This window comes from Methanohalophilus sp. WG1-DM (genome assembly GCF_004104135.1).
GTDB classification, from domain to species: Archaea; Halobacteriota; Methanosarcinia; order Methanosarcinales; family Methanosarcinaceae; genus Methanohalophilus; species Methanohalophilus euhalobius.
In genome coordinates, this window is sequence record NZ_RRBA01000006.1 from 1 (window position 1) to 104,531 (window position 104,531).

Below are 104,531 nucleotides of genomic sequence, written 5' to 3' on the forward strand. Positions count from 1 at the left end.
TGCGTGAGTCAGACAGAATTGTTATCTCCTGTCTCCATGAATATGAAGGTGATTTATTCTCCCACACACGTTCTGTGCGGGAACTCATGAATATTGCTTTTGATATATAAACCTTCGCATCCGGCAGAGCCGGAACACGTCATACGGTAAACCAGCATGGGTTTACGCATGAGAAAGGTTACCAATCCTGTGCCATTGACAGGACACATATATACGCACTGAACGCATATAAACATTTGCATTATTAATTTCCACTGAACAAACAAGTATCAAGCAGCTGCAAGCATTGAATGCTACATCTGCACCTATTCATTAAGCGGGACTCCTACATATGTTCACTCATATTAATAGTTATCGTACAAACAAATATTGAAATGAAATATTGAGAACGGCAAAAAACAAATCATTCATAAATGGAACGCATAAATAGCATGAAGAACCTGTTAGCATATTTCAAAACACAAAACGAAGATCCTACAAAAATAAAATATTGCAAGAGCAAATCCCGGGAAATATGTATTGAAAAGATGTGGCAGCATGGAAAAAGAATCAAAGGACATACGAAAACTCGACACAGATGTAGACAAAATGCGTATCAGACGCAAAGACAGTGAACACCTGAAAGTAAAGGAAAATGTATTTGATGAAGCCACCCTCAAAGCTCTTTATGACCTGGCAAGAAAAGGTGTGATAGAAAGTCTCGGCGGGTCTATCAGCACCGGTAAGGAGGCAAATGTGTTCCTTGCAGAAGGCAAAGACAAAAATGTTGCACTCAAAATATACCGCATATCTTCAAGCACTTTTAATTCCATGGATGAATACATAAGTGGAGACCCACGTTTTAGCAATATACGCCACAAGAAAAAAGATATCATATTTGCATGGACAAAAAAAGAGTACCGCAACCTTATGCGTGCCAGGGAATGCGGCATAGCTGCCCCCAGACCAATAGATACCCACAAAAACATACTTGCCATGGAATTTATCGGAGAAGGCGACAAACCCTACCCCCTTCTAAAGGAAGTAAAACTTAGCGAACAATCTGCACAAACAATCTTTGATACCATTATACATTACCTCGAGATTCTTTACAATGAAGCCAAGCTAGTACATGGAGACCTTAGCGAATACAATATTTTGCTCAATCCATCTACCCTTGAACCATATCTCATAGACATGGGGCAATCTGTAACGCTTGAGCACCCATCCGCAAATGACTTTCTAAAACGAGATATCAGAAACCTTACCCGCCACTTCAAGAAATACGGCATACAATCCGACGAAGAAGAACTTTTAAGGATAATTACCGAAAAACAAAGAAACAAGTAAACACAGGTTGAAATCATGACGCATTTAAAAATACCAAAAGATAGAATTGGTGCAATCATCGGGCCAAAAGGCCAGACTAAAAAATTCATAGAAGAAAAATCATCTTCACAACTCAACATCGACAGTGAAAACGGGAGCGTGGAAGTCAGACAGGGAGATGATCCCGTAGGAACTCTCAGAGCCATCGAAACAATCAAAGCCATTGGAAGAGGGTTTAACCCTGAAAAAACAATACCAATGCTGGACGATGATCTGCTGATGCTGGAGGTTATTGATCTTTCAAAATATGCATCTACAAATAAGGAAATGACTCGCTTAAAGGGCAGGATTATAGGCAAAGGAGGTAAAACTCGCGAAATTGCTGAAAACCTCATTGGAGTGAAAATCTCAATATATGGAAAAACAGTCAGTTTCATAGGATACCCAGAGCAAATCCAAATTATGAGAACTGCAGTTGAAATGCTCATAGAAGGAGCAAATCATGGCCCTGTGTACAGTTTCCTCGAGAAAAAACACAAAGAATTGATGCAAGCTCAGCTGGATTCCTATTAATCAAACAGAATTAGCCACAGGAGACAAGAATGGAATTAAAGGACCTTATCCAAACTGCAAAGGACATGGGAGAATTTCCCACCCTTCTAAAAGCAGCCAAAGCCCTAGGCCTTATGGAAAAATACTCCACAGAAGGACCTTACACCATTTTTGCACCAGTGGAAAGTGCTTTTGAACCCATTCCCGAATCAGTAATAGACAATGCCTTCGAAGATCCTGATTATCTTAGAGACATTATTGATTACCACATAGTAGAAGGAAAATACAGCAGTGAAGATCTCCGCAAGCAGACAACATTGACTACCCTAGGTGGCAACAAACTGAGATTGCGGGAAAGCGACGGAAAAATATTTGTGGAAAATACGCCACTCCTCAAACCTGATATCGAATGCAGCAATGGAATCATACATTCTATAGGAGACATTCTTGTACCCTAATGGTACCAATTTTCCATTAACTTTTTTAGATGTGAATGAAAATGCAAATCCGGGCACACCATATATTTTGCATCCAGAGCTTCATCAGGAAGGGTTATTCTGAACAATTTATAGAGAATATGGAAAACATTATTGAAAAACTAAAAAGCTGCGATCCTCTGATAGAGGTCACAAATGCCCCGGATTGCATTTGCACCGCCTGCCCCAGACTGAAAATCATTGATTCACAAAGCACAAATGCTAAGATAAGTCTTATTGGTTGTGAAGTCGAAACAGAAGCCAAAATGCTTGACAGAAAAGTAGCCAGTTCTCTTGGAATTGATTTTGGAAAACATTATCGATACAGCGAACTTCTCGAAAAACTGAAATATATCGATGAAGAAACGTTCGATGATGTTTGTTCCGAATGCCAGTGGTACAATCTCGGATACTGCAAAAAAAGAATCATTGGCATATAATGCAGAATTATACCTTCAAGCGCCAATCCAAACATCTGTTTTATATACCTGATTCCCCCATTTTCTTTGTAGAGTTAAAACTTGATTCAAGGAGGAACGAAATGTTTCAATTCAACAACCTTACAGCATGGGACATCGGGGCGGCCCTGGTAGTACTGGTAGCAGGCTATATCATTGCCCGCATCCTTACAGGAATGTTTAAAGACAGTATTTCCAGAACAAAACTACCTTCACTTGTAATTGACTTCCTGGCAAGGTTTTTCAGCATTCTTCTCTACGTTATTGTAATCCTTGCCACCTTGTCTACATTGAATTTCGATGTCGGACCTGTAGTTCTGGGATTGTCAGCCGTGATTGGTTTAATCCTTGGATTTGGAATGCAGGATACACTCACAAATCTGGGCGCCGGAATATGGATTGCTGCGCTGCGGCCCATAGACAAAAATGAATACGTAGAAATAAACGGCATCTCAGGGACTGTTTCAGGTGTTGGGATTATGGCTACTGAACTTCTTGCACCAGATAACAAATTCATCACCATCCCTAATAAACTTGTATGGGGAAACGCTATCATCAATGCAACACGCCTGCCCACCAGAAGAGTAAGTGTTGATGTAGGAATAAGTTACAGTTCCAATATAGACAGGGCCATTGAAATTGCCATTGATACAATGAAATCCCACAGTAAAGTGCTGTCAGATCCTGCCCCTGCAGTAATGACAACCGAACTTGCAGATTCCTCTGTAAACCTGCAGCTTCGTGCCTGGACAAAAACAGAGGATTTCTGGAATGTAAAGAAAGAACTCACAGAAAATATCTTCAAGGCCTACAGAGAACTTGGAATAGAGATCCCATTCCCACAGCTGGATGTCCACCTCGATAAAGAGTGATGACATCCAATATTTTATTATTTTTCTTGTATAGAATGCCCAGGCATATTGATATTATTATGGAGGTATTAGCTTGATTATCACTACTACTGAAACCGTTGATGGAAAGCAACAAAAAATCCTTGGTATCGTGATGGGAAATACGGTACAATCGAGACATATCGGTAGCGATATAGGGCAGCTCTGAAGAATGTAGTCGGAGGGGAACTTAAAGGTTACTCAAAGCAGAATAACAATTGTACTTGATGGCAGATACCATGAATCTGATCAAAAAAGAAAAATTGATTTTACCCTGCAAGGGTATAAAGGCTTAATAATTCAAACCACGCTAAAACCAGTCCGGGGGGACGGGAGGTGAATAAGGAGTTTCATGAAGAGGCAGGAAAGAGGGGGTATGGACAGGGAAAACGGGCCGACAGGCAATTCCGGAAATCTGTAGGAAGCAACTTATTATCGTGTGTTTCGCACTCCGAGTGGTTTGTATCATATTCTAAGAATCAGTATTCTGCGACTGTACCTCTGGAAAATGTATCAGGCAAATTTAGCAATGCAGGGACCTGCCACCTCACCTCCCAAATACCTGTCTGACATCAAATAATTATAAAAATCCTACAAATATAAATGTTTTTATTATATAATATATATTGTACCCATATATATAATGATAGTTCAAAGTAAAAGGAAAAATATAACAAGACTTATAATATAAACAAAATATTAAATTAAAATTATTCAGGAAATATGAGATACAAGAACATTCCATTGCAGAAACAAAATAAACTTATGCCATAACTAAATAGAAGGAAATCAAAATATATATAAAGGGCATGCAATATTAACTAACTGAAATCAATGGCTGACAATATCGATGTATTCAAGAAAGTGATATTCAGCATCCCACCGATGAAAACGGTGATTGCCACTGTAATAGTATCAGGTTGCCTTTATGGAGTACTTGTTAATTTTTTCCTATCATCAGTATCCCCGCTGGAATTGAGTGTTCATTATATTATAGAGACAATATTGATGGTTTTCGTAATCCCGACACTTATTGCGGGTGAGATTTACCATTTGTCATTTGAGGAGTACCCCCGCAAATGGAGTTACTTCATAGCTCTATTTAGCGAATTTATCCTGTTTATATATGGCATGATCCTGAGTGCCGCCGAGCCAACAGGAATTGCAAGCAGCTGGAACATATTCTGGCTTGCGGTTATTACGGTATTCCTGATCAGCATGATCGTATTGATATCAACGCTGGGGTACAAAAATATTAAAAGAATCACTATATTAAGCCTGGCACATCCACTTATGATAATTGCCACCTATCACATTTTTCTGGGCCGGGAACAAGATATAACTTATGTGACTTACGTGGAAAAATTAGGCGTTTTCTTCCTGACAGGTATAGCAATCCTGCTGGTTTTTTTACTTGCAGAATATCTGATAAGTACCAACGTGAATGTTTCAGCTATTAAATTGTTCTCCGGAATGATGCATAAAAAACAGGAAATTCTGGATCTGGGATATTTTGTAAAACCAGATGTACAGACCCTACTGTTGAAAAATGAAAATGGAGAATCCATTATTGCAATCCCCTGGATACATCCCGGCCCACTCGAAGGATTCGGCGGAGGCAGGGCATCCACAGACATAATAAATCACCTGAATAATAACAGTGAAGGGTTTTTCCTGCATGTTCCATCCACCCATAAATCCGATCCTGCAAATCCCCATGACATTGACAAGATAATAGAAGCATTCGAAAGGCCTGAAACAGTTGGCCAGGCCTCTAAACTGCTGAAGAAGGATTACGGGAAATTGATATTTTACGGAAGGAAATGGGGGGACCAGAAAATAGTCTACATGGAAGCTGAAGAATATGGAGATTACGAGATACCTGTATTTACAGAAATCCTGGACCTCAACAAAGTGGTGATAATAGATCTCCACAACCATGAACGCAACAAGGAACCAAAAGACCAGCTCATGTATGGCACGGTGGAAGCCGAGCATTTCAGAAATTGCCTAAAAGATTTTCTCGACGAACTGGACAAGTGTGAACTCTACGATTATAGGGCAGGTTTTGCCACCGAGGTCCCAGACACACCCAAATTTGCCCTTATCGAAGAGGTTGCCGATCAGAAAGTCCTGATTTTCGGGACTGAGGGAAACGGCATCTCCCATGAGATGATGAATATTGCCCGCCAACATGAGAACGAGTTTGATGAAATCATCATGTTTACCACCGACACCCATAGCAGCATCCATAACATGATAGCTGATAGGCATGTAGACCCGGAAAGCCTGAAAGAGGTTATCGAAAGGGCCGGACAAATTGTATCAAAAGCTAGTGCTGGTTTTACCAGTAAAAGGGCCGAACCTATGAAATTGCTCAAGGATGATTACATGGGGTTGGCCTACAGCATCAACATACTTGCACGCATTATCCCTCTTGCCCTGTTCTTGCTATACATAGCATTGATATTGTGGATCCTGTGAAAACTAAAATATTCTTGTAGGAGAGATTTGTATATAACAGAACATTAATAACTAATATTTAGAATGTTTATTGATAATAGTTTCCACAGGAGATACTATTCATAGAAATGACAGCCGCAAGTCAGAGCATTGCAGCCATAATTTCCTTATATCTCCTTTTTATGTTGACAATCGGTTTTATCGCTATAAAAGAACCGAAAAGCTGTCTGACTATGTTCTTGGCGGCAGGAGATTGAACAAATGGGTAACAGCTCTAACTTCCCAGGCATTGGATATGAGTGGTTGGCTGCTTTTGGGCCGGCTATCATTTTTTCCCTGTTCTCCAGGAAGGTGACAAGAAATGCAGTCCTCGGAGGAAAGGCGGTGTCATGGTGATCCTGTGGAAACAGTTGTCCGGAGGGATTTTTGACCTTTATGAGATCGTTCAGAGATTTATCCCTTCCAGCATTGTGATCCTCTTGAGAACAAGAATGGACCGTGAACCTGCCCAGGAGATGCAGGAAAAGTTCGATAGAGTTCAGCAATCGGCCTGAACTCTTTTTTTTATGCTTTATTTACAATTCAGTCGGCAGAAACTGCCGCATCCCTGCATACTATCTCTGCCTGCTCCAGGATATTTCGGGTTGCTATTTTTTGTTTGTCCGGAGGATAACCATATCTTTTGAGCAGTCGCTTTATGCTTACCCGCATTTTAGCCTGCACGTTTTTGCGCAGGGTCCAGTCAATTGTGGCATTCTGGCGGATCAGGCGCACGAGTTCTTCAGCCATAAGCCTTAAGGTATCATCGCCAAGCACATCAACAGCACTCTCATTTGCTGCAAGGGCATCATAAAAAGCAAGTTCTTCATCTGTGAGACCGAGATCTTCCCCGCGCAGATCTGCCTCCCGCATTTTACGGGCCAGTTCAATGAGCTCCTCAATGATACGCACATTATCTATACTGCGATTCTTATATTTGTTAACCGATTTTTCAAGCATCTCTGCAAAAGATTTACCCTGGATACGGTTTTTCCTTGTTCGGGTTTTGATTTCATCATTGAGTAATTTTTTCAGGACCTCATAGGCAAGGTTTTTCTGGGGAAGTGAACGCACTTCATCGAGGAAATCTTCAGACAGGAGGGATATATCCGGTTTTTTGAGCCCGGCTGCATCAAAGATATCTATTATTTCATCAGTTACAATCGACCGGGAGACAAGATTCTTGATTGCCGAATTTACTTCCCGATTTGATTTTGCAGAACTTCGGTCAATCTTGACCAGAATAGATCGTACGGCCTGAAAATAACCTACCTCTTCATTGATTTTATCCACTTCTTCATGAGGTTTGGAGAGAGCTAGAGCTTTGGAAAGTTCGGCCACATGTTTAATGTAGCGTTTCTTTTCATCATCCATTGCCTTATCAGTATTGCCTTTGGATAGAATGAAATCCGCACCCTGCCGTACAATTAAAAGTTTCTCCCGGGGCGAGGCGGAGAATATACGTTGATAATCAAAACCATGAAACATATCCTTTACAATTTCATATTTTTCACGCATTAATGCAATAGCTTCTTCCTTAAAACTGGCAGGATCACCCCGACCACCATTTTCCGTATAGTTATTCATGGCTTTTTTGAGATCATAGAGTATACCTACATAATCGACAATCAGGCCGCCGGGCTTATCACCGAAAACCCGGTTGACACGGGCTATTGCCTGCATGAGGTTGTGACCGGTAAGCCATTTTATAAAATACATGGTATGAAGGGCAGGAGCATCAAAACCTGTGAGCCACATGTCGCATACAATGACAATCTTTAGAGGGTCTTCAGGGTCCTGCATCCTGTCTCTGACCTTAAGCCTCTGGGTCTTGCTGCGAATATGGGGCTGAAGCCGGGACTCGTCCGCGGCACTGCCTGTGATTATCACCTTGAGATTACCTTTAAGATCGTCATCGTCGTGCCAGTCAGGGCGAAGCTTTATGATTTCGGCGTAGAGGTCTGCACACATGCGCCTACTCATACAGACAATCATACCTTTGCCCTCAAGTACTTCAAGACGATTTTCAAAATGATCTATTATGTCGCCGGCAAGTTTGCTGAGATTGTCTTTACTTCCGACAACCGCCTCAAGCCGTGACCAGCGACTTTTCAATTCTTCAGTTTCATAATCTTCCCGGCCTTCGGTTATCCCATAAAAGTCCGAATCCAGGGTTTCCTTTACTTCGTTTGAGATCTCCAGTTTGGAAAGGCGGCTTTCATAATAAATCGGGACGGTTACATTGTCCCTTACAGCCTGCTCGATATCATAGATATCAATGTAATCCCCGAAAACTGCAGGAGTGTTGCGGTCTTCCAGTTCTACAGGAGTCCCTGTAAAACCGATGAAGGAGGCTTCAGGGAGAGCATCCCTCATGTGTTTTGCAAAACCGTAATGTATCTGTGCACCATCGTATTTCCGGGTAATCTTTGCATCAAAACCATATTGACTCCTGTGAGCCTCGTCTGCAATTACAACAATATTGCTCCTTTCCGAAAGCACCGGAAAGCGATCTTCATCCTCCCCGGGAAGGAATTTTTGTATGGTGGTGAATATTATGCCGCCTGAGGCCACTGACAATAGTTGCCTTAGATGATTGCGGTTTTCTGCCTGTACCGGCGTCTGGCGTAAAAGCTCATGACATCGTGCAAAATTCTCAAAGAGCTGGCCGTCCAGATCATTGCGGTCTGTTATTACCACGACGGTAGGATTGTTAAGAGCCTGTACAATTTTGCCCGAATAAAAAACCATTGACAGGCTTTTCCCGGAACCCTGGGTATGCCATACAACCCCACATCGGCGGTCTCCTTCAGCAGAGACGGCAATCCTGGTTTTTTCCACGGCTTTATTGACCGCATGGTACTGATGATAACGGGCCAGTTTTTTGCTGATAGGACCGTGATTTTCCTCAAATACAATGAAGTTGCATGTAAGATCAAGAAGAATTTTCGGCTCACACATGCCTTTCAGGAGGACTTCCATGGGTGGCACCAGGAATTCGGCAATTTTTTCTCCGTCCAGGGTCTTCCAGGAGAGGAACCATTCCCTGCTTGATGTAAGGGTTCCCGCACGGGCATCCTGCCCATCGCTGATTGCAAGTATGGCATTGTAGCGGAACAGGGAAGGGATTTCTTTTTTGTAGGTCTGTAACTGGTTGTAGGCATTATCCAGAAGGTCATTGTCTTCAAAATTCTCCATGTTGTCGGGTTTCTTTAATTCGATTACAACAAGAGGCAGCCCATTTACAAAGAGAATTACATCCGGCCGGCGTTCATGCCTGTCCTCTACAACTGTGAACTGGTTTACAGCCAGAAAATCGTTGTTATCGAAATTTTCAAAATCAAAAAGCCAGACTTTGTCATAGGTGGTTTCCCCACTTTCCTTTTTGTATTCCACATCCACACCGTTGACCAGCATATTATGGAAACTGCGGTTGCTGTGCACCAAATCCTGACTTTCTTCCCGGATAACCTTTTTCAGCGCTTCCACCCGGACCTGCACGGGGATATCGGGATTGAGGGTTGCGATTGCATCCTGCAAACGCTTCTCAAGAACCACATCAGAAAACTCTGCCCTTTCCTGGTCAGGCATCCCGGGAGCAATATCAGGACCGTACCGGTATTCGTAACCCAGATCAGTTACAAGAATATCCAGGGCTGCTTCCTCTACTTCAGATTCTGAGATTATGGCCGGCATGAATTACTTCCCATAAATTATTAGGATATTGCAGGATATGTTGTTTTACTATTAGATATATTTTATTAATTTATAGCAAGAGATGCCCGGAGAAGATGTTAAAACTACCAATCCGGTAGAAATTGGTAGTTTTTGGTAATTTCAGGAATTGATGTATTACTTCAAAATTGCAAAACTTATCCATTGTAACATTGGACTGACTGAGGAGGCACTTCAAGCACCAATTCGATGGCTTCTCGAATATTCTCAAGAGCTTCTGTCTTTGTGTCAGCTTCACTTATAGCCGATGGCAGTTCCAGACAGCGTGCCGTGTACCCACCCTCTTCTGCAACCTCAAAAACAACTGTATATTCCATAGTTAATCATCCGTGTTTCTGGTATATTAAATTTGATTGTACTGATTTGACTGGAGGTAAGGTATCGGGATTTAATTCACCCTGCTACACCTGAATATCTGTACATCAATTTGTTGCGTACCTTTATTTGCTCAATATACCCCAGTTCCGAGAGATATTGCATATCACGTCTTGCGGTGTCGTAGGCAACATTGTATTTACCCATTATTTCGGCGATGGAGAACAGCCTGTCGGATTCTTCAAGCAGGGTTTTGAGGATGTCGGCCTGCCGGAGATTTAAGCTTTCAGCGGTTTCAATCAGCTGCATGGCTGTGGCCTGCTCCTCCTTTTTGCGAACGATATACTCTTCGAGGTCTTCCAGGGCTCTTTCGATTGCCGAGAGGTTGTAGTTTATGAAATAGGTCAGGTCATTGTCATCGGTTTCGGTGTAAAGGTAGGCGCGGGCGTATTTCGTTTTGGAGTGAAGCAATATCCGGGAGATGGGCATGTATTCAAAGAGCCAGTAGCCCCGGCTGAGCATGTACCAGTAGAAGATGGAACGCGCACACCTTCCGTTGCCGTCGATGAAGGGATGAATGTAGCCGATGAGGAAGTGCAGCATGATCCCTTTGATTAGGGGATGGATGAATTCGTCTTCATCGCTGCTGGCAAATTCACAGAATTCCTGCATGAGTGCCGGGATTTTCCGGTAGTCCGGCGGGGTGTGGTAGATTTTACTACTGTCCTGCGGATCGGCTACCACTATGTCGTTGTTGTCCCGGAATTTGCCCTCATCCACCGGGTTTTCCATGGTATCCCGGGTAATCTCCCTGTGAATTTCAAGCAGGGTGTCCACGTCAATGGTCCTGCTTTTCATGTCGGCGATCCTGCGGATAGTGCGATAGCCGTTGACGATCATCTTCTCGGAGTAATCCCGAGGCCGGCGCTTTTGCCGCAGCATCTGCTTGGCGGCTTCCCGGGTGGTGGCTGCCCCCTCCAGCTGGCTGGAGGCGATGGCCTCTTCCATGAGGGAGTTGACAATGTAGCGCCTGCGATCCGCAGCACTGACCCCGCCCGGCCGACCTTCCAGATTACCGGCCCCCCGGGTGTCCAGCAGGTGCAGCCTGCGCAGGGTTTCATTGGATTGCACGTACTGGAAGGCCCATTCCCCGAATTCGATATGTCGTGCCTGCATCGACCTGCTGCTTTTGATCACAGCCCAGAGTTTTTCCGCCTCCACCGGCAGTTTCCTGCGGCGCAGCTCCTCCCAGTGCAGGTACTCCCGGTTATATTTTGTAACAAGTTCCTGTATCCCGGGATCAACAAACAGCGAATACGCATCAGGATACTTCTCAATCACCGCCCACATATCCGGGGCCTTCTGCGGAACCTTCATAACTACCAATCCGTTAGTTTCTGGTAGTTTTTGGTATTTATTGGAATAAATAGATTACCACCAATCTGGCAGGAATTGGTACATACATAATCAAATTATTTTGTATATTTAAACTAATTTCATTAGATATTAATTAATTACTACTAATGCTAAAGTAAATCATTAAATAAATTGTTAAAATAGAATTAAATATTAAAATGTCCCGCTTATTGTTAACAAGCTAAATAGTTACATTTTATTAATCTACTATATTTAATTTTATTAATTTTGCAGCATTCGTTCTTTTCACATCAAATTTCTCTGCAATTCTTACTTTTACTTTTTGTTTAACATCTCTCTCTGATTTGTAATTATTATCCCTATTTAAGATAGCAGTAATATCTTCCTCATTATCAATAGTTTCTATCTGAACTACAAGAGGTTCATTTATTCTCTCATATCCCTGCTTATATTGTTGCAATAAAAAAGATTCTTTTTCGAATAGTATATTCTCAGTATTGTTGGAAAAGCACAAATGTATTTTAGAATTATTTATATCTAAATTGGCCTTTTCAATTCCTTCTTTATTCCAATTAATGTCAAGAATATTATAAATTTTCAAATTAGAATTGTAAAATAAATAGTAATCTTTGTTTGGGACTATTACTTCAGATAGATCAGAAATAATATTTTTGACATAAACTTCTCTATCCTTATTTTCATCAAATGATTCACTAATCGAATTGATGATTGCTCTTAATTTACTATCCCCTTGTAATTTACCAAAATATTTCCCTGAATCTCTTGAAAATGCAACATTTTTTTCAAATGGATCTAATAGCAATTTTTTATCGTACAAAAAGTATTGACCAAAGGGAGATTCAACTGAATGATCATCTTCAATCTCTTCTAACTTCATGAATTTAAGTATTTGACTTTGAATCTTTTGCCATTCTTCTTTACAATCAGAAATAAACATATCTACATATTCTTTTTTTGGAGGTGTATCGGCAATATAATTTTGTTTTTCATTCTTGATTGATGCCTTCTTTTCTTCTACTTTAGCAAACACCATTTTTTTGAAATTTATTAAAGACTCGTCGTCACCATAATCAAAATACTTTGAAACAAATTTTTCATCCAAACTATCCACTTCATTTTGTAAAGAATGATAACTATTGATAAAGAATTCATTATCAAAATTCTCAATATCCATTATTCCATTATTCATGAATTTATAAAAAGAAATTAGTAATTTATATCTAGTAAAGTTAAATGGTGAATTAATTTGTGCCCCTCCACTAAATTCATCATAATTTAACCAATATAGTTTATCAAATTTTTCATATTTATAATATTGATTTTCAAAACCTTCTAAGTTGTAGATTTTTAAAGCAATGTCAAAGAAATCATTGGATAAATCTTTTTCATCAATATTATATAAAATAATATAAAATAAATCTGATTGTTTTTCTTTTAAGAAAACTTTTTGTTTATTAATAAACTCTATTTTTTTGTCGGCTTGTTGTTTCTCTGAATCATCAGTATTTTTATCATAATAGTCTTTCAAAAAGTCAGATCCACGAAGATAAGAATAATGGTCCAAAACTTGATTTAGATCCTCAAGTTGTGTTACAAGATATTGTTGCTTTAAATTATCTGCAATATTAAGTTCTATAATTGAACGACATATTTTGAACATATTTGTTATTGTATTCGTAACTAAAGTTTGGTACTCTTCTATCCAAGTAGGATCATCAGATTTAAGGTAAGTTTCCTTATATCTTACATCAAGAAATTCTTTTATATACAATCCAGCTGTATTTAGTTGAGGATTAAAATAATCAAACCGCCTAAAATATCGAATGAGAAAAAAAGTTAGCCTATCCTGTAACTTTGCAATAATAGCAGGTGATTTGAAAAACAATGTTTTTTGTTCATATAGGCCACTTATCTCCACATTTAAAAGTTCTTCGATGTCTAGAACTGGTTTTCTATTAAATTCAGCTTCTTTAAAGAACTCTTCAAAGGATGAATATAAAAATTTTCTTTCATAAAGATTATCTTGTTTTGCGATGTGATCTTTAATATTTGCAATCAACTTTTGTTCAGTACCATTTTTTTTGAGTTTATCAAATACTTCTTTAAATTCTTCCTTGGGGAAGTCTTTATAAGTAATATTTTCTTTTATAATTTTCTCTAGTTCAGCTTTAATGTCATAACCATTGTTGGTAGGCAAATATTCACAAATAACTTGAAAGCTCAGTATATTATCCAAAAATGCATATTTACTGATTTTCAACTTCACAGGAACAGAGAGCCTATCCAAAAATTTCCAATCTTTAAACTTAACTTTTCCATGTCCTAGATATATTCGCAAAGGAATAGGTGATACATGTTTCTCAGAAGTGGTGATTGATTCAAGTTCATTGCCAGAATTTTTTTTAGGATTGGTATTTTCTAGTTCAAAAATTGCTTTATTATTTTCAAAATCATTAGATGTTACTATATAAAGTCCATCATTATCTATTATGCTATAATTCTTCCAGTTATATTTTAAGTCATTATTAGAAAAATCATTTGCATATTGTTTAATCATATCCTCAAAAAAAAGTTTGATGTGATTTTTTAATTTAAATGTATTTAAAAATAATAAAATAAAAACGATAGTACATATAAATAATATTATAGTACTAAAAGCCAAGCAGATGTTTTCAAGATTAGCTGAAATACTATATAAAAATAAAATGTGTATCATTAATATATTTAATATTATTAACAACAAGTAAGAAAAACTTAATCGTGAATTGACAATATATTTTAAAGAAATGTTTAATGGAAATTCTTGAGATAGATTAGTACTAATTACTACTATGGTCGCATATATAGCAACAAAACTAACAAATGCACCGTAATAAATACCAATAAAACTACGAGTTATGAAATAATTCTGTGAAATAAAAATACTAACACAATAGATAATCGCATTAAAGGTGGTTGCTACCAGTAGAGAGATGAGAAATTCCTTACATAATGAATAGCCTTTTAACTTATTTGATAAAGAATACATACTCAAAGCTCACCTGAAATCCTGATTTTCCCCGACATCAACTTTGGAAGTAATTCATCCCTAATCAACGACAAATTTTGAGATTCTAACTCATACAAATATATTTTATCATAAATCAATTTTACGAAATTATCGAACTTTTCAATTAGAGAAGAAGGCGGTTTTATAATCGATATTGAACGAAAAGAAGATTTATTAATCTCAAGGTAAGTGCTTCCACTAGCTAAATTTTCAATTAAATCAACTTTATTTTTAAGTGTATGCAACAAATAATAGTTTGAGACCTCTCCATCACAAACCATTGAAATAAATCCCTGATTGGTACAGATTGGAACTTTAGTAATGGCAAAATAACCTAATGTTGCTCGGCTAGTCATCAAAACTGATCCTATTGGCAATAATTTAGCCGAACTTTTATTCAAACCTTCCTCGGTTATTTTTCTAGATGTATCAAAAATAATAGGAGATTTTAGAGAAGTCATATCTGTTGGAGTCGCCCAAAAAATATCCCCATCTTCCCAGTAAGAAGGTTCTTTGGTTTTGGGAGTGCCACCACCAGAGGTTTTGCAAATATCCCCAATAGCCTTAACTTCCCACCCTCGTGGAATCTCCCCCAGCTCCGACTCCACCATCTCACCGCCGCTGGATTTGTAGGGCTGCCCGTTCTCATCCGGGAACTCGAAATCGATGAACCACCGCTTGAAGATGGCCTGTGCGATATGCTCGAGGGTGGCATTCATCCGGCGGTTGAGTTTGATTTTGTCGTCGAGGGAGGAAAGGATTTCAGCGATGGCGCGTTGTTCGGGGAGAGATGGAAATGGCTTCTTTAATTGAGACAAATATTTCCACGATGCACGTGGCATCCGAGTTCCTTCAGAAGATCGGGTTGCTTCTTCAATCATTTCATTGTTGGCGAAAAAATAAAACAGATATCCGTTATCGTAGCCTTTTTTTGAATCTATGACAAGAATGTCTGTAGAACAAACACCATCAAAATCAGGTCTAATTACTTTACGGAAATAGGGCCTAAGTTTACCAAATAATATTTGACCAGACCTGAACTGCAACTTATTACTTTTTACACAAGATGATGAACCAATTCCACACAACTTAAGCGTACCTTGTTCTATATGTTCAAGACCAACGTATTTTCTGATATCATCATCTGAAGGGGTAAATGGTTCTCTCACTAATTCACAAACATTATCGATTTTTTCCAAATTCCATTCTTCTTGAATAGAATTCGACGTGGCCAATTTGGTGTTAAGATCAGAGGACATGTTTATCAAATATTTTCGATTTTGTTTAGTATTTCATAGTGTTAGTCCGTAAAGTAATACCATACCCGACACTAATGATGAAAATAATCCTGAAAAAGTGTAAAATTCAGTTGGTAATGATGTCTTTGAAAGATATGATGCTAAACTAAGAATACCTACAACTGTCAGAATATTGATATAAATAACCAGCAAGAAAGGTAAATCTGAAAACGTATAATAAAATGATGTCAGTGCAACAGCATTAGAAAATATTGCTATTCGACCAACATAATATTTTTCTACAATTGCTCCAATAGCAATAAGTGTCAATGCAGGAAGTATATTAAATAACGTATTTGGTAATAAAGTTGCTAAATAAATATCCATCTTTTATAACATCCGTGTAATTTAAATTATAATTATAGAATCATTTTGTAGTTCGAATGAACGTATTAAGCTTTTCAGAGTACTGAACCAATAAATCATTAACATCTTTCATTGATTTAATTAATTCATCGTAATCCGGGTACTCTTTTTGGATTTCCTGTGGGCATTTTCCCAAATTATCTTCTTTCTCTAATTCCTCAGCATACCATTTTCTGAATTTTGCCTGATAGGCGGTTAAATGAGGCCTCAACCCTTTATTCAGTATATCAATTGACATTTTAACCAATTCATCAGAATTATCATCTTTAAGGGATTTCCCTGAAAGTGTCTTGATTTCTTCTCTGGTTATTTTGAACAGGGTATACCATGAATCATATATTTCATTGATAACATCTTGGTCAGGATCTATCGGTATGGCTGCTTTCCGGGTTACCAGTTCAGTATATATCCGATGGGCAATCTCCAGATTGTCATAATTTCTTTCTACATGATAGGTACAGTTTAATATTCTGGTGTCTAATGTCAAATCAATAGAATCCGCCATAAAATGATGCCTCTTATGAAAAAAAAAGATAAAGCCAACAATTAAAATTGCTACTATTAATGCTATGTAATTGACTTCTGTCCCTATCGAAAACCCGTTATAATATATGTGTAATAACGAGTTCATATCATTTAACACCAGCTTTCACCACTATGGTTACGTCTAAAAGAACTTCTTGAATTATTGGGGTTAACTTTATGCCTTACTTCGAAGGCATCATGAATCCATTTTTTGATTAAAGCCGGATTCTCTGACCAATCATATATTTTTGCATAACCGGACTGTTGGTTATCATAAAGTCTAGGTGGAATAAGACCAGGAGTAAAAAGGTCTCTATTATAATCAGGATGTGTTGGAAGCAATATTCCCAGTAAACCCGCACGTGGATTCTTCGCTGTATTTCTTATACTGGAACCTATTTCCCAGTCAACATGTTTTCTTTTCCAAGTATCTCTTCCAATCAATACGATTGTAACTGTCGGGTCTCTCAGATATTGGTCACGAACAATTTGCCTTATTCTTTCATCACTCAAATTCCCATCATCAATATCCCCTATTTGAACTGACCTGATTACTGATATATCAGATTGACTTAATATGTCTTCAAACATATCCCGATAATACTGATCATTTGCATGATGATAACTGACAAAGATTTTATGCCGATCTCCCATATTTTCACCAATGCATAATAGAAATACTTATTGATAAAATTTTTGGTATGTTATTAAAACTCATACCCAATCCCCTTCAAATTCTCCTTAATCCTCTCTTCCAGCTCCCGCGACTCCCTGAACTGCTCCGCCAATTGAGTCGTCAGCCGCTCCATCTTCTCCTCGAAGGGCTCATCGTCCTCTTCCTCCTCGGCAAAGCCCACATAACGGCCCGGGGTCAGGATGTGGTCGTGCTTTGCGATCTCCTCGAGATTTGCGGACTTGCAGAAGCCCGGGACATCCTTATACGTAAATCCGACATCCTCACCGCGCCAGGCATGGTAGGTGTCGGCGATTTGCTTAATCTCCTCATCCGTGAGTTCCCGGTGGGTGCGGTCCCGCAAGAAACCCATCTCCCGGGCATCGATGAACAGCACCTCGCCCCGGCGGTCCCGGAACTTGTTATTCTGCTTGTCACGAGTCACAAACCACAGGCAGGCCGGGATGCCCGTATTATAGAACAACTGGCCCGGCAGGGCTATCATGCAATCCACCAGGTCCGCCTCCACGATACTTTTGCGAATCTTCCCCTCGCCTGCGGTATTTGAGGACATAGAACCGTTGGCCAGCACAAAACCCGCAATGCCTGTGGGGGAGAGGTGGTGGATGTAGTGCTGCACCCAGGCAAAATTCGCATTCCCCTTCGGCGGCCTGCCAAACTGCCACCTGCTGTCATCGGCCAGCTGGTCGCCCTTCCAGTCTGAATCATTAAACGGCGGATTGGACAGGATAAAATCCGCCTTCAGGTCCCTGTGGCGGTCATCATGGAAGGAATCACCCCACTGGATATTACCATCTATGCCCCTGATGGCCAGGTTCATCTTGCACAACCGCCAGGTCGTCTGGTTGGATTCCTGCCCGTACACCGCTATATCATCAACCCTGCCACCGTGGGCCTCAATGAACTTCTCGCTCTGCACAAACATCCCGCCCGAACCACAGCACGGATCGTACACCCTGCCGTGGTAAGGCTCGATCATCTCGGTCAGCACCCTCACAATACTGCGCGGGGTATAGAACTGGCCGCCACGCTTGCCCTCTGCATCCGCAAACCTGCCCAGGAAATACTCGTAAACCCTGCCCAGCACATCCCTGCTGCGGTTTTCCCGATCTCCCAATCCTATCGTACCGATCAGGTCGATCAACTCCCCGAGTCGCTGCTTATCCAGGGCCTCCCGGGCATAATTCTTCGGCAGCACACCTTTCAGGGTGGAATTATCCCTCTCAATCGCAGCCATCGCGTCATCAACAAGCCTGCCGATAATCGGTCTCTTGGCATTATTCTGCAGGTACTCCCAGCGGGCTTCCGGCGGCACCCAGAAAATATTCTCGGCCAGGTACTCATCCTGATCCTCGGGATCGGCCCATTCGTCCTCTTTGAGTTCAGTGTACTTCTCCTCAAAAGCATCGGAAATATACTTCAGGAAAATCAAACCCAGCACGACATGCTTATACTCCGCAGCATCCATATTATTCCGGAGTTTATCTGCAGTCTGCCACAACTTTTCCTCAAAATTGATATTCTCACCCGTTGATTCCCTGACCATTGTGATCTCTCATTAATTGTGATAATACATAGAGGAAATAATACAATGCATATAATTTTATTGCATTAGTTATTGCAAAAACAACAAACAGTTAAACTCCTGTTTCATCGATAAATAGACACAGGGAAATCCCCCAAAAAAAATAAGAAAAATCCAGCGGGCAAACATATCGCCCGCCTTGCTAAATAAAAAAGCATAATCCGATAAAATCAGCCAAGCACATGCGTGGACAGTACTTTCTGCAACTCGTATATGTCCACCTTCTTGTTGAAGGTCTTTTCAATTGGCTGGGGATCACTGCCAACCCATATCTTAAGTTCTGCATCTAGATCGAAATGACCTGATGTCTCAATACTGTATTTTGTGATTTTGCTATAGGGAATGGACAGATAACTTCTTTTCTTGCCCGTCATGCCCTGAACATCCACAATAATTAACCGTTTATTTGTGAAAATAAACGTATCCCGGATAACAACAAAACCAATCTCTATTGTTTCCCCGTCACACATAAGTTGTCCATAATCCGATTCCAATTTCTCAGGTTCAACAACACCTGCATTACCAAAAATACCCGAAAATCCCATATGATCACTACTCCATTCTTTATTAATAAACAGTAATAGCAAATATACTAATACAGATATAAACTTATCTAATAAGTTCACAGGACCCTGCCGTCAGATCGAAATCAGCACAATAGCCACCAGGGCAGTTGCTACTCCTATCCATTGTTTCTGAGCAAGTTTTTCCTTCAGTATGAACCAGGCCAAAAGTACTGTGCCTGCAGGATAGAGGGAAGATGTGATTGATGCAATATCCAGCCTGCCGGTCTGGGAAGCAAGAGCATAGAAGGCATTTCCCCCGGTATCAAAAATTCCTGCCACAAGGATTACAGGCAAAACACTGCGCCCGGGCATCTCTACCGGGCCGGACAGGGCGATGAACACAAGCAAGACCCCCACAGCCGCAATTCTGGCAGCAGTAAGGGGCCACAAAACCGCCGTTTCACTTACAAGATCTATTATAATAAAAAAAAGACCAAAACCCAAACCTGCTGTAAGAGGCAGATACAGGTCTTTTTTCTGCACTTTGATTCCGTCACTGTCTGCGGCTATCAGCCATACAGCAATCAGGGCAACCACAAAACCCAGCAGTTTATGGACTTGCGGCAAACCCTCAAAAATAGTAGCATATATTACCGGCACACCCGCAGCCACAACCGCTGACACAGGGGCAACAAAGCCCATTTTACCAAGGGAGAGGCCTTTGTAAAGGGACAGCAGAGCAATACTGATGAAAATGCCTGCAAGTACTCCCCATATGATACCATCAAACGGCGGAAACGTCTCTCCGAGTAAGTATGCAGAACCTGCAAGGAGAAACACGCCAACTGCCTGGGTAATCAGGACCACAGCATAGACATTTGCCTTCTTTGAAGCAAATCCTCCGCTAAAGTCACCGGCTCCCCAGGAAGCGGCAGAAATAAGCCCAAAAAACACGACTAGGAATTCAGCAGGAATCATTTGTTTGCTCCACAGTTAATAGTGTATCCTAAACAATAACGCCGACAAGTATAAAGGTCTTATTAAGAATGCTACAAAATCAAATAAGAAAAAGAAGGAAAAATTATATGTAACTTCCATACATTTCGGCGGCATCCATCATTGCCATAACCTTTATAGGTGGAGCATCCAACGGGAATTCACAACCCGGAGCCAGTATATAACCGCCCGGTGAATCAATACCTTCTTCGATGTTTTCCCGGCAGAGTTCCAGAACTTCCTCGTAGGTACTGTTCAGGAACAGTGGCGGATTGATATTACCACATATAACATCATAATCACCAAATGCATCGATTTGGTTCTTGATAGGAGTCTCCGGGCCAAAAAGCCATACATATTTGACAAAGAAGATTATGGATACCAGCAATTTCACTTCGGTTAATTATTCTATATTTACTATTGCTCTTTAACGATCATGAAAAAAGAAGATATAAAATGAATCCCCATTTTTGTTGGGGGACTTACAGATGGGAATTGAAAACTATAATATTGAGAAATATATTCCAGACGACTTTTTGTCAACAGCATGGGCGGTGGAACATGTAAATATAAAACTTGCAGCAGGGCTTATTCTACTTGTTCTCTATGCTATTTTTCTAACAAGATGGTTGGGAGGTCTTCAATAAGTTCATAGGATTTACTTTTTATTTTCAAATAAAAAGTAGCATCAATAGTTATCTTTGAATTTTTTTGATAACATAGTTATTACTTTGAAATAAGATCAGTCTACTAGGGGTTGTAAATCCTGCATACCAAATTCCAGCAGTATTAACACCTAATATTTTCATAAGTTCTAACATCTCCTAGATAGGAGATAAAACAATATACAAAAGATAGAGAGGATTATGAGATATTAGTGAGAAGAAGGAAAAAAGGCAAACATACCTATAAGACCGGCTTCTTGGGAAAAAGAATGATTTACTTTTCTCAGGAAAATTAAATTTATCAGTTATTCTCTCAACAGACTTCAATTTGTTTTGAGTATCGTACAGTACAAACACTGTTCCACCTCTTTTGACCACTCAAAAAAGGTGGGATTTGAACAAAAGTGCGATAGCCGTCGGGGGGATTCGAACCCCCGGCCTGCTGATTACGAATCAGCCGCTATACCACTAAGCCACGACGGCACACCGAGGCGTATCCAGATACGGATATTAGGATTTAACCATTTCGCTATTTTGCCTGCATATCAATCAATCCGCACATCGATACATATATTGTACTGATGCGGGGCATACGAACGGACCGAGCGGGTTTCCAGTACTTCAAATTCCCTGTCTGCTTTTTTTGCAGCCTCCTCGATCAGGCAAAGAGAGGGACCAAAAAGGGCATCCTCATGCGCCATTGCATAATAATGGATTATACCTCCGGGTTTGGTCAGGGCCACGGCCTCATTGACAAAATCACAGGCATTATGGGGCAGGTTCATGATCACATGATCTGCTACCTGACCCAGCCTCTGCGGAAGGTCACGGGCGTCTGCCACAAAGGCTTCAACATTATCCAGCCGGTTGAGTTCGATGTTTTTTAGCAGGTACTCAACTGCGTGCGGATTTTTATCAATTGCATACACATAACCACATTTTTTGGCCGCCGGGATACTGTATGGACCCACCCCTGCAAACATATCCACAACTACATCATCCGATTTCAACTGCAAAACCACCCGTTGTCTTTCTGTGGAAAGCCTGGGAGTGAAATAAACCTTCGCGACATCCACCAGATACCTGTATCCATGATCCCGGTGAACCGTCTCGGTCCTGTCTTCTCCTGCAACCAGTCTGAAACTGCGTACCCGAAATTCTCCTGTGATCCCTGCTTTTTCCTGTAAAACCACACGCAGACTCTTTCGAAATTCCAGAAGGGCCTGGGCAACCTTTTCAGGTTCCTCTTCATCGCCGTCAAGAATTGCAATATCCCCCACTATTTCAAAAGAGGGAGAAAAACCAAGTAAATTTTCGGGAGTGATCTGTTTCTTATTGGGTTGCAGGTCATGTTTGACCAGTTCTGCCACGTGGGGAAGATTTGAACAGACATCTTCCGGACACTCGTCCATAACAGGCACATACAGACAGTCATCATCCGCAGACAGCCTGTATGAATTATCCAGTAAATCCATCTCCGCCAGTGCCTGCCTGACAGGCTCACCAAACCGTTTTTTCACTTTTACACACAAACGTTCCATCAAATCACCCCAGGGCAAACCAGGTACCAAATCCCATCAGGAAAAGGCCGCAACATGCAAGGACACTCCTATATACAGTTCCCGAAAAGAAACTTCTCGTCTTGCTAAGAGATGTGGAAACAAAGGTAAACCATCCAAGGTCAGCCATCCAGTGTCCGACTACAAACATCACAGCAGCAAATATACCTATCTCCAACCCCTTGAGCACAAGTGCACTTCCTGCAGCCAGCCACCATACCCAGAAATAAGGATTGGAAGCTGAAGTTAGTAGACCTGCAGAAACAGGGTTTGCCAGAACTCCACCAGATAACCCTGAATCAATAGATGTATTCCGGGACTGTATTATCGTAAGTAAACCAAATACAACAAGAACCATACCCCCTACAAAGGATATAACGGACATTTCCGCATCCCCTATAAGCGATGTAAGGCCCAGCACAATAAGAATACAAATTAAAAGTTCAATCAAAGCATGGCCAAGGACAACTTCAGGCCCTGCCCTCCATCCTTTTTTCAAAGACCCTTCAATGGTGGCAAAAAGCATCGGGCCTGGCACAAGCGCTCCTGTAAGACCTACTGCGAATCCCACAAGCAGCATGTCCAGTATTGCAAGCATGGATAGGGAAGAAAAGAAGTTGAAGGATATTAAAAGGTATCCTTCAAAATCAGAGGATAATCTCGATATCGAGTTCCTCTGCAAGTTCCTTGTAGCGGTTACGGATAGTAACCTCTGTCACACCTGCCACGTCTGCAACCTCACGCTGTGTGCGGCGTTCCCCACACAGGATAGAGGCAATATAAATAGCCGCAGCAGCAACACCTGTAGGCCCACGTCCGCTTGTTAATTCTTTCTCCGATGCCTGCCTCAGGATTTCTACACCGCGGGATTGTACCTCGCCTTTCAGGCTTAGGCCCGAACAGAACCTGGGCACATAATCTATCGGGGAAGTAGGCATTAGTTTGAGGGACAATTCCCTTGAAATGAAACGGTATGTCCTACCAATTTCTTTCCTGCTGACCCTGGATACTTCTCCTATCTCATCCAGTGTCCTTGGAACACTGCACTGCCTGCATGCCGCATACAGAGCAGCTGCGGCAACACCTTCAATACTGCGACCACGAATCAGGTTCTTGTCAACCGCTTTTCTGTAAACAACAGCTGCTGTTTCACGAACCGTCCTGGGGAGACCAAGGGCTGAGGCCATCCTGTCAAGTTCTGAAAGAGCAAATGCCAGGTTTCGTTCAGTTGCATTGCTTACACGGATACGCCTCTGCCATTTTCTCAAACGATACAGTTGGGCACGATTCTTGGATGATATGGACTTTCCATAAGAATCACGGTTCCTCCAATCGATCATTGTGGAGAGACCCTTATCATGTATCGTGTAGGTCATCGGCGCACCCACACGGGAGCGCTTCATCCTCTGGTCATGGTCAAAAGCCCGCCACTCAGGTCCCTCATCTACAAAATCAGCATCGACTACTAAACCACAATCCGCACATACAAGCTCTGCACGTTCGTAATCCTGTTCAAGATTGCGGCTACCACATTCAGGGCACTCCAGTGCCTTATTCTCTACATCAGTATTCTTTTCCTTCTCCCGACGTGCTTTTATCATAGCACGCATTTTTTCTCGTTCGGAAGTGTCTGAATACCTTACCCTTTCAACTTCTACCATGTATTGGACCTCTGATTAAAATCACGGAATAAAAATGTAAACATTTATTATTTGACATACACTTTTTCCCGAATCCAGCTTTTTATCTTCGAATCCGGCACGTCACTAAAAATTTTGACTACAACATAAGGATGGGCGGTCGGACCTATTATATCGGAAACTTTGCCAATTTTTGCGACCTTCTTGTCCAGAACTGCCGACCCTTTCCTGGGCAAATCCTTTATATTACAGAAAGACATGCTTTCGGAGCCTTTTACTATAAGCTTCCTGCCACCTATCAGGTGGGACACTACTCCAAGCCTTTTCATATGCATTTTTCCATAATATAAGATAATTTGGATGTATAAATTAGATTAAATTGATTATATATAAATGTATCGCAATACCTTTAATAGGAATCTATGCCATTCCCGGGCACAAAATAAGGATTTAAACAAAATTAATACACCTGGAATTATTTCATTTTTGCTTCAAAATATGATGCATCGTTAAACCTTAATATAAAATGAACTATTGTGTCATCTACTAACAAACAGGACCCTACATATAATCAAGAATCTATATTTCCATGGGAGGAAAGTTAGTGGCAGATGAAAAATTTGTTTATTTTTTTGGAAATAATAAAACCGAAGGAAAAAACAGCATGAAAGATTTGCTGGGTGGTAAAGGCGCAAACCTTGCCGAAATGGCAAACCTGGGTATTCCGGTACCTCCAGGCTTTACAATTACCACCGAAGTGTGTGTGTTCTATACGAAATACAATCAATATCCATCCGGAATGCTTGATGAGGTGGATCGGGCTTTACAAAATCTCGAAAAAGCAAATAACAAACAATTTGGTGATCCGGACAATCCCCTTCTCCTTTCTGTTCGCTCCGGAGCACGGGTTTCAATGCCTGGAATGATGGATACTGTTCTCAATCTCGGCCTAAACGACAGAACTGTCACAGGACTTGCAAAAAAGACATCTAACGAGCGTTTTGCTTATGACAGTTACAGAAGATTCCTGACAATGTTCGCAGATGTTGTACTTGGAATACCTACTGAAAATTTTGAAAAGGTAATAGAATCCCGGAAAAAAGAGCTGGATGTAGAACTGGATACCGAACTGGACACGGATTCTCTCAAATACCTGGTCGAAAAATTCAAAGCAATAATAAAGGACAATACAGGGAAAGAGTTTCCACAGGATCCCAGAAAACAACTCCAGATGGCTATCGATGCTGTATTCAATTCCTGGAACAACCAGAGAGCAATAAAATACCGCCGCCTGAATAATATACCTGACAATTGGGGTACTGCTGTAAACGTACAGAGCATGGTTTATGGAAACATGGGTGAAAAATCCGGAACAGGTGTGGCATTCACACGTGACCCTGCTACCGGTGAAAAATGCTTCTTTGGCGAATTCCTCACAAATGCCCAGGGAGAAGACGTAGTTGCAGGAATACGCACCCCACAACCCATCGAAGCACTCCAGGACAGCATGCCTGAGGTCTATGATAAACTGGTGGAGATCTACAGGAAACTGGAGAATCATTTCCGGGACATGCAGGACATTGAGTTTACCATCCAGGAAGGTAACCTTTACATGCTCCAGACAAGAACCGGTAAACGGACTGCAAAAGCAGCTATCAAAATAGCCGTGGATATGGAAAAAGAAGGCCTCATTGATAAAGAAATCGCAGTATCACGTATCGAAGCTTCACAGATTGATAAAGTCCTCCATCCAATGATAGATCCTGATGCAAACCTCGATGTAATTGCTACAGGATTACCGGCATCCCCAGGTGCAGCAGTCGGAAAGGTTGTATTCACAGCAGAGGAAGCCGAAGAAAAATCCAAGGAAGGAAAACAGACTATTCTTGTACGTACCGAAACCTCACCGGAGGATATCGGAGGAATGGCAGCTTCTGAAGGTGTACTTACTGTTCGTGGAGGAATGACATCCCACGCAGCAGTTGTTGCCAGAGGAATGGGTAAACCATGTGTTGCTGGTTGTGGCGAAATTACAATCGATATGGACAAAAAAGAATTCACCAACGGGAAGGTTACTGTAAAAAAAGGAGACTATGTAACCATCGACGGCAGTACAGGAGAAGTCATACTGGGAGAAGTCAAACTCATTTCCCCTGAACTGAGTGGTGAACTTGATACCATTCTGAGATGGGCTGACAAGATCAGATCCATAAATATCAGATCCAATGCCGATACTCCTCATGATGCAACAGTCGCAAGGGAATTCGGAGCTGAAGGGATTGGCCTTTGCCGTACAGAGCATATGTTTTTTGGCGAGGAAAGAATCCCTGTTGTTCGTGAAATGATAATGGCAGAAAGCAGTCAGGAAAGGAAAAAGGCACTTGAAAAATTGCTTCCCATGCAAAAGGAAGACTTTACCGGCATATTCCGTGCAATGGAAGGCTATCCTGTTACAATCAGATTGCTTGACCCTCCACTTCACGAGTTTCTGCCCAACCATGAGGAACTCACGGAAAAACTACGCGAACTGAAAAATAAAGGCGCCAAACAATCAGAGATAGCTGAAGTAAACAGACTGATAGGTGGAGTAGAATCACTCAAAGAAGTCAATCCGATGCTTGGCCACCGTGGATGCCGTCTTGGCATTACTTATCCGGAAGTGTACGAGATGCAGGTCAAAGCTATTATTGAAGCAGCATGTGACCTGAAAAAGGAAGGACTTGAAATTGTACCTGAAATAATGATCCCACTGGTCAGCCATGTCAATGAACTCAAGGTAATCAAGGAAACAGTGAAATCGGCTGCACAGGAAGTAATGGATTGTAACGGTTCAACCATTGATTATCTGGTTGGAACCATGATAGAATTACCAAGAGCAGCCCTTACTGCAGACCGTATCGCTGAAGAGGCCGAATTCTTCTCCTTTGGTACTAATGATCTTACCCAGACAACCTTCGGTTTCAGCAGAGATGATGCAGGTAAGTTCCTCCCATCCTATATAGAGAACAATATACTGGAGCAGGACCCATTCGCAGTACTTGATCAGGAAGGGGTCGGAGAGCTTGTCAAGATCGGTATTGAGAAAGGAAGAAACACAAATAGTAAACTCAAAATAGGTATTTGTGGGGAACACGGCGGAGAACCGGCTTCTGTAAAATATGGCCATAACGTAGGACTCAATTATGTAAGTTGCTCACCATTCCGCGTTCCCATTGCAAGACTGGCAGCAGCCCAGGCCGTGATCGAAAACAAAAATAAGTAAAACAAAAAAGAAGAGATCAGAGGGGCAATGCTCCAAAGTTCTCTTCATATCTTTTTTTCATAGCACCCCATGTTGGCAGATTGGTCTGGCATCCAACACATTCCACTTCAAATGAAGCAACTGTTGAACCTATTTTGCCACATACCTCAAAGGGTAGGCCTTTCCTGAAAGCCAAAAGGAATCCCGCTCTGTAACCATCTCCCGCCCCGGTGGGATCCACAGCTTTTACGGCCACGACAGGAATATCGATCTTTTTATTTTTATGATAAATCTTACTTCCACTGGAATCACAGGTAACTACAATAGTTGAAATGGATTGTTTCAGATCATCAAAAGACCTTCCCGTCATCTCTTTTACACGCTTGAGCTCATGGATATTGGCAAAGAGAATATCCGTATTATCCAGTATCGTAATCAGATGCTCTTTTGAGTAAGTAACCAAATCCTGGCCAGGATCAAATGAAACAAACTCTGATTTCTGGGCCACCCGGGCACTGAAACTTGCCTCAGAAGGTGCCAGATGGACAAAATCCAGCGCTGGAGTTTCCATATCCGGCAACTTTGAAGATGAACCCCAGTAAAAGTAGGATGATTGGTTATGATTTGGGTCAGTATAGACAAAAGCTTTGGTACTTTCCTCACCTTCTATATGATAAAGGAGAGAAAGATCAACACCCAGATTATCCAGATGTTGCTCATAGCCGCTTGTGGAAAAATCATCCCCTACAGCAGCAACCAGACGGGAATTACCGCCCAACTGCGCCATTGCTGCGGCAATATTGGAACCACCCCCTCCGAAAAGCACTTTGTAGCTTGTTATCGGATAGGATTCATTGGGTGAAGCGATATGTTCTACTTCAAAAATATAATCCAATGCCGCATGTCCTACAACATCCATGGGTCCCGACATTAGACCTCCCACTTCATCTGACAAATTCTTCGACATCTATTACAGTAAGAGGTACATCCCTCAAGGTCCTTCCGATGACCGATTTGGCAATACGGGAAGCATGTTCGTCACTTTCAGCATCAAAAACTTTCATTTCCAGGATAAGGCCGACTATACCGGTATTTGCTGCTATGAAAACACTACTAAAAGGTTCATTACAGGCAGGACAGAAAGTAGAACCCACATCAACTTCAACAAAATCAAGTTTGGGATTGAGCCTCTTTCCGGCTTCAGCAATTGCTACACCAATGGCATCATCTGCGCTTTTCACATCCCTTACCAACCAGGCGGCTTCAAGGGTTACATGATAACTCGGCATACTTTTCGTCTCCAGGTTTAAAACTTCTACATTCTCTCAAATTAAAACATCGCCATCAAAACTAATAAGCACAAATAGTATATTAAGCAATAAACTCAGTCATATTCGTTTCACTTATATTAATTCTCTGCTTAAACCGAATTTGAATAAGGTATGGCAGATCATATTGTAAATAACACATCATCATCCACATCAAAAATCCCGAGCTTTGCACCGGCATCCAGCCAGGCATGTCCATAACTGAAACATACAAGGGCATTTACCGGATCCCCAATCTTAATAAAATGAAGACCGTCATTATAATAGGATTGAGCCATATCCACGTAATCATCTGCTACTTTCATCAAATGGGAATTGGCCTTGGGAGCAGGTTGTGCAAGTTCCAGAGCTTTTTTAAGCAATTTTTCATATCGTCCAACTTTCTCATTCAAATCCGCTGCCATTTATAACACCTTATTTACTTTCAGAGCCAAACAGCTTATTGAAAAGACCTCCGCTATCTTTCTTGGGATTGCGGCTTGGTTTCCTTTTAGGTGGCGGGGATTGGGATTTCTTTTCGTTTACAGGTTCTGTTTTGGACTCTTTTTTGGTACCGGGAGATATTTTACGGGAGGATTTATTGAGAATTTTCACAGATTCCCCACCATGCCTGGATTTCCTGGCACGTATATCCACAAGAATCGGGCGTTCAATATCATTGCTCACCAGCATCGCAATCCCGGGTGGCAGGCGTAACAATTCTTCTTCTACATAGGAATTCACACCCTCCAGACCTTTACTGATGGATTTAAGGTCATTTGGATTGGTAATTTTCAATATAATCTGGCTTCCACACTGTGAAAGTACATTTTTATCAACCCTTGCAGGCCTCTGGGAGATAACCAGCATCCCCAAACCAAACTTTCGCCCTTCTGAGGCTATTGTGCGGAGAATTTCGGAACTGGAACTCTTGCTATACCCTCTTTCAGGAGCAAAATTATGGGCTTCTTCCACAACCAGCATTCCCGGAGGAATCGTGCCAAGTTTGCGAGCTTCAAAAAGAGTATCACAGAGCTGGGCCACAATCATTGTCTGTATATGAGGAGGGACCCCTTTCAGGTCAATGATCGAAGCCTTTCCATCCTGCATTAATTCTTCAACCGGAGTAGGTTGAGGGGAAAGTATATCCAGCTGGTTAATGTCTTCAAGTAAATTAATTACATTCCAGCGGGCCTTGCTTTCATTATTACTGACCTCCCTGATTATATCATCAAGGAAATAGGTTTCCACATCAGCACGTAACCTGTGTACAGCTTCATAGAGAATACCGGAATGGGTACTGTTAAAATTATCAGGAAATAAAGTCATCAGTTCACTGGGAGTAAGATTAACCCCGTTTAACCTGAAAAGATGATCAGCATTTGGATTAATTGATTTATCGGCAGGAGTATAAACCTGTATCCTGGAGCCGTATCCTTTGGATTTTATACCGTATTTTTTTAGGTCACCTTCATTTCCACTGGCTGATTCTTTAAGGGAAGAATACTCACTATGAGGATCAATTATCAACATGGGCACATTATGATCAAGTAATTCTTCAAGAATTACTCCGGCAGTGTAAGACTTACCACTACCGGTTTTTGCAAGGATGCTACAATGTTTCTGTACAAGACTGTTCACATTAAGATGTACAGGAATACCGGTACCTTCAAGCAATCCAATATACATGTCATCTCCCACAAGACCCAGTGTATCTCTAATAAGTGTATCATCTGCCAGATAGACCTGATCCCCGGGACTGAAAGGACTCATAGGTGCCCTTAAAAGACCACGATCATCCCTGCTTCCTATTATTGTGGCAGAGGCCACTATACGGTCATCATTTCGATCTTTCCTCTGCCCTTTTTTGGCTTCTTCCAGAGAATATTTTTCACTGGAGCGCACAATTGACATTACCTGTGCAAGTATCCAGCCATCGGTCTCATGCCATATTTTGACATAATGCCCTCTCAGAACTGCCGTACTGTCCGATATCAGGAACTTGAAATTAAGAGTTCCTGTTTCACCAAATATGACTCCTACTGAACCACGTACCATATTATACTCTCACCAGTAAACAATTTTCACTCAAAATACTTCAAATTAATTTATGTCTCCTTCTTCAAGGATAGATTCAGGTGCATCCGCTAGTTTAATAAGGGATTCTGCCTCGACAAAATGCAGATCTGCCGGAATAACTACAATATGCAGGGGAGAACCAAAATCACAACTTTCGAGATTTTCAGCAAAATCTGCCCTTACAATAGGTTTCTCAGAACCTGCATTTGCAATACCCACAGCTATTGAACCTTTTATGAGATTTTCACCTCTTTTTTCATCTACCTGAAGCAAGAGCTCAATTCCCTGATTAACCGTCATATAACCCTTATCCATATCAATATCAAGAAATACAGCCGTATGCAGACCCATCTGTCTGTTGTGTAGAATAGTATCATAGGGAGTTTCAGAAATAATTGTATTTCCCCGGGTGCTCGTGTATGGATAAGGAATGGTTGCTGCTTTGCCAAACCTGTAATTCTGGAGGCCAGTCAGACCACAGATAGCAGAGACTATGGAAGCGCCGTGGATCAAACAGGTTTCAATGCCCATCTCCATTGCTCTGAGCCGGATATCTACATGAGTAGTGGATACCATCGTGTCCCCGCCTGTCAGAAAAGCTATATTGATCTCTTTTGCTTCTTCAAGCCACCAGGGATCTTGCTCTACTTCCTGCCTGTCAAGAACGTGTATTTCCCTGCCATACAGGTTTTCCATCTTTTCTTTATCCGCACCCATCAATCGGGAAGTATAAAATTCCACATACACCTTACCGGCATTTTTTATAACTTCAAGCCCCTTTACAGAAACATCCTTTTCATCAAATAACCCAAGTCCGACAAAATAAAGCATAGGCTTTATAAGACCCCGCTCTATATATTAAAGGTTTTGAAAAGGCTAGCAATAGCAGAGAGTTACTGCGAAACGTATTTATAGAACCATAGACAGTTAGATTTCTTTATATACAGATTATTCATCAGGAGGTTCAACATCAATGCCAGGACATTATGGCGGACAACCCGCCTACATCGTGAATCCCCGCACCGAACACAAGCAGGGAAAGGATGCTTTATCCGTAAACATCGCCGCGGCAAAGGCAGTAGCAAACATTGTTAAGACTACCCTTGGACCCAAGGGCATGGACAAAATGATGGTAAACTCCATTGGAGACATAGTCCTCACCAACGACGGGGCCATGATCCTCAAGGGAATGGATATCGAGCATCCAACTGCCAAAATGATCGTAGAGGTTGCCCGTACCCAGGAAGAGATTGCAGGTGACGGTACAACCAGTGCAGTTGTGACTGCAGGTACATTACTTGACAAAGCATCCGATCTTATAGAAGAAGGTGTACACGCACGTGTTCTTGTAAGAGGATTCGAAAATGCATCTGAAAAAGCTCTGGAAATTCTCAATGAATTTGCCATAGATGTATCCGAAGGAAACAGGGAAGCTCTTGAAAAAATCGCCAGCACTTCTATGTCAGGAAAAGCTTCCGAAACAAACAAGGAGATACTTGCAGCACTTTGTGTGGATGCAATCCTGCAGATTAGCAAAAAGGGAAGTGTCAATGTAGACAACGACATAATCCTCAGACAGGAACCCGGAAAAAGTGTCAGTGAAACAGAGATCCTCGATGGCATAATGCTCAACAAGTACAGGGTACACCCTGGTATGCCAAAAACTGTAAAGGATGCAAAGATCGCTATTATAGACACACCTCTTGAAACCCAGAAAACATCAAACACATCCAAATTACAAATTAGCAATGCTGATGAAATGCAACAATTCCTTGCCCGTGAAGAGGATGATTTCAAACAGATGGCTGACCATGTCATCAAAACCGGGGCAAACGTCGTAATATGCTCCAAGAATATCGGCGACAAGGTAGCACATTACTTGCAAAAGAGCGGTGTTATGGGTATCCGCAGAGTCAGTGATGATGATATCAGGAACCTGTCCTATGCAACAGGTGCAAAAATCGTGAAAAAGGTCTTTGATCTCAGTGAAGAGGACCTGGGACATGCAGGCGAAGTCGGAGAAGAAGGAGAGTCCACCGTTGCCAAGATATTCATAAAGAAATGTGAAAATACAAAGGTAATTACCATTCTGCTTCGTGGAAGTACCGAGCATGTCACGGACAATCTGGAAAGAGCCTTTGATGACGCACTCCATGTTATCAACTCAGTCTTTGAGGATGGCAAGATTGTGGCAGGTGGCGGTGCAGCAGAAGTGGAAATTGCCCAGAGACTGCGCAATTATGCTTCATCCATAGGTGGCAGGGAACAACTTGCAATCACTGCATTTGCCGATGCTGTAGAATCCATACCCATGGCTATTGCTGAAAACGGTGGAATGGACGCGACATCCGTAATCCTGAAACTGCGTAATGCACATGTCAAAAATCCCAATATCGGATTGGACATCTACAGCGGCGATTATCTTGACATGGTTGAAAAAGGAATAGTGGATCCCCTTCGTGTAAAAACCCAAACTATAAGGTCTGCTTCAGAAGTTGCAACCATGATCCTGAGGATCGACGACATGATGAGGGCACAGAAAAAAGATATGATGGATGTCAAACCCGAACATAATGTCCATAACTACAACAGGCCTTTCTAAATGGCCGTCTGGCCTGTGATATATTCACAGGCCATAAAACTTTTTGTAATTTTCAATTGCCTTAAGAACCGCAGATGGATATTCTTTATTCAAAAAGGCTATAAAATCATCCCGACCCCTACACTCTTTCATCCTATCAAGCATATGCAGTGCAAGTTCATATGATGCAGGATTTTCCCTTTGCACCTCCAGAGATAAGCAGAGGGCCTCTTTGGGGAAATGTAGCCTGATGTGAGGAGACACCGAACCAAGTAGCAGGCCTTCTTCCAGCACACTGTAAGGAGGGACACCTATTCTGGAAATACGATCCCCTCCGGCAAGTTTATGAAAATTCTGCTTTGAATAGGAATGAATCTCAATATATATCTCAGGCGCATAATTGTTCACAAAAACAGGAATATTAGAACCGGGACCTTTGTAGTAGCCATCCTGAAGAGTAGAGAGATAGCGACCCCGGTCAACAAGGGGCAACAGAAAAAGAGAACCCGACAATGGAGGGTTCAACTCCAGCAGAAGGTTGGAAGTGTCTTTCCACTCACCACCATGCATCCCTGCAGCAAAAAACCTGTAAGGCCTGCCTTTACCATAAACCTTGAGCAACATAAGTTCCTCATGTCTTTTTTGCCACTACGTAAAATTCCCTCTGGGCAGAATCCAGGACTTCCAGGACTTCGATTCCCAGTGATTTAATATTTTCAACCAGGTGTTTTTTATTTCTTCCCCTGCCCAGTTTAATTACCTGAAAAATCATTCCACCTTTCTTGAGAAGGGGGAGTACCTTGCCGAGGGCCTCTATCGAAGCCTCGGGCTCAAGAGTCATATCAGTAAGCAATACGTCAAAGGGACTTCCAGGTATTTTAGATGTCGGCATCGTAAATACATCATCAAAGATTATGGTAATATTTGGGTTTTCATAGGCCAGTCTCCCTAGTTCTGAGCGAAAATGGCGGCTGTATTCAATTCCTACTACGTTCGCACCGAGTTCACAAGCAAACATCAGGAAGCCCCCAGCACTGGAACCCAGGTCCAATACACGGTCGCCTTCTTTGATTAAATCGAATTTTTCCTGTATGTTACGAAGTTTAAAATATCCCCGCGGTTTATCCAGCCCTTCATCGACTTCTATTTCATTGAACTCGGACACTTCACGGGAAGATTTCGTTGTGACGTTGCCATCAACTTTCACATGCCCTTCACTTATTGCCTTCTTAGCCCTTCCCCGGGAACTGAAAAAGCCAGTTTCTATAAGATATACATCAAGTCGCATGAGATACAAGATGTACAACGCCCTATATATAGGGTAAGTTGACCTGCACGGGAACTAAGCATGTTTATGCCCGGAAATATTTCTTTTGCTTTAAAAGAATGATCCTGGCATTAGAGGCCAAAATCATAATTGCATCTAATGCCACCTTTATCAAAACAACGGTTACATGAAACACAGCGCGCCCCTTCTGTTCCGTTCTCCAGTTTTTTCACAAGGTCTGGTTCACTGATGAACGGACGACTCATGGAGACCATATCCGCATAAACCCTGAGGACTTCATCCATAACGGCTCTTGTACGGATACCGCCCACCAGTATTACGGGTATACTTACAGTATCTTTTATCATCTTGGCATAACGTCTGAAGTAGGCTTCCTTTTCCTCTGAATCAACCCCGGGCTGGGACATCACAGAACCAGCCTCGACAATTCCACCACTTACCTCTATGGCACATACTCCCGCTTTTTCAAGAAGGGCAGCAATTTCCACGCATTCAGGTGCATCCAGGCTAATGTGACCAGAATATATATCAAAACCATCGGTTGCATTCAGTTTGACCATTACAGGAAAATCAGGAGAGACATCCTCCCGGATACGGCGCACTATCTCGGTGATTATACGTGTACGGTTTTCCACAGAACCACCCCATTTATCTTCACGCCTGTTGGTATAGGGCGAGATAAAACTACTCAGCAAAAAGCCATGGGCACAGTGCAGTTGTACCCCGTCAAAACCTGCCTCCATTGCCCTGCGGCTAGCATTAGCAAAATCATCAATGGTTTCCAGGATCTCTTCTTCTGTCATTGCCCTTGGAAGTTTACCTGTGGAACTGTCTTCAACCGCTGAAGGAGCAAGCAGAGGATAACCGTGCTGTGTCATTGATTGTCGTCCCCCATGTACAATCTGGAGAACGATTTTACTCTCATAGGAATGAACTCTTTCAACAATCTTCCTGTAAGGGCCTATAAAACGGTCATCATAGATACCCTGCTGCAAACCATCGCTTTTACCAGCAGGATTTACGTAAGAATATCCCGTTACAATAAGCCCAACCTCATTTTTGGCCAGCTCTTCATAGATATCCCCTATAGCTGCTGTGGGTGTGCCGTCTTCCTCTGCCAGCCATTCATGGGTTGCTGAGCGTACAAATCTGTTCGGGATGGATAAACCTTCAATATTGATCGGATCGAATAGCATATTTCAATATTCATGCCCGCAGGGGCATATATGCTTTACTCAACGGCCTTTAGCAATTTCCAGTTCTCTTCCAAGCTTTTCATTTTGATACTTAAAAGAAGTAAGGCTTATAAATGACATCACAAATGCCAGCATGTTGAGAAGGAGCACAAGGAGTAAGGAAGAGCCTTCAAGCCCGCCTCCCTCCTGACCATAAAGAGAGCCTCCAAACATCAGGGGATGGGCACTTCTCCAGATGCGAATGGAAAGAAAACTCAAAGGCACCGATACAAAGGCCACAATCCCGAAAACCGCAGATAACCGGGCCCTTTTAAGAGGGTCATCCAAGGCTGTCCTGAGCATGAGATAGCCTACATACACAAGAAAAAGCACAAGGGATGTTGTCAGACGGGGCTCCCACACCCAGTACCAGCCCCATATAGCTTTTGCCCAGATGGAACCGGTGGCAAGCACAAGGAATGCAAATATGACACCTACTTCTGCAGCAGAAAGGGACAACATATCCCATTTATCGTTATTGTCACGCAGATAAAGGATACTCGAAACAAAGACTACAAAAAAGGCCAGGTAAGCCACAATTGCAATCGGCATATGGAAATAGAATATATTGAAACTGGAATCCAGTACATTACCTGCCGGATCTTTCATGACCGGCAGATAGAAAAAAATGGCCCCAAATGCTACAACAAGCATCAGGGCTGTGAACAGGTAAAATGGTTTGGAATATTTTTCCCACTGCAACTAACATCACCGGTTTGTAAGGGTTATTTCAGATGTCTGCATGACTATGGAACTCACTGTATATTAATCCAAGTACCTGATTAGTGCATTCAAAAGTGGAGAGGTGCCCTATGTCACCCAGGTGTTCCTGACGATAGAAAGCGAACTGTTGAATATGACGTTGTTCATGGGGTCCAATGGTGTGCTGACATGCTTTCCCAAACTTCCACAAATTCAGCATGAGAGAGGAGCAGAGCATCCGAATATCAAATGAAGAATTTAGTCGCTGGCATTTTGTAGGTCCTGTAGATGAACGTTCCAGGCCAGACCATGTGGCCATACTTGGCAGTGTCTATGAATATAGAACAGAACAATCCGATTATGCTCTCAGATTGCTTGATAAACCGAATTGCAGTCATCGACAAGTGACATACTTCAATGACCCTGAACTTGACACGTGGCCTGAGTTTTTTGAAAAGGAAAAACAGAAAGTTGTTTTGAGACACGATGACGATAAAGAAAAGTGGGTGTTTGATAAGGAACACCCATAAAAACCACAAAGTGAGTAAGATATCAAAGCCACTTATAACCTTTCCCACGAATTATTACTTCAGTAACCTCTATGAGGTCACCTTCAATAGAAAAAATAGCTCTATAATCCCCAATACGCAATCGGTATAAATCCCGTCTTCCCTTTGTGCCTTTCAGTTTTTTGACATCGCGGGTCAAAGGATTGGATTCTAATTGCCTTAATCCTTTAATCAATCGTTGTTGTGTTTTGCTGTCCTGTGCGTCCAAATATTTCCGTACTTGGGTGTGTATTTTAATCTTGTAGTTCATTAAGCTCACTCTCATAATCATCGAGTGAGACAAACTGATCTTTTTCTTCCAGACGTCTGTACATCCGATCCATAAATTCTTCTTTATCGATCGAATCCATTATGCGTGTAAGAATATCGCTATAGGTCTCCCCCTTATTACCATAGCCTTTCAGCCTGTCCCGAATTGATTTTGTTGTGGGAATTGTTGTTGCTTCTGTACTCATCTTGTTCAACTCCTTCCATTTTTTATTCTGGTTATTTTCTGTTTATTATTTTATTATTTCTGGTCTTTTTGTGACTAGAAGCAATCAGTTATATTTATTTAATACTATTTATATCTAACTATAAGTTTCATATTATAACTTATAATTACTTATAATGCTAATTTTTAACTTTCCATTTAATACTGCTCTATGTTGAATTTCCGGTATGAAAGTCCAATCCACTGTTCTATCTAAAGCACAAAAGAAGGCTATTTTCACGAATATTCCGACCTCTATCACTGTCAACGGTGAGGAAGTCACTGCATCGAATGTCTGGCCAAGCAGGAACGTGAATATCCTGCAATCAGTCAAAACATTTCCAATGAGGTAGCATGCGAGCATCAGACTATCATGCTGGCCACCACACTGTCTCTCAAGGGTCTCTACAAACTCGAAGATGAAAACTCTGCAGATTATTAATCCTCTACGACATACTCAAAAACCAGCATTGAAACTGCAAAGAAGACAAAATCATAGACTACCAGCAGTCGGATAGATCCCACTAAAGACAGTATGTCCTCACCCCTCAAAAGACCCGAAGTAGCCGAGACAGCAGGGATGATCACCGGCAGGGAAAGAGGCAAAAGGAGAACCGGAAGCAGCATTTCCCCTGCACGGGCTCGTATAACAAGAGCAGATATCAGACACCCAACCACTACAAAGCCAAAAGATCCCAGTAATATGACAATACCAACCCAGATAATTGCAGTAAACTGGTAATTAAAGAGGACAGAAAACATTGGGATAGTAATTATTTCTACCAGTAGCATCAGCAAGAATACAAAGATGACCTTGGAGAGGTAAATTGAATTGCGGGGTATGGGACACATTTTCAGGGCATCCATACAACTGTTCTGGACCTCTGTAGCAAAGGTACGGTTTAGACCCAGCGTCCCTGCAAATATGAAACATATCCAGAGCACACCCGAAGCCACCGTTGCAGTTTTGCTGGCAGAAGACAACAGATCAGAAAAAGCAATACTAAAGATAATAAGGACCAATAAAGAAAAAACAACCATCGAAATAAATATTTCTCTGGCCCTGCTTTCAATTTTCAGATCCTTAAAGGCTATATTCAGGCCCTTTAGCATTTAAATTGCCCTCCAGAAGAAGAACAGATGGCTTCGGCAAAATTACGGGCATTTGGGTCGTTAGCCGCCACATCATGAACAATATTCCCGGCCTCCATAATTAACAGGCGACTGCACAGACGAAATGCCTTATCCAGATCATGAGTTACCATTATCTTAGTCACAGCCGGGTTTTCCATAAGGAGGTTTTCCATAAGTGAAGATGCATTCATATCAAGGCCAGTATAAGGTTCATCAAGTAATAGCAAGGAAGGGTCATGGATAATGGCCCTTGCAAAGGACAAACGTTGTTTCATTCCTCTTGAGAAATTTTTAACAGGGTCTTCGGCCCTTTTCCACAGACCGACTTTCCTGATAAGATAATCACACCTCTCAGCAAGAGCAGCATGTTCCATACCATACAGTTTCCCAAAAAACAAAAGGTTTTCACGAGCTGTCAGGTTGTCATACAGGAAAGTATCATGGGAAAGCATTCCTATTCTATCCTGTACATCCTCCCTGTCATTACCTTTTGTTCCAAAGATTTGCAATGTACCTTTGGTAGGAGAGAGCAGAGAGGTAAAAATTTTCAAAAGGCTAGATTTACCTGCCCCATTGGGGCCGATAATTGCAATAAACTCACCTTCTTCCACACGCAGGTTAATTCCATTTAGAGCATGTAGGCAACCGTAATCCCGGAAAATACCCTCTGCAACAAGAATCGTTTCGCCCATCATGGATTAAATGATAGTAGCCATAAATTAAGATTGTGATATATTGGCAAATACAACCAAAAGGAATATAGCATAATAATCAGAAGATATTATGGGGGTATATTGATGAGTACGAAAATTGAAAAGATAATGATCGCCACCGACGGGTCTGAGAATGTAAAGAATGCAGTTAACTGGGGTATTGAACTTGCAAAAGCAACCGGTGCAAAGGTCAAGGCAGTCTATGTTTTGCCACCTGTAAGTGTATCCATCACAACCCGCGGAGAAAGGTGGGCCGATTCATTGCGCAATCATCTTAAGGATGAAGGAAAAAGTGCAACTGAATACGTTGTTGATACCGGGAAGAAGGCAGATGTCGATGTAGAACCCATAATAATAGAGGGCAATCCTGCAGATAGCATCGTCAAATTTGCCACGGAAAACGGGATAGACCTCATAGTAATGGGAACACTTGGTAGGACAGGTATCAGTCATCTTTTGCTTGGCAGTGTGGCAGAAAATGTGGTAAGACATTCCAAAACACAGGTATTGGTCGTACCCTAAGGCATCAGGCAAACGATTATATAGCCCAAACACAATGTTAGTATGATTGCGAACGGTTGATTCAATCCTACCAAACATTCTCCATCCAGCCGTTTGCAATATTTTTATGAGGGGTTAATATGTCCGAAAACTTGATCCAAATTTCAGAAGAGGAATGGAGAAGCCGTTTATCTACAGAACAGTTTCGTGTCCTCAGAAAAAAAGGAACAGAAGCACCTTTTAGTGGCAAGTACAATGATTTTTATGAAAAAGGTATCTACTCCTGTGCCGGATGTGGTCAGGATCTATTCTCTTCCTCCACAAAGTACGATGCAGGCACCGGCTGGCCAAGCTTCTGGGAAGCAATATCAGAAGACAACATTGAAAGAATACCTGACTATTCCCTGGGAATGAAACGCATCGAAGTGATATGCAGCCGTTGTGGAGGGCACTTGGGCCATGTTTTTGATGATGGACCGGCCCCTACCGGAGAGCATTTTTGCATAGACTCGATTTCCCTGAATTTCAATCCTGAATAAGAAAATAAAAAAGCCATTGCGATAAGTATTTCTACATATCCGATGAATTAAGGGCCTTGTGAGAGAGGGAGGGCAGTTTCCGGGCCTTCTGGTCTGAGGAAAGTCTCCCCACCTTCCGGACACGCGAATACCTGTAAAGGGTATCGGGCGAGAGCCCGGGCAGCCGGGAAACCGGCTCTTGCGGTTTTACCGCATGATGGCACAGAAACGATACCGGCCTGCGTTAAAGCAATGATATGAAAAATTGAGGTCGCGCAGGGTACGGATGGAACGGCGAATCCTCGCGGGTGCAAGTCGAAATGGGATCAAAGTTGTTGTTCGGACAACCTCCGTTTTGGTGTGACGCTTAGCCGAATACTGCCAATGCATCTTTGCATCAACAGAAGGGAGCTTACTCCCCTCACTCACACACTATTGCCAGCAGGACCGAATTCCTCAAGAATACCTGCAATTTTTTCGTAACTTATAGAGGTATTATAACAACCATCACTTTCAAGAGGGACACCATAAGCAATAACGTTTTTACCTCGTAGAAAACGCATGCCCTTGTTAATCTCATAATTACAACCAACAACCAGAATTCCGTCTGCAGGCTTTTCTTTCAATACATGCTTCACAAATGAGGAGCCTGTTATAATGTAGAAACGATAACCATACTTTTGTGCATCCCTTTTTAGCTGCCCAACTATACATCTGCCACATTCCTTGCATTGTATACCATACCGCGACGAGTAAGCAGGACAGTCCAGAAAACGCATACAATGTGGTAAAAGCATAATCCTGTTACGAGTCCTTCCAAAAGCATGGTAATGAGCAATGTTCTTCAGGGAAACCATCCAGCTGTCCAGAATACGGGGATCAGACAATTTGCAAAAGAAATATTTGATAGGCAGGTAGAATAAATCAAGTACCCATGCAAAAATACCTGCAAGACGTACATGCCGATTAAGGCTGATGCGGCTGACAAAAAGAGCAAAGCTACTCAATAAGACAGATATTGCCACGGCTCCTATCAGCACTTTACCTATCAGATCGTACATTACATGCCTCCATTTTCTCAATTACAGCCTCGACGTCCACTTCTGTTTCAAAACAACCATCTTTTAAGAGGCAGATTCCCTGTACTGGCATAAATGAAACTTCTTCCATAGCTTCTGCAAGTTCAGTATAACAGGCCACTCCGATACATGAAGTAGGATGATAGTTTTTTATGATTTTCTTTATGAAACTTCCCCCGGGTATCACAAAAGCGCGGAAGCCACGCTTTTCAGCTACTGCACTGATATAACCAATGGAACAAAGGCCGCATCGCCGACATTCATAACCATGAATCGGATCACAACGTGCAGGACATTGGGCATGCCTTAGACATTGAGGCAGGAATACAACACGTAAACCGGAACTGTTACTAAATTCATCCAGCATTACAGCATTGCGCACTTCGATCAGAATCTCATCAACCAGAGTATCCCTGATACGGAACGCTCTGCATATCCATTTGGCCGGAGTATAGAACATATAGAGAATGAAAAGGACAAAACTTGGGAAAATTATGTGCCTTTTCCTGAAACTGTAAGCACCTACTATAAGTGCCAACAATATCCCTGTCAAAGCCAGAATTATCAGGTATATGAATATCCTGCCTAAAAACTCATAGGGAATTTGCATAGCAGCAACAAGACGTAACTGATAATTTATGTAGGTTTCTAAAAAAAGAAAATAAAAGGGGTATAACCCCTTGAGTTGATTATCTTGCCTGATCTTCACAATCAGAAAGATCGATACCAAGAGCCTCAGCAGTTAGCACTATAATATCTTCAACTTCCAGATTGTCTGCCTTGACAGAATCCCTACCATCACAAAGATTTCTCTTACAGAATGGACAGGCACTGGAAAGAATATCCGGATTCTTGGCAAGAGCATCTTCAACCCTTGTCTCGGCAACACCAAGTGCAAGATCAGGAATACCTGCTTTGACACCACCGCCTGCTCCACAGCAGCGCTGGTTATCTTTTATACGATCCATTTCAATAAAGTTCAGACCGGGGATACTGCGCAATACCTTACGTGGTGGTTCGAAGACCCCAACATGACGTCCCAGGTGACATGGGTCGTGGTAGGTAATTGTCTTATTATCAAAGGGCTGTTTCCAGTTGATCTTGCCTTCATCGATGAGTTTGTCGAGGAACTCGGTGATGTGAATTACCTCGAATGGGAGTTCTTCACCAAGCAACCTTGGCCAATCCACAAGGGCCGTCCTGTAGCAACCCGCGCAAGCGAAAAGTACCTTGGTAGCACCCTTTGCCTTGATAGCGTCAACATTTTTACGGGCAGACTTTCTGGAAATGTCTTCAATTTCATACTGACCGGTTCTTACAAGAGCGGAATTACAGCACTGTTCATCCTCACCGAGCATGGTGAATGGAATATCCAGATGATTCAGTACACGTGCGGTTGCAAAAGCAAGCTTCTTCTGCCTCAGTTCAGCAGTACAACCACCAAAATAGAGAATATCTGCTTTATCTTCTATTTTCACATCATCAGGAACCCAGCTGAGACGTTCCTTGGGATCTGCCATGTATGGGTTGCCATATTCCCCTATAAGCTTGACAAACATGGGCTGTTTACCAACAGGACCATTGCCACGTTTTACTAGATTGGCGCGCATTGCTTCCCAGAGTTCAACGGTATTGATGCCGGATTCACAAACTGTAGCACACATTGCACAGGTGGTACATCCGTAGACATCTTCCTTGAATTGTTCAATTTCTTCCTCTGGAACCTGTTTGGGTCCAAAGAGCCTGGCACGCAGACCATAGGATTTCTTCATATATTCCTGCCAGCGTAGAATCTTGTCCCTGGGTGCAAGACCGGGTTTTTTGCCTGATGCATCATATGTCGGGCACCACTGTACACATTCGCCACAACGTGTACAGGAATCGATTTCCATAAGCTGGACAGCTGTAAGGTTTTCCGTTGTAATAGACGGATTATCACGTACCATTTTATTCGCCTCCCTTGTTGGCCAAAATAGTAAGAGGTGTTGCAATCATGTGGATGTATTTGCTGTATGGGATGTAAGCAATACAGAAGAGCAGGGAGATTATCACGTGGAACAGTGCAGCTGGTGGAGCATAGGGATATTCAATACCAAAGCCCCAGAAAGTGCCATTCCTGATACCATCAGCAATAAACCCTGTGACAGTAATGAGGGTCAGTCCACCAAGCAGTATGGAATCATATGCAATGGTAGCTTCACGCATTCTTGGAATAAAGAGCCTTCTTGCGATTGCAATTATTATACCTGTAAGCAGAATGTAACTGAACAGGTCATTAATTGGACCGAGGAATTCTCGGAAGACTGCAGGTTCAGGCCCAATTCCCAGGTGTGCCATGTGGAGTAATTCCACAAGGAACATGAGAAGAGACATAATAAAAAGGGCCATCCAGCCTACAAAAATGGTAATGTGCATGAACCACCGGAGGGGACTGCGGCGCATTATACGACGCTGCAATAGAATATCAAGTACAAGAGTTACAATGATATTCTGCCCATGACCATGCCCATCCTCACTCAGCTGATAGGCCAGTGTTTTAGGGAGAGTAAAGATGCTGCCTTTGGAAGGTTTTTGTCCGTAACCTTCAGCACCTAATCCCCATTTTTTCAGATTTATATACATTCCATAGAGGAATATCACAATCGCTATAATGGCCAGTATCATGACCTGCACGAATGTGATCCTCATAGCATCGGATATGCCAGCATAATATTCCATAGCCATAAATTTTATCTCCTGATACCATTTTAAAAGATATTTTACAAAAATTATTAGCAGTAGTAATATAAGATGGTTTATTGGTGGTAACAATTGTATTTAAATATTTTCATTATGCAAAAAACAAAACAGGAGAGGAGAAATAGAAAAAGGAAAGAATAGAATCCTTTAAATTACAGGCCTATTTCCCTTTTGAAATTTTCAAGACCCATATCATCGATCATGCGTCCGATCCTGTGCTTTTTTGTGTGGGTCTTGTAAAAGCTGACAATCTTATCAACGAGTTCTTTGACTTCATCATCATTCAGTTCATCAGCTATCACATCACCAAGTCTTGGACTAATTCCTGCATTACCTCCGACCATCAAAGTATAGCCTTTCGGGGTACCCATGATACCTATATCCCTGACAGCAGGTTCGGAACATGAATTCATGCAACCTGAAACCGCAATTTTGAATTTAGAAGGAAGTTGCATTCCGTGGTATTTCTCATCCAGTTCAAGGCCGAGAGTTACAGCATCCTGCTGACCACGTTTACAGAAAGTGGTACCCGGACATATCTTAATACTTCTCACACATAGACCTATTGCAGCAGCTGGTTTCATATCCAGGTCATCCCAGGCATTGTCTATATCGTCTTCCTTGAGACCTACAATACAGACACGCTGAGCAGATGTCAGTTTAATGGCAGCTGCACCATATTTATCTGCAGTGTCAGCAATCTTACGCAACATATCAGGTGATACAATGCCTCCAGGTGTTTGGGGGGCAATCGCGAATGTTTCACGGTCCCTCTGGAGAATGGCACCCTTTTCAAGAATATCTTTTGACATTAATAATCCCTCATTAGCACTCTTTTTCCAATCTTTTCAGCAGACCTTTAAGGCCTTCTTTATGCCTTGCCTCATCAAAGGAAGCTTTCTCGAAGAAAAGAGCTGCCTGTGCATTACCTTCATCCCTGGCAATTTTAGCAGCATCACCTTTTTCGCCTTCTGCCATGGTTTCACCTTCAAGCATCATCTTGATGTTCTCAATTGTGGTATCTTTGATCAGACCAAGAATTTCTGCAGTCTCTGCGGCATGCCAGGCTTCATCCATTGCAATCTGGCGTAAATAAACTGCGACTTCAGGGTAGCCTTCCCTCTCTGCCAGTTTTGACATGGCAAAGTACCATCCAACTTCTGTCGTTTCCCCTTTGAAAGTATCTTTCAATATTTTCTCAATACTCATAAAATCACTCCACAATAATGCTGTTAGAGCAGTAGAAAGTAGATTGTTCGTATATTATATAACATTTTTTGGCATGAAATATTGCATCAACCCAACTACAAACAGACAACCATTCGCAAGATATTATAGCAAAGAGCGTATTCAAAAAGCAAGACATGTCACCGCAAATTAGAATCGTACTTGTAGAACCTCTATACCAGGGAAATGTAGGTTCGGTCACACGCTCAATGGAAAATTTCGGATTTGATGACCTGGTTCTTGTAAATCCCTGTAAACTGGAAGGACAGGCAAGAGCAATGTCATGCCATGCAAGTGATTTACTGGAAAGTGCTCCAAAAGTAGACACATTGGAAGAGGCTATTGAAGATACAGATATAGTAATTGGTACATCGGGGATTGCAGGTATAAAAACCGACCAGCACATACGTATGCCTGCATACACTCCATCCGAGATACGGGATAAATTCAGGGAAACTAATGGAAAGATTGCCTTCCTTTTCGGAAGAGAGGATAATGGATTTACCCGGGAAGAACTCAAAAGATGCGATATGATCATGACGATTCCGACATCAGAAAAATACCCCATCATGAACATCTCCCATGCAGCAACAGTTGCAATGTATGAAATGAGCAATCTGGAAATCGGAGAGAGACCGATTGCTAATGGTTTTGATCTTCAATTGTTATATGACCATTTTGGACAGGTGCTTGCAGATATAAAACACCCCGAACATAAGATGGAAAAAACTTCAATTATGCTAAAAAGAATATTCGGACGTGCAGAACTGACACCACGGGAAGTACAGACATTAAGAGGTGTACTCAGGGATATACAACGACAAAAGAAATGATACACACGAAAGATAGATAAAGCTTGTAAGTTTTTATAATCCGAAGTCAAATCTGGTATGCACTGATATTAATGACGGAAGAAAAATGGGAAAATAAATTCCGGGATTTTCTTAAACGATATTGCTGGCATGATATACTTAAACTTGCCAACGAATACCCGGAATTACGAAGTATAGAAGTAAATTTTACAGATCTGGAACAATTCGACAGGGAACTTTCCGAAGAATTATTACAAACGCCGGATGAGGTTATCCCCTCGGCTGAAGAAGCTCTTAAACAAATTGAGCTCCCTGTTGAGAAACAACTGGATGATGCACACATCCAGTTTACCAGCATTCCAAACAAGGTCACGATACGTGACCTCAGGAGCAATCATCTTCTCAAGTTCATTGCAGTTGAAGGAATGGTCCGCAAGGCAACCGAAGTACGTCCAAAGATTACCAATGCGGCATTTTACTGTATGAGGTGTGAAACAGTAAATTATATACCCCAGAGCGGACCAAAATTCGTGGAACCCGGCGAATGTGAAGAAGAGAGTTGCGGCAAAAGAGGGCCATTCAAACTTCTCATTGATAAATCCAATTTCATCGATGCCCAGAAGCTTCAGGTACAGGAATCCCCCGAAAGTCTCAAGGGAGGAAGTCAGCCCCAGAGTATTGATGTCGATGCCGAAGATGAACTGGCCGGCATTGTGAAACCAGGTGACCGTGTAGTAGTAAACGGCATCCTCAGGTCCCACCAGCGAACCACACGCGAAGGGAAATCCACATTTTACGATCTTGTCTTACACTGCAATTCCATAGAATACCTGGATCAGGAATTTGATGAGCTGGATATATCTCCGGAAGAAGAAGACGAAATAATAGAACTTAGCAATGACCCACAGATATATAATAAAATTATAAAATCCATAGCGCCTTCAATTTATGGTTATGAGAATATCAAAGAAGCGCTCACTTTACAGCTATTCTCAGGAGTCCCAAAGTCCCTGCCCGACGGCGGACGTATAAGGGGAGACATCCACCTGTTGCTTGTAGGAGATCCCGGTATTGCAAAAAGTCAATTACTCAGATACATGGTGAAATTATCCCCAAGAGGTGTGTTTGCTTCAGGTAAGAGTGCCTCATCAAGCGGACTTACTGCAGCAGCGGTAAAGGATGATCTGGGAGACGGCCGCTGGACACTGGAAGCAGGTGCTCTGGTTATGGCAGATATGGGAATTGCCGCAGTGGACGAAATGGATAAAATGAGCAGGGAAGACAAAAGTGCGCTCCATGAGGCAATGGAACAACAGACAATCTCTGTGGCAAAAGCCGGCATCCTGGCAACACTAAAATCACGTTGTGCCCTGTTAGGAGCGGCAAACCCCAAATACGGGCGTTTTGACAGATACGAAGGACTTGCAGAACAGATCAATATGCCCCCAGCCCTTGTATCCAGGTTTGACCTGATTTTCGTCCTGCTTGATGTACCTGATACAAAAATGGATACCAGTATCGCAAACCACATTCTGAAATCCCATTATGCCGGAGAACTCTATGAACAATGGGACAAATTACCCACCTCAACAATAACACAGGAAAAGGTTGATTCTCACCAAAAGGTTATCCTACCTGAAATCGAGACGGAATTATTGCGCAAATACGTTGCCTACGCACGCAGAATGGTCTACCCCATTATGGAAGAAGATGCAAGGCAACATCTGGTCAATTTCTATCTCGATCTACGTAAGATGGGAGAAAATAAGGATTCTCCGGTACCTGTCACTGCAAGACAGCTGGAAGCACTGGTCAGGCTTGCTGAAGCCAGCGCTCGAATCAGGCTTAGCAACACTGTGTCCCTTGAGGATGCAAAACGGACCACAAAAATTTCCCTTGCCTGTATGAAACAGGTTGGAGTTGACCCTGACACCGGAGCTCTTGATGTGGATGTTATAGCTTCCGGTACGAGTAAAAGCCAGCGTGACAAGATACACATACTTCAGGATATTATAAAGCATGTAAGTCAGAAACATGCCGGCAGTAAAGCACCTTTAGATGAAGTCTATGAAGAAGCCTCAGCTGAAAATATAGATAGGGAACATGCAGAGGAGCTTATTCAGAAAATGAAACGAACGGGTGATTTGCTGGCACCTGATAAAAAACATATAAGATTGGTATGAGGAAATATATATGTACCTCAAAGAACACCGAACCAGAGACAGACTGATCGTTGCTGCCTGTGACCAGGAATTAATCGGGCAAAAATTGAATCAGGGAGATGTTGTTGTCGAAATAACAGAAAGTTTCTATAAAGGGGACATAGTATCTGAAAAACAAGTGCAATCTGCACTTGGAAGGGCAACCAGTGCTAACCTGTTTGGCAAGAAAACAATTGAATGTGCCCTTGAATGCAGAATGATCGATCCTGAATCAATAATTACTATTAATGGCGTGCCACATGCGCAATTATACAGAATATAAGATTACGAAAGGTTTTTAAGATGAATGAGAGTGCAGTTGAAGAAAATTCACCCTTCCCTGGAAAAGAAGGATTGGTGAAAGGTGTGATTGAAAAACACCAGAAGTTTCTGAATGAGTACAATGCTGAGTACAGTAAACTTGAGGATGAAGTGAAAAAACTCGAGGATACAATAAGCAACTCTATAAAGAAAAGAGAAGAAGAGAAAAACCGTTTAGAAGTACTCAAAGAGAAAAAACAGCAATTGTATCATCAGGCAAATAATCTGCTGGGGGAGATGTTCACCACCTGTCCTGAAGAACTTGATAATCGGATTATGCACTCCACAAATGATGACATAGAGGAGTTAAAAAGGACAAGGCAGCTGGAAAATGAAGAAAAAATTATTCAAGATGTGCTGGGAAAAATAGCCAAACTTGAAAACGATAACACACGTGAATATACCAGCCAGATAGAAGCCCGCATACAAGAAGCCTCAAAAGCTTCCTCCGAAATAGAATCCCTGAAAAGATCCATGGAAAAAGAGGAAAACCTGGACCAGATCCATAAAGAACTTGGTGAAAAAAAACCCAGGTATAATTGGTTGGAAAGAAGGATCAAAAGCCATAAAGAAGCACTTGAGTACTGGAAAAACCAAAAAAAAGCGATTGAGGGGGATGTTGCATGAAAGATGTATCTTCAATGACAGAACGCGAACTTAAAGATACTGTAAATAATTACAGGAAAGAGATATCCCAGCATGAAAAGAGCTTAAAAGGAGTTTTCAAAGAGCTCAAACTTCATAAAACTAATATTGATGAACTCAAAGAGAAAAGGAATGAGCTCAATGCAAAGGTCAGGGAACTTGCAAAAAAGGCACGGGAAGAAAAAACGCAACGTGATGATATCAACAAGAAGATAGCTGATTTGAAATCCAGAAGGAATGAAGTTGCTGGTGAAAGGAATAAGGTCGTAAAAGACATAAATGATCTCAAAAAAAAGCGTGATCAGTATAACGAACAATCAAAGGGGAGTTTGGAAACCCTTTCTAAAGCCTATGCTGAAGACCTTGATAAATTTCTCAACGCTGACATCCCCCTGAAGCACGAGCAAAATCTTTTTGAAAAACTCAACGAACTGGAAAAGCGTCTTGAAGCAGCAAAAGCTGCCAATCATTTCCACAAACAGGTCATCAATATTTATGAAAATACCAGGGATATTGGTGATGAGGAAAGAGATGTTTCAAAGGAAATAAAACAACTTGCAGAAAAATCCCAGCAACATCATTTGAATATGATAAAGTTATATAACCAGGTCGATGAAATCCGTAAAGAAGCGGATAAATTCCATTCACAGATCAAAGAAACCTATCAGGTAATTGCTCCTACCCGTGAAAAGATAGATCCTCTCAAAACAAAAATATCTAATTTGAGAGATGAACTGAGCATCTATCTTGATAGATTGAATGATATACAGACCCATAAAGACGAACAAAAAAAGAGTGATCAGCACGTCGCCGCAAAAGAAAAATTTGAAAAGACCGGCAAACTCAGTCTTGAAGAACTGAGAGTCCTTATGGATAAAGGAGATATCAAACTCTAAAATTACCTGTGTTCATAAACATAGGGCAACAGAAGTGCAAACAGAATCAGGAGTGTCGGATTTAAAAAAGGCACTCCCTGCTTTTTAGATTCATTTTCAGATGTATTTGGCACCTTATTCTGCATCTTTTCATCATCCGGATTATAAGGATATCTGTGATCTACATATTGATAAACCGGTTCAAAAGTTACCAGCTCACCACTGGAACCATAATATATCCTATCCATTGTAATATTGAATACCGTTGATGAATTACTGGAGTAGATAAATACCTCATCCCTACCCAGAATGGAATCCGCTACACTTTCATCATTCAATGAAAGGGACACCCATACCCTTTCACTTTCGGGATTGACATACTTGACATGCAGAGAATAATCCTGCTCAAAATCGAAACTCTCTCCAGCTTTGACATACACGGAAGTCCCATTGAGAATTACTTCCGAATCCCCGGCAGTTACCACACCACATAAAAGAATACTACATAGTATAAAAAAATAAAAAATTTTAAAATACGGAATGTCCTTCATCACAATCCCCGTCAGATGTAGATGCAGCGGCCAGACATAATTTCTTCGGTTGAACCATCATTTTTCTGCAAAAGCAAACCTCCGGAGGGGGTTATCCCAATTGCTCTGCCCTTCATCATTTTAGAAGGAGTGACAATACGTACGTTTCTACCAATAGTATCCGAAGAATCTATCCATCTTTCCATTAATTCCTCAAAGGGTTGTGTCTTGAAATGGATATAATACTGTTCCAGATTATAAAGTAAAGAGTGGACAAATTCAAGCCTACCCACATAGGTACCAAGCTCATCACTTATGGTTGTGGAACCATCCCGGATTTCCTTCGGCAACATATCGGTATTAAAGTTTAAATTAATTCCCAGACCCAGGACAATATATTCAACCCGATCTATTTCAGCTTCCATTTCTGTAAGTATTCCACAAATCTTTTTGCCGTTGACAAGCACATCGTTTGGCCATTTCAGAGACGGGTTAAGACCGATTGCTTTCAGGGAATCAATCACAGCAAGCCCACCCACAAGAGTCAATCTTGAAGCATCCGCAGGAGCTATCGATGGCTTAAGAACTATAGACATCCATATCCCCCCTTGAGGAGATACCCAATCAAACCCTCTTCTCCCACGTCCTTTTTTCTGGACTTCCGCAATTACAACCGTGCCTTCTTTTGCATCTCCTGCAATTGTCTTTGCATAATCGTTGGTGGACTCAAGTTCCATAAAATGCTGGATGTCCTTACCTAAAATATCTGTTTCAAGACCTGCTTGCACAAGTTCTGGCAAAAGAGAATCAGGAACCGAGTTTAAAATATAGCCTTTACCAGGCGATGAGATGATTGAATACCCCTGGCTTTGAAGCGACTGAATGTATTTCCAGACCATTGTCCTGGAAATTTCCAGTTTCCTGCCAATCTGTTCCCCGGAAATAGGCTTGCCCTCTGTCTGAGAAAGAAGACGTATCAATTCAATCTTTTTATTCTCCACAAAACTCCCCGTAATAAAGAAAGAGCGACAGATAAAAAAAGTTATCTGTCGTCATTCATCTGAGCCTTTCATATCATGCCTTTTTGCAGCATTCATATATGAACCAACTGCAGTGCTGATTGCAGCAATCTTCTTGTTGCGATCCTCAAGAGCAGAAGAAAGAGTTGCACATCTTTCACTATCAGATACAGCAACCTTTTCTAAAGCTGAAAGCACATTGTGGTCATCAATAAAGTGTGTTGTTAGCTCCCCTTTTACGAATGCATCAATGGACAAAACCGTTCTGTGGAAAGGAATGTTGGTTTTAACCCCTACAACCACATATTCATAGAGGGCTCTTTTCATACGTGCAATGGCTTCCTCACGATCACATCCCCATACACAGAGTTTGGAGATCATTGAATCATAAAAGGGAGGAATAACATAACCCATATGGACACCACTGTCCACCCTCACACCGGGGCCACCTGCCGAACGATACCTGCGTATCTTACCGGGCGAAGGGGCGAAATCATTCAACGGATCTTCGGCATTGATACGGCATTCAATAGCCGAGCCTCTGATCTCAATATCATCCTGGGTAAAGGGTAATTTTTCATCACAGGCAACACGCAACTGCTGCTTTACTATATCAATGCCTGTAACAAGCTCCGTAACTCCATGTTCTACCTGCAAACGTGTGTTTACTTCAAGGAAATAATAATCACCCTTTGAATACAGGAATTCAACAGTACCGGCATTTACATATCCTATTGTTTTGGCAGCTTTTACAGCAGCCTCACCCATATCCTTGCGAAGTTCAGGAGTCATTATGGGAGAGGGGGCTTCTTCAATCAATTTCTGGTGTCTTCTCTGAATGGAACATTCACGGTCACCGAGATATAGACAATTGCCATGAGAGTCAGCCAATATCTGTATTTCAATGTGGCGTGGTTCTTCAAGATATTTTTCAATGAAGACGGTTGAATCACCAAATGTAGAAGCTGCAACATTACGTATGGATGAAAGTGCCCGGGTCAGCTCTTCTGGAGTATAAACAACTTTCATGCCTATACCACCACCACCGGCCGAAGCTTTCACCATCAAAGGGTATCCGATGGATTCACCTATTTCAATTGCCGTGGCATCATCCTCAACAGCTCTTCCATCACCGGGAACCACCGGTACACCGGCCTCGATCATTGCCGAACGGGCAGTGATCTTACTACCCATCTTTTCTATAACTTCACTCGATGGACCGATAAACCTGATGCCTGCTTCTTCACAGGCACTGGCAAATTTCGAATTCTCCGAAAGGAAACCATACCCCGGATGAATTGCTTCTGCCCCTGCTTTTTTGGCCACATCGATAATTGCATCTATATTCAGATAACTCCTGGAAGAAGGGGGTGGACCTATGCAGTACGCCTCGTCCGCATATTTGGTAAAAAGGGCATTGCTATCGGCTTCGGAATACACCGCAACCGTGGACACATCAAGTTCCTTGCAGGCCCTCATTACCCTGATCGCGATCTCACCTCGGTTTGCAATCAGTATTTTCTTAAACATCGAATACCTCCGGCTAAATCACTCAATGATCATAATCACATCATCTGTTGCCACGGAATCACCTTCAGCAACAAGGATTTCCTTCACCACACCACCATGCGGTGAATTGATGGCATTTTCCATTTTCATTGCTTCAATGACACCAATTTTCTCTCCCTCTTCAACATTATCTCCAACGTTGACGTCAACTGAGAGTACCATACCCTGCATATGACAGGTTACAGCACCAGAAGAAGATGCTGAAGCAGAAGGAGTCTTTGGGCTGCTTTCCTCGACTGCAACAACACTACCATCTATTGGTTCTACCTGTACCTCAAATACTTCATTATCCACTTCCACCTTGAATCTGGTAGGTATGGAAACCTGAGACAGAGGTGGTGATGCAGTTTGTTTGGCAGGTGCAAGTTTTTCTTCTCTGGACTCACCACGCAGGAATTTCGGAGCGATGGAAGGATACAGGATATATGTCAATATGTCTTCTTCCTTTTTGACAAGACCCATTTCTTCGGCTTCTTTTTTCCTTTTATCGTATTCAGGTTCAAGCAGGTCGGCCGGCCTTACATCGATTGGATCTTCTTCACCAATTATCATTGCAATGATATCATCACTGATAGGTGATGGTGAACGGCCATAGAGACCTCGCACGTAATCCTTGACTTCCTTGGGAATAACTTTGTACCGCTCCCCCATGAGAACGTTAAGGACAGCCTGTGATCCCACGATCTGACTTGTAGGTGTTACAAGAGGTGGATATCCAAGTTCAGCCCTGACTTTGGGCATCTCTTCCAGTACATCATCATACCTGTCAAGAGCGTTCTGCTCCTTCAACTGGGATACAAGGTTGGAAAGCATACCTCCCGGAATCTGATACAATAGTACATTGGTATCAATCTGCTCGGATATTGGATTGATTTCCCCGCTGTATTTGGACTTGATATCCTTGAAATAACGGCTTACTCCGGCAAGTTGTCCAAGATCCAGACCTGTATCATAAGGTGTTCCTTGCAGTGCAGCCACCACGGATTCTGTGGGAGGCTGGGAAGTACCCCAGGCAAAGGGAGACAGGGCAGTATCCAGTATATCTACACCTGCATCACATGCCGCCATGTAAGTCATAGGAGCCATGCCTGATGTACAGTGGCAGTGCAGATCTACAGGCAGTCCAACTTCCTTTTTTAGAGAACTAACCAGTTCTTTGGCTTCATGCGGTGTCAAAAGGCCTGCCATATCTTTGATACAAATCGAATCACAATCCATAGCAGCCAGCTCATTAGCAAAATCCACATACTTTTCAACGGTGTGAACCGGGCTTGTGGTGTAACTGATAGTACCCTGTACGTGGGCTCCCAGTCCTTTTGCAACGGTAATTGACTTTTCCATGTTACGTATATCATTAACAGCATCGAATATACGGAAGATATCAATTCCGTTTTCATAGGCCTTGGTCACGAACTTTTCAACCACATCATCGGAATAATGCCTGTATCCGACAAGATTCTGTCCTCTCAGAAGCATCTGGGCATATGTGTTATTCATATGGTTTTTAAGTTCACGCAGCCTTTCCCAGGGGTCTTCATTGAGGTACCTGATGCAGGAATCAAAAGTTGCTCCTCCCCACATCTCGAGAGAATAATATCCAATTTCATCCAGTTCTTCAATAATAGGCAACATACTCCTCGTGCGCATCCTTGTCGCAAGAAGCGACTGGTGCGCATCCCTCAGAATTGTTTCCGTTATTTTAACTTTCATAGAATACCTCTTCATGTCCTCTTATTGATAAGTCTGATTGGCCATACGGGTCAAAAATATGCCAGTAATAGCATACATGCAATAAGTAGAATTGTAACTAATTATGCATGAACTTTTATGTAGTTTCTGGTGGAAAAGGCAGACAGTAAAAATAAAAAAGAAATATAGACAGGGAATTATATCAGTAGAATCCCAGCCACTGGGACACCTTCAACACAAATTTGCCCACTGAAAGAGATACATTTTTTGTAAAGCTTGGAGAAGTTATCTCAATATTCCCTCTGTCATAAGCATCCAGAAAAAACTGTGCAGGGGAAGGAGAATCAATTATAGACCTTGCAGTGTTTTCATTAGTGTTAACAATAAGAGTCGGTCCAAATTCTTCACCATCTTCCAGTTCCCCAAACTCAACTATACTGGCATCGCTTGTTACTACTTTGAGATTCAGGGTTGAACCATTGTTCATATCTACTATGACATGAATACGCTCATTCCCCAGCATGCCTTTCAGGGAAGAGGGGACATTATCCGAATTGGCATTGTATTCATCCACCTCACTTTTCATGTCATCAACAATCGTGGCACCTGCAGACATGGAAAAGATAAATAGGGCCATTAGAATAGTTATAAATTTCTTCATAGTAGTCACCTCTCAATAAACATCAATATAAATTTGAGTTTAATATTAGTTATATTTATTCCTGCTAAATGAGGAAAAGGCCTCTCAATTCATAAAACACCATCAGAAAAACCACCATCTAAATGGCGCAACCTTTTTAAAATACGGAAATCAAACTTTGAAATATGCCTTTTAAGATAAACAGTGATGTCCTGAACATGAAGGATTATAATAACCTATTTTTCTCAATCAACGAAGAAAGTGTTGTTTCATTACTTTCTCCCCTGCATACAAGGGATGAGATTTATGAAATTTCAGCTGTCCTTGTGTCTCCAAATTCTTTCAACGATGAACTTTATGATATATACGGAAGAGTTGTGCTCGGGGAGCAAGCAAGTGCTGAAAAAACCATCGAATTATTAAAAAGAGAACTTCCAGTAGCTAAATACTCAATCGAAGGCACAAAAAAAAGTTTACGCATATTCAGCAAGGAAAACAAAAATCTCTACATACTCAGTTATACCAAAAAGACATTCAAAATATCCTCAACCTCAATTCTTGACCCTGCCGAATTAAAAGAAAACATTCCCGTATTCCTGAAAATACTCGAGACACTTGTAAACTGTGGATATGAAGCCGGCGAGGGAGAAAGTGATCTATCCCTTGTGCCAATGCCCCAAAGAGAACCTGAATATAAACCCCATTCGTTTGAAGAAAAGGAAGGAGAAAAAACAGGAGAAGAAGGGAAATTCGAAGTCATACCTCGCGAATTTTTGGATATAGATTTTGAAGATGTAGGGGGATGCAAGGAAGCAAAAGAGCAACTAATGCTAATCGACCTGGGAATACGTTTTCCTAAAATATATGAGGTTTACAGGGCAGAACTACCTCGTGGAATTCTGTTATATGGCCCGCCTGGCACCGGGAAGACCATGCTTTCAAAGGCTGCTGCAAAAGAACTCGATGCAAACTTCTATTCCATAAATGGTTCAGATATACTTTCCAAATGGTACGGAGAATCAGAGAAAAACTTGAATGCCCTTTTCGAAAAAGCAAAATCTAGCAGCCCTTCGGTAATTTTTATTGATGAAATTGATGCATTAATGCCCCAGAGAGACACTTCACATGAGGTTACAGTAAGGATAGTATCCCTTCTTTTGCAGGAAATGGATGGGATCGAAAGTACAAAGGGAGTGATCATTATGGGTGCTACAAACCGTCCCAACCATATCGATCCGGCATTCCTGCGCCCGGGAAGATTTGATTTGAAAATGGAGGTGCCCCTCCCTGATGAAAAGGCCCTACAGGATATCTATCATATACACCTAAGTGGACGCAACCTGGAGGAAGGAATGGATTATGAGAAGCTGGCAAAGGCCAGCAAAGGACTAACCGGTGCTGACGTTAAAGGGATAGTAAATGCCTGCGTGTTTAACAAAATCGTCAAATTGCGCAAACAGATGCCTGATGTCATAACCCGCTCGGACTTAATAAATATAGAAACCGAAACCCTGACCACCGATGATGTCCTCAAAAGCATTGAAAAATACAAAAAAGAGATCAATACACTTGTCATGTCCCCTGAGGCGGCAGGTATGTATGCCTGAATTTTCCTATGGCAGACTTTTTTTACTATACCACATATTGATTGTGAAAGGCAGATCATAATGGGAGACATTGTAGTAAGCGAAACCATGCAGAAATACTTCGACCTGATGGAAGGAGTGCTGCACAATGAAATTGAAATAGCAAACAGGGCACGTTCACAGGGAAAGGATCCAAAACCCGAAACAGAAATCCCCCTGGCAAAAGATCTTGCAGACCGGGTAGAAAATCTCATAGGGGTTGAAGGTGTAGCCGGGCGTATCCGGGAACTGGAAACCGATCTTTCACGGGAAGAAGCAGCCCTGGCACTTGGAAAAGATATCGCTGCCGGCAATGTGGGAAATTTTGATACAAAACGTGAGGCAATAGAGAGCGCCATCCGAGTGGCGATTGCAATGCTTACCGAAGGCGTAGTTGCCGCACCAATTGAGGGGATCGACAGGGTCGACCTGGGCAAAAATGATGATGGTACAGAATACATCAAGATATACTACGCAGGACCTATACGCAGTGCCGGTGGTACGGCACAGGCCCTTTCTGTACTTGTGGGAGACTATGTAAGAAGAGGAATCGGTGTTGACAGGTACAAGCCACGCAAGGAGGAAGTGGAGAGATATGTCGAAGAAATATTGCTATACAGACAAATTGCCACCCTCCAGTACATGCCCTCGGAAGATGAGATACGTCTTATCGTTGATAATTGTCCGATTTGCATAGATGGAGAGCCCACTGAACAGGAAGAAGTTGAAGGTTACAGAAACCTTGACAGGATCGAAACGAACAGGGTTCGCGGTGGGATGGCACTCGTACTTGCCGAGGGGTTGGCCCTAAAAGCTCCAAAAGTACAAAAACATGTGAACAAACTCAAAATAGACGGATGGGAATGGCTGGATACGTTCATTTCCGGAGGGAGTTCAGATGAGGAAGATAAAGATGAGAAAACCAAGGTCAAGCCCAAGGATAAATATATGCGGGACCTCATTGCAGGCAGACCTGTATTTTCCCACCCATCCAGGCCTGGTGGATTCAGGTTGCGCTATGGCAGGTCACGCAACACATCATTTGCGGCATCCGGCATAAATCCCGCAGGCATGGTCATAATGGATAATTTCATTGTTGCCGGTACCCAGCTGAAAATAGAAAGACCCGGAAAAGCTGCCGGAATGGCACCTGTGGATTCCATCGAAGGGCCGACCGTGCGTCTCTACAACGGAGATGTGCTTCGGATAGATGATGAAAAAACTGCAATCGAGTTACATTCACAGGTGGAAACCATCATAGACATTGGTGAAATACTTATCAATTACGGGGATTTCCTGGAAAATAATCATCCACTAATACCTGCATCTTACTGTGTGGAATGGTGGGCACAGGAATACTTAAAAAAAACTGGCCGGATTGCTCCTGAAAATCCAAACCAGCATGAAGTAATGGATATTTGCAATAATTACAATCTTCCCCTACATCCGGATTATACCTATACCTGGCATGACATTGAAAGAGAGGAATTTGTAAAACTTGCGGACTTCATTGCTAAAAATGGCATAAAAGAAGACCAGGGAAATCGACTGTTACTACCTGAAGGAAAAGCAAAGGAGCAGGGAATAAAAACGATCCTGGAAAAACTTCTCGTATTACACCGGATTTATGATAGCAAAATTGCAATCGACAATCCTTTGCCTTTTATAAATTGTCTCGGACTTGGAGAGGATCTGAAAAAACAGTGGGAAGAATTGCCTTGTGAAGATATCCTTGGATGTGTTATTAGACTCTCAGGGTGGACTGTCAGAGAGAAAGCACCAATGCGCATTGGGGCAAGGATGGGAAGACCCGAAAAAGCTAATCGGCGTAAGATGTCCCCTGCCCCGCATGTATTGTTTCCGATAGGGGAAAGCGGTGGAAACACCCGCATGCTCTCAAGTGCCGCATCCTATAAAGCCAACAACAACAGCAAAGTGGGCGAAATAAAAATAGAGATAGGAAACCGTATTTGTCCATCCTGTGGAATGGAAACCCATGAATTCAGATGTGAGTGTGGCACCCATACAATCCCAAAACTTTTCTGCCCCCGTTGTGGCAGGGCTGTCAATAAGGACATCTGTCCAAAATGTAAGGCCGCCACATCCTGTGTAACCGCACACAACATAAATTTCAAAACGGTATACGATAGGGCATTTGAGAGGCTAGGAGAACGAAATAAACTGGAATCCTTCAAAGGGGTAAAAAGGATGATGTCAAAGCACATGACCCCTGAGCCTCTTGAAAAAGGAATCCTTCGGGCAAAACATGACCTTTTCACATTCAAGGACGGAACTGTCAGATACGACATGTCCGACCTTCCCCTGACACATATCCGGGCCGATGAACTGGGAACCACAGCTGAAAAACTTCTTGAAATGGGATATGAAACAGATATTCACGGCAATAAACTGGAGAGGGATGACCAGGTTGTAACCCTTAAAGTACAGGATTTGGTAGTGTCCCGGGGTGCGGCAGAGTACATACTTCAAACTACAAAATACATTGATGACCTGCTGGTGAAGTATTACGGACTTGAACCCTATTACAAAGCAGAAACTATAGAGGACATTATAGGGGTGATGCTAATCGGTTTGGCTCCACACACATCCGCTGGAGTCCTGGGCAGATTGGTAGGATTCACAAAATCATCTGTAGGATATGCACATCCTTTCTTCCATGCAGCAAAACGGCGTAATTGCGATGGTGATGAGGATTGTGTGATGTTGCTTATGGACGGCCTGATTAACTTTTCACATGAATACCTGCCTGATAAAAGAGGAGGAAAGATGGATGCCCCCCTTGTGCTTACAACCAGGATTGACCCCAGTGAAGTCGATAAGGAAGCACACAATATTGATGTTTGTTCCTCTTATCCCCTGGAATTTTATGAGACTACCTTGAATTATACAAATCCCAAGGAACTGGAAGAAACCATGGACCTGGTCAGCAGCAGATTAGGGACCCCGGCACAGTTTGACGGATTCATGTTTACACACGATACTTCGGATATTGCCGCAGGGCCGGTCAAAAGTGCATACAAGACGCTGGGTTCTATGGTGGAAAAAATGGATGCCCAACTCTCCCTGGCGGAAAAAATACGTGCAGTTGATGTGGCAGATGTGGCTGAAAGGGTTCTTGTATCGCACTTCCTCCCCGATCTTTTTGGCAACCTCAGGGCATTTTCCAGGCAGGGGATGCGGTGTGTCAAATGTGGCGGAAAATTCCGAAGGGCACCGCTTACTGGTACATGCCCGCATTGTGGCGGGAGAGTCATACTGACTGTTCATGAAGGAGCGGTCAAGAAATATCTTGAAGTGTCACTGAAGGTTGCAAAAAAGTATAATGTTTCAAGTTATACTCAGCAGCGCATCGAACTTATCGGATACGATATCGAATCTTTGTTTAAGAACGATAAATCAAAACAGATGGGACTTGCTGATTATATGTAATTATTGCACAGGAAGTCCAACTACGTTTATGTGCTGGATAAGCTCGGTGAGATTCTCGATTTCAAAAGAAAGAACTTCTTCCCTATCCAGACCAATGGACATTTCGCCGTCATAGGTGAGCTGGTCCGGACCTCGTCTGATAAATCTCTCCACACCGTCATTTGAAAGGATCGATTTTATCTCAGGATCATGAGCAAGCGTGCGCCCTGGAATCATTACAGTTTCTTTTATCTGCGACAGGTCAAGTGCCTGGAAATCCTCAATTGTGATAAGGCATCCAATATCTTTGCCTGTTGCCACAACATTGACAGGTGCATTCAGAGCCTCGAAAACTTCCTGTAATCTCGGCTGGGCAGCTTTACTGGTAACAATAGTCGCGGTCTTTGTAACTTCCGGGAGTTTGGACAGTGCTGCTTTGTCCATTCTTATAGCAAAAGGACAGCCAATAAGAGGATCTTCAAGAGGTGTACCGGTGATACGCAGATCAAATTTGTCTGCCGCATTTCTTACTATCGTCTCAAATTCCTCTATTGAATGTGTAGTGATGCCCTCCAGGACAGGGGAATTGCGCAGAATCAAACCTTCTTCACAACTGTTGGCAAAACGCATCAGTATTGCTCCCCTTGCACCCATTTCCTGAAGATCTGAAAGGGTTTCTTCCAGGATATTACCATCATTTACACCGGGAATCAGGACGATAGCGGCATATACTTCACATTTTTCACAGAAGCGGCGAAGAATTTCAATTGAAACTTCTGGCTCAGGGTCATTCATGTACTTGGCCCTGAGTTGAGAGTCGGTGGCAAAAACCGTAAAAGAAACCTCACTGACACCGTTTTCAATGTAAAAGGAAGCGTCATCGGGATCATCAAAGCCTTTTCCGCTTGTGTATCCCAGATGAATGGGCTTTTCAAAACGAGAAAGTGAACTGACAAGTTCCTTGAGCTCGAGGTAGCAGCTGATATCCCCACCCCCACTGATGGTAAATTTATCCGGTTCAGAAGATGAAAAACGTAAATTCTGGGATACATCCCTCATTACAATCTGCAGAGGTTTAAAGCCGGGATAGGATTCCCTTATACTACGTGTACAGTAATCACATCCCTTTGCAAAAGGAAAACAGTGCTTGCAACCAAAAGGTGGTACTTCCTGTACCTTCTTAAAGTAACAATATGAGCAAAACCCGCGGCAATCAGTTCCCGGACTGCCTCCGATATCAGCAACTATCTCCATGTGACCAAGTGGTAGAAAAAGATATTACTAAATCTTTGTGGTTAATTAAGTAAATACTCAAACCCAATTGAATATATATCATGAATAATTATTGTGTATTCTGTCTAGCCAAAAAACGAATGCAAAAGTTTTAAAGGCAAAAACTCCATTGCTGACATGAATAAATTGAAGAAAACCGACTGGAAGGCATTCTCAACCCGAAAGTGCTTAGAGCATATCCTCGCTCAAGCGTGGTTGCTTTCCAAATGGGGATTTTCTTTCCATTAAAAAACTTAAAGGAGGAAAATACGTGTCTGACAAAATAGACATCTACGACGACAGAGGAAAACTCTTAGAAAGCGGCGTTGCAATTGAAGAGCTCGCTCCTACAAGGAACGCAGCAATTCAGCGTATCATCGGAGACACAAAGAGGACTGTAGCAGTCAACCTGGGAGGTATTCAAAAATCTCTCGCAACCGGTAAGATGGGCGGAAAGGCTCGCCACATGCCGGGACGTGAAATGGAACTCGATATTGTCGAAAATGCTGGCGCAATTGCAGATTCCGTAAAGGAACTTGTACAGATAGACGGTGACGACGACACAAACATCGAGACTCTCGGTGGCGGCAAGCATCTTCTTGTTCAGCTTCCAACCGCAAGGCTCACCGCCGGTGCTGATTACTCTTCCGCACTTACCGTAAGTGCAGCAGCAACCGTCCAGACCATTGTTGACATGTTCAACATTGACATGTTCAACGCACCTGTGGTCAAAGGAGCCGTTTGGGGCAACTACCCACAGACAATGGATATGGCCGGTGGAAACATCGCTTCAATCCTGAACATCCCACAGAAGAATGAAGGTCTGGGATACTCCCTGAGGAACATCATGACCAACCACATTGCTGCAATTACAGAGAAAAAAGCAATGAATGCAGCCGCACTGTCTTCCATCTTTGAACAGGCAGGTATGTTCGAAATGGGTAATGCAGTCGGAGAGTTCGAGAGACATCAACTTCTGGGATTTGCATGCCAGGGCCTTAACGCCAACAACGTAGTATATGATCTTGTAAAAGACAATGGCAAAGACGGAACCGTCGGTACCGTAGTACAGTCTGTTGTTGAAAGAGCAATTGAGGACAATGTAATCGAAGTCGACAACACTGCTCCTTCAGGTTACAACTTCTACAAGGCAAACGATGTATCCATGTGGAATGCATACGCTGCAGCCGGCCAGCTTGCCGCTACAATGGTAAACTGTGGTGCAGGCAGGGCTGCCCAGAATGTATCATCCACAATTCTGTATTACAACGATATCATCGAGAAAGAAACTGGCCTGCCTGGCTGTGATATGGGTAGGGCACAGGGTACTGCTGTCGGATTCTCTTTCTTCAGCCACTCTATCTATGGCGGCGGTGGTCCCGGTGTATTCAATGGTAACCACATTGTAACCAGACACTCAAGAGGATTCGCAATTCCATGTGTATCCGCTGGTGTATCCCTTGATGCAGGTACCCAGATGTTCTCCATAGAGAAGACATCCGGCCTCATCGGTGACGTATTTGGTTCAATCAAAGAATTCAGAGAACCAATAAAAGCAGTCGCTGAATCACTCTAAACGAGTCAAAAAGATTGAAGGTACCAATAATGGAAACTTCTGCTTCAGACACAAAAAAACCCATACAGATCGAGATATTCCCAAAGCGTATGATTAAACCCGATACCGTAGAGAGGCTGCTCAATAAAATTTGCAGTCTGGAAGGTATACTAAGGGCATTCATACAGGGGCCGCGCCTACCTACAAAAGTACCATTCGGACCTGCTGTCGGAACACCCGTACATCATCCATTAAGGACAAATGTACATTTTGGTGAGACCGAAATGGGCCTGGAAATACTTGTAGGGAGAATTACACTGGAACTTGCCGAAAAGGAAGTCATGGAAGAAATAAATGTGATTTGTGAAGACACACTTCCCTGCGGTTTTGACATTAGAGAAGGGCGTTTCATCCAGACAAGGCAAACAGTTTCAGATTATGCAAAAAGAGGCCCTAAAGCCGATCCTGCCTTATACGGTCTTTATGACCCGAAAAGCAAGGTCGAATCACAGGTGAACTTCCTGAGAACAAATGAAAAGGAATGATTCAGATGTTTGACCGGGAAACTCAGGTTGTAGATTGCAGACACGGAATGGGCCTTGGCAAAGGAGGCGGACTTGCCCAGAGAGGCACACTCTCCGAAGCCGGCAGAACCGACGTAGTCGCAGTTGCTATGAGTCCCGGAAGACGCCATATCACCAAGCCTGTTTGTGAACTGACTTACGGAATGCGCAAAGAAGATATACAGGTAAGTGTGCTTGTGCTCAATTCGGGATCAGGAGAACCCGATAAACAGATGAAATCTGGTTCCTTCGGTATCAACCCGGAGGAGATCAAACAGATAAACAGGCACAAGATGGCAGTCATTCATACAGGAAACATTCGTGATCACGTTGTCAGGAAAGTAAGGGAAATATTGGTCTATGCAGAAGTGCCGGCAGTGGTTGTCTGTCAGACAATCGTGGACTTTGAAGATTTTGCAAAGGCCGGTATCCATACTAGATTGGTAAAACCTCAAGATAAAAACATCCAGACAAAGGGAAAAGTGATGGAGATTGTGACTGGAGTGACGCGAGGAGAAACTTGTCCAAGAGACAAGTTAAACGAACTCGTCAAAGCAGTGAAATCCACAATGAAATCAATTGATAACAAAGGAGTGTAATCATATGGCATATGAAGCACAGTTTTATCCCGGAGCAACAAGTGTTGCGGAAAATAGAAGGAAACACATGTCCGGTAAAGTCGAAAAACTCAGGGAAATCTCTGATGATGACTTAACCATTATTCTCGGACACCGTGTTCCCGGTACAGATTACCCAAGCACCCACCCACCACTGGCGGAAATGGGCGAACCAGAATGTTCCATCCGCGAAATGGTAGAACCTACAAATGGTGCAAAAGCAGGTGACAGGATCAGATACGTACAGTTTGTAGATTCAATGTACAATGCACCTTCCACCCCATACTTCAGGTCCTACAACGCTGCAATTAACTTCAGAGGCGTAGACCCGGGTACACTTTCCGGCCGTCAGGTCGTAGAAGCCCGTGAGAGGGACATGGAAGAACTTGCAAAATTCCAGCTTGAAACCGAAATGACCTGCCCTGCACTTGCATGCCTTCGTGGTGCCAGTGTACACGGTCACTCCCTCCGCCTTCAGGAAGATGGTGTAATGTTTGACATGCTCGAAAGAGTACGTCTGGAAAACGGAACCATCATCGTCCAGAAGGACCTGGTAGGAAGACCAATAGACAAGAAGGTCGATCTCGGAAAACCAATGTCCGACGAAGAAGCTGCAAAAAGGACCACAATCTACCGTGTAGATAACGTCCCATACAGGGAGGACAAGGAAGTCCTCGAATGGGTACACAGGGTCTTTGAACAGAGAACCATGTATGGATACAAGCCAGCTGTACAGGAGTGAGTAAAATGGCAGACGACAGAAAAAGAATGTTCCAGAAAGATTTAGAAAATAAATTCACAAAGGAGCACGGCACCAACAAGATGGGCGGCGGCGACATTACGGATATGAGAATTCCATATTACCGCCTCGGTGTCGACCAGAACCCCAGGAAACTGGAAATGAAGAAAGTAGGTAAGGAGATTGCAGAAAAGAGGGGTCTTGCAGGCTACAACCCCATGATGCACTGCGGTGGTATACCCCTCGGTCAGAGAGCTCTTACACCATCCTTCATCTCCGGTAATGATGACATGATGGTCGAAAATGATGACCTTCACTATGTCAACAATGCTGCAATGCAGCAGATGTGGGACGACATACGCAGAACCTGTATTGTCGGTATGGATATGGCCCACGAAACCCTCGAGAAAAGACTGAGTATCGAGGTAACCCCTGAAACAATCAACCACTACCTCGAAGTGCTCAACCACGCACTCCCTGGCGGTGCAGTTGTTCAGGAACACATGGTAGAGACCCACCCTGCACTCGTCGATGACTGTTACGTGAAAATATTCACAGGTGACGATGAGCTTGCAGACGAGATCGATGACCAGTTCCTCATCGACATCGACAAACAGTTCCCAGCAGAACAGGCAGAACAGCTCAAATCCTCTATCGGCAACACTACCTGGCAGGCAGCCCACATCCCAACCATCGTATCCAGAACAACAGACGGAGGTCAAACCACAAGATGGACTGCAATGCAGATCGGTATGTCTTACATTGCAGCATACGGAATGTGTGCCGGTGAAGCAGCTGTGGCAGACCTTTCCTATGCAGCAAAGCACGCAGGTGTTGTTAACATGGGTGACATGCTCCCAGCAAGACGTGCACGTGCACCAAACGAACCTGGTGGTGTCACTTTTGGTAACCTTTCAGACATCATCCAGACCAGCCGTGTAAACCCGGATGACCCTGCAAACGTAACCCTTGAGGTAGTCGGTGCAGGATGTATGCTCTACGATCAGATCTGGCTCGGATCCTACATGTCCGGTGGTGTCGGTTTTACCCAGTACTCCACTGCTGCATACACCAACAACATTCTGGATGACAACCTGTACTATGACGTTGAATACATCAACGACAAGTATGACGGTGCAGCCGACAAGGGTATCGACAACAAGGTCACCCCAAGCATGGATGTTATCAAGGATATTGCAACAGAGTCCACACTCTACGGTCTCGAGAACTACGAGAAATACCCTGTTGCACTTGAAGACCACTTTGGTGGATCCCAGAGAGCAACCGTCCTGTCCGCAGCCGCCGGTAGTGCAGGATCCCTTGCAACCGGTAACGCAAACGCCGGTCTCTCCGCATGGTATCTCTGTATGTACCTTATAAAGGAAGGTCACGGACGTCTCGGATTCTTCGGATATGACCTGCAGGACCAGTGTGGTGCAACCAACACATTCTCCTACCAGTCCGACGAAGGTCTGCCCCACGAACTCCGTGGTCCAAACTACCCGAACTACGCAATGAACGTTGGTCACCAGGGTGGCTACGCTGCAATCGCAGCCGCAGCACACGCCGGTCGTGGAGATGCATATGCACTCAACCCACTGATCAAGGTCTGTTTCGCCGACGAAATGCTCCCATTCGACTTCTCCCAGCCAAGGAAGGAGTTCGGACGCGGTGCGCTTCGTGAGTTTGAGCCTTCTGGTGAGAGATCCCTCATCATCCCGGCCAAATAAGCACAATATGAAGTAGGCGCCCTGCCTACTTCACCTACTATTTTATAACCCCCCCAATTAAATAGCTCAAAGCTTTTTTTATATGATGATCCTATTTGCTTTTGCCATAGTTACAACCATATAGTCAGGTGTTCCCATGACCGATAATACAGAGAAAAAAGTCATACCAGCAAAAGATGCCTCCATCAAACTTGCCAGCATAAATACACTCCTTAAAAATAAAGGGCTTGAAGCAATGGCAGAGGCCCTTGATCAAAATAGGAACTCAATACAAGAGGCAAACCGCAAAGACCTCGAAGCCGCTGAGCAGTTAAAAGATCAAGGGGAAATCTCACAGGCTCTTGTGGACAGGCTAAAAGTAAATGATAGCAAGATCGATGGAATGATCGCAGGTATAAAAGATGTCATGGAACTTGAAGACCCGACAGGCAAAACTCTCAGCTGCTTAGAGCTTGACGATGGACTGGAATTGTATCAGGTAAGTTGCCCGATAGGCCTTATAGGGGTTATTTTCGAGTCACGTCCTGATGTTGTTCCGCAGATCATGTCCCTCTGCCTGAAAAGCGGTAATGCAACGATCTTTAAGGGGGGAAGTGAGGCCTTAAATTCAAACCGTACTATTTTCAACATACTTAAAAATGCCCTGGAAGAAACCGGGGATATTCCTGCAACAGCCTTCCAACTGATGGAAACCCGGGAAGAGGTAATGGACATCCTGGCACTTGATTCCTATATAGACCTGCTTATACCCCGTGGGTCGAACGCTTTTGTGAAGTTCATACAGGATAACACCAGGATACCCGTACTGGGTCATGCAGACGGAATATGCCATGTCTATGTAGACAATGAAGCAGATATGGAAAAAGCGATTGATGTCTGCTATGATTCAAAAGTACAGTATCCGGCAGTGTGCAACGCAATGGAAACACTGCTTGTAAACAGTGATATCACAGGCAAGTTCCTGCCCGGAATGATCGAAAAATTCGTTAAAGCAGGTGTAGAGATCCGCCTGGATGAGAAAGCATACACTATTGCAGAAGATGCAGGCATCAAAGATGTAAAAAAAGCATCCTATGAAGATTGGAGCACTGAATATAATGATTTGATACTGTCGGTGAAAACGGTTGATTCAATAGGTGAAGCAATTGATCATATTAACAGGTACGGTTCCCATCATACGGATTGCATTGTCACCAAGAACAAGGACAAGCGCCGCACATTTGCCGATCTTGTGGATTCCTCAAGCGTCATGGTAAATGCCTCTACAAGATTTGCCGATGGTTTCAGGTATGGTAAAGGGGCAGAGGTTGGCATCAGCACAAATAAAATACATGCACGTGGACCCGTAGGAATGGAAGGCCTTTTGATATACAAGTATATTCTTCTGGGTAACGGTGACAGGGTATCCGATTATGCAGGAGATAATGCAAAACAATTTACCCACAGGAAACTGGATAAACAGATAAGCGACATCATTTGAAATAACATCCGGGGATTGTGATTTTGAACAAGAGAAAAGTCATCCTTGACAACGCAAAAAAAGTTGTTATCAAAATAGGAACAACTTCAATAAGTAATGATTGTGGAGGATTGAATGAAGAATTCATGAAACATGTAGCCTCACAGATTGCATACCTCCACAGTCTGGGAAAAGAAGTCATTCTTGTCAGCTCTGGCTCCATAGGAGTGGGGATTGACCTGATGCAACTTGGCTGTAAGCCACGGGAAATTCCGGTCCGACAGGCAGCAGCAGCTGTTGGTCAAAATATTTTGATGCAAAAATGGATGGAGGCTTTTAGTACTTACGATCTCAATGTTGCTCAGATTCTTTTGACCTATGACTCCTTTACCAGCAGGTTAACCTATCTCAACCTTAGAAACAGTATATCCACATTACTGGAATATGGGGTAATCCCGGTTATCAATGAGAATGACAGTACCTGCGTGCACGAGATAGAAGCTACCCTTGGAGATAATGACAGGCTTTCGGCAATGGTTGCCAGCAAAATGGAAGCCGATCTGCTGATACTCCTATCGGATATTGATGGTTTATATGATAAAAATCCTAAAAGGCACAAGGATGCTGTATTACTGAAAACTGTGTCTGAGATTACACCAACTATAGAAAGTTATGGAGGGAACCCTTCAAGTACAAAAGGGACCGGTGGCATGAGGACAAAGATAGATGCTGCCAAAATATGCAATATGGCAGGCTGCCATATGGTAATTGCAAACAGCTCTATCCAAAATGCAATCCTCAAAATAATGGAGGGTGAAGAAATCGGCACCCTGTTTTTAGCTGAAGGAGAAGTCCATAAGAACCGCATTCGATGGATTTTACTTGCTCATTCCTCAGGCACAATCGTGGTAGATGAAGGAGCCAGAGATGCGGTAAGAAACCGCATGAGTCTCCTGCCTTCGGGTGTAATTGGTTTAAAGGGTGATTTTGATCGCGGAGATATAGTAAAACTCGAGTGCAACGGGCAGGTATTCGGGAAAGGAATTACGGATTACACCTCAGATGAATTGCAGAAAATAAAGGGGAAACATACCAATATGATAGCAGATATCCTGGGATACAAAAATTATGACAATGTTTTAAACAAAGATAACATAGGGCTTTTTAAAGAAGGATTTAATATATAAGTATTAATATATAGCGTGTTAATAGCATCCTCACCAATATAAGCAAGGGATTTACAAAGACCTCTTGCATCCATCAAAGGTTTCAGCGATTTGCTCGTTAAAGGCGAGTAAGGAATAATTAACAACAAGCAAAAAGACGCCTTGTTTACAATAATCAGGAATTGTGATAGGCTACAGCAACATGTCAAAGCTCTTCTCTATGCCAGTGAGGACTGCAGTCAGAACGTAACATACAATTTTGAAGATGTGTGTATAAAGTCCCTTCTCGACAAGGTCCTGATACCTTGGCTTTTGCCCACTATAAATAAAAAGCAAAGAACAGTTTCAATCCTGTTCTTCAAAATACCTTTTTGCAAGTAGCGATGTTCCCGCAAGAGTAACTCCTGCCAGGAATATACCTATTAAGAGGCTTTCTGCATTGAAATCCTGCCAGGAATGGACAGAAGCCCACATACCACTTCTCGTAACAAAAGTTGCAAAAATTACAAGTATAAATGAGAAAATAGCCATTGCTGGCGCCAAGAACCTGAACTGTCCCTGTCTGCCGTATATTGTATGCAGATAAGCTGTCGCGGTTATCCAGGGAATCAGCGAAGAGGTCTCAACCGGATCCCAGCTCCAGTACCATGCACCCCAGCCAAGAACCTCATAGGCCCAGAAACCACCCAGACCTATCCCTGCAGTCAGGAATAACCAGGAAATCCGCATCCAGTTATTGGCGATTTTGCGCCAGCTGCTGTCATTAAGGAGCAGACCCGCAATAGCAGATGTAAAAGGAATAGTAAAAGCTGCATAACCCAAAAAAAGGATGGGAGGATGGATAGCCATCCAGGGATTGCGAAGCAGCGGATTCATGCCCTGTCCATCTGTTAGGTGATAGGGATGGATAAACGGATTCCAGTTGCTTACCATAATGGAGCCGGCTTTTGAGTAATATACTGCAAACGGATTGTCAAGTACAAGCAGCATGAGGAATACCGAAAGAATACCCAGGGACAGTATCCTTGTGACCGTGAATACGTTTCCTGTAGAAAAGCGGGAGGCATACCTGAGGACCAAAAGCATAACCGAAATGGCCCAGGCCCACAACAAAAGTGAACCTTCCTGACCTGCCCAGAAAGCTGAAAGACGATAGTACGTGGAAAGATCAAGACTGGAATGAGTATAAACATACTCAAAGAACGCGGCAACATCATAAAGATAGTACATCAGCATGACAGAGGCAACTGTGACCAAAACAGCACAGGTAATTTCAAGTCTTGATGAAAGTATCCGGTACTTCTCATCTTCCCTGCGAAAACCCAGGTATGAATAGACCATAGCAAGCAAACCAAAAAGAAATGCCAACCATATAATAATCATACCAAAATTCATGTGACCACCTCATTTTCACTGTCTGGCAACACTGTACTTCCAAGAAGCAGTATGAACATACCCCCAAGCATTATGTAAATACCAGCCCAGAGAAAACTGATAAATGGAACTACCCGCACATACAGGTCAACTTCCCCTGATTTTTCATCGAGGGCCTTGGGGGCAATAAAAACCTCTTCCATGATTCCGCGGTCAATATATGTAGAAGTATAGGTCTGCCTCCATTTTATATCGGTTATATACCTAACTGTACCCCTGTCGAACTCATTCCCGTTTTTGGAAATTACAAGTCCAACATTCGTTGCATAAGATGAACCGGGATAATTGTCATAGGGAGTACCTTCAAAATTTGAAGCCATGCCCATCACACTTACAGAATAAGGGATTCCCTCAAATGATGTTTCCTCACCAATGCTAACTACAGCTGAATCTTCTACTTTCATTGCTGAACTGAAAATAGTACCGAATATCACCAGCAAAATCCCAATATGGATTACATGGGCACCTATTCCTTTGAGACGGGATTTGCCAGTGCGTTTTCTCATAACATGAACTAACCTGTACAGGGATGCAGCAAAAACCGCAAGCATGGGGATTATAGAAATGTCTACAAGCATATTCCCGGCAGGAGACAAAACTGCCATAAGTGCAGAAAATAAAATTATACTTCCAAGGAGGACACCAATATACCTGCCGGAAATATAGGTGACAAGCAGGCAGGCACATAGCAGGATTACAAGTAAACCGGCAATAGGACCTGTCCTGTTATTGAAATATGTTGCATCCATACCTATTTGCATATCACTAAATAGCTGAACCACAAGGGGTGTCAGCATTCCAATAGTTATCAAAGCTGCGAGTATCCCGAATGTTGTAACAGTTGCAAAAATCAGATTTTTTCTGGAAATGAGGTTTTGAGAGTTCATCTATACAAACCTGTCCTGTAAGAATTATATTAGCAAAAGGAAAGTTTTTCAGGTATAAAGGGATTTGCCTAGTTTAGTTCACGCTGTTAATTGTTTGAACTGATAGTGATTCCCTCAAAGGAATCATGTTCAGGGAATTGTTCAAATTCCACCGGTAATACAGGAAAAAACGGCAAACCCTTATATAAAAACGAAAGTAATTGAAGTCAAAAGGGGCTGATCAAGACGCTTGATACAATTATCCTCGCTGTGTGGTTAATGGTACCTGCCTACCTTCCGAGTCCTTTTGCAGCTCTTTTGGGAGGAGGAAGACCCATTGATGGCAAAAGGACCATGGTGGACGGAAGAAGAATACTTGGTGACGGAAAAACAATACGGGGATTTGTCGCAGGAAGTTTAATTGGAATCGTTGCGGGGATCCTACAAACGTGGATTGCCTTTACCCAAATCGAATTTATGGGGATTAGATTACCACCATTTGGGTTTACAATTCCGGATGTACTCATTACTATTGCTGCTCTTTCGATTGGTTCTCTTCTTGGTGATATGGCAATGAGTTTTGTTAAAAGAAGAATTAACCTGAAAAGAGGAGCTCCTTTGCCGGTTGCAGATCAGCTTGATTTTGTAGCAGGTGCGTGGATATTGACCTACCTGGTATCCCCACAGTGGTTTGTTGCAAATTTCACCCTGAATATCATTATAGTGTTACTGATACTAACACCCCTTTTACACATAGGTACCAATATAATAGGTTACATACTTGGAATCAAGAAAGAACCCTGGTAACCTCAGGAGATCTATGCCATGCAGGAAAACAATGAGAAAAATGAACTCATAGAGGCTCTCAAGAAATGTGAAGCCGTCAAGTTCGGCCAGTTTACCCTTGCCTCGGGAAAAACCAGCAAATATTACGTTGATATAAAAAAGGCAATTTCAGATCCTGTAACCCTCAAAAAAATCTCTGACGTTGCCTCGGATAGGATTGACCTTTCTAAAACAACCCGTATTGGAGGAGTGGCCCTTGGAGGAGTTCCTCTTGCAACGGCTGTCTCCCTGAAAACAGAGATTCCCCTTTTACTCGTACGCAAGGATGCAAAGGCCTATGGAACCAGGGGAAGATTTGTAGGTGATCTGGAAAAAGGAGATAAAGTCATACTGATAGAAGACGTTACCACAAGTGGCGGATCTGTTCTTGAAGCGATCAATCTTCTCAGGGACTTCGGTGCCAGTGTCGATGAAGTGATTACCGTTGTTGACAGGGAAGAAGGAGCAGAAGCAAATTTGTGGAATGAAAATGTGACATTGAATCCGCTTGTGAAAGCATCCGATCTGCTCAAAGAAGAATAAGCAGCAAAAGCGGAAAGTATTTATCTAATTATCCGGAATGCTCTATTCTAATAATAATTGTTTACAACACAAATTTGCATAATATAAATGAATAATTAGCAACGTGTTTTATAGGATTTTTAATCAGAGAGGTCTACAGATGAATGTTTTGCTTATCGGTGGAGGCGGCAGGGAACATGCCATTGCTGAAGCCATCTCCAGAAGTAAGAGAGAGCCGCAACTGTATGCAATAATGAGCAAAAAAAATCCCGGTATAGCAAAGCTTTGCAGGGATTTCTTACTTGAAAAAGAAACAAATGTGGAAAAAGTGGTTGAATATGCCACTTCGCAAAAAATAGACATTGCATTCATAGGTCCGGAAGCACCTCTTGCAGCCGGCCTTGTAGATGCTCTTGAAAAAGTTAAAATACCTTCCGTGGGTCCGAAAAAGGATGTTGCCCAGATTGAATTCGATAAATCATGGGCGAGAACTTTCATGAAGGAAGAAAATATCGAGGGATGTCCTGCTTTTAAAGTCTTCAATGATGAAAATGGATTGAAAGAATATATCGAGGAACTTGGGGATGTCGCCATAAAACCCGCCGGGCTTACCGGAGGAAAAGGCGTCAAGGTTATAGGTGATCAACTGCCGGATACTACAGATGCCTATGAATATGCACTTGGCATCCTCGAAAAAGATAGTGTGATTGTTGAGGAGAAACTGAAAGGAGAGGAATTCACCCTGCAGGCATTTGTGGATGGAAGCACTCTTGCCTTTACTCCCTGCGTACAGGACCATAAGAGAGCTTTCGAAAATGACCTTGGACCAAACACCGGCGGGATGGGAGCCTATTCCGACACCGATGTAATCCTGCCTTTCATGATGGTAGATGATCTGGAAAAGGCCAAAGCCATAATGCAAAAGACCGTAGAAAAACTCTGTGAGGTTACAGGAATTCCATATCAGGGCATCCTTTACGGCCAGTTCATTCTTACCAGTAAAGGACCAAAGGTTATAGAATTCAATGCGCGTTTCGGAGACCCCGAAGCTATGAACATAATGCCTCTGCTTGAGACCGATATACTTGATGTCATGGAAGCTATTGTGGAAGGGCGGCTGGAAGATCTCGATGTGGTGTTCAGCAAGAAGGCAACTGTGTGTAAGTACGTTGTCCCTGCAGGGTATCCGGATAACCCGGATTCAGATAAAGAAATAGTTTTCGGGGATATGGGCGATGCAATTTTGTTCTATTCCAGCGTAGATGAAAAGGATGGGAAAATCTATACCAGCACATCTCGCGCCGCAGCCGTTGTCGGTATCGCTGATTCCATAAGCAAGGCTGAAAGAATAGCACAGGATGCACTTGAGAATATCATCGGCGATTTGCATTCACGCCGGGATATCGGTACCCGGGCTCTTGTACGAAAGAAAGTCACACATATGAATAAAATAAGAGAGCAAAAACAGAGCTGATATAATGAAACATGTCCTGTCAATGACGGACCTTTCCAAAGAAGATATACTGGATATATTGGAGACTGGAGAGGATCTTAAAGAAAAGAGAATTAAGGGCAAGGTCACTGATCTACTGAAAAACAAAAGCCTTGCGATGATCTTTGAAAAATCATCTACCAGAACCCGGGTTTCCTTTGAGGTGGCCATGAGTGATATGGGCGGCCATTCCCTGTATCTTAACCAGAGGGACATGCAGATAGGAAGAGGAGAAACGGTTGCAGACACCGCAAAGGTCCTTTCCGGGTATGTAGCAGCTATTACTGCCAGGGTGAACAGCCACTCAACCGTGGAAGAACTCGCAGAACATGCTACTGTGCCTGTGATCAATGCCCTCTCCGATAAGGAACACCCCTGCCAGATCCTAGCAGACCTGTTGACAATCAAGGAGTACAAAAGCACACTGGAAGGCCGGAAACTTACCTGGGTAGGCGATGGCAACAATGTGTGCAATTCAATGATACTGGGTTGTGCCATGGTAGGAATGGAGATTGCTGTGGCCTGTCCTGATGGTTATGAACCGGACGATGATATCGTAAGTATGGCACGTGAAATGGGGGGTAAGGTTGAGATCCTCAGGGATCCGATAGAGGCTTCTACTGATGCTGACGTTCTCTATACCGATGTCTGGATATCCATGGGAGACGAAGGGGAAAGGGATAAAAGGCTGAGTGACCTGGCGGATTACCAGATTAACAGTAATTTGCTTGATGTCGCAAAGAATGATGTGATCGTCATGCATTGCCTACCGGCCCACAGGGGAGAGGAGATATCGGCCGAAGTTATGGACGGTACCCATTCCGTAGTTTTCGATCAGGCAGAAAACCGGTTGCATGCACAGAAAGCCCTGATATTGAAACTTATCGGATGAGAAGTAACTCATCCGTTTGTTCCTTTTTCATTTTAGTGATCCTTTATATTTTTTAATGCCATGCTCAGAGTCACCCCTCGTTGGAAAAACCAGGCAAAAGAGGCTATATAGAAGCCATGCGTTCTGTTGATAGGGGAGAAATGCAAATTCTAACCCTTGCCGGGGGTTAAAACTTCCGGCTTACAACCTCCAAAAACAGACTCCTATATTTAGATGTCAGGGTGAAATATCCCTGACTACTATTCATCCAAGACCAAAACCCTTAAGAATCAAAAGCCCTATCTATAGCCAGAAATCGTGTGCGAGGGTTGCCCAGCCAGGCCAAAGGCGATAGGTTCAGGGCCTATTCTCGTAGGAGTTCGAGGGTTCGAATCCCTTCCCTCGCATCACAATCTTTTTTGCTGTGTTATAGTTGCTGCTGAAAAACAGCACTCCCATAAAAATCAACTGTTGTTTATTTCAATAATTTCAACGTTGTTCCAAGAAGTCATTTTTTGAACTCCATTGTCATTTAATACTATTATGTGTTTATCAAAAACATTTTCAATTTTACCAGTAAGTTCTCCCGAAGGGGTTTTGATATAAATATGGGGGTAACCCTTTGAATAAAATTGAATTATTTTATTTTTCCCTTCATTTAAAAACACAAAAAAGTCTTTGATTAAAATTAGTGAGAAGATTATGCATAATACCAGGATGACAAGATATAAAACAGATACAATAATCCAATTATTCAGTATAGGCCTATAGATGTCATAATTTGAATAAATATCAACGTAAATCAAATATTGGATACTTGATATCATGCCAACTAAAATTGGAAGTAATGTTATAAAAAATGTAGATTTTTTCGTTAATTGCATTTTATTATCAAGCCTAGGCCTCAATTTTCTAGCCAAGTTATATATTTTATATTTCCAAATCTGATATTTCTTGTTGAGTCGTTTTCTTTTAATATCGTTTGGTTTGATTAACATTTTAGTAGGAATATTTATTATATAATCTAGTATCTTTGCCCCAACAATTAAAGGTAACGTTGTAATATTTAATAAAGTATAAATAATAAACACCATTGCTTGTTCATTATTTATATTAAATTTGAAATTTATGAGTAATTCATCTAAATTATAAAATTGGTAAAAAGCTGGTATAAATACAAATACAGCCAGAACGATAAAAAAGTATAAAATCCCACCTAACATCCCTAGTGAGATAGTTGATACTAGAAAATACTTATGTTCATTTAATGCATTAATCTTTAAAGAGGTATATTTTACACAGCGATTTTCTTTTATAATTTCAAAATACTTGTTTTTTTCGTGCTTATCTATTTTTTTAATCGATACATATGTCTGGTTTCCAATAAATGTGATAATTAAAAAGATGGCAAGTTTTCCAATTCCTATTAAAAATTCATTATCTTCAAACATATTTTGGAGTGCCATTTATCTTCCTCAATATATTGGAATATGTTTGCTTCTATAATATAGTATTTTACATTCGTCATAGTAATCTTCTCACAGCAGGAGTATTTAAATTAAGATTTCCATTTTCTCTTATTCTCTTTTTCCACCATAATAGACCACCTATACATAATTAGAACTGATTAAAGATAGTAGAGGCTGAGAACTCATCCCCTAAAATCAGATGATGATACCACTATATCTACATTCCTCTTGCGTGGCCCATCCAGTTCCACAAAAAAGATACTCTGCCATGTACCAAGTTCAATGTTTCCTTTCCTCACAGGCATCGTTTCGCTGTTTCCCAGGAGAACTGCTCTTAAGTGGGCATCTGCATTGTTATCTACACGATCATGATAGTAGTCTGCATTTGAAGGAACCAGTTTTTCCAGCAATTCCATAATATCAGAAACCAGGCCCGACTCGTGTTCATTGACAATTATCGCACACGTTGTGTGGGAAGTACTAATCGTACACATTCCTTCATCGATATTACTGCTTCTCACTACACCGGACACTTTATCGGTAATATCCACGATTTCAACACGCTTGCTGGTGGACAATTGCATACAATCCCTCCATTATCAAATCACAAATCATCACTGAATGCTTTTTCGACTACTCCTGCTGCTATATTTTCAGCAAGATGGCGTCTATAGTAGGGATAGGTTACAAGACCCTTTGTAGTATCATTAAAGGTGAGTTGCCCATGTCGCAATAGCTGATAACCATCCATAGAAGAAAAGACAACCGGCTTATCATAATCATCAATCAGCATATCCAGGTATTCCATGTTGCCTGTGCGGGAATAAACAAATTCCACATCCATAGTTGCAGTTGAGTAAAACGGATTGTAGAAAATATCTGGTTTATTAACAACAACAGCAAGTGCAGTACTGTCATAAATAACCGGTTGCATTGAAACTGTTTCCACTTCAAATCCTTTTTCTTCAAGAAGGTCTGCAATCTCATCTTCAAGAATTACAGAAAATCCATTCTTGCCATTTAAATCAAGGTAAACAACACCTGTCGGAGCCGGATCGGATGAATCGGGCTGGGAGAATGAATAGCCACTTATCTTTTGATCGACTCCTGTATTTGAAGTGGAAGCGCTTGCATCCACAAATGCCAGAAATAGCGCAAATATTACAAAAACGACAAATGAAACTATCAGAATACGATTATTTTTTAGGTTCATAATTGATCACAAGGCCCCTACCCACCTCTCACATCAAAATAAACAGCCGCAAATATATAAATTTCATCTGACAAAGTATCATTTACGGGCGAGGGAATAATCTGCCATTATTTCCAGATATTCCTGATCATATTCAAGAAGTACAGATTGGAACATTGCAATATGAAGTTTTTCTTCCCGGGCAATATCCAGAAGCACTGCACGTAGATCATCATCATTTGTCAGGCCAGCCATCTGTTCATAGATATTGACCGCATCGAATTCTGCGATTATAGCTGCCCTTAATACCTCTTTATCTATATCTTCTGAATCTAGTTCTTCAAGTATTGCAGGAATTTCCGATAACAACTTTCAACCCCCATGAAAGAGAAGTGTTCATTTTATAAATAATACAAGGAAACACAGGAAACAGCAAAATGGAAGCAGGAAAATGAAAAAATGACACCCCCTTATAGGGGTGTATCAAATCTTAGTTCTGCTTGATGTATTCTATCATCCGGGGTGTCAAAAGCGGTGCAATCTGTGGGAGCATGTTGGGCATCAGATTCTCCATCGCTTTTGGCATCAGGTCCGGGAGCTGTTCTTCCATGTAATCGGGCATCTGGACATGACGGGTAACTGCTTCAAGCATATCCGGCATGACCTTCGGCATCAGGGAAGGCAGAAGCATCGGCATCATTTTGGGCATCATCGGTGCCATTAGTTTATCCATACCCGGTACATACTTGACCGTTTTCATCATTCCCCTCATATACGAAGGCATGGCCTCCATCATCTGTGGCATCAATTCCATCATCAGATTGGTCATGTTCTCAGGTTTCATAAGATAGATCATCTGCTCAAAGGCAGCCCAACCCACCAGAGCATCATTTGTAGTATCAGCAATATCATACCCCATACTACGGGCCACGGTTGCACCCAGGTCCTGCACATCCACAGGGATATTGCTCTTCTGTGCAGACACACGCAGCTGCACCTGACAACATGGGCAGGCGGCAAGCATAATATCCGCACCCACGGCTTCGGCTTCTTTCAGCCGCACACCACCAATTATATTGGCAACGTCAGGCTCGCTCACCAGGGTCAATACTGAACCACAGCAGTGTCCGTTTTCCCTGTTGTGCTCCATCTCACGGAAGTCAACACCGGGAATGGCTTTTGCAAGCTTTCTGGGTGGCTCATAGATACCTCCGGCACGCCCCATGTGACAGGCATCATGGATAGTAACGGTCTTTTCAAGTGGAACCTTGAGTTTGGGTTCAAGTACATCCATCCTTTCAGCAAGTACTTCGGAATAGTGCTTGACTTCAAAATCATAATCAATTCCCAGTTTTTCGGCCCACTGGCGGTAATAGGTATGCCACACGAACCAGCATGCTGGACAGGAAGTAATTACAGTTTTTACACCTTTTTTCTTCATATTGCCCACATTCATTTTCATGATGTTTTCGAAAACATCCCACTTCCCGGCTGCAAGCATCGGAATACCACAGCAGGATTCTTCCTTGCCCAGAATAGTATAATCAATTCCGGCATCAGAAAGCATGCGAGCAGAAGCTTCTGCGATATCTTTTTCCACAAAAGAAGCCGTACAGCCAGCAAAATAGGCATAATCTGCCTTTTCCTTGATTTTGGGTTTGAGGTCCTCAGGAACCCACTCATCCCTGCCCTGACGGTATTCCGCCCAGATATTGCGTTCCTTGTTCAGACTCTGAGCCATGATCTCAAATGGCGGGAAGGTCATCTTACCACGCTGCTGCACAAGATTTTCCCTCAGGCGCAACCATGAATTCTCAATGGGAAGATCCAGCTGGCACCGTACATCACACAATTCACAGGTAGTACATGCAAGGAAAGTATCTGTCTGTTCCTGATTAATCTCATCCCTTCCGGCCAGGTATTCCTTGATAAAGAACCATTTACCCCTGGGGGATTGAGATTCCCATCCACGCCCGTAATACTGATCACATTCGTTTACACAATAGCCGCACTGTGCACAGGTATAAGCGTGGGAAATTATGTCACCAGGAATGTTTTTCTGATCTTTGAAATCAGTCTTATCCACTCCTGACATGTTACCCACAAAGCGCATCAGAGGTTCCATTTTACCTGCCATTGAAATAGCAGAAGTGAATAATCCCCTGCCGGTAAATGTCTCAGGATTCATGATATCTGAGGGGTCAAGCTCCTTTTTGATATCCATCAATTGTTTGAGCATCTCACCGTAAACTTTTTCAGCCTGACCCGCAAAATAGAGACCCGAAGCATACATCCTGCCTCCGTTATCTTCAGCGATCCTGATGATACTGAGAGCCAGGGTGAATGCCATATTGAACTTGAAAGACCTCTCCGAATGAGGAATGAAACAGAGGAGTACGACTTCGCCATCCCGCGAAACCGTCCCTTCGATCAATACAGGCAGCGAAATTTTTTCGTTAATCTCATTGATTACCGTACTGACCTTGTCCTGTGGCACTACTACCTCTGCCGGAATAAAAGAAGGTCCAAGCCTTTTGACTTTCATCGTCCGGAACCATTCACCAGTTTCATGTTTTGAAATTTGCTCAGGAAGGATGGAACCACCGGCTTCTTTGATGGCATCTTCAAGACCACCCACATCCCTGTTATCCGGATAGAAAAAATTACAGATATAAGCTTCAGGTAAATCGACATCATCCAGCACAATGGGTTCACCATGGTGCAATTTTTGAGGAGCACGATTTTTCATGTCAGCAAAACCCGGATTAATAAATGATATGGACCAGAGCGCAATGTTGCGCTCATCAATCAACTGCAGAGCCTTTTGTAGAGCATCAGGATTCTCAAAACTTGCAGAAAATGCTTTTGTTTGTCTGTGTGGTCGTATCTTGAGGGTGACCTGTGTAATAATACCAAGCACACCCAAATTGCCTGCAATCTTTTGCAGATCATTTCCTTCGAACTCACGCACCTTACCCTCGGGAGTTACCAGTCGTGCGGAAAGCATTGTTTCCTGTGACCAGCCGTACTCATAACTTCCATAACCCAGACCGTTCTGCCCAAGCCAGCCGCCAACGGTTGCTGCCGGTGCACTTGAAGGCAGGGCACAGACAGAAAGATCAACATGATTCAGTTTGGATTCCAGTTTTTCCCAGACGATTCCCGCCCCGACTGTTGCTGTCAGTTTTTCCCTATCAATATCATAAATCTGGTTTAACCTGCCGACATCAGCAATGATTCCTCCCTTTGTAGGAATCACACCCCCATAACCGGATGTAGCTCCAGCCCTGGGAACTACAGGTACTGAATAGCGGGAAGCAAAATCCATCAAATTGACAACATCATCCTCATCCCTGAGTTTAACAATCGCAGCAGGTTTTGCTTTTCCAAGGAGTCTCTTTGCCATGGAAGGCAAAGCTCCTACATCATGGTTATAGAAATGACGTTCCCTGCGACTTAAATTGACCCTTTCCCCGAAAAGATCGGAAAGTTCCTTTTTCTGCTGTTCTGAAAACTCAAAGATTTGTTGTGACATAAATACCCTCCATTGATAATTATGAACTATATACTATATAAAGTAAACATGGTATATAATGGTTGTGGGTACACCATACAAAACCTGTGTTTCGTTTCTTGTTCTGTAGCATTAAAAAATACAAAAAATACTCATGAATAATACGCAACAAATATTTATAGAATTAACTGCTACGAAAATGAATAATAATAGCACTTAATATGAGATTATGAACAATTATTAATTACTACAAATTTGAAGATGATTGTATGCATAGAACAAAAATATTACTCACACTGGCAATATTAGGAATTATTCTAGTATCCTGTGGATGCATGGATTCTTCTGAACCACAAAATAAAGGAAATGAAGGGAATAATGAAACGCTCACCATAACAGATTCTTATGGAAGACAAGTAGTGATAAACGATAACATCGAGCATACTATTTGTGTGGGACCGGGCGCATTACGATACCTGTGTTATCTTGGAGAACAGGACACAGTTGTCGGAGTGGAGGACATTGAACAATGGGAGGAATCCATCGATTCTCCTGAAAGACCATACAGGATCGCAAACCCCCAGTTCGCAGATTCTGAAAAATATCCCTATATTGGCGCTTTCAGGGGTAAGTATGATGCAGAATCCATTCTGACTCTTAACCCGGCTCCTGATGTTATATTCTATACATATTCCAGTGCTGAGGATGCGGATAAATTATCTTCTGATGTCGGAATACCGGTAGTTGGCCTGAATTATGGCAATACCGGGGATGAAAACATGAAACAATCCCTCCAGATCATGGGCCATGTAATGGACAGGGAACAAAGAGCCAACGAAGTAATAACTTTCTTTGAAGAAGAAATTGCAGAACTCAATGAGAGAACTAAGGATAAAGAAACTCCCACTGCATATATAGCAGGAATTAGTTACCGAGGCTCACACGGTATTCTTTCCACACAGCCGGATTATCCCCCTTTTGAATATGTTAATGTCAACAATGTTGCTTCCGGCGTTTCAAAAACCGGAGATTGGGAAGGCTATCAGGTAGGAGATGATGCCCTTTTTAATTGGGATTCCAATCCGGGTATCGATTACATTTTCGTTGATCTGGGTACCTATGAATTTTCGGAGAATGGGAATACCCATACAAATGAAAAGTACGGCATTAGTTCTTTTGCAACCGGCGGGGTTTATTCTGAACTGGAGGCGGCGAAAAATGATAAAATTTATGGAGTCATGCCTTACAACTGGTACACAACAAACCATGGAAATGTACTTGCAGATGCATGGTATGTAGGAAAAGTTGTCTATCCTTCAGAATTCCAGGACGTAAATCCACAGGAAAAAGCAAATGAGATATATTCATTCCTCTATGCCGAATCGTCTGTAAATGAGGATATCTACGAAACTATGACCGACAATTTCGGCCATGAGTTTGGACAGATTTCATTTGAATAATACTATCAGGGGATTACATGGAATATTACTGCAAAAAATATGAGGATGAAGTGGGGACACTTCCTGAAAAGTACAGAAGTTACATTGGCAGGAAGGTCTCCTTTATTCTCATTTCAATATTGTTGACCGGAGGAATATTCCTGTATTCCCTTTCAGTAGGGAATGCCGACCTTACAATCTTTGAAATAACCCGAACGATACTTGGAATGCCAACTGAATTAACACATTCCAAATCAATTATCTGGAATCTGAGAATACCCCGTGCTATTGCTGCAATAATTGCAGGTGTCGCCCTTTCGATATCAGGGGTCGTCTTACAATCCATTCTGCGCAATCCTCTCGGATCACCCTACACACTGGGAATCTCCCATGCAGCCGCTTTTGGAGCCACTCTTTCAATCCTGGCAGGTACACGCAACTGGCTGCCGATGCTCGATTTGCCTTACATGACAACGCTTTCCGCTTTTGCATTTTCCCTGATATCAACTTTAACGATTCTGGCCATTGCAAAATACAAAAATGCAACCCCGGAAGTGCTCATACTTGTTGGAGTGGCATTGAGTTCGTTGCTTACGGCTGCAACAATGCTGTTACAGTTTTTTGCAGATGACTCAGAACTACCGGAAATAGTGTTCTGGACCTTCGGAGATCTTGGAAGAGCTTACTGGGAAAGTATCTACATAATGGGATTTATCACACTGCTAGCTTCAGCCTATTTCTTCTATAATCGCTGGAACTATAATGCGATTGATGCAGGAGATGAGGTCGCCAGGGGACTGGGAGTGAATGTTGACAGAGTGCGCCTGACAGGAATGCTGGTGGCATCACTGGCAACTGCAGCAGCTGTGTCTTTTCTTGGAATAATAGGATTTGTCGGGCTGGTGTGCCCGCATATCGCCCGCCGGTTTGTAGGAGATGACCAGCGCTTCCTGATACCTTCTGCCTGTATTGTAGGCGCGGTTCTTCTGCTTGCTTCTGACGTTGCAGCACGCCTGATAATTGCACCCTATGTACTCCCTGTAGGAATAATTACTGCATTCATGGGGGCACCTTTGTTCCTGTATCTGCTTATCCGGGGGTATAGCCACTAATGCTAAAAATAAGAGAACTTCAGTTTGACTATAAAAAAAGAGAAGTACTCAAGGAAATTGAATTTGACCTCAACCCCGGAGAAGTACTGACAATTCTGGGACCTAATGGTGTAGGGAAAACCACATTGCTTCGCTGTATCAACACAATTCTTACTCCAAAATCCGGAAGTATAATTGTAGAAGGGGAAAATGTTCTGGAACTTCCCCGAATAGAAATCGCAAAAATGCTCGGCTATGTTCCCCAGAATACAGAACCCAGTCGTCTGACAGCATTTGATGCGATATTACTGGGGAGGAAACCTCACATCGAATGGGGTATGAAAGAAAAAGACATGAAAATTACCCGTCAGGTAATATCGGACATGGGGATGGAAGAGCTTGCATTGCGCTACATTGATGAGATGAGCGGCGGTGAATTGCAAAAAGTAAGCCTTGCCCGTGCATTGGTGCAACAGCCCCGAATACTCCTGCTGGATGAACCCACAAGCAGCCTGGACCTGAAAAACCAGCTGGGTATCCTGAATACTGTTGTAGAGGTTGCCAGGAAAGAACACGTTTCAGCAGTAATAACCATGCATGATATTAATCTGGCAATTCGATATTCCGATCGTTATGTCCTTATTAAAGATGGGGAAGTGTTTGCACACGGCAAGGAAGAAGTAATCACACCTGAAAATATCGAAGCTGTTTATGGGGTAAAAGTGACCATTGGTGAGGTGAGCGGCTATAAGATGGTAGTTCCTGTGGAGTGATAGGAAGCGGCTATTATTCATAAAGAATATCATGGGTACGCCTGTACTGCTAACCCAAACATAATTATAATTAAAAGCAATCTGTAGTTCCATTAAAACCAATCATCTGAAATTATAGTCACAAAAGGAGAATATCAATGGCCATCCATCCCATAGAATACCGGTACGGAACCGAGGAAATGAAACATGTCTGGAGTGAGGAAAACCGCCTGGTATGTATCATGAAAGCAGAGGCAGCCCTTGCAAAAGCAGAAGCTGATGTGGGATTAATCCCTGAAGACGCCGCTAAGATAATAGAACAAAGTATTGAAAATGTGGAACTCAAAAGGGTCAAAGAAATCGAAGATGAGATCCATCATGACATGATGGCAGTTGTGCTTGCCATCTCCGAAAAATGTGAGGAAGATGCCAGTAAATGGGTACATTTCGGTGCAACATCAAACGATATGCTGGATACGGCTACAGGTCTCCAGATGAAAGATGCCATTGAAGTAATGGAACCAAAAATCAGACAACTACTGGAAGTGCTCCTGCGTCAGGCTGAAAAACACAAAGAAACTGTATGTGCGGGCAGAACCCACGGACAGATCGGCGTACCAACAACATACGGCCTGCGTTTTGCAATCTGGGCAGCCGAGATTGGCAGGCATATAGAGAGACTTGAACAGCTCAAGCCCAGGGTAGAAGTAGGCCAGATGACCGGGGCTGTAGGTACCCAGGCTGCTTTTGGTGAGAAGGGTATTGAAATCCAGAAAAAAGCGATGGAATATCTTGGGATCACAGGTGTGGATGTCTCCAACCAGATTATCCAGAGGGACCGTCATGCGGAATTTGTTATGTGGATGGCAAATGTCGTAACAACACTGGATAAAATTGGTGTTGAATTACGAACACTGCAGAGAAGTGAACTTGCAGAAGTCGAGGAAAGTTTCGGCAAAAAACAGGTAGGCTCCTCTACAATGCCCCATAAACGCAACCCAATCAAATCCGAACAGATCTGCGGGCTTGCAAGAATTGTACGCTCCATGATTGAACCTGAACTTATGAATAATACACTATGGGATGAGAGGGATCTTACAAACTCTTCATGTGAAAGGGTTGTTTTCCCTGAAACATGTGTGCTAACCGACCACATCCTGAAACTCGGAATCCATGTGACCGATAACCTGCACTTTTATCCGGAAAACATCAAGCGTAACCTTGAATTGCTCAAAGGACTTAATATGGGCGAGGCGGTCATGATAGAACTTGCAAAAAGAGGTGTCGGCAGACAGGAAGCCCATGAGATAGTACGTACAGCTGCCATGCAGGCCCACGAAAGCGGAAAACACCTGCGTGAAACTTTGCTTGCAAATAAAGATGTATCCGGCTATCTTAATGGAGAGGATGTCGAGAAACTTGTTGATCCTTACCGATATACCGGTACCGCAGTTAAGCAAGTTGAAATTACAGTTGAAAAGTTAAGAAAACAATACCTATGAGGGATTTGATGGAAATTGAAGACGCAATAAAGTTCCACGGTCATCTTTGTCCCGGATTATCTCTGGGGTTCAGGGCTGCAAAAGCAGCAGAGGAACATTTTAAAAACATAAGGGCAGAGGATGAAGAGCTCGTGTGCATAGTTGAAAACAAGTCATGTTCTGTGGATGCCATACAGGTGGTCAATGGATGCACCTTCGGGAAAGGTAATCTGATATATCGTGATTTCGGCAAACATGTGTACACTTTCTTCAATCGGGGAGACGATAAAGCTCTGCGGCTCGTGGTGAAACCTGATGGGATGAAAAATGATGAAGAACATCAGAACCTGTTTCCAAAGATCAGGGAAGGCAGTGCTACAGAAGAGGAAGAAAAAAGGTTTAAGCAAAAACATGAAGAAAAATCCCATGAAGTCCTGAACATGCCTCTTGAAGAGCTGTTCAAAATTGAGGAAATCGAAATAAAACCGCCTGAAAAGGCAGTTATTTTCCAGACCCTCATCTGCAGTGAATGTGGCGAAGGAATGATGGAAAGCCGGGCAAGAGTTATGAACGGCAACTTTTACTGCCTTCCATGTTTTGAAAAATATGATATATGAAGGAATCAGCGATCAAGCTCTTCCTTCTCTTTTTCATTCCTTAGTATTTTGCATAGTGTTTTCTTATATTCTACCTGGGTTTTAAACCTGGCCACATCAGGAGTGGGCTCCCTGCCTTCCTGATGTGACATGATGCCCCCCAGATATTCGAGGTCATTCTTGATATTCTTGCAACGGATTTTTCTTACCATATAAATACACCCCCGGTAAGGCCGGTAACCAGTATTTTGGTCATGTAAATTCTTTCCTGAAAGAAAATAAACCTTGTGCCCGAGTTCTCAGGAGAGAATGTTTTTCAAAAATTCACCGGTATAGGAACCTTCGACCTTTGCCACATTTTCAGGAACCCCTTCTGCAACAACAAGTCCTCCACCTTCTCCACCTTCAGGACCAAGGTCAATAATCCAATCTGCAACCTTGATAACATCCAGATTGTGCTCTATTACAATTACTGTATTTCCTCCCTCAACGAGGCGCTGAAGCACTTCAAGTAACTTCCTGACATCATCAAAATGCAACCCTGTGGTTGGTTCATCAAGAATATAGACCGTTTTACCGGTAGAGCGTTTACTCAACTCAGTAGCAAGTTTGACACGCTGGGCTTCCCCACCGGAAAGCGTGGTGGAAGACTGACCGAGTTTGATGTAGCCCAGACCAACGTCAAAAAGTGTCTGTAACTTACGTTTTATTTTTGGAATGTTTGCAAAAAAACCAAGAGCCTCTTCCACTGTCATATCCAGTACATCGGCTATGCTTTTATCCTTGTAAGTTACCTCAAGGGTTTCCCTGTTGTACCGTTTGCCATGACAGACTTCACAGGGCACATAAACATCGGGCAAAAAGTGCATTTCAATAGTGATTATTCCCTCCCCGCCACAGGTCTCACAACGGCCTCCACGTACATTGAAACTGAAACGACCCGGTTTATAGCCGCGGGATTTGGAAAGTTTTGTCTGGGCAAATAATTCACGTATGGGTGTGAAGAGATTGGTATAGGTAGCCGGATTGGATCTGGGAGTCCTGCCTATGGGAGACTGATCTATTGTAATTACCTTGTCAACATTTTCAAGACCTTCGATAGCGGAATATTTTCCTGTTCTCTCCCTGGCACGATTGAGTTTGCGGGCTAACACTTTATTCAGGGTTTCATTGATAAGTGTACTTTTACCTGACCCTGAAACCCCGGTTACACATATCATTACTGAGAGAGGAAATTCCACATCGATTTCCTTGAGATTGTTTTCAGCAGCACCAATCAGTTTAATGAAACCCTCAGGAGTACGCCGTTCCGAGGGCACCGGAATCTCCAGTTCCCTTTTGAGATATCTCCCCGTGAGAGAATCCGGGTTTTGCATAATTTCCACAGGAGTTCCCTCCGCTACCAGGTCTCCACCATGAATACCGGCACCTGGTCCCATATCCACAACATGATCGGCACTCATTATTGTTTCTTCATCATGCTCCACAACAATAACGGTGTTACCGATATCACGTAAGTGTTTGAGAGTGTTGATAAGCCTGAGATTATCCCGCTGATGCAAACCAATACTCGGTTCATCCAGAATGTACAGTACCCCCATCAAACTGGAGCCTATCTGAGTGGCAAGACGGATACGCTGGGCTTCCCCTCCGGAAAGAGTGGATGCTGAACGACTCAATGTTAGATAATCAAGACCCACATCAACCAAAAAGCCCAGTCTGGACTTGATTTCCTTCAAAATAAGTCGGGCAATGGTGAATTCCCGCTGGTTTAAGTGAAGTTCCAGTTTTTCAAAAAAGTGGAGACAATCCTCAATAGACATATGAGTTGTCTGGATTATATTGAATTTGTCTATGAAAACAGACAAACTGGCTGGCTTGAGCCTTTCACCTTCACAGGCCGGGCATGGTTTGGTGCTTATATAACGTTTGAGCCGGTCCTTGGTATTCTCAGAATCTGTGCGATTGTATATCTTGGAAATATTGGCAATCACACCTTTAAACCGGCTGTTGCGTTTCCAGATACCCCCACCTTTGCCGGTATGGACCATCGGGACCTTGGTGGCCGTTCCATAGAGAATCATATTCTGGTACTGTGGCTCCAGGTCTTCAAACGGTGCATCCATAGAAAATCCGAAGTAATCAGCAAGAGACTGGAGAGACTGCATGTAGTAGCCATCTTTTCTAGTACCCCACGGTTCAACTGCTCCTTCATTGAGAGACAGGGATCTGTCAGGGATTATCAGGTCCGGATCGAATTCCATGGAAGTTCCCAGGCCATGACATACATCACATGCTCCCTGGGGGCTGTTAAAGGAAAACATGGCAGGTTCCAGCTCTTCAAATCCAGTTCCACAGTGTGGACAGGCAAGTTTTTCGCTGAATACGAATTCATCGCCATCCACAACATCAGCTATAACAATCCCGCCGCTTCTGGCAAGGGCCTGTTCCACAGAATCAGAGAGACGCTCTTCTATTCCTTCTTTGATGGAAAGCCTGTCAACCACAATTTCAATATTATGTTTATTGTAGCGCCCCAGTTCCAGGGAATCAGCTTCATCGAGCCGGATAATCTCCCCATCCACACGTGCACGGGAATAACCATCAGACCGGATATCAGCGAGAAGTTTCCTGTATTCACCTTTACGCTCCCGGACAACAGGCGCCAGGATATGAAGTTTGCTTTTTGCAGGGAATTTCATTATGTTGTCCACAATCTGGTCAACACTCTGGGGTTCGATGGCACGCCCACAATCCGGACAGTGGCGAGCCCCTATACGGGCAAACAGCAATCTCAGGTAGTCGTATATCTCGGTAACGGTACCCACGGTGGAGCGGGGATTCTTGCTGGTGGTCTTCTGTTCGATTGAAATAGCAGGAGAAAGCCCTTCAATGTATTCCACATTGGGTTTTTCCATCTGCCCCAGGAATTGCCGGGCATATGATGAAAGCGATTCAACATAGCGACGCTGGCCTTCAGCATAGATCGTATCAAAAGCAAGAGATGACTTGCCCGAGCCACTTAAACCCGTGATCACGATTAATTTATCCCTGGGCAACACTACATCAATATTTTTTAAATTGTGCTCTTTGGCACCCTTTATCATTATATTTTTGAGAGACATGTGTCCTGAAAGATTAAAAGGATTGTTTTAAGTTGGTTTGGGGAAGAGAATATTGTCTGGAAGGATTAAAGGTTTGCTATCAGACATTGTGAATCAATGTGACAACCTAAAAGTAAAATAAAATATATTACCAATTAATTTATATAATATGCACTTAGTAAATTATACCCACATAAGGCAAAGGAGTTTCATGAATGACAACAAAATTAACTATGTGTACATTCTGTTACTGTGTACTGGAAGTATAAAGATGAATCTAAAACACCTCCTTTGTTTCGCCACCCTGATATTATTTTTTATTGCAAGCCCCTGTAATGCAGACGAGAATACATTTGCAATTGAAAATTCCACACACAATTTTGCTCCTTACTGGTCCCCTGATGGAACATATATCGCCTATTCTTCAAGCACAGGTAATTCACTGGAAAATCTAAGTGCCTGCTTATCAAAAGCAGATGGAACAGATAAAGAAAAATTAACTTCTGGAGATGAAAGCGGAGGTTTCTTCTTTGACCCCTGGTCTCCTGAAGGAAATTTGTTACTCTATATATCAAATCTGACAGGAAATTATGAATTATGGACGATGCATCCAGACGGTTCTGGCAAAAGGAAACTAACTGAAGGAGCCTTTCTGGAAAACTACCTGCTGGGCTTGAGGGGTTGGAAAGCCGATTGGAGTCCTGATGGCTCTAAAATTGTTTATGTATCTGCAGCTTCTGAAAACGGTGATATATGGGATATGGTAGAAAAAGAAGATGGGACAAAACAAAGAATGTTGAATAAATCAAATATCTGCAAGGACTCAGATATATGGATAATTAACTCCGATGGTAGCGAAAATACTAAACTCACTGATAGCAATGGCCCCTATCTTGAACCACAATGGCAACCAGAAGGGGACCTCATTGCTTACGTTTCGAATAATCCGGAAACTGAAGGTATCTGGATTATGGAAACTGACGGTTCAGGAAAATCCCGCATTTTCAAAGGAAAAGCATATGACATTGCCTGGTCACCGGATGGTGCTGAAATTGCATATGTTAGAGCAGGTAATAATCACACTACAAGCCTGTGGGTTATGAATGCTGATGGTAGCAATCAAAGAAAAATAACCAACAATTCGGGATACTTCAAGGCCTATTCATTTCCTGCATGGTCGCCTGACGCAGATAAAATCGTATTTAATTACGGAGATATCGGAGAATACGGAATATGGATAACTGACCATAAAGGAAATGAAAAACTGCAAGTCGGGAGAGGTTTTATGCCACAATGGTCACCGGAAGGAAATAAAATTGCATGTACATCAACAAAAAACAAAAGACGTTCGATTTCAATGATAGAACTAGATGAAAAAAGCCTTCCCGATAGTACTAAGATGGCGGAAAAATCACCTTCATTCGGGCTTTTGGAAAGCATAATTATACTGTCTGCACGTTTCATCATGCATAAAAAATAAGACCACCAAATTACTGGTGGTCTTTGCTTGCAAAGTATATCATGTACAGGGCTGCCAAACCTACAATAATGTAGACTACCCGTGCTATTGCGCTATATCCAAAGATAAGTTCTACCAGGTTATAGTCCTGTGATATACCAAACAATCCCCAATTCAAACTTCCAATTACTACAAGAGCAATTGCTATCCAGTCTAATTATGTTTTCTCGGTCATACTTTTACCCTCACTCAAAAACCTATTTCGTATAGGCACATGAATAGTACATTAAAAACTATTACAACTTCTTCATTCATAATTAATAGAAGTTATGATATAATTCTCAAATCAAAAATGTTAATAGTATGTTAACCTTTCAATAAACAAAAGATAAACATATTTTAAAATAACTAAATCACAGATACCCATAAAGTAAAAATACCAAATCCTCAAACAAAAGTAAATGTAAGGGTATATAGCAAAGATTACCGTACAGGCAAACATATCCCCATAAAAATTGAAACAACTCCTCTTTTAAATTAATGGCATATGTTATGACAGGAAATTACATCATGCATAAATGGTTCGATAATACAGATTGAGAACAATATCACAATATTACGACAGTCAAAGATTTAAGTAGATATAAATATATTGTCGCACAACTATAGTGGAAGAAAATATGGAAATTATAACCTGGATTCTACTTTTATTTTTTGTCAGTCAATCGGCAATGTTTTCCGGCCTTACCATTGGACTTTTTGGATTGAGCAGGCTGGTATTGGAAACTGAAGCCGAATCTGGCAATAAGGATGCAAGAAAAATACTAGATATCCGAAGGGATTCCAACTTTCTTTTAACAACTTTATTATGGGGAAACGTTGCCGTAAATGTTCTTATTGCCCTGCTTACAGGTTCAATAATGGGTGGTACTGCTGCATTTGTATTCTCCACTGTAATAATAACCTGTTTTGGTGAGATTATGCCCCAGGCATATTTCACCAGAAATGCCCTGAAAGCCGGAGCATATTTAACTCCATTAGTCAAGATGTATCAATTGATCCTTTATCCTTTTGCAAAACCTTCGGCAATAATGCTTGACTGGTGGCTGGGAAAAGAAGAAATAATGTTCTTCAAAGAGAGGTCCCTTAAAAAAGTCCTCCAGAGACACATACAATCCGCAAGATCTGATATCGGAAGTGTGGAGGGACAGGGAGCTCTTAATTTTTTGACAATGGATGATACAAAGATCACAAAGGAAGGCAACCCAATTGACCCAAAAAGTATCATTTCCCTTCCTATAAAAAACAGGAAACCGGTGTTCCCGGAATTTAAACAAACCCTTGAAGATCCTTTCCTCAAAAAAATCAGCGAATCCGGTAAGAAATGGATTATTATCACGGATCCAGAGGGGAATCCCATACGTACACTTAACAGTGATGACCTTTTGAGAGATTTAGCCTACGGCAACATAACCCTTGATCCTGAAGATTATTGTCACAGGCCGGTTATCGTAATGTCACCAAAAACCAGGCTAGAAGAAGTAATTCCAAAACTAAGGATGTATCCTGAGCATGATAAAGGAGATATTATTGACCAGGACGTGATAATCTACTGGACAGATGAAGAAAAAAGAATCCTGACGGGATCAGACATTCTTTCCAGACTTCTCAGAGGAGTTGTAAGAAGAGTGGAGACAACATTCTGAGAAACTATCTCTTTTTAAAGATAACAAGCAGGCTAAATTATGGATCCATCGGATATTATGAAAAATGACAGGTCACACAAATATGACTCCCAATCAAAAGAAAGACACATACCTTCTATAGAGGTTCTAAAAAATTATGGCAACAGCGGCAAGGATTACATCCATGTTGTAGTCGGGGAAAATGTGAAACATCCGAATTCGCTGCAGCATCAAATTCAATGGATAGAATTGTATGCACGCACTAAAATGCAGAATACAATCCAGATCGGACGAGTCAACTTCGCCCCGGGAACTTCACCTGATGCATTATTCAGACTAATATATTTTGGCAAATACAGAGAGTTCTGCGCCCTTGCATACTGCAATGTTCACGGATTATGGCAAAATTGTATTGAAATAAGAGAAGAACTCCGTTTAACTGCCGGATGCCGTCGAGAAAAATGTTTGCAGGAAGGATTCGGAGTCTAAAATTTAATTACAATGACACCATAAGTTTCATTCATTTACACTTTCAAATATCTGGTCGTATTTCCGGGTCCAGTGCAGTTGCGAACCACCGGCAATAAACATCGAGACTGCAACTGCTTCAGCGATCTCATCCTCGGTTGCACCATTATCTCTTGCACGGGATGCATGGATTTCTACACATTTTTCACATCTCATCAGGACCGATGAGGAAACAGCGATCAACTCTTTTGTCTTTGTGTCCAGGGCGCTATCCTTGAAAAGGGATGCACGCATGTCTGCAAATGCGTTTGCAGTTTCCGGTAATTTATCGATAAGAAATTTCATTAATTATCTCCTGATAGGATATAACGAACAAGAATATAGATAATTATTGCTACTGTAATTAATACAAGTATGTTTCCAGCTCTTTAAAGTTCAATGTCCACCTCATAAACAGATTCGATATTCTCCTTATGAACCTTCCAGAAAACTTCTTCCCCGTAGGTTTCAACAAGCTTCATGGTTCGCCGGGGAATGGTTTTTGGACCAAGTACTGCACCGGGACGTTGCGGATCATCAATATAATCCGTCTCCATCATGAAACGACTACCCTGCTTAAGGGCTTCTTCAATTGCTCCTTTGCCGGCAAGTACACCAGGATAAAGGCCTATCCTTTCACAGACATCCACAAGCGGAGGTGCATAATGTTTCACAACTTTTTCCAGAGGGATACCAATACTCTTTGCCCTGCTGGCAATGTCCTCCAGCTCAGGTTCTCCTACACTTTCGGTATGCAGCTGGACAGCACATCCCAGACCCTTGCCCAGGGAAAAAGCATGAGACATTATTGAATTAGAAGCCTGCCACACCTCATCAGAGACAGGATAATGAGGACGTCCGCTTTTCAATCCCACAGCAAGACCTTCGTTTACGTATTCAGATGCAATCTCCAGACCCACTTTCATAAGGGAGGTGGCATTTTCAAGTTTCATTCTTTCACATAGTTTGGTAATTTCTGCCGGATGTACGCCAAGCACCGGAAAAGCACCAATCCCAAGTTCATTGATCTGGCGGACAATATTCACAGTTTCATCAAATACAGCACGATAGTCATCGGGTTTTGTAACTTCGACCCCAAGCGTCCATGTCGGTTTGGAGACCACCATCATATGAGTTCCTCCTGCATTCTGGAATTGTTTTACAGCATCAATACCCTTTGCCCGGGGGTCAATATGTATATGCTCATCGGTAATAGGAATGTTTGGGGACATGAAAGAGAGTATGATTGCCTGCCATATAAAAATACTTAGGAAATGAAATTAACGCAATTAATCTAATAAACACCTGAATATCATCAAAAATATATAAACCATTATTATTACGGTCAACTGGGCAGATAGCATATATATGATGGAGGCATTACAGGGGCACATCTAGCCTTATAAACATAAGTAATTATAGAAGTGATTAAAATGAGTAAAACTGCAGCAGTTATTAAAGGAGACGGAGTAGGGCCGGAACTTGTCGATGCCATGCTAAAAGTAGCACAGGCAGCAGGTACGGCTGTGGAGTTTGTACCCTGTGAAGCCGGTGCCGCCTGGTGGGAGGAAAACGGAGGAAATACCCTTATTCCCGATGAGACATGGGAAATACTGGAAAGCTCCGATGCCGGTTTCAAAGGACCAACCACCACCCCCGGAGGTGCGGGTTCTCCAAAAAGTGTCGCAGTATCAATCAGACAGAAATACAATCTTTACGCAAATGTCCGACCTACAAAAACATTCCCCAACACAAACACACCCCTTGGTGATGTTGATTTTATATGCGTACGTGAAGGAACGGAAGGAATGTACATAGGTGAAGAAGTAAAACTGACGGATGATGTGTATATCGCACTGCGTAAGACCACCCGCCCGGCCTGTCGTAACATTGCAATGTATGCCTTTGAAGAAGCAAAGAAACGTGGGTATGATACGGTCGTTCCAATCCACAAGAGCAACATTCTCAAACAGACATGTGGAACTTTCCTGGAAGAAGTCGAGAATATAGGAAAAGAATATCCCGATATTGACATCTGGGAATACCACATCGACAATATTGCTCAGCAACTTATCAAGAACCCGCAGCTTTTCAACAAGAAAGTATTGCTTTCCACAAACCTATTCATGGATGTTATCAGTGAGGAATGCTCCGCTCTTATCGGAAGTATTGGCCTGGTATATTCCGCAAACATCGGGGACAATTATGCAATGTTCGAACCTGCACATGGCTCAGCACCAAAATATGCAGGAGAAGATAAAGTAAATCCTGTTGCAACAATTCTTGCCGGTGCCTGGATGCTTGACTATCTCGGAGAAAAAGACAATGCAAATGCTATTTTCAAAGCAACCGAAGAAGTCATTTCCGAAGGTAAGTATGTAACTTACGATATGGGCGGCAGTGCAAGACTCAGTGAAATGACAGATGCTATTGTCAGCAAAATTGAATAAAAACAGTAAATATGTATAAGGTTAATAATTACCTTATACATCCTTCTTCTTTCTTGAAAGGGGATCTGGTACATATTCACCAGAATAGGCACTTTCCCGGCTCATGTTCTTTTCTACAACTGGCTCAAACAGGAAGTATTTCTCGACATAACCCTGGATTTCCTCATCAGAGATACAGGATACACGCTTTTCATTGTCATAGAGTGCCTGGATATCCTTCTGTATGGATTTAAGCCTGGGATCTTTTTTCTCCACAGTGATTTGTACATCAAGCAATTCCCTCAGGGTTTCCTGAATCTTATACCTTAAGACCTCGGTACCTGAAGAATCACCTACAAGGAATATACGTTCTCCACCCACAACCTCCGGGGGATATGGTTCGTATGTGAAAGGATTCTTAATAGCACCGGCAGCATGTATACCTGACTCGTGAGAGAATACATTCTTACCAACCACGGCTTTATTACGAGGTACACGTATGCCGATTTCTTTTTGCATGAATTCAGAGAATTCAGTTATGACATCAAGATTATATTTATCAAAACCTTCCACCCGCTGGCCCAGGAACAAAAGCAATTTTTCCATTTCAGCATTTCCCGCCCTCTCACCTATACCCATAAAGGTTACATTGGACCAGTTGGCACCATACCAGTAAGATGCCATAGAATTTGCAAAAGCGAAACCAAAATCATCATGACAGTGGCTTTCGATGTTTTTAACACCAATCTCATCTTTGAGATATTTGGTAATTGAGGGAATACCATAGGGTTCGTCCACTCCATCAAAAGGAATCCCATAGCCGATGGTGTCGCACACCCTTATGGTACATTCCGGGTCAATTTCCATTATCTTCTCAATCATTGGATAGACAAAACCATAATTATCAGCACGGGTCATGTCTTCCACATGAGCACGGGTAGCAAGGCCATGATCTACTGCATACTGAAGGGCTTCAAGGTACCTGTCCTCGGCAGCTTCTCTGCTGGGCAATCCCATCTTTTCCAGAATATGGACATCTGAGACAGACATCAATATACCGGTTTCATTGAGACCGCCAATCTGCAGTACCTTATCTATGTCTTCTGTTTTTGCACGTGCCCAGCCGGTCACCTCAGGGAATTCATAACCCCTGTCAAGCATGAGGTCGATGGCTTTGCGATCTCTTTCATTATAAACGAAAGTTTCCAGTTTTTCAATACCGATCTCGTGCAGATAGTCATAAATTCGAACCTTGTGGCCACTTTTTAGGACTATCCCCGGCATTTGGGCTCCATCCCGGATGGTACTATCACTGATACAAACCTCCTGATCAAGCGGAAGCTTGATTTTTGGCAGATCTCCATAATCTTTGTATACCTTCACAAAATACCTCCTTCCACACAAATATGATAACTTATACCGTATCTTAATAATTATACATTGTAAAATATTTGTATATAACCCTTAAAATGGATTTTTTATTCGTAAAAAGCACATTTAACCGATTGAATCAGATTGTATTATGATAGATTTTATCCTTAAAATGTCTTTCTTCCTACATACAAAAACAAAATAAGAAGTAACCAGCTAAACATTCCAAGAGATTACAAACTACAAAAGAACTTAATTCTATTTATAATTTGAATGAATAGTGACTTGCATGTGGAAAATGTTACTTGAAAAGTTTGAAAAACATCCTGCCCAACAAAAGGTACTGAAAATTTTATTCGAAAGAGGTTTTCAGGTAAGTAAGGATGGGAAAGTGACCTCCGGCAAGATCGATATTGCACACACCCAACTCGCAAAAGAGGCAGGTGTGGACCGTCGGGTCGTAGATGCAACTACCGACACAATACTTGAAGATGAAACCCTTCGAAACATATTCCAGAATGTGCGCTCAATTCCCTTTTTAAGGGATGTGGCTCCTGCATTGGGACTTGGAGTAATAATTATTACACCTGAAGATGCGGCAACAGTAGGTATTCTTTCAGAAGTATCTGGCGTGATTGCCGCTCATGGTATCAGTATAAGACAGGCAGTTTCAGATGATCCGTATTTTACCGACAAGGCTAAAATGACTATTATCACTGATTCAAAGATATCAGGGGATACCGTAAATGAAATCCTTAACATAAAAAGTGTAAAAGGAGTCAGTATATACTGAATTCACAGCAGGGTTTTCAAAAAAGCTACAAAAAAACCTTTTAGGTGCCTGGAATTTAATGGGTTCAGGAATTTACGCAATAATATGGAAGGATGGTCCATGTCCCCATACTTTTCAATTAATGAAAGCACATTCGGTTCTGCCAGGGATGAAAATAATTCATTGAGTTGTTCGTCTGACAAACTACCTACAAAGTCGTGAGCTTTGAGACCCATATTTAGTTCCTTTCCCAGAGACTGCTTCCAGCGAATTTCATATTCTTCCAGCCGGGATTGGGAAGTATCATTTTCAAATGCTGCCTTTGCAGCAACTTCACCTGCTATCTTTGCGCAGACAGCTCCTGTATAAACACCACCCCCTGATGTTGGTTTTACCTGACCTGCTGCATCACCGCAGATCAATACACCGTCAGAAAAAGTCCTGGCTGCAACACCTATAGGAATGCCTCCCACTACAAAATCCAGCATACCATCTACTACACGCCCTTTTTTGGAAAGTTTGTCTCTAAGTTCACAGAGATATGACAGAGAATCCTGACTGGCCAAATTATCGGTTGCAAGTCCAAATCTTGCAATACCGTCAGACAATGGAATTTCCCATGCAAAAAAACCAGGCGCACAGGTACCTAAGAAAAGTTCCACAAAATCCTGGCGAATTGTTTGCATTTGAACTTCAAACTGGATACCGGACATAATACGTGAAGGAGCCGGCAGGCCCACCATGGAAGCCACACCATGACGTACACCATCTGCACCAATAACCACAGAGGCTTCGATAACTTCAGGTTTACCTGCTCTTTGTATATGCAATCTTTTAAAACCTGAATTATTATCTATTGCAACAACCTTTGAGTTCAGGAAAATATCCACACCTTCAGAAGTTGCCAGGGATGCCAGTTTCCTGTCAAATATCTTGCGTGAGACTACAAAGGCACGGGTTTGCCCGCCATTTACAGGAAGACAGGTCCCCTCCGGAGAATGCACAAAAGCACCCCTGACACTGTTAATAACCGAAGAGTCATTGGGACTTATACCACACTCATCCATAGCCTGCACACTCAAAAGGCCTGCACACTGGACCGGACTTCCGACAGTTGCATGTTCCTCAAAAAGAGCAACCTTTGCCCCCTGTAGGGCAGCATATCTTGCGGCAACCGAACCCACGGGGCCGGCTCCCACCACGGCGACATCATAACTCATGATCACAATCACTGTTTATCCACAATAACATCAGCACCCAGAGACCTGACATCATCAAAGAAATTGGGATAGGAGATGAATATCGACTCTGCTGTGTCCACGGTTGTATCACCCGCAACCATACCGGCAATCGTAAGTGCCATTACGATACGATGGTCATGCCACCCATGCAGGTCACCTCCTTTGGGCTTACCCCCTTTTATTGTCAGTTGGTCCCGATCTTCCTTCACAGAAACACCCATCTTCTTGAGTTCTACAGCCATGGCATGTAGCCTGTCAGTTTCCTTATACCTGACATGTTCGGCGTTCTCTATCACGGTTTGTCCTTCAGCGACAGCACCCAGGACGGCTATGGTTGGCACAAGGTCCGGCGTTGCTGCAGCATCCACCCGTACACCTTTAAGGTCACGGCCATTAACCGTTACCACACCGTTTTCTTTATCCCAGGATACTCCCGCACCCATTTGCTTGAGTATCTCAATTATAGCCATATCTCCCTGTTGGGAAGGGAACATGTTCTTCACAACTACTCTGGAACCGGTCATTGCGGCAGCGGCCAGTAAATATGATGCAGAAGAAAAGTCTCCTGGAACCAGATAATCCCTTAAATCGTAATCCTGATTGGGAGGAATTATGAATTTGATGTTATGGTTATTATCTTCAAATATTTCAGCTCCGGCCTTACGCATTATTTCGAGAGTTAAATTGACATAGGGTTTTGAACGAAGCTCACCCTTTATGGAAAGAGTGGTACTCCGGCTTGTGAGCGGACATGCTATCAACAGTGCGGAGATGAATTGGGAACTGATGGACCCATCTATCTTGGCTATTGCTCCCTTCAATCCCCCTTTTACTACAAGGGGAGCACAACCATTATTCTGAGTGGATATTACTTCCGCACCCAGGTCATGCAAAACTTCAATAAGGGGACCATTTGGCCTGGTGCGCAGGGAATTGTCACCCGTTAGAATCGATACACCGTTCACAAGGGATGCCACAGCAGTCATGAAACGCAATGTTGTACCCGAATTACCCACATCAATCACATCTTCAGGAATGTGAGGTTTGCCCTTAACTCCCTCAATAAAGAGGTCCCCTTTTTCCTCATTAATCTGTGCACCAAGCATTCTACATGCACGGATCGTAGCCTTTGTGTCTTCCGAAATAAGTGGCCTGCGAACAACACACTTCTCAGAAAGGGAACCTATAGTGATTGCCCTGTGCGTGTAACTTTTTGACGGAGGTGCAAAAACTTCACCCTCCACACTGGTACGACTGATTTTTACCCTCATTTAGCACACTCCTGTAACAATCTTTTCAATACGATCCCAGTCATGTTCATAGATATGTGCAGATACACTGATAGTTGTAATAGTACCTGTTTCATAACCGGCATTCTGTGCCACATATTTTAGAAGCTGTGAAAGACCGTAAAGATTTGCAGGATAAGCTCCTGCAAAATCATGACTGCGAAAAAGAGTGGTCATATGAACCTGATTGTTTCGGACTTTGAAATCATCGAGGATCATACATGGCACTTCATCAACTTCAGTATCAATGTAGGGTATCCATGTTACAGCAGTTGCCCTGCGAGTGGTATTACTGTTTTTGAGTTTATCGATTACATAGGAGACCTGGTCCACTCGTCCATCCCAGTTACGTAATCGCTGCCCATAAGTATATTCGAAGTCCTGGGGATTTTCCCCCGTAATCAGCTGTTTTGCATATTCGTCCAGACGCTCCTGATTCCAGGAAATGTCAGAAGGTATCTCATTGGAATAAGGATTATCGATAACAACCATCAGATTCATGAATTCCTTGATTTTGCTGCCCCTTTCATCAGTTACATTTTCCCCGTGATTCCATATTATATTGAGTCCGCGATACCATGCATCGCTAATTGTATCGGCCTTAATTATTCTTCCTATAGGCGTATTGTGAACCATGTCAAATCCTCTCAAGCTGCAAGGAAATAGAATTTCATGAATATATAATCTTTACCTGAATAGATCCATATATAACAACCCATCGAAATCCTAATGAAACCGGGTATCAAATAGAGTATTTATGGAAAAACAGCGGATATGCTATACTATTGGTTATGGAAATAGCATTTTTAATGAATTCCTGAATAGATTACTGGACAACACCATAAAAATCGTTGTAGATGTACATAGTTATCCACAATCACAGCGTCCGGAATTTAATGCAGAAAACCTGAAAGTTAAACTCCCAGAGAATGAAATTGTCTATTGTCACTACCCTTTGCTTGGTGGGATGGGTAAGCGTTCTTACATCGAATATATGGAAAGTGCAGACTTCAGGAAAGGGTTTGCGATCTATTATACCAGATAAACAGGAAGGCAGACAACGATACAAAGATCGCTCTTATGTGTGCAGAAAAGAATCCACGCAACTGTCATCGCAGACATATTGCAGAAAAACTTGAAAAAGAGGGGATAAAGGTGATACACCTGACCGACCCCGGGCAGGCATCCCTCCCCTTTTAATACATATTTTCCAGGCGTTTAATACGCTCTTCTGTTGTGGGATGCGTGCGGAAAAGGTTAGCAAGCGTACTTTTCCTTATCGGATTTACGATAAACATATGAGCCGTACTTTCAGATGCTTTCACATCCTTTGGATTTTGCTTGTAATTGGTTGCACCCTTCTCAAGCTTAGAAAGAGCACTTGCAAGAGCCTGGGGGTTTTTGGAAATACGGGCCCCGTCTGAATCTGCTGCAAATTCGCGGGACCGGGAAATTGCAAGGCGTATAATCGTAGCTGCAAGGGGAGCAACTATGACAAGAGCCAGGAAGCCTATGATATTATTGCCTTCACCGTCACGTCCGCCGAGTCCTCCAAATATTGCTGCCCACTGGGCCCATGTAGCAACCATGGTGATTACACCTGCAATTGTTGCGGCTATTGCGCTGATGAGTGTATCCCTGTTGCGGACATGAGCAAGTTCATGAGCCAGAACACCTTCAATTTCCTCAGAATTCAGGATATTCATGATACCTGTAGTTACTGCCACGGCAGCATGTTCGGGATTCCTGCCTGTAGCAAAAGCATTGGGCATTGAGGTTTCTACAATGTAAACCCGCGGCATTGGAAGGCCGGCATTATAAGCAAGGTTATGCACTATCCGGTACAGCTGTGGAGCTTGTGCTTCTGTAACTTCCTTTGCCTTGTACATTTTAAGCACAATCTTGTCACTATACCAGTAGGTACCGAAATTCATGAGGATAGCAAAGGCAAAAGCAACCAGCATTCCCCCTGTACCCCAGTATGAACCAACCATTACCAGCAGACCCGTGAGTGTTGCAAGTAATACTGTAGTTTTAAGCATGTTCTTCATGATATACCTCGAGCATACTTCGGATTATGTCAAAATAAGCTCATATTAGTTATGTAAGAATGAATTGTAATTCTATAAAAGTATTGCGGTCAACTCAGATTACTCCTACAATACCTACCAAAAGCAGGGCAAACAGGAACATGATTACAAGACCAAAGATAAGAAGTACATTAGCCGGATTATATTGTGCACCGTCCTCTCCATTAAATTTCGTGTCTTGCATAATCATCTCCTGATGTTGATCATGTGTTAATATATAAATCATCTTATTAATACATGCCCCTAAAAACGATAGAGGATGTTTAGATGTCCTCTACAGTAATATTGGATTCATTATCGACACCTTTAAGCATCGATTCAAGTTCTGCGAGATCATCATCCAATGACGATATTTCTTCATCGGTAATTGCTGCACCTTCCTGTGCAAGTATATCTTCCGCAGTATCTTCGGATGCAGTTTCATTTTCCACTTCCGAATCACTCTGGTCTGTACAACCCGAAACCATCAGGGATGAAAACATGATCAGGGCAAGCAACAAAGATATGAATCTTTTCATGCTATTCATTCCTCCCCGACCTCGTCATTCATTGTACTGTTTACTGAGTCTTCGTCCTCATCGATCTCCATATACTGCTCGATTTGCTCAGCTGTCAATGAGGTTCTGTTACCGATTTCGGCTATGATTTCATTCAAATCGGTAGTATTGAGGGTAAACTCATC

At 42.4% G+C, this 104,531-nt stretch carries 104 protein-coding genes, 2 tRNA genes, 1 other RNA gene and 1 pseudogene; 47 read left to right on the plus strand and 61 right to left on the minus strand.

Annotated elements, in window-relative coordinates; genetic code table 11:
• The first annotated feature begins 537 nt into the window (after window positions 1-537).
• The 9 genes from CI957_RS05510 to CI957_RS05550 all read left to right on the plus strand — a co-directional run bounded on the left by CI957_RS05510 (window position 538) and on the right by CI957_RS05550 (window position 6,701).
• Window positions 538-1,329, plus strand: a complete 792-nt coding sequence (locus tag CI957_RS05510; RefSeq protein WP_128754403.1) for a serine protein kinase RIO — start codon at window positions 538-540, stop codon at window positions 1,327-1,329.
• A gap of 15 nt (window positions 1,330-1,344) precedes the next feature.
• Window positions 1,345-1,881 carry a KH domain-containing protein gene (locus CI957_RS05515; protein WP_206631038.1) on the plus strand — a complete coding sequence of 179 codons (537 nt, stop codon included), beginning with the start codon at window positions 1,345-1,347 and terminating at the stop codon, window positions 1,879-1,881.
• A 29-nt stretch (window positions 1,882-1,910) separates the two neighbouring features.
• Entirely contained in the window at window positions 1,911-2,318 is a 408-nt protein-coding gene (locus CI957_RS05520) for a fasciclin domain-containing protein (protein WP_128754405.1), read from the plus strand.
• Between the two features lie 41 nt (window positions 2,319-2,359).
• Entirely contained in the window at window positions 2,360-2,776 is a 417-nt protein-coding gene (locus CI957_RS05525; protein ID WP_277749685.1) for a DUF1284 domain-containing protein, read from the plus strand.
• A 101-nt stretch (window positions 2,777-2,877) separates the two neighbouring features.
• Complete coding sequence (locus tag CI957_RS05530) at window positions 2,878-3,666, plus strand: mechanosensitive ion channel family protein (RefSeq protein ID WP_128754407.1); 789 nt, start codon at window positions 2,878-2,880, stop codon at window positions 3,664-3,666.
• Between the two features lie 73 nt (window positions 3,667-3,739).
• A complete protein-coding gene (locus tag CI957_RS05535; protein ID WP_206631041.1) occupies window positions 3,740-3,853 on the plus strand; it encodes a heavy metal-binding domain-containing protein in 114 nt (37 codons plus the stop codon).
• 167 nt (window positions 3,854-4,020) lie between these two features.
• The gene (locus tag CI957_RS05540) at window positions 4,021-4,254 is read left to right on the plus strand and encodes a hypothetical protein (RefSeq protein ID WP_128754408.1); all 234 of its coding nucleotides are present in this window, start codon (window positions 4,021-4,023) and stop codon (window positions 4,252-4,254) included.
• A 264-nt stretch (window positions 4,255-4,518) separates the two neighbouring features.
• Entirely contained in the window at window positions 4,519-6,168 is a 1,650-nt protein-coding gene (locus CI957_RS05545; protein WP_096712273.1) for a DUF2070 family protein, read from the plus strand.
• Window positions 6,169-6,446: 278 nt separating this feature from the next.
• Entirely contained in the window at window positions 6,447-6,701 is a 255-nt protein-coding gene (locus CI957_RS05550; RefSeq protein WP_128754409.1) for a hypothetical protein, read from the plus strand.
• Between the two features lie 28 nt (window positions 6,702-6,729).
• Here the strand turns inward: CI957_RS05550 and CI957_RS05555 are convergent, their stop codons facing one another.
• The 12 genes from CI957_RS05555 to CI957_RS05610 form a co-directional block, all read right to left on the minus strand.
• Entirely contained in the window at window positions 6,730-9,882 is a 3,153-nt protein-coding gene (locus CI957_RS05555; protein WP_128754410.1) for a type I restriction endonuclease subunit R, read from the minus strand.
• Between the two features lie 176 nt (window positions 9,883-10,058).
• Window positions 10,059-10,238 (minus strand): type II toxin-antitoxin system HicB family antitoxin, encoded by a 180-nt coding sequence (locus tag CI957_RS05560; RefSeq protein ID WP_128754411.1) that lies wholly within the window; start codon window positions 10,236-10,238, stop codon window positions 10,059-10,061.
• A 76-nt stretch (window positions 10,239-10,314) separates the two neighbouring features.
• On the minus strand, window positions 10,315-11,613 hold the full coding sequence (locus CI957_RS05565; RefSeq protein WP_241645945.1) for a Fic family protein: 1,299 nt from the start codon (window positions 11,611-11,613) through the stop codon (window positions 10,315-10,317).
• Between the two features lie 238 nt (window positions 11,614-11,851).
• Window positions 11,852-14,662, minus strand: coding sequence for a hypothetical protein (locus tag CI957_RS05570; RefSeq protein WP_128754412.1), 2,811 nt, complete (start codon window positions 14,660-14,662; stop codon window positions 11,852-11,854).
• Between the two features lie 2 nt (window positions 14,663-14,664).
• The gene (locus CI957_RS05575) at window positions 14,665-15,882 is read right to left on the minus strand and encodes a restriction endonuclease subunit S (protein WP_164909038.1); all 1,218 of its coding nucleotides are present in this window, start codon (window positions 15,880-15,882) and stop codon (window positions 14,665-14,667) included.
• A gap of 93 nt (window positions 15,883-15,975) precedes the next feature.
• Window positions 15,976-16,308 carry a hypothetical protein gene (locus tag CI957_RS05580; RefSeq protein ID WP_128754414.1) on the minus strand — a complete coding sequence of 111 codons (333 nt, stop codon included), beginning with the start codon at window positions 16,306-16,308 and terminating at the stop codon, window positions 15,976-15,978.
• Between the two features lie 40 nt (window positions 16,309-16,348).
• Entirely contained in the window at window positions 16,349-16,990 is a 642-nt protein-coding gene (locus CI957_RS05585; protein ID WP_206631042.1) for a hypothetical protein, read from the minus strand.
• Window positions 16,984-17,526, minus strand: a complete 543-nt coding sequence (locus tag CI957_RS05590; protein ID WP_128754416.1) for a TIR domain-containing protein — start codon at window positions 17,524-17,526, stop codon at window positions 16,984-16,986. The genes CI957_RS05585 and CI957_RS05590 overlap by 7 nt, the downstream gene beginning before the upstream one ends.
• Window positions 17,527-17,579: 53 nt before the next feature.
• Window positions 17,580-19,112 carry a class I SAM-dependent DNA methyltransferase gene (locus CI957_RS05595; protein WP_128754417.1) on the minus strand — a complete coding sequence of 511 codons (1,533 nt, stop codon included), beginning with the start codon at window positions 19,110-19,112 and terminating at the stop codon, window positions 17,580-17,582.
• A 209-nt stretch (window positions 19,113-19,321) separates the two neighbouring features.
• Window positions 19,322-19,738 carry a PH domain-containing protein gene (locus CI957_RS05600; RefSeq protein WP_241645947.1) on the minus strand — a complete coding sequence of 139 codons (417 nt, stop codon included), beginning with the start codon at window positions 19,736-19,738 and terminating at the stop codon, window positions 19,322-19,324.
• A gap of 51 nt (window positions 19,739-19,789) precedes the next feature.
• Window positions 19,790-20,635 carry a DMT family transporter gene (locus CI957_RS05605; RefSeq protein WP_096712265.1) on the minus strand — a complete coding sequence of 282 codons (846 nt, stop codon included), beginning with the start codon at window positions 20,633-20,635 and terminating at the stop codon, window positions 19,790-19,792.
• Between the two features lie 103 nt (window positions 20,636-20,738).
• On the minus strand, window positions 20,739-21,047 hold the full coding sequence (locus CI957_RS05610) for a uroporphyrinogen decarboxylase family protein (RefSeq protein WP_241645949.1): 309 nt from the start codon (window positions 21,045-21,047) through the stop codon (window positions 20,739-20,741).
• A gap of 94 nt (window positions 21,048-21,141) precedes the next feature.
• Between CI957_RS05610 and CI957_RS10625 the strand changes: the two genes are divergently transcribed.
• Window positions 21,142-21,300, plus strand: coding sequence for a hypothetical protein (locus CI957_RS10625; RefSeq protein WP_164909039.1), 159 nt, complete (start codon window positions 21,142-21,144; stop codon window positions 21,298-21,300).
• A 429-nt stretch (window positions 21,301-21,729) separates the two neighbouring features.
• Here the strand turns inward: CI957_RS10625 and CI957_RS05615 are convergent.
• From CI957_RS05615 to CI957_RS05635, 5 genes are all read right to left on the minus strand, one after another.
• Window positions 21,730-21,801: transfer RNA gene (locus CI957_RS05615), tRNA-Thr, on the minus strand.
• 62 nt (window positions 21,802-21,863) lie between these two features.
• The gene (locus CI957_RS05620) at window positions 21,864-22,859 is read right to left on the minus strand and encodes a class I SAM-dependent methyltransferase family protein (protein ID WP_128754418.1); all 996 of its coding nucleotides are present in this window, start codon (window positions 22,857-22,859) and stop codon (window positions 21,864-21,866) included.
• Between the two features lie 4 nt (window positions 22,860-22,863).
• A complete protein-coding gene (locus CI957_RS05625; RefSeq protein ID WP_096712286.1) occupies window positions 22,864-23,475 on the minus strand; it encodes a LysE family transporter in 612 nt (203 codons plus the stop codon).
• A gap of 49 nt (window positions 23,476-23,524) precedes the next feature.
• Window positions 23,525-24,538 (minus strand): transcription initiation factor IIB, encoded by a 1,014-nt coding sequence (locus CI957_RS05630; RefSeq protein ID WP_072359502.1) that lies wholly within the window; start codon window positions 24,536-24,538, stop codon window positions 23,525-23,527.
• A 47-nt stretch (window positions 24,539-24,585) separates the two neighbouring features.
• A complete protein-coding gene (locus CI957_RS05635; protein WP_164909040.1) occupies window positions 24,586-24,846 on the minus strand; it encodes an H/ACA ribonucleoprotein complex subunit GAR1 in 261 nt (86 codons plus the stop codon).
• 260 nt (window positions 24,847-25,106) lie between these two features.
• On the opposite strand from CI957_RS05635, the gene ppdK reads away from it, so the two are divergent.
• Entirely contained in the window at window positions 25,107-27,779 is a 2,673-nt protein-coding gene (gene ppdK, locus CI957_RS05640) for a pyruvate, phosphate dikinase (protein ID WP_096712261.1), read from the plus strand.
• Window positions 27,780-27,795: 16 nt separating this feature from the next.
• Here the strand turns inward: ppdK and CI957_RS05645 are convergent, their stop codons facing one another.
• The 5 genes from CI957_RS05645 to dph5 form a co-directional block, all read right to left on the minus strand.
• On the minus strand, window positions 27,796-28,689 hold the full coding sequence (locus CI957_RS05645; protein ID WP_128754419.1) for a carbohydrate kinase family protein: 894 nt from the start codon (window positions 28,687-28,689) through the stop codon (window positions 27,796-27,798).
• 13 nt (window positions 28,690-28,702) lie between these two features.
• The gene (locus tag CI957_RS05650) at window positions 28,703-29,047 is read right to left on the minus strand and encodes a DUF555 domain-containing protein (protein ID WP_096712259.1); all 345 of its coding nucleotides are present in this window, start codon (window positions 29,045-29,047) and stop codon (window positions 28,703-28,705) included.
• A gap of 161 nt (window positions 29,048-29,208) precedes the next feature.
• On the minus strand, window positions 29,209-29,490 hold the full coding sequence (locus CI957_RS05655; RefSeq protein ID WP_096712258.1) for a DUF357 domain-containing protein: 282 nt from the start codon (window positions 29,488-29,490) through the stop codon (window positions 29,209-29,211).
• Window positions 29,491-29,500: 10 nt separating this feature from the next.
• A complete protein-coding gene (locus CI957_RS05660; RefSeq protein WP_096712257.1) occupies window positions 29,501-31,123 on the minus strand; it encodes an ATP-binding protein in 1,623 nt (540 codons plus the stop codon).
• Window positions 31,124-31,168: 45 nt separating this feature from the next.
• Complete coding sequence (dph5, locus tag CI957_RS05665) at window positions 31,169-31,975, minus strand: diphthine synthase (RefSeq protein ID WP_096712256.1); 807 nt, start codon at window positions 31,973-31,975, stop codon at window positions 31,169-31,171.
• A 142-nt stretch (window positions 31,976-32,117) separates the two neighbouring features.
• On the opposite strand from dph5, the gene thsA reads away from it, so the two are divergent.
• Window positions 32,118-33,746: a thermosome subunit alpha gene (gene thsA, locus CI957_RS05670; protein ID WP_096712255.1), complete on the plus strand. Its 1,629-nt coding sequence runs from the start codon at window positions 32,118-32,120 to the stop codon at window positions 33,744-33,746.
• A 24-nt stretch (window positions 33,747-33,770) separates the two neighbouring features.
• On the opposite strand, the gene CI957_RS05675 is transcribed toward thsA, so the two are convergent.
• From CI957_RS05675 to CI957_RS05690, 4 genes are all read right to left on the minus strand, one after another.
• Complete coding sequence (locus CI957_RS05675) at window positions 33,771-34,349, minus strand: DUF2119 domain-containing protein (RefSeq protein WP_096712254.1); 579 nt, start codon at window positions 34,347-34,349, stop codon at window positions 33,771-33,773.
• A gap of 7 nt (window positions 34,350-34,356) precedes the next feature.
• On the minus strand, window positions 34,357-35,013 hold the full coding sequence (locus tag CI957_RS05680; RefSeq protein WP_096712285.1) for an SAM-dependent methyltransferase: 657 nt from the start codon (window positions 35,011-35,013) through the stop codon (window positions 34,357-34,359).
• A gap of 110 nt (window positions 35,014-35,123) precedes the next feature.
• Window positions 35,124-36,209: an NADH:flavin oxidoreductase gene (locus CI957_RS05685; RefSeq protein ID WP_096712253.1), complete on the minus strand. Its 1,086-nt coding sequence runs from the start codon at window positions 36,207-36,209 to the stop codon at window positions 35,124-35,126.
• A 39-nt stretch (window positions 36,210-36,248) separates the two neighbouring features.
• Window positions 36,249-36,902, minus strand: coding sequence for a cytochrome c biogenesis protein (locus CI957_RS05690; RefSeq protein WP_128754460.1), 654 nt, complete (start codon window positions 36,900-36,902; stop codon window positions 36,249-36,251).
• Window positions 36,903-37,168: 266 nt separating this feature from the next.
• On the opposite strand from CI957_RS05690, the gene CI957_RS05695 reads away from it, so the two are divergent.
• Window positions 37,169-37,480, plus strand: a complete 312-nt coding sequence (locus tag CI957_RS05695) for a hypothetical protein (RefSeq protein ID WP_128754420.1) — start codon at window positions 37,169-37,171, stop codon at window positions 37,478-37,480.
• A 22-nt stretch (window positions 37,481-37,502) separates the two neighbouring features.
• Here the strand turns inward: CI957_RS05695 and CI957_RS05700 are convergent, their stop codons facing one another.
• From CI957_RS05700 to CI957_RS05715, 4 genes are all read right to left on the minus strand, one after another.
• Entirely contained in the window at window positions 37,503-37,790 is a 288-nt protein-coding gene (locus tag CI957_RS05700; protein WP_342764918.1) for a type II toxin-antitoxin system RelE/ParE family toxin, read from the minus strand.
• The gene (locus CI957_RS05705) at window positions 37,753-37,974 is read right to left on the minus strand and encodes a hypothetical protein (protein WP_128754422.1); all 222 of its coding nucleotides are present in this window, start codon (window positions 37,972-37,974) and stop codon (window positions 37,753-37,755) included. The genes CI957_RS05700 and CI957_RS05705 overlap by 38 nt, the downstream gene beginning before the upstream one ends.
• Window positions 37,975-38,429: 455 nt before the next feature.
• Entirely contained in the window at window positions 38,430-39,104 is a 675-nt protein-coding gene (locus CI957_RS05710; RefSeq protein ID WP_128754423.1) for a heme exporter protein CcmB, read from the minus strand.
• Window positions 39,098-39,820, minus strand: coding sequence for an ABC transporter ATP-binding protein (locus CI957_RS05715; RefSeq protein WP_241645953.1), 723 nt, complete (start codon window positions 39,818-39,820; stop codon window positions 39,098-39,100). The genes CI957_RS05710 and CI957_RS05715 overlap by 7 nt, the downstream gene beginning before the upstream one ends.
• A gap of 102 nt (window positions 39,821-39,922) precedes the next feature.
• On the opposite strand from CI957_RS05715, the gene CI957_RS05720 reads away from it, so the two are divergent.
• The 3 genes from CI957_RS05720 (at window position 39,923) to rnpB (ending at window position 41,284) form a co-directional block, all read left to right on the plus strand.
• Window positions 39,923-40,360 (plus strand): universal stress protein, encoded by a 438-nt coding sequence (locus CI957_RS05720; RefSeq protein WP_096712251.1) that lies wholly within the window; start codon window positions 39,923-39,925, stop codon window positions 40,358-40,360.
• 119 nt (window positions 40,361-40,479) lie between these two features.
• Complete coding sequence (msrB, locus tag CI957_RS05725) at window positions 40,480-40,878, plus strand: peptide-methionine (R)-S-oxide reductase MsrB (RefSeq protein ID WP_128754424.1); 399 nt, start codon at window positions 40,480-40,482, stop codon at window positions 40,876-40,878.
• Between the two features lie 60 nt (window positions 40,879-40,938).
• Window positions 40,939-41,284, plus strand: an RNA gene (gene rnpB / locus CI957_RS05730) — RNase P RNA component.
• On the opposite strand, the gene CI957_RS05735 is transcribed toward rnpB, so the two are convergent.
• The 6 genes from CI957_RS05735 to CI957_RS05760 form a co-directional block, all read right to left on the minus strand.
• A complete protein-coding gene (locus tag CI957_RS05735; protein ID WP_096712249.1) occupies window positions 41,283-41,918 on the minus strand; it encodes a DUF116 domain-containing protein in 636 nt (211 codons plus the stop codon). The two genes, rnpB and CI957_RS05735, sit on opposite strands and share 2 nt — an antisense overlap.
• Complete coding sequence (locus CI957_RS05740) at window positions 41,899-42,546, minus strand: DUF116 domain-containing protein (RefSeq protein WP_128754425.1); 648 nt, start codon at window positions 42,544-42,546, stop codon at window positions 41,899-41,901. Before CI957_RS05740 ends, CI957_RS05735 begins: the two co-directional genes overlap by 20 nt.
• A gap of 79 nt (window positions 42,547-42,625) precedes the next feature.
• Window positions 42,626-43,882 (minus strand): (Fe-S)-binding protein, encoded by a 1,257-nt coding sequence (locus CI957_RS05745; protein ID WP_128754426.1) that lies wholly within the window; start codon window positions 43,880-43,882, stop codon window positions 42,626-42,628.
• A 1-nt stretch (window position 43,883) separates the two neighbouring features.
• A complete protein-coding gene (locus CI957_RS05750) occupies window positions 43,884-44,660 on the minus strand; it encodes a disulfide reductase (protein ID WP_128754427.1) in 777 nt (258 codons plus the stop codon).
• A gap of 167 nt (window positions 44,661-44,827) precedes the next feature.
• Window positions 44,828-45,487, minus strand: coding sequence for an NAD(P)/FAD-dependent oxidoreductase (locus CI957_RS05755; protein WP_128754428.1), 660 nt, complete (start codon window positions 45,485-45,487; stop codon window positions 44,828-44,830).
• 13 nt (window positions 45,488-45,500) lie between these two features.
• Entirely contained in the window at window positions 45,501-45,884 is a 384-nt protein-coding gene (locus tag CI957_RS05760; RefSeq protein WP_096712244.1) for a ferritin family protein, read from the minus strand.
• 155 nt (window positions 45,885-46,039) lie between these two features.
• Between CI957_RS05760 and CI957_RS05765 the strand changes: the two genes are divergently transcribed.
• The 5 genes from CI957_RS05765 to CI957_RS05785 all read left to right on the plus strand — a co-directional run bounded on the left by CI957_RS05765 (window position 46,040) and on the right by CI957_RS05785 (window position 50,777).
• Window positions 46,040-46,735 carry an RNA methyltransferase gene (locus tag CI957_RS05765; RefSeq protein WP_096712243.1) on the plus strand — a complete coding sequence of 232 codons (696 nt, stop codon included), beginning with the start codon at window positions 46,040-46,042 and terminating at the stop codon, window positions 46,733-46,735.
• 71 nt (window positions 46,736-46,806) lie between these two features.
• Window positions 46,807-48,897 carry a minichromosome maintenance protein MCM gene (locus CI957_RS05770; RefSeq protein WP_206631046.1) on the plus strand — a complete coding sequence of 697 codons (2,091 nt, stop codon included), beginning with the start codon at window positions 46,807-46,809 and terminating at the stop codon, window positions 48,895-48,897.
• A gap of 10 nt (window positions 48,898-48,907) precedes the next feature.
• Window positions 48,908-49,198 (plus strand): DUF424 domain-containing protein, encoded by a 291-nt coding sequence (locus CI957_RS05775; RefSeq protein WP_128754430.1) that lies wholly within the window; start codon window positions 48,908-48,910, stop codon window positions 49,196-49,198.
• Between the two features lie 20 nt (window positions 49,199-49,218).
• Complete coding sequence (locus CI957_RS05780; protein ID WP_128754431.1) at window positions 49,219-49,863, plus strand: hypothetical protein; 645 nt, start codon at window positions 49,219-49,221, stop codon at window positions 49,861-49,863.
• Window positions 49,860-50,777, plus strand: coding sequence for a coiled-coil protein (locus tag CI957_RS05785; protein WP_128754432.1), 918 nt, complete (start codon window positions 49,860-49,862; stop codon window positions 50,775-50,777). Before CI957_RS05780 ends, CI957_RS05785 begins: the two co-directional genes overlap by 4 nt.
• A gap of 2 nt (window positions 50,778-50,779) precedes the next feature.
• Here the strand turns inward: CI957_RS05785 and CI957_RS05790 are convergent, their stop codons facing one another.
• The 5 genes from CI957_RS05790 to CI957_RS05810 form a co-directional block, all read right to left on the minus strand.
• The gene (locus tag CI957_RS05790) at window positions 50,780-51,241 is read right to left on the minus strand and encodes an S-layer protein domain-containing protein (RefSeq protein WP_164909041.1); all 462 of its coding nucleotides are present in this window, start codon (window positions 51,239-51,241) and stop codon (window positions 50,780-50,782) included.
• Between the two features lie 77 nt (window positions 51,242-51,318).
• Window positions 51,319-52,287, minus strand: a complete 969-nt coding sequence (locus CI957_RS05795; RefSeq protein ID WP_128754433.1) for a biotin--[acetyl-CoA-carboxylase] ligase — start codon at window positions 52,285-52,287, stop codon at window positions 51,319-51,321.
• Between the two features lie 51 nt (window positions 52,288-52,338).
• Window positions 52,339-53,835, minus strand: a complete 1,497-nt coding sequence (locus tag CI957_RS05800; protein ID WP_128754434.1) for an acetyl-CoA carboxylase biotin carboxylase subunit — start codon at window positions 53,833-53,835, stop codon at window positions 52,339-52,341.
• An 18-nt stretch (window positions 53,836-53,853) separates the two neighbouring features.
• A complete protein-coding gene (gene oadA, locus CI957_RS05805) occupies window positions 53,854-55,584 on the minus strand; it encodes a sodium-extruding oxaloacetate decarboxylase subunit alpha (protein ID WP_128754435.1) in 1,731 nt (576 codons plus the stop codon).
• Between the two features lie 181 nt (window positions 55,585-55,765).
• Window positions 55,766-56,224 carry a hypothetical protein gene (locus CI957_RS05810; RefSeq protein WP_128754436.1) on the minus strand — a complete coding sequence of 153 codons (459 nt, stop codon included), beginning with the start codon at window positions 56,222-56,224 and terminating at the stop codon, window positions 55,766-55,768.
• A 164-nt stretch (window positions 56,225-56,388) separates the two neighbouring features.
• Here CI957_RS05810 and CI957_RS05815 point away from each other — a divergent pair, with 164 nt between their 5' ends.
• Together CI957_RS05815 and CI957_RS05820 are read left to right on the plus strand one after the other, a co-directional pair.
• The gene (locus CI957_RS05815) at window positions 56,389-57,810 is read left to right on the plus strand and encodes a 26S protease regulatory subunit (RefSeq protein WP_128754437.1); all 1,422 of its coding nucleotides are present in this window, start codon (window positions 56,389-56,391) and stop codon (window positions 57,808-57,810) included.
• 60 nt (window positions 57,811-57,870) lie between these two features.
• Window positions 57,871-61,278: a DNA polymerase II large subunit gene (locus CI957_RS05820; RefSeq protein WP_096712233.1), complete on the plus strand. Its 3,408-nt coding sequence runs from the start codon at window positions 57,871-57,873 to the stop codon at window positions 61,276-61,278.
• Here CI957_RS05820 and mmp10 read toward each other — a convergent pair whose 3' ends face one another.
• Entirely contained in the window at window positions 61,279-62,511 is a 1,233-nt protein-coding gene (gene mmp10 / locus CI957_RS05825; RefSeq protein ID WP_128754438.1) for a methyl coenzyme M reductase-arginine methyltransferase Mmp10, read from the minus strand.
• Between the two features lie 289 nt (window positions 62,512-62,800).
• Between mmp10 and mcrB the strand changes: the two genes are divergently transcribed.
• From mcrB to proB, 7 genes are all read left to right on the plus strand, one after another.
• The gene (gene mcrB, locus CI957_RS05830; RefSeq protein WP_096712231.1) at window positions 62,801-64,105 is read left to right on the plus strand and encodes a coenzyme-B sulfoethylthiotransferase subunit beta; all 1,305 of its coding nucleotides are present in this window, start codon (window positions 62,801-62,803) and stop codon (window positions 64,103-64,105) included.
• A gap of 29 nt (window positions 64,106-64,134) precedes the next feature.
• A complete protein-coding gene (gene mcrD, locus CI957_RS05835) occupies window positions 64,135-64,629 on the plus strand; it encodes a methyl-coenzyme M reductase operon protein D (protein WP_096712230.1) in 495 nt (164 codons plus the stop codon).
• A 5-nt stretch (window positions 64,630-64,634) separates the two neighbouring features.
• On the plus strand, window positions 64,635-65,246 hold the full coding sequence (gene mcrC / locus CI957_RS05840) for a methyl-coenzyme M reductase I operon protein C (protein ID WP_096712282.1): 612 nt from the start codon (window positions 64,635-64,637) through the stop codon (window positions 65,244-65,246).
• A gap of 4 nt (window positions 65,247-65,250) precedes the next feature.
• Window positions 65,251-66,006: a coenzyme-B sulfoethylthiotransferase subunit gamma gene (gene mcrG, locus CI957_RS05845; RefSeq protein ID WP_128754439.1), complete on the plus strand. Its 756-nt coding sequence runs from the start codon at window positions 65,251-65,253 to the stop codon at window positions 66,004-66,006.
• 5 nt (window positions 66,007-66,011) lie between these two features.
• Window positions 66,012-67,733 (plus strand): coenzyme-B sulfoethylthiotransferase subunit alpha, encoded by a 1,722-nt coding sequence (gene mcrA / locus CI957_RS05850; RefSeq protein ID WP_128754440.1) that lies wholly within the window; start codon window positions 66,012-66,014, stop codon window positions 67,731-67,733.
• A gap of 136 nt (window positions 67,734-67,869) precedes the next feature.
• Window positions 67,870-69,213 carry a glutamate-5-semialdehyde dehydrogenase gene (locus tag CI957_RS05855; RefSeq protein WP_128754441.1) on the plus strand — a complete coding sequence of 448 codons (1,344 nt, stop codon included), beginning with the start codon at window positions 67,870-67,872 and terminating at the stop codon, window positions 69,211-69,213.
• A 23-nt stretch (window positions 69,214-69,236) separates the two neighbouring features.
• Window positions 69,237-70,379 carry a glutamate 5-kinase gene (gene proB / locus CI957_RS05860; RefSeq protein WP_164909042.1) on the plus strand — a complete coding sequence of 381 codons (1,143 nt, stop codon included), beginning with the start codon at window positions 69,237-69,239 and terminating at the stop codon, window positions 70,377-70,379.
• A gap of 324 nt (window positions 70,380-70,703) precedes the next feature.
• On the opposite strand, the gene ccsA is transcribed toward proB, so the two are convergent.
• Entirely contained in the window at window positions 70,704-71,753 is a 1,050-nt protein-coding gene (ccsA, locus tag CI957_RS05865) for a cytochrome c biogenesis protein CcsA (RefSeq protein WP_096712225.1), read from the minus strand.
• Window positions 71,750-72,679, minus strand: a complete 930-nt coding sequence (locus CI957_RS05870) for a cytochrome c-type biogenesis CcmF C-terminal domain-containing protein (RefSeq protein WP_128754443.1) — start codon at window positions 72,677-72,679, stop codon at window positions 71,750-71,752. The genes ccsA and CI957_RS05870 overlap by 4 nt, the downstream gene beginning before the upstream one ends.
• Window positions 72,680-72,916: 237 nt before the next feature.
• On the opposite strand from CI957_RS05870, the gene CI957_RS05875 reads away from it, so the two are divergent.
• From CI957_RS05875 to CI957_RS05895, 5 genes are all read left to right on the plus strand, one after another.
• Window positions 72,917-73,465: a CDP-2,3-bis-(O-geranylgeranyl)-sn-glycerol synthase gene (locus tag CI957_RS05875; protein ID WP_277749686.1), complete on the plus strand. Its 549-nt coding sequence runs from the start codon at window positions 72,917-72,919 to the stop codon at window positions 73,463-73,465.
• 18 nt (window positions 73,466-73,483) lie between these two features.
• Entirely contained in the window at window positions 73,484-74,026 is a 543-nt protein-coding gene (pyrE, locus tag CI957_RS05880; protein ID WP_096712222.1) for an orotate phosphoribosyltransferase, read from the plus strand.
• Window positions 74,027-74,165: 139 nt separating this feature from the next.
• Window positions 74,166-75,479, plus strand: a complete 1,314-nt coding sequence (gene purD / locus CI957_RS05885) for a phosphoribosylamine--glycine ligase (RefSeq protein WP_128754444.1) — start codon at window positions 74,166-74,168, stop codon at window positions 75,477-75,479.
• 1 nt (window position 75,480) lies between these two features.
• Complete coding sequence (gene argF / locus CI957_RS05890; RefSeq protein WP_096712220.1) at window positions 75,481-76,389, plus strand: ornithine carbamoyltransferase; 909 nt, start codon at window positions 75,481-75,483, stop codon at window positions 76,387-76,389.
• 301 nt (window positions 76,390-76,690) lie between these two features.
• A tRNA-Leu gene (locus CI957_RS05895) sits at window positions 76,691-76,775 on the plus strand.
• 57 nt (window positions 76,776-76,832) lie between these two features.
• On the opposite strand, the gene CI957_RS05900 is transcribed toward CI957_RS05895, so the two are convergent.
• From CI957_RS05900 to CI957_RS05920, 5 genes are all read right to left on the minus strand, one after another.
• The gene (locus tag CI957_RS05900) at window positions 76,833-77,834 is read right to left on the minus strand and encodes a hypothetical protein (RefSeq protein WP_128754445.1); all 1,002 of its coding nucleotides are present in this window, start codon (window positions 77,832-77,834) and stop codon (window positions 76,833-76,835) included.
• A gap of 185 nt (window positions 77,835-78,019) precedes the next feature.
• Window positions 78,020-78,421 (minus strand): secondary thiamine-phosphate synthase enzyme YjbQ, encoded by a 402-nt coding sequence (locus CI957_RS05905; protein WP_105460665.1) that lies wholly within the window; start codon window positions 78,419-78,421, stop codon window positions 78,020-78,022.
• 20 nt (window positions 78,422-78,441) lie between these two features.
• Window positions 78,442-79,050, minus strand: coding sequence for a hypothetical protein (locus CI957_RS05910; RefSeq protein ID WP_128754446.1), 609 nt, complete (start codon window positions 79,048-79,050; stop codon window positions 78,442-78,444).
• Window positions 79,051-79,128: 78 nt separating this feature from the next.
• Entirely contained in the window at window positions 79,129-79,398 is a 270-nt protein-coding gene (locus CI957_RS05915; RefSeq protein ID WP_128754447.1) for a ferritin family protein, read from the minus strand.
• A 121-nt stretch (window positions 79,399-79,519) separates the two neighbouring features.
• Window positions 79,520-82,564 carry an FAD-binding and (Fe-S)-binding domain-containing protein gene (locus CI957_RS05920; RefSeq protein WP_128754448.1) on the minus strand — a complete coding sequence of 1,015 codons (3,045 nt, stop codon included), beginning with the start codon at window positions 82,562-82,564 and terminating at the stop codon, window positions 79,520-79,522.
• 314 nt (window positions 82,565-82,878) lie between these two features.
• Between CI957_RS05920 and CI957_RS05925 the strand changes: the two genes are divergently transcribed.
• The 5 genes from CI957_RS05925 (at window position 82,879) to CI957_RS05945 (ending at window position 87,923) form a co-directional block, all read left to right on the plus strand.
• A complete protein-coding gene (locus CI957_RS05925) occupies window positions 82,879-84,003 on the plus strand; it encodes an ABC transporter substrate-binding protein (protein WP_164909043.1) in 1,125 nt (374 codons plus the stop codon).
• 17 nt (window positions 84,004-84,020) lie between these two features.
• A complete protein-coding gene (locus CI957_RS05930; protein ID WP_128754450.1) occupies window positions 84,021-85,094 on the plus strand; it encodes an iron ABC transporter permease in 1,074 nt (357 codons plus the stop codon).
• The gene (locus CI957_RS05935) at window positions 85,094-85,846 is read left to right on the plus strand and encodes an ABC transporter ATP-binding protein (RefSeq protein ID WP_128754451.1); all 753 of its coding nucleotides are present in this window, start codon (window positions 85,094-85,096) and stop codon (window positions 85,844-85,846) included. Before CI957_RS05930 ends, CI957_RS05935 begins: the two co-directional genes overlap by 1 nt.
• A gap of 137 nt (window positions 85,847-85,983) precedes the next feature.
• Window positions 85,984-87,327, plus strand: a complete 1,344-nt coding sequence (gene purB, locus CI957_RS05940) for an adenylosuccinate lyase (protein WP_096712208.1) — start codon at window positions 85,984-85,986, stop codon at window positions 87,325-87,327.
• Between the two features lie 8 nt (window positions 87,328-87,335).
• Entirely contained in the window at window positions 87,336-87,923 is a 588-nt protein-coding gene (locus tag CI957_RS05945) for an FmdE family protein (RefSeq protein ID WP_128754452.1), read from the plus strand.
• 5 nt (window positions 87,924-87,928) lie between these two features.
• On the opposite strand, the gene CI957_RS05950 is transcribed toward CI957_RS05945, so the two are convergent.
• Complete coding sequence (locus tag CI957_RS05950) at window positions 87,929-88,114, minus strand: hypothetical protein (RefSeq protein WP_096712206.1); 186 nt, start codon at window positions 88,112-88,114, stop codon at window positions 87,929-87,931.
• 87 nt (window positions 88,115-88,201) lie between these two features.
• Window positions 88,202-91,027 carry an excinuclease ABC subunit UvrA gene (gene uvrA / locus CI957_RS05955; protein ID WP_128754453.1) on the minus strand — a complete coding sequence of 942 codons (2,826 nt, stop codon included), beginning with the start codon at window positions 91,025-91,027 and terminating at the stop codon, window positions 88,202-88,204.
• Between the two features lie 190 nt (window positions 91,028-91,217).
• Between uvrA and CI957_RS05960 the strand changes: the two genes are divergently transcribed.
• Entirely contained in the window at window positions 91,218-92,486 is a 1,269-nt protein-coding gene (locus tag CI957_RS05960) for a TolB family protein (RefSeq protein WP_164909044.1), read from the plus strand.
• Between the two features lie 10 nt (window positions 92,487-92,496).
• Here the strand turns inward: CI957_RS05960 and CI957_RS05965 are convergent, their stop codons facing one another.
• A complete protein-coding gene (locus CI957_RS05965) occupies window positions 92,497-92,673 on the minus strand; it encodes a DUF378 domain-containing protein (protein WP_096712203.1) in 177 nt (58 codons plus the stop codon).
• 472 nt (window positions 92,674-93,145) lie between these two features.
• Here CI957_RS05965 and CI957_RS05970 point away from each other — a divergent pair, with 472 nt between their 5' ends.
• Together CI957_RS05970 and CI957_RS05975 are read left to right on the plus strand one after the other, a co-directional pair.
• Window positions 93,146-94,171, plus strand: a complete 1,026-nt coding sequence (locus CI957_RS05970) for a DUF21 domain-containing protein (RefSeq protein ID WP_096712202.1) — start codon at window positions 93,146-93,148, stop codon at window positions 94,169-94,171.
• Window positions 94,172-94,210: 39 nt separating this feature from the next.
• A complete protein-coding gene (locus CI957_RS05975) occupies window positions 94,211-94,639 on the plus strand; it encodes a desulfoferrodoxin family protein (protein WP_096712201.1) in 429 nt (142 codons plus the stop codon).
• 27 nt (window positions 94,640-94,666) lie between these two features.
• Here CI957_RS05975 and CI957_RS05980 read toward each other — a convergent pair whose 3' ends face one another.
• Window positions 94,667-94,963 carry a carboxymuconolactone decarboxylase family protein gene (locus CI957_RS05980; protein ID WP_096712200.1) on the minus strand — a complete coding sequence of 99 codons (297 nt, stop codon included), beginning with the start codon at window positions 94,961-94,963 and terminating at the stop codon, window positions 94,667-94,669.
• A gap of 83 nt (window positions 94,964-95,046) precedes the next feature.
• The gene (locus CI957_RS05985; protein ID WP_096712199.1) at window positions 95,047-95,889 is read right to left on the minus strand and encodes a TatD family hydrolase; all 843 of its coding nucleotides are present in this window, start codon (window positions 95,887-95,889) and stop codon (window positions 95,047-95,049) included.
• Between the two features lie 201 nt (window positions 95,890-96,090).
• Here CI957_RS05985 and CI957_RS05990 point away from each other — a divergent pair, with 201 nt between their 5' ends.
• A complete protein-coding gene (locus CI957_RS05990) occupies window positions 96,091-97,107 on the plus strand; it encodes an isocitrate/isopropylmalate dehydrogenase family protein (RefSeq protein WP_128754454.1) in 1,017 nt (338 codons plus the stop codon).
• Window positions 97,108-97,140: 33 nt separating this feature from the next.
• Here CI957_RS05990 and CI957_RS05995 read toward each other — a convergent pair whose 3' ends face one another.
• Complete coding sequence (locus tag CI957_RS05995) at window positions 97,141-98,469, minus strand: isopropylmalate synthase (protein WP_096712197.1); 1,329 nt, start codon at window positions 98,467-98,469, stop codon at window positions 97,141-97,143.
• A 277-nt stretch (window positions 98,470-98,746) separates the two neighbouring features.
• Here CI957_RS05995 and CI957_RS06000 point away from each other — a divergent pair, with 277 nt between their 5' ends.
• Window positions 98,747-99,250 (plus strand): amino acid-binding protein, encoded by a 504-nt coding sequence (locus CI957_RS06000; RefSeq protein WP_096712196.1) that lies wholly within the window; start codon window positions 98,747-98,749, stop codon window positions 99,248-99,250.
• Window positions 99,251-99,252: 2 nt separating this feature from the next.
• Here the strand turns inward: CI957_RS06000 and CI957_RS06005 are convergent, their stop codons facing one another.
• From CI957_RS06005 to CI957_RS06015, 3 genes are read right to left on the minus strand one after another with little or no spacing between them, the layout of a single operon-like run.
• The gene (locus tag CI957_RS06005) at window positions 99,253-100,449 is read right to left on the minus strand and encodes an NAD(P)/FAD-dependent oxidoreductase (RefSeq protein WP_128754455.1); all 1,197 of its coding nucleotides are present in this window, start codon (window positions 100,447-100,449) and stop codon (window positions 99,253-99,255) included.
• A gap of 8 nt (window positions 100,450-100,457) precedes the next feature.
• Window positions 100,458-101,741, minus strand: a complete 1,284-nt coding sequence (gene aroA, locus CI957_RS06010; protein WP_096712195.1) for a 3-phosphoshikimate 1-carboxyvinyltransferase — start codon at window positions 101,739-101,741, stop codon at window positions 100,458-100,460.
• The gene (locus tag CI957_RS06015; protein ID WP_128754456.1) at window positions 101,742-102,395 is read right to left on the minus strand and encodes a thymidylate synthase; all 654 of its coding nucleotides are present in this window, start codon (window positions 102,393-102,395) and stop codon (window positions 101,742-101,744) included.
• 121 nt (window positions 102,396-102,516) lie between these two features.
• Here CI957_RS06015 and CI957_RS06020 point away from each other — a divergent pair.
• Both CI957_RS06020 and CI957_RS10885 read left to right on the plus strand, forming a co-directional pair.
• Window positions 102,517-102,836: pseudogene (locus tag CI957_RS06020) on the plus strand (DUF488 family protein); the annotation flags it as partial.
• A gap of 3 nt (window positions 102,837-102,839) precedes the next feature.
• Window positions 102,840-102,959, plus strand: a complete 120-nt coding sequence (locus CI957_RS10885) for a DUF488 domain-containing protein (RefSeq protein ID WP_241645959.1) — start codon at window positions 102,840-102,842, stop codon at window positions 102,957-102,959.
• Here CI957_RS10885 and htpX read toward each other — a convergent pair.
• The 3 genes from htpX to CI957_RS06035 form a co-directional block, all read right to left on the minus strand.
• Window positions 102,956-103,810 carry a zinc metalloprotease HtpX gene (htpX, locus tag CI957_RS06030; protein ID WP_128754458.1) on the minus strand — a complete coding sequence of 285 codons (855 nt, stop codon included), beginning with the start codon at window positions 103,808-103,810 and terminating at the stop codon, window positions 102,956-102,958. The two genes, CI957_RS10885 and htpX, sit on opposite strands and share 4 nt — an antisense overlap.
• Before the next feature lie 94 nt (window positions 103,811-103,904).
• Entirely contained in the window at window positions 103,905-104,033 is a 129-nt protein-coding gene (locus CI957_RS11080; protein ID WP_258082589.1) for a hypothetical protein, read from the minus strand.
• Window positions 104,034-104,112: 79 nt separating this feature from the next.
• Window positions 104,113-104,367, minus strand: coding sequence for a hypothetical protein (locus CI957_RS06035; protein WP_105460677.1), 255 nt, complete (start codon window positions 104,365-104,367; stop codon window positions 104,113-104,115).
• Window positions 104,368-104,531: the final 164 nt, after the last annotated feature.

Bases quoted from the DNA above. Each gene is read 5' to 3' on its own strand.
- CI957_RS05510 (WP_128754403.1), top strand. From the start codon at position 538: ATGGAAAAAGAATCAAAGGACATACGAAAACTCGACACAGATGTAGAC.
- CI957_RS05515 (WP_206631038.1), top strand. From the start codon at position 1,345: ATGACGCATTTAAAAATACCAAAAGATAGAATTGGTGCAATCATCGGG.
- CI957_RS05520 (WP_128754405.1), top strand. From the start codon at position 1,911: ATGGAATTAAAGGACCTTATCCAAACTGCAAAGGACATGGGAGAATTT.
- CI957_RS05525 (WP_277749685.1), top strand. From the start codon at position 2,360: ATGCAAATCCGGGCACACCATATATTTTGCATCCAGAGCTTCATCAGG.
- CI957_RS05530 (WP_128754407.1), top strand. From the start codon at position 2,878: ATGTTTCAATTCAACAACCTTACAGCATGGGACATCGGGGCGGCCCTG.
- CI957_RS05545 (WP_096712273.1), top strand. From the start codon at position 4,519: ATGGCTGACAATATCGATGTATTCAAGAAAGTGATATTCAGCATCCCA.
- CI957_RS05555 (WP_128754410.1), bottom strand. From the start codon at position 9,882: ATGCCGGCCATAATCTCAGAATCTGAAGTAGAGGAAGCAGCCCTGGAT.
- CI957_RS05560 (WP_128754411.1), bottom strand. From the start codon at position 10,238: ATGGAATATACAGTTGTTTTTGAGGTTGCAGAAGAGGGTGGGTACACG.
- CI957_RS05565 (WP_241645945.1), bottom strand. From the start codon at position 11,613: ATGAAGGTTCCGCAGAAGGCCCCGGATATGTGGGCGGTGATTGAGAAG.
- CI957_RS05570 (WP_128754412.1), bottom strand. From the start codon at position 14,662: ATGTATTCTTTATCAAATAAGTTAAAAGGCTATTCATTATGTAAGGAA.
- CI957_RS05580 (WP_128754414.1), bottom strand. From the start codon at position 16,308: ATGGATATTTATTTAGCAACTTTATTACCAAATACGTTATTTAATATA.
- CI957_RS05590 (WP_128754416.1), bottom strand. From the start codon at position 17,526: ATGGGAGATCGGCATAAAATCTTTGTCAGTTATCATCATGCAAATGAT.
- CI957_RS05595 (WP_128754417.1), bottom strand. From the start codon at position 19,112: ATGGTCAGGGAATCAACGGGTGAGAATATCAATTTTGAGGAAAAGTTG.
- CI957_RS05605 (WP_096712265.1), bottom strand. From the start codon at position 20,635: ATGATTCCTGCTGAATTCCTAGTCGTGTTTTTTGGGCTTATTTCTGCC.
- CI957_RS10625 (WP_164909039.1), top strand. From the start codon at position 21,142: ATGGGAATTGAAAACTATAATATTGAGAAATATATTCCAGACGACTTT.
- CI957_RS05620 (WP_128754418.1), bottom strand. From the start codon at position 22,859: ATGGAACGTTTGTGTGTAAAAGTGAAAAAACGGTTTGGTGAGCCTGTC.
- CI957_RS05625 (WP_096712286.1), bottom strand. From the start codon at position 23,475: ATGCTTGCAATACTGGACATGCTGCTTGTGGGATTCGCAGTAGGTCTT.
- CI957_RS05630 (WP_072359502.1), bottom strand. From the start codon at position 24,538: ATGGTAGAAGTTGAAAGGGTAAGGTATTCAGACACTTCCGAACGAGAA.
- CI957_RS05635 (WP_164909040.1), bottom strand. From the start codon at position 24,846: ATGAAAAGGCTTGGAGTAGTGTCCCACCTGATAGGTGGCAGGAAGCTT.
- ppdK (WP_096712261.1), top strand. From the start codon at position 25,107: ATGGGAGGAAAGTTAGTGGCAGATGAAAAATTTGTTTATTTTTTTGGA.
- CI957_RS05645 (WP_128754419.1), bottom strand. From the start codon at position 28,689: ATGTCGGGACCCATGGATGTTGTAGGACATGCGGCATTGGATTATATT.
- CI957_RS05650 (WP_096712259.1), bottom strand. From the start codon at position 29,047: ATGCCGAGTTATCATGTAACCCTTGAAGCCGCCTGGTTGGTAAGGGAT.
- CI957_RS05655 (WP_096712258.1), bottom strand. From the start codon at position 29,490: ATGGCAGCGGATTTGAATGAGAAAGTTGGACGATATGAAAAATTGCTT.
- CI957_RS05660 (WP_096712257.1), bottom strand. From the start codon at position 31,123: ATGGTACGTGGTTCAGTAGGAGTCATATTTGGTGAAACAGGAACTCTT.
- dph5 (WP_096712256.1), bottom strand. From the start codon at position 31,975: ATGCTTTATTTTGTCGGACTTGGGTTATTTGATGAAAAGGATGTTTCT.
- thsA (WP_096712255.1), top strand. From the start codon at position 32,118: ATGCCAGGACATTATGGCGGACAACCCGCCTACATCGTGAATCCCCGC.
- CI957_RS05675 (WP_096712254.1), bottom strand. From the start codon at position 34,349: ATGTTGCTCAAGGTTTATGGTAAAGGCAGGCCTTACAGGTTTTTTGCT.
- CI957_RS05680 (WP_096712285.1), bottom strand. From the start codon at position 35,013: ATGCGACTTGATGTATATCTTATAGAAACTGGCTTTTTCAGTTCCCGG.
- CI957_RS05685 (WP_096712253.1), bottom strand. From the start codon at position 36,209: ATGCTATTCGATCCGATCAATATTGAAGGTTTATCCATCCCGAACAGA.
- CI957_RS05690 (WP_128754460.1), bottom strand. From the start codon at position 36,902: ATGCTTGTTGTAGCATTTGGGGCCATTTTTTTCTATCTGCCGGTCATG.
- CI957_RS05695 (WP_128754420.1), top strand. From the start codon at position 37,169: ATGAGAGAGGAGCAGAGCATCCGAATATCAAATGAAGAATTTAGTCGC.
- CI957_RS05700 (WP_342764918.1), bottom strand. From the start codon at position 37,790: ATGATTATGAGAGTGAGCTTAATGAACTACAAGATTAAAATACACACC.
- CI957_RS05705 (WP_128754422.1), bottom strand. From the start codon at position 37,974: ATGAGTACAGAAGCAACAACAATTCCCACAACAAAATCAATTCGGGAC.
- CI957_RS05710 (WP_128754423.1), bottom strand. From the start codon at position 39,104: ATGCTAAAGGGCCTGAATATAGCCTTTAAGGATCTGAAAATTGAAAGC.
- CI957_RS05715 (WP_241645953.1), bottom strand. From the start codon at position 39,820: ATGATGGGCGAAACGATTCTTGTTGCAGAGGGTATTTTCCGGGATTAC.
- CI957_RS05720 (WP_096712251.1), top strand. From the start codon at position 39,923: ATGAGTACGAAAATTGAAAAGATAATGATCGCCACCGACGGGTCTGAG.
- msrB (WP_128754424.1), top strand. From the start codon at position 40,480: ATGTCCGAAAACTTGATCCAAATTTCAGAAGAGGAATGGAGAAGCCGT.
- CI957_RS05735 (WP_096712249.1), bottom strand. From the start codon at position 41,918: ATGTACGATCTGATAGGTAAAGTGCTGATAGGAGCCGTGGCAATATCT.
- CI957_RS05740 (WP_128754425.1), bottom strand. From the start codon at position 42,546: ATGCAAATTCCCTATGAGTTTTTAGGCAGGATATTCATATACCTGATA.
- CI957_RS05745 (WP_128754426.1), bottom strand. From the start codon at position 43,882: ATGGTACGTGATAATCCGTCTATTACAACGGAAAACCTTACAGCTGTC.
- CI957_RS05750 (WP_128754427.1), bottom strand. From the start codon at position 44,660: ATGGCTATGGAATATTATGCTGGCATATCCGATGCTATGAGGATCACA.
- CI957_RS05755 (WP_128754428.1), bottom strand. From the start codon at position 45,487: ATGTCAAAAGATATTCTTGAAAAGGGTGCCATTCTCCAGAGGGACCGT.
- CI957_RS05760 (WP_096712244.1), bottom strand. From the start codon at position 45,884: ATGAGTATTGAGAAAATATTGAAAGATACTTTCAAAGGGGAAACGACA.
- CI957_RS05765 (WP_096712243.1), top strand. From the start codon at position 46,040: ATGTCACCGCAAATTAGAATCGTACTTGTAGAACCTCTATACCAGGGA.
- CI957_RS05770 (WP_206631046.1), top strand. From the start codon at position 46,807: ATGACGGAAGAAAAATGGGAAAATAAATTCCGGGATTTTCTTAAACGA.
- CI957_RS05775 (WP_128754430.1), top strand. From the start codon at position 48,908: ATGTACCTCAAAGAACACCGAACCAGAGACAGACTGATCGTTGCTGCC.
- CI957_RS05780 (WP_128754431.1), top strand. From the start codon at position 49,219: ATGAATGAGAGTGCAGTTGAAGAAAATTCACCCTTCCCTGGAAAAGAA.
- CI957_RS05785 (WP_128754432.1), top strand. From the start codon at position 49,860: ATGAAAGATGTATCTTCAATGACAGAACGCGAACTTAAAGATACTGTA.
- CI957_RS05800 (WP_128754434.1), bottom strand. From the start codon at position 53,835: ATGTTTAAGAAAATACTGATTGCAAACCGAGGTGAGATCGCGATCAGG.
- oadA (WP_128754435.1), bottom strand. From the start codon at position 55,584: ATGAAAGTTAAAATAACGGAAACAATTCTGAGGGATGCGCACCAGTCG.
- CI957_RS05810 (WP_128754436.1), bottom strand. From the start codon at position 56,224: ATGAAGAAATTTATAACTATTCTAATGGCCCTATTTATCTTTTCCATG.
- CI957_RS05815 (WP_128754437.1), top strand. From the start codon at position 56,389: ATGCCTTTTAAGATAAACAGTGATGTCCTGAACATGAAGGATTATAAT.
- CI957_RS05820 (WP_096712233.1), top strand. From the start codon at position 57,871: ATGGGAGACATTGTAGTAAGCGAAACCATGCAGAAATACTTCGACCTG.
- mmp10 (WP_128754438.1), bottom strand. From the start codon at position 62,511: ATGGAGATAGTTGCTGATATCGGAGGCAGTCCGGGAACTGATTGCCGC.
- mcrD (WP_096712230.1), top strand. From the start codon at position 64,135: ATGGAAACTTCTGCTTCAGACACAAAAAAACCCATACAGATCGAGATA.
- mcrC (WP_096712282.1), top strand. From the start codon at position 64,635: ATGTTTGACCGGGAAACTCAGGTTGTAGATTGCAGACACGGAATGGGC.
- mcrG (WP_128754439.1), top strand. From the start codon at position 65,251: ATGGCATATGAAGCACAGTTTTATCCCGGAGCAACAAGTGTTGCGGAA.
- mcrA (WP_128754440.1), top strand. From the start codon at position 66,012: ATGGCAGACGACAGAAAAAGAATGTTCCAGAAAGATTTAGAAAATAAA.
- CI957_RS05855 (WP_128754441.1), top strand. From the start codon at position 67,870: ATGACCGATAATACAGAGAAAAAAGTCATACCAGCAAAAGATGCCTCC.
- ccsA (WP_096712225.1), bottom strand. From the start codon at position 71,753: ATGAATTTTGGTATGATTATTATATGGTTGGCATTTCTTTTTGGTTTG.
- CI957_RS05870 (WP_128754443.1), bottom strand. From the start codon at position 72,679: ATGAACTCTCAAAACCTCATTTCCAGAAAAAATCTGATTTTTGCAACT.
- pyrE (WP_096712222.1), top strand. From the start codon at position 73,484: ATGCAGGAAAACAATGAGAAAAATGAACTCATAGAGGCTCTCAAGAAA.
- purD (WP_128754444.1), top strand. From the start codon at position 74,166: ATGAATGTTTTGCTTATCGGTGGAGGCGGCAGGGAACATGCCATTGCT.
- CI957_RS05900 (WP_128754445.1), bottom strand. From the start codon at position 77,834: ATGGCACTCCAAAATATGTTTGAAGATAATGAATTTTTAATAGGAATT.
- CI957_RS05905 (WP_105460665.1), bottom strand. From the start codon at position 78,421: ATGCAATTGTCCACCAGCAAGCGTGTTGAAATCGTGGATATTACCGAT.
- CI957_RS05910 (WP_128754446.1), bottom strand. From the start codon at position 79,050: ATGAACCTAAAAAATAATCGTATTCTGATAGTTTCATTTGTCGTTTTT.
- CI957_RS05920 (WP_128754448.1), bottom strand. From the start codon at position 82,564: ATGTCACAACAAATCTTTGAGTTTTCAGAACAGCAGAAAAAGGAACTT.
- CI957_RS05925 (WP_164909043.1), top strand. From the start codon at position 82,879: ATGGATTCTTCTGAACCACAAAATAAAGGAAATGAAGGGAATAATGAA.
- CI957_RS05930 (WP_128754450.1), top strand. From the start codon at position 84,021: ATGGAATATTACTGCAAAAAATATGAGGATGAAGTGGGGACACTTCCT.
- CI957_RS05935 (WP_128754451.1), top strand. From the start codon at position 85,094: ATGCTAAAAATAAGAGAACTTCAGTTTGACTATAAAAAAAGAGAAGTA.
- purB (WP_096712208.1), top strand. From the start codon at position 85,984: ATGGCCATCCATCCCATAGAATACCGGTACGGAACCGAGGAAATGAAA.
- CI957_RS05945 (WP_128754452.1), top strand. From the start codon at position 87,336: ATGGAAATTGAAGACGCAATAAAGTTCCACGGTCATCTTTGTCCCGGA.
- CI957_RS05950 (WP_096712206.1), bottom strand. From the start codon at position 88,114: ATGGTAAGAAAAATCCGTTGCAAGAATATCAAGAATGACCTCGAATAT.
- uvrA (WP_128754453.1), bottom strand. From the start codon at position 91,027: ATGTCTCTCAAAAATATAATGATAAAGGGTGCCAAAGAGCACAATTTA.
- CI957_RS05960 (WP_164909044.1), top strand. From the start codon at position 91,218: ATGAATGACAACAAAATTAACTATGTGTACATTCTGTTACTGTGTACT.
- CI957_RS05970 (WP_096712202.1), top strand. From the start codon at position 93,146: ATGGAAATTATAACCTGGATTCTACTTTTATTTTTTGTCAGTCAATCG.
- CI957_RS05975 (WP_096712201.1), top strand. From the start codon at position 94,211: ATGGATCCATCGGATATTATGAAAAATGACAGGTCACACAAATATGAC.
- CI957_RS05980 (WP_096712200.1), bottom strand. From the start codon at position 94,963: ATGAAATTTCTTATCGATAAATTACCGGAAACTGCAAACGCATTTGCA.
- CI957_RS05985 (WP_096712199.1), bottom strand. From the start codon at position 95,889: ATGTCCCCAAACATTCCTATTACCGATGAGCATATACATATTGACCCC.
- CI957_RS05990 (WP_128754454.1), top strand. From the start codon at position 96,091: ATGAGTAAAACTGCAGCAGTTATTAAAGGAGACGGAGTAGGGCCGGAA.
- CI957_RS06000 (WP_096712196.1), top strand. From the start codon at position 98,747: ATGTGGAAAATGTTACTTGAAAAGTTTGAAAAACATCCTGCCCAACAA.
- CI957_RS06005 (WP_128754455.1), bottom strand. From the start codon at position 100,449: ATGAGTTATGATGTCGCCGTGGTGGGAGCCGGCCCCGTGGGTTCGGTT.
- aroA (WP_096712195.1), bottom strand. From the start codon at position 101,741: ATGAGGGTAAAAATCAGTCGTACCAGTGTGGAGGGTGAAGTTTTTGCA.
- CI957_RS06015 (WP_128754456.1), bottom strand. From the start codon at position 102,395: ATGGTTCACAATACGCCTATAGGAAGAATAATTAAGGCCGATACAATT.
- CI957_RS10885 (WP_241645959.1), top strand. From the start codon at position 102,840: ATGTGTGCAGAAAAGAATCCACGCAACTGTCATCGCAGACATATTGCA.
- htpX (WP_128754458.1), bottom strand. From the start codon at position 103,810: ATGAAGAACATGCTTAAAACTACAGTATTACTTGCAACACTCACGGGT.
- CI957_RS11080 (WP_258082589.1), bottom strand. From the start codon at position 104,033: ATGCAAGACACGAAATTTAATGGAGAGGACGGTGCACAATATAATCCG.
- CI957_RS06035 (WP_105460677.1), bottom strand. From the start codon at position 104,367: ATGAAAAGATTCATATCTTTGTTGCTTGCCCTGATCATGTTTTCATCC.